This window comes from Cyclobacterium lianum (genome assembly GCF_900143075.1).
GTDB lineage: Bacteria > Bacteroidota > Bacteroidia > Cytophagales > Cyclobacteriaceae > Cyclobacterium > Cyclobacterium lianum.
Genome location: NZ_FRCY01000005.1, coordinates 230,687 through 346,029 on the forward strand (window position 1 = coordinate 230,687; position 115,343 = coordinate 346,029).

Annotated in this window: 90 protein-coding genes and 1 tRNA gene (1 of these 91 cut by a window edge); 38 read left to right on the forward strand and 53 right to left on the reverse strand. The window is 43.9% G+C overall.

Features of this window, described 5'->3' with window-relative positions; all coding sequences use genetic code 11:
- Positions 1–100: 100 nt before the first annotated feature.
- The 13 genes from gldG to BUB19_RS10265 all read right to left on the reverse strand — a co-directional run bounded on the left by gldG (position 101) and on the right by BUB19_RS10265 (position 13,937).
- Positions 101–1,783, reverse strand: a complete 1,683-nt coding sequence (gene gldG / locus BUB19_RS10205; RefSeq protein WP_073094436.1) for a gliding motility-associated ABC transporter substrate-binding protein GldG — start codon at positions 1,781–1,783, stop codon at positions 101–103.
- Positions 1,776–2,498 (reverse strand): gliding motility-associated ABC transporter permease subunit GldF, encoded by a 723-nt coding sequence (gene gldF, locus BUB19_RS10210; protein WP_073094437.1) that lies wholly within the window; start codon positions 2,496–2,498, stop codon positions 1,776–1,778. Before gldF ends, gldG begins: the two co-directional genes overlap by 8 nt.
- Positions 2,499–2,501: 3 nt before the next feature.
- Entirely contained in the window at positions 2,502–3,410 is a 909-nt protein-coding gene (gene gldA, locus BUB19_RS10215; RefSeq protein WP_073094438.1) for a gliding motility-associated ABC transporter ATP-binding subunit GldA, read from the reverse strand.
- A gap of 251 nt (positions 3,411–3,661) precedes the next feature.
- Positions 3,662–4,861 carry a phosphoglycerate kinase gene (locus BUB19_RS10220; RefSeq protein WP_073094439.1) on the reverse strand — a complete coding sequence of 400 codons (1,200 nt, stop codon included), beginning with the start codon at positions 4,859–4,861 and terminating at the stop codon, positions 3,662–3,664.
- Between the two features lie 38 nt (positions 4,862–4,899).
- Positions 4,900–5,862 carry an L-threonylcarbamoyladenylate synthase gene (locus BUB19_RS10225; protein WP_073094647.1) on the reverse strand — a complete coding sequence of 321 codons (963 nt, stop codon included), beginning with the start codon at positions 5,860–5,862 and terminating at the stop codon, positions 4,900–4,902.
- Positions 5,862–6,575, reverse strand: a complete 714-nt coding sequence (locus BUB19_RS10230; protein ID WP_073094648.1) for a tetratricopeptide repeat protein — start codon at positions 6,573–6,575, stop codon at positions 5,862–5,864. The genes BUB19_RS10225 and BUB19_RS10230 overlap by 1 nt, the downstream gene beginning before the upstream one ends.
- 84 nt (positions 6,576–6,659) lie before the next feature.
- Entirely contained in the window at positions 6,660–7,211 is a 552-nt protein-coding gene (locus BUB19_RS10235; protein ID WP_073094440.1) for an NUDIX hydrolase, read from the reverse strand.
- Positions 7,212–7,216: 5 nt separating this feature from the next.
- Positions 7,217–7,804 carry a hypothetical protein gene (locus tag BUB19_RS10240; RefSeq protein WP_073094441.1) on the reverse strand — a complete coding sequence of 196 codons (588 nt, stop codon included), beginning with the start codon at positions 7,802–7,804 and terminating at the stop codon, positions 7,217–7,219.
- Positions 7,801–9,714 (reverse strand): RecQ family ATP-dependent DNA helicase, encoded by a 1,914-nt coding sequence (locus BUB19_RS10245; RefSeq protein WP_073094649.1) that lies wholly within the window; start codon positions 9,712–9,714, stop codon positions 7,801–7,803. Before BUB19_RS10245 ends, BUB19_RS10240 begins: the two co-directional genes overlap by 4 nt.
- Before the next feature lie 77 nt (positions 9,715–9,791).
- A complete protein-coding gene (locus BUB19_RS10250) occupies positions 9,792–11,768 on the reverse strand; it encodes a ComEC/Rec2 family competence protein (RefSeq protein WP_073094442.1) in 1,977 nt (658 codons plus the stop codon).
- A 150-nt stretch (positions 11,769–11,918) separates the two neighbouring features.
- Positions 11,919–12,485 (reverse strand): DUF3575 domain-containing protein, encoded by a 567-nt coding sequence (locus tag BUB19_RS10255; RefSeq protein ID WP_178371475.1) that lies wholly within the window; start codon positions 12,483–12,485, stop codon positions 11,919–11,921.
- A 40-nt stretch (positions 12,486–12,525) separates the two neighbouring features.
- A complete protein-coding gene (locus BUB19_RS10260) occupies positions 12,526–12,978 on the reverse strand; it encodes a GNAT family N-acetyltransferase (protein ID WP_073094443.1) in 453 nt (150 codons plus the stop codon).
- Positions 12,975–13,937 (reverse strand): PhoH family protein, encoded by a 963-nt coding sequence (locus BUB19_RS10265; protein WP_073094444.1) that lies wholly within the window; start codon positions 13,935–13,937, stop codon positions 12,975–12,977. Before BUB19_RS10265 ends, BUB19_RS10260 begins: the two co-directional genes overlap by 4 nt.
- A gap of 100 nt (positions 13,938–14,037) precedes the next feature.
- Here BUB19_RS10265 and BUB19_RS10270 point away from each other — a divergent pair, with 100 nt between their 5' ends.
- The 3 genes from BUB19_RS10270 (at position 14,038) to BUB19_RS10285 (ending at position 16,093) form a co-directional block, all read left to right on the forward strand.
- Positions 14,038–14,814: an SAM hydrolase/SAM-dependent halogenase family protein gene (locus BUB19_RS10270; protein WP_073094445.1), complete on the forward strand. Its 777-nt coding sequence runs from the start codon at positions 14,038–14,040 to the stop codon at positions 14,812–14,814.
- A gap of 205 nt (positions 14,815–15,019) precedes the next feature.
- A tRNA-Leu gene (locus BUB19_RS10275) sits at positions 15,020–15,103 on the forward strand.
- Positions 15,104–15,706: 603 nt separating this feature from the next.
- A complete protein-coding gene (locus BUB19_RS10285; RefSeq protein WP_143155998.1) occupies positions 15,707–16,093 on the forward strand; it encodes a helix-turn-helix domain-containing protein in 387 nt (128 codons plus the stop codon).
- Positions 16,094–16,552: 459 nt separating this feature from the next.
- On the opposite strand, the gene BUB19_RS10290 is transcribed toward BUB19_RS10285, so the two are convergent.
- From BUB19_RS10290 to BUB19_RS10310, 5 genes are all read right to left on the reverse strand, one after another.
- On the reverse strand, positions 16,553–17,191 hold the full coding sequence (locus tag BUB19_RS10290) for a hypothetical protein (protein WP_073094448.1): 639 nt from the start codon (positions 17,189–17,191) through the stop codon (positions 16,553–16,555).
- The gene (locus BUB19_RS10295; RefSeq protein ID WP_073094449.1) at positions 17,188–21,813 is read right to left on the reverse strand and encodes a DUF6443 domain-containing protein; all 4,626 of its coding nucleotides are present in this window, start codon (positions 21,811–21,813) and stop codon (positions 17,188–17,190) included. The genes BUB19_RS10290 and BUB19_RS10295 overlap by 4 nt, the downstream gene beginning before the upstream one ends.
- A complete protein-coding gene (locus BUB19_RS10300) occupies positions 21,810–22,241 on the reverse strand; it encodes a hypothetical protein (RefSeq protein WP_073094450.1) in 432 nt (143 codons plus the stop codon). Before BUB19_RS10300 ends, BUB19_RS10295 begins: the two co-directional genes overlap by 4 nt.
- Positions 22,242–22,248: 7 nt before the next feature.
- A complete protein-coding gene (locus BUB19_RS10305) occupies positions 22,249–25,434 on the reverse strand; it encodes an RHS repeat domain-containing protein (RefSeq protein WP_143155999.1) in 3,186 nt (1,061 codons plus the stop codon).
- 516 nt (positions 25,435–25,950) lie between these two features.
- Complete coding sequence (locus BUB19_RS10310; RefSeq protein WP_073094452.1) at positions 25,951–26,661, reverse strand: DUF4197 domain-containing protein; 711 nt, start codon at positions 26,659–26,661, stop codon at positions 25,951–25,953.
- Between the two features lie 416 nt (positions 26,662–27,077).
- On the opposite strand from BUB19_RS10310, the gene BUB19_RS10315 reads away from it, so the two are divergent.
- Positions 27,078–28,187: an AI-2E family transporter gene (locus BUB19_RS10315; RefSeq protein WP_073094453.1), complete on the forward strand. Its 1,110-nt coding sequence runs from the start codon at positions 27,078–27,080 to the stop codon at positions 28,185–28,187.
- 319 nt (positions 28,188–28,506) lie between these two features.
- Here the strand turns inward: BUB19_RS10315 and BUB19_RS10325 are convergent, their stop codons facing one another.
- The 3 genes from BUB19_RS10325 to BUB19_RS10335 all read right to left on the reverse strand — a co-directional run bounded on the left by BUB19_RS10325 (position 28,507) and on the right by BUB19_RS10335 (position 33,236).
- Positions 28,507–31,128, reverse strand: coding sequence for a DUF7133 domain-containing protein (locus BUB19_RS10325; RefSeq protein ID WP_245802823.1), 2,622 nt, complete (start codon positions 31,126–31,128; stop codon positions 28,507–28,509).
- Positions 31,129–31,280: 152 nt separating this feature from the next.
- Complete coding sequence (locus BUB19_RS10330; protein ID WP_073094456.1) at positions 31,281–31,973, reverse strand: phosphoadenylyl-sulfate reductase; 693 nt, start codon at positions 31,971–31,973, stop codon at positions 31,281–31,283.
- Positions 31,974–32,093: 120 nt separating this feature from the next.
- A complete protein-coding gene (locus BUB19_RS10335) occupies positions 32,094–33,236 on the reverse strand; it encodes an MFS transporter (RefSeq protein ID WP_245802824.1) in 1,143 nt (380 codons plus the stop codon).
- Positions 33,237–33,623: 387 nt separating this feature from the next.
- Here BUB19_RS10335 and BUB19_RS10340 point away from each other — a divergent pair, with 387 nt between their 5' ends.
- Together BUB19_RS10340 and BUB19_RS10345 are read left to right on the forward strand one after the other, a co-directional pair.
- Complete coding sequence (locus tag BUB19_RS10340; RefSeq protein ID WP_073094458.1) at positions 33,624–34,313, forward strand: spheroidene monooxygenase; 690 nt, start codon at positions 33,624–33,626, stop codon at positions 34,311–34,313.
- Entirely contained in the window at positions 34,310–35,230 is a 921-nt protein-coding gene (locus BUB19_RS10345; protein WP_073094459.1) for a glutamate--tRNA ligase family protein, read from the forward strand. The genes BUB19_RS10340 and BUB19_RS10345 overlap by 4 nt, the downstream gene beginning before the upstream one ends.
- Here BUB19_RS10345 and BUB19_RS10350 read toward each other — a convergent pair.
- On the reverse strand, positions 35,208–36,416 hold the full coding sequence (locus BUB19_RS10350) for a Gfo/Idh/MocA family protein (protein ID WP_073094460.1): 1,209 nt from the start codon (positions 36,414–36,416) through the stop codon (positions 35,208–35,210). The genes BUB19_RS10345 and BUB19_RS10350 overlap by 23 nt on opposite strands.
- 252 nt (positions 36,417–36,668) lie before the next feature.
- On the opposite strand from BUB19_RS10350, the gene BUB19_RS10355 reads away from it, so the two are divergent.
- Both BUB19_RS10355 and BUB19_RS10360 read left to right on the forward strand, forming a co-directional pair.
- A complete protein-coding gene (locus BUB19_RS10355; RefSeq protein WP_084097171.1) occupies positions 36,669–39,734 on the forward strand; it encodes a PVC-type heme-binding CxxCH protein in 3,066 nt (1,021 codons plus the stop codon).
- A 110-nt stretch (positions 39,735–39,844) separates the two neighbouring features.
- The gene (locus tag BUB19_RS10360) at positions 39,845–40,738 is read left to right on the forward strand and encodes a hydroxypyruvate isomerase family protein (protein ID WP_073094462.1); all 894 of its coding nucleotides are present in this window, start codon (positions 39,845–39,847) and stop codon (positions 40,736–40,738) included.
- Positions 40,739–41,014: 276 nt separating this feature from the next.
- Here the strand turns inward: BUB19_RS10360 and BUB19_RS10365 are convergent, their stop codons facing one another.
- From BUB19_RS10365 to BUB19_RS10460, 20 genes are all read right to left on the reverse strand, one after another.
- Positions 41,015–42,181, reverse strand: coding sequence for a glycosyltransferase family 4 protein (locus BUB19_RS10365; RefSeq protein ID WP_073094463.1), 1,167 nt, complete (start codon positions 42,179–42,181; stop codon positions 41,015–41,017).
- An 85-nt stretch (positions 42,182–42,266) separates the two neighbouring features.
- The gene (locus BUB19_RS10370) at positions 42,267–43,319 is read right to left on the reverse strand and encodes an NAD-dependent epimerase (RefSeq protein ID WP_073094464.1); all 1,053 of its coding nucleotides are present in this window, start codon (positions 43,317–43,319) and stop codon (positions 42,267–42,269) included.
- 44 nt (positions 43,320–43,363) lie between these two features.
- Complete coding sequence (locus BUB19_RS10375) at positions 43,364–45,049, reverse strand: capsule assembly Wzi family protein (protein WP_073094465.1); 1,686 nt, start codon at positions 45,047–45,049, stop codon at positions 43,364–43,366.
- A gap of 40 nt (positions 45,050–45,089) precedes the next feature.
- The gene (gene pssE / locus BUB19_RS10380) at positions 45,090–45,545 is read right to left on the reverse strand and encodes a PssE/Cps14G family polysaccharide biosynthesis glycosyltransferase (protein WP_073094466.1); all 456 of its coding nucleotides are present in this window, start codon (positions 45,543–45,545) and stop codon (positions 45,090–45,092) included.
- Positions 45,542–46,039, reverse strand: coding sequence for a PssD/Cps14F family polysaccharide biosynthesis glycosyltransferase (gene pssD / locus BUB19_RS10385; RefSeq protein ID WP_073094467.1), 498 nt, complete (start codon positions 46,037–46,039; stop codon positions 45,542–45,544). The genes pssE and pssD overlap by 4 nt, the downstream gene beginning before the upstream one ends.
- Positions 46,039–46,911 (reverse strand): glycosyltransferase family 2 protein, encoded by an 873-nt coding sequence (locus tag BUB19_RS10390; protein WP_073094468.1) that lies wholly within the window; start codon positions 46,909–46,911, stop codon positions 46,039–46,041. The genes pssD and BUB19_RS10390 overlap by 1 nt, the downstream gene beginning before the upstream one ends.
- A 1-nt stretch (position 46,912) precedes the next feature.
- A complete protein-coding gene (locus BUB19_RS10395; protein ID WP_073094469.1) occupies positions 46,913–48,106 on the reverse strand; it encodes an O-antigen ligase family protein in 1,194 nt (397 codons plus the stop codon).
- Positions 48,099–49,055 (reverse strand): glycosyltransferase family A protein, encoded by a 957-nt coding sequence (locus BUB19_RS10400; protein WP_073094470.1) that lies wholly within the window; start codon positions 49,053–49,055, stop codon positions 48,099–48,101. The genes BUB19_RS10395 and BUB19_RS10400 overlap by 8 nt, the downstream gene beginning before the upstream one ends.
- On the reverse strand, positions 49,048–50,178 hold the full coding sequence (locus tag BUB19_RS10405; protein WP_073094471.1) for a Wzz/FepE/Etk N-terminal domain-containing protein: 1,131 nt from the start codon (positions 50,176–50,178) through the stop codon (positions 49,048–49,050). The genes BUB19_RS10400 and BUB19_RS10405 overlap by 8 nt, the downstream gene beginning before the upstream one ends.
- Before the next feature lie 26 nt (positions 50,179–50,204).
- A complete protein-coding gene (locus BUB19_RS10410) occupies positions 50,205–51,095 on the reverse strand; it encodes a glycosyltransferase (protein WP_073094472.1) in 891 nt (296 codons plus the stop codon).
- 290 nt (positions 51,096–51,385) lie between these two features.
- The gene (locus BUB19_RS10415; protein WP_073094473.1) at positions 51,386–52,840 is read right to left on the reverse strand and encodes a lipopolysaccharide biosynthesis protein; all 1,455 of its coding nucleotides are present in this window, start codon (positions 52,838–52,840) and stop codon (positions 51,386–51,388) included.
- A gap of 3 nt (positions 52,841–52,843) precedes the next feature.
- Entirely contained in the window at positions 52,844–54,124 is a 1,281-nt protein-coding gene (locus BUB19_RS10420) for a glycosyltransferase (RefSeq protein ID WP_143156000.1), read from the reverse strand.
- Positions 54,091–55,137, reverse strand: a complete 1,047-nt coding sequence (locus BUB19_RS10425; protein WP_073094475.1) for a nucleotidyltransferase family protein — start codon at positions 55,135–55,137, stop codon at positions 54,091–54,093. Before BUB19_RS10425 ends, BUB19_RS10420 begins: the two co-directional genes overlap by 34 nt.
- A gap of 64 nt (positions 55,138–55,201) precedes the next feature.
- A complete protein-coding gene (locus BUB19_RS10430; RefSeq protein WP_073094476.1) occupies positions 55,202–55,828 on the reverse strand; it encodes a NeuD/PglB/VioB family sugar acetyltransferase in 627 nt (208 codons plus the stop codon).
- The gene (locus tag BUB19_RS10435; protein ID WP_073094477.1) at positions 55,815–56,957 is read right to left on the reverse strand and encodes a LegC family aminotransferase; all 1,143 of its coding nucleotides are present in this window, start codon (positions 56,955–56,957) and stop codon (positions 55,815–55,817) included. Before BUB19_RS10435 ends, BUB19_RS10430 begins: the two co-directional genes overlap by 14 nt.
- A gap of 1 nt (position 56,958) precedes the next feature.
- Positions 56,959–58,146 carry a UDP-N-acetylglucosamine 4,6-dehydratase gene (locus BUB19_RS10440; RefSeq protein WP_073094478.1) on the reverse strand — a complete coding sequence of 396 codons (1,188 nt, stop codon included), beginning with the start codon at positions 58,144–58,146 and terminating at the stop codon, positions 56,959–56,961.
- A gap of 120 nt (positions 58,147–58,266) precedes the next feature.
- Entirely contained in the window at positions 58,267–60,900 is a 2,634-nt protein-coding gene (locus tag BUB19_RS10445; protein WP_073094479.1) for an SLBB domain-containing protein, read from the reverse strand.
- Between the two features lie 334 nt (positions 60,901–61,234).
- Positions 61,235–62,374 (reverse strand): GDP-mannose 4,6-dehydratase, encoded by a 1,140-nt coding sequence (gmd, locus tag BUB19_RS10450; RefSeq protein WP_073094480.1) that lies wholly within the window; start codon positions 62,372–62,374, stop codon positions 61,235–61,237.
- A 31-nt stretch (positions 62,375–62,405) separates the two neighbouring features.
- Positions 62,406–63,359: a GDP-L-fucose synthase family protein gene (locus BUB19_RS10455; RefSeq protein ID WP_073094481.1), complete on the reverse strand. Its 954-nt coding sequence runs from the start codon at positions 63,357–63,359 to the stop codon at positions 62,406–62,408.
- A 4-nt stretch (positions 63,360–63,363) separates the two neighbouring features.
- Positions 63,364–64,362 (reverse strand): mannose-1-phosphate guanylyltransferase, encoded by a 999-nt coding sequence (locus BUB19_RS10460; RefSeq protein ID WP_073094482.1) that lies wholly within the window; start codon positions 64,360–64,362, stop codon positions 63,364–63,366.
- A 395-nt stretch (positions 64,363–64,757) separates the two neighbouring features.
- On the opposite strand from BUB19_RS10460, the gene BUB19_RS10465 reads away from it, so the two are divergent.
- Positions 64,758–65,264, forward strand: coding sequence for a UpxY family transcription antiterminator (locus BUB19_RS10465; RefSeq protein WP_073094483.1), 507 nt, complete (start codon positions 64,758–64,760; stop codon positions 65,262–65,264).
- Positions 65,265–65,385: 121 nt separating this feature from the next.
- Positions 65,386–67,173, forward strand: a complete 1,788-nt coding sequence (locus tag BUB19_RS10470) for a glycoside hydrolase family 15 protein (RefSeq protein ID WP_073094651.1) — start codon at positions 65,386–65,388, stop codon at positions 67,171–67,173.
- On the opposite strand, the gene BUB19_RS10475 is transcribed toward BUB19_RS10470, so the two are convergent.
- Positions 67,163–67,561: a hypothetical protein gene (locus BUB19_RS10475; RefSeq protein ID WP_073094484.1), complete on the reverse strand. Its 399-nt coding sequence runs from the start codon at positions 67,559–67,561 to the stop codon at positions 67,163–67,165. The genes BUB19_RS10470 and BUB19_RS10475 overlap by 11 nt on opposite strands.
- A gap of 203 nt (positions 67,562–67,764) precedes the next feature.
- On the opposite strand from BUB19_RS10475, the gene BUB19_RS10480 reads away from it, so the two are divergent.
- The gene (locus BUB19_RS10480) at positions 67,765–68,115 is read left to right on the forward strand and encodes a single-stranded DNA-binding protein (protein WP_073094485.1); all 351 of its coding nucleotides are present in this window, start codon (positions 67,765–67,767) and stop codon (positions 68,113–68,115) included.
- A 179-nt stretch (positions 68,116–68,294) separates the two neighbouring features.
- Here the strand turns inward: BUB19_RS10480 and BUB19_RS10485 are convergent, their stop codons facing one another.
- Positions 68,295–69,281 (reverse strand): aldo/keto reductase, encoded by a 987-nt coding sequence (locus tag BUB19_RS10485; RefSeq protein ID WP_073094486.1) that lies wholly within the window; start codon positions 69,279–69,281, stop codon positions 68,295–68,297.
- Between the two features lie 176 nt (positions 69,282–69,457).
- Between BUB19_RS10485 and BUB19_RS10490 the strand changes: the two genes are divergently transcribed.
- Entirely contained in the window at positions 69,458–69,754 is a 297-nt protein-coding gene (locus tag BUB19_RS10490; protein ID WP_084097203.1) for a Dabb family protein, read from the forward strand.
- Positions 69,755–69,799: 45 nt separating this feature from the next.
- Here the strand turns inward: BUB19_RS10490 and hslV are convergent, their stop codons facing one another.
- Positions 69,800–70,342, reverse strand: a complete 543-nt coding sequence (hslV, locus tag BUB19_RS10495; protein WP_073094488.1) for an ATP-dependent protease subunit HslV — start codon at positions 70,340–70,342, stop codon at positions 69,800–69,802.
- 93 nt (positions 70,343–70,435) lie between these two features.
- Positions 70,436–72,106: a pyruvate dehydrogenase complex dihydrolipoamide acetyltransferase gene (locus BUB19_RS10500; protein ID WP_073094489.1), complete on the reverse strand. Its 1,671-nt coding sequence runs from the start codon at positions 72,104–72,106 to the stop codon at positions 70,436–70,438.
- 122 nt (positions 72,107–72,228) lie between these two features.
- Here BUB19_RS10500 and BUB19_RS10505 point away from each other — a divergent pair, with 122 nt between their 5' ends.
- From BUB19_RS10505 to BUB19_RS10540, 8 genes are all read left to right on the forward strand, one after another.
- Positions 72,229–73,197 carry a YheT family hydrolase gene (locus tag BUB19_RS10505; RefSeq protein ID WP_073094490.1) on the forward strand — a complete coding sequence of 323 codons (969 nt, stop codon included), beginning with the start codon at positions 72,229–72,231 and terminating at the stop codon, positions 73,195–73,197.
- A 36-nt stretch (positions 73,198–73,233) separates the two neighbouring features.
- On the forward strand, positions 73,234–73,932 hold the full coding sequence (locus BUB19_RS10510) for an SOS response-associated peptidase (RefSeq protein ID WP_073094491.1): 699 nt from the start codon (positions 73,234–73,236) through the stop codon (positions 73,930–73,932).
- Positions 73,932–74,834, forward strand: coding sequence for an MBL fold metallo-hydrolase (locus BUB19_RS10515; RefSeq protein WP_073094492.1), 903 nt, complete (start codon positions 73,932–73,934; stop codon positions 74,832–74,834). Before BUB19_RS10510 ends, BUB19_RS10515 begins: the two co-directional genes overlap by 1 nt.
- Positions 74,835–75,484: 650 nt before the next feature.
- Complete coding sequence (locus BUB19_RS10520; RefSeq protein WP_073094493.1) at positions 75,485–77,830, forward strand: GumC family protein; 2,346 nt, start codon at positions 75,485–75,487, stop codon at positions 77,828–77,830.
- A 528-nt stretch (positions 77,831–78,358) separates the two neighbouring features.
- Positions 78,359–79,666 carry a hypothetical protein gene (locus BUB19_RS10525; protein ID WP_073094494.1) on the forward strand — a complete coding sequence of 436 codons (1,308 nt, stop codon included), beginning with the start codon at positions 78,359–78,361 and terminating at the stop codon, positions 79,664–79,666.
- Positions 79,667–79,915: 249 nt separating this feature from the next.
- Entirely contained in the window at positions 79,916–80,926 is a 1,011-nt protein-coding gene (locus BUB19_RS10530; protein WP_073094495.1) for a Gfo/Idh/MocA family protein, read from the forward strand.
- A gap of 6 nt (positions 80,927–80,932) precedes the next feature.
- A complete protein-coding gene (locus BUB19_RS10535; RefSeq protein WP_073094496.1) occupies positions 80,933–81,823 on the forward strand; it encodes a hypothetical protein in 891 nt (296 codons plus the stop codon).
- Positions 81,824–82,362: 539 nt separating this feature from the next.
- The gene (locus BUB19_RS10540; protein WP_073094497.1) at positions 82,363–83,334 is read left to right on the forward strand and encodes a beta-1,6-N-acetylglucosaminyltransferase; all 972 of its coding nucleotides are present in this window, start codon (positions 82,363–82,365) and stop codon (positions 83,332–83,334) included.
- Positions 83,335–83,376: 42 nt separating this feature from the next.
- Here the strand turns inward: BUB19_RS10540 and BUB19_RS10545 are convergent, their stop codons facing one another.
- The gene (locus tag BUB19_RS10545; protein ID WP_178371476.1) at positions 83,377–85,959 is read right to left on the reverse strand and encodes a malectin domain-containing carbohydrate-binding protein; all 2,583 of its coding nucleotides are present in this window, start codon (positions 85,957–85,959) and stop codon (positions 83,377–83,379) included.
- 439 nt (positions 85,960–86,398) lie between these two features.
- Between BUB19_RS10545 and BUB19_RS10550 the strand changes: the two genes are divergently transcribed.
- The 5 genes from BUB19_RS10550 (at position 86,399) to BUB19_RS10565 (ending at position 91,529) form a co-directional block, all read left to right on the forward strand.
- On the forward strand, positions 86,399–87,397 hold the full coding sequence (locus BUB19_RS10550) for a 3-oxoacyl-ACP synthase III family protein (protein ID WP_073094652.1): 999 nt from the start codon (positions 86,399–86,401) through the stop codon (positions 87,395–87,397).
- 12 nt (positions 87,398–87,409) lie between these two features.
- Positions 87,410–88,036 (forward strand): hypothetical protein, encoded by a 627-nt coding sequence (locus tag BUB19_RS10555; protein WP_143156001.1) that lies wholly within the window; start codon positions 87,410–87,412, stop codon positions 88,034–88,036.
- Between the two features lie 110 nt (positions 88,037–88,146).
- Entirely contained in the window at positions 88,147–89,730 is a 1,584-nt protein-coding gene (locus BUB19_RS10560) for a toxin-antitoxin system YwqK family antitoxin (RefSeq protein ID WP_073094500.1), read from the forward strand.
- A 43-nt stretch (positions 89,731–89,773) separates the two neighbouring features.
- The gene (locus BUB19_RS23960; protein ID WP_143156002.1) at positions 89,774–89,944 is read left to right on the forward strand and encodes a Lacal_2735 family protein; all 171 of its coding nucleotides are present in this window, start codon (positions 89,774–89,776) and stop codon (positions 89,942–89,944) included.
- Between the two features lie 202 nt (positions 89,945–90,146).
- Complete coding sequence (locus BUB19_RS10565; protein ID WP_073094653.1) at positions 90,147–91,529, forward strand: DUF6600 domain-containing protein; 1,383 nt, start codon at positions 90,147–90,149, stop codon at positions 91,527–91,529.
- A gap of 62 nt (positions 91,530–91,591) precedes the next feature.
- Here BUB19_RS10565 and BUB19_RS10570 read toward each other — a convergent pair whose 3' ends face one another.
- Together BUB19_RS10570 and BUB19_RS10575 are read right to left on the reverse strand one after the other, a co-directional pair.
- Positions 91,592–92,518, reverse strand: a complete 927-nt coding sequence (locus BUB19_RS10570; protein WP_073094654.1) for a sugar phosphate isomerase/epimerase family protein — start codon at positions 92,516–92,518, stop codon at positions 91,592–91,594.
- A 149-nt stretch (positions 92,519–92,667) separates the two neighbouring features.
- Positions 92,668–94,377, reverse strand: a complete 1,710-nt coding sequence (locus BUB19_RS10575; protein WP_073094501.1) for an Ig-like domain-containing protein — start codon at positions 94,375–94,377, stop codon at positions 92,668–92,670.
- Between the two features lie 222 nt (positions 94,378–94,599).
- On the opposite strand from BUB19_RS10575, the gene BUB19_RS10580 reads away from it, so the two are divergent.
- Entirely contained in the window at positions 94,600–96,102 is a 1,503-nt protein-coding gene (locus BUB19_RS10580) for a hypothetical protein (protein WP_073094502.1), read from the forward strand.
- Here the strand turns inward: BUB19_RS10580 and porU2 are convergent.
- Positions 96,094–101,121, reverse strand: coding sequence for a putative type IX secretion system sortase PorU2 (gene porU2, locus BUB19_RS10585; RefSeq protein ID WP_073094503.1), 5,028 nt, complete (start codon positions 101,119–101,121; stop codon positions 96,094–96,096). The two genes, BUB19_RS10580 and porU2, sit on opposite strands and share 9 nt — an antisense overlap.
- 7 nt (positions 101,122–101,128) lie before the next feature.
- A complete protein-coding gene (locus BUB19_RS10590) occupies positions 101,129–102,244 on the reverse strand; it encodes a putative type IX sorting system protein PorV2 (protein ID WP_073094655.1) in 1,116 nt (371 codons plus the stop codon).
- A gap of 393 nt (positions 102,245–102,637) precedes the next feature.
- Between BUB19_RS10590 and BUB19_RS10595 the strand changes: the two genes are divergently transcribed.
- The 9 genes from BUB19_RS10595 to BUB19_RS10635 all read left to right on the forward strand — a co-directional run bounded on the left by BUB19_RS10595 (position 102,638) and on the right by BUB19_RS10635 (position 110,626).
- The gene (locus BUB19_RS10595) at positions 102,638–102,976 is read left to right on the forward strand and encodes a PadR family transcriptional regulator (RefSeq protein ID WP_073094656.1); all 339 of its coding nucleotides are present in this window, start codon (positions 102,638–102,640) and stop codon (positions 102,974–102,976) included.
- Between the two features lie 51 nt (positions 102,977–103,027).
- Positions 103,028–104,926, forward strand: a complete 1,899-nt coding sequence (locus BUB19_RS10600) for a PspC domain-containing protein (RefSeq protein WP_073094504.1) — start codon at positions 103,028–103,030, stop codon at positions 104,924–104,926.
- Between the two features lie 58 nt (positions 104,927–104,984).
- Entirely contained in the window at positions 104,985–106,385 is a 1,401-nt protein-coding gene (locus tag BUB19_RS10605) for an MBL fold metallo-hydrolase RNA specificity domain-containing protein (protein WP_073094505.1), read from the forward strand.
- Between the two features lie 67 nt (positions 106,386–106,452).
- Positions 106,453–106,992: a peptidase associated/transthyretin-like domain-containing protein gene (locus BUB19_RS10610; protein WP_084097177.1), complete on the forward strand. Its 540-nt coding sequence runs from the start codon at positions 106,453–106,455 to the stop codon at positions 106,990–106,992.
- A gap of 1 nt (position 106,993) precedes the next feature.
- The gene (locus tag BUB19_RS10615) at positions 106,994–107,221 is read left to right on the forward strand and encodes a hypothetical protein (protein ID WP_073094506.1); all 228 of its coding nucleotides are present in this window, start codon (positions 106,994–106,996) and stop codon (positions 107,219–107,221) included.
- A 97-nt stretch (positions 107,222–107,318) separates the two neighbouring features.
- Entirely contained in the window at positions 107,319–107,888 is a 570-nt protein-coding gene (locus tag BUB19_RS10620) for an RNA polymerase sigma factor (RefSeq protein WP_073094507.1), read from the forward strand.
- Positions 107,878–108,642, forward strand: a complete 765-nt coding sequence (locus tag BUB19_RS10625; protein WP_073094508.1) for a hypothetical protein — start codon at positions 107,878–107,880, stop codon at positions 108,640–108,642. The genes BUB19_RS10620 and BUB19_RS10625 overlap by 11 nt, the downstream gene beginning before the upstream one ends.
- 22 nt (positions 108,643–108,664) lie before the next feature.
- Positions 108,665–109,690, forward strand: coding sequence for an outer membrane beta-barrel protein (locus BUB19_RS10630; protein ID WP_073094509.1), 1,026 nt, complete (start codon positions 108,665–108,667; stop codon positions 109,688–109,690).
- 18 nt (positions 109,691–109,708) lie between these two features.
- The gene (locus tag BUB19_RS10635) at positions 109,709–110,626 is read left to right on the forward strand and encodes a DUF4097 family beta strand repeat-containing protein (RefSeq protein ID WP_073094510.1); all 918 of its coding nucleotides are present in this window, start codon (positions 109,709–109,711) and stop codon (positions 110,624–110,626) included.
- A 143-nt stretch (positions 110,627–110,769) separates the two neighbouring features.
- Here BUB19_RS10635 and BUB19_RS10640 read toward each other — a convergent pair whose 3' ends face one another.
- Complete coding sequence (locus tag BUB19_RS10640; RefSeq protein ID WP_073094511.1) at positions 110,770–111,276, reverse strand: hypothetical protein; 507 nt, start codon at positions 111,274–111,276, stop codon at positions 110,770–110,772.
- The gene (locus tag BUB19_RS10645; RefSeq protein WP_178371477.1) at positions 111,276–112,376 is read right to left on the reverse strand and encodes a ferredoxin--NADP reductase; all 1,101 of its coding nucleotides are present in this window, start codon (positions 112,374–112,376) and stop codon (positions 111,276–111,278) included. The genes BUB19_RS10640 and BUB19_RS10645 overlap by 1 nt, the downstream gene beginning before the upstream one ends.
- Positions 112,377–112,578: 202 nt before the next feature.
- Between BUB19_RS10645 and BUB19_RS10650 the strand changes: the two genes are divergently transcribed.
- From BUB19_RS10650 to BUB19_RS10665, 3 genes are all read left to right on the forward strand, one after another.
- The gene (locus tag BUB19_RS10650) at positions 112,579–113,313 is read left to right on the forward strand and encodes a DUF4397 domain-containing protein (protein ID WP_073094512.1); all 735 of its coding nucleotides are present in this window, start codon (positions 112,579–112,581) and stop codon (positions 113,311–113,313) included.
- A 135-nt stretch (positions 113,314–113,448) separates the two neighbouring features.
- Positions 113,449–114,792: an adenylosuccinate lyase gene (gene purB, locus BUB19_RS10655; protein ID WP_073094513.1), complete on the forward strand. Its 1,344-nt coding sequence runs from the start codon at positions 113,449–113,451 to the stop codon at positions 114,790–114,792.
- Positions 114,793–115,096: 304 nt separating this feature from the next.
- A protein-coding gene (locus tag BUB19_RS10665; RefSeq protein ID WP_178371478.1) for a SulP family inorganic anion transporter crosses the window boundary here: on the forward strand, positions 115,097–115,343 show its beginning. It continues 1,322 nt past the right edge of the window; only the first 247 of its 1,569 coding nucleotides appear in the window; its start codon is at positions 115,097–115,099; its stop codon lies beyond the right edge, outside the window.

Here is a 115,343-nt window from a genome sequence, read left to right on the forward strand (position 1 = left end):
TGGATTTAACAGGGTAAAGTTATAAATAAAATCATAAAAGCCCTCATTGGGAATTGAATAGATGGTATAAAATTAACCCGATCCGTTTCAATTTTGTCCTTCAGCCCTTTTCATATTTCCTTTTTCTGAAAAGATACTGCAGATAGCCCAACAAGAGTATTGTCACGACCGGAAAAACGACGTTAATGAATTGCCAAAGCGTTTTTTGCTGCCTGATCTTCACCTTATTCAGGGGTCGGATTTGGTAGTCCTTTCTTTTGGCCGCCATGATACCATCCGGATCAACCAGGTAGTTGACCGCATGTTGCAAAAACTCCCTGTTGGCGGTTATATTTTCTGAAAAGGGGTTCATACCCAGTGGCAGGGGCTGCTCCTCGCCGGGATCAATCCAGCTTTTTATGACACCGGCATCACCGGACACCAGGATCCTGCCGGAACTGCCCTCCGGAAGAAACAGATCTTCATCAAACTCATCCGGCACAAAACGGTTTTTGAAGAAGGAAGTAAAATTTCCTTCAAGAAGGTATACCAGGGGCAGGCTGCCAGAAGTAAAGGAAGTTACATCGGGTTCAGCAGACATGTCCTCAAAAGCCACTCTCACCGGTGCACTGAGCCTTTTGCTGTAAACGCTACTGAATATTAGTGGAGTTTTTCTCACCCCATCTGCTTTTACTGTATCGAGGGTGCTCGCAAAGCGAAACTGGACCTGATCGAGCCCCTTGGTAACGGGATGGTCGGCCATCTTACCTGCCTGTATATAAAATGGCCATGGCAGGGGAACAATCTGGGACTGATCTCCAAACTCTCCGGCCACTACGGGGTGGTAGCCAAAGTTCAGATCCTGAATCAGGTCATTGTTGATGCGTATACCATAGCGGAACAACATATCGTCCAACCCTGTATCAAACGGCATGGCTACCGTACCATCACCCCCTGCTTTTTCCAGATCTACCGCCAGTTTATCTACAAAAAACAACAGGTTTCCCCCATACATCAGGTATTGATCAAGCAGGTATTTTTCCCTTTCACCATACGCCTCTCTGGGGCCTCCCACCAGTAAAGCTTCAAATGTCAACAGATCTTCCACCGATTTGGCTTGTTCAAAAGGCACCTTGTATACTTCATAATCCTCATTAAGTGCTTCTACCATTCCAAAACCATCATCCGGATCCATCTCACCTTGTCCCATGATGATGCCTACTGCTCTTTTGTCCCTCATATACAATCTCTTGATTGCCTGGCTGATTTCAAACTCCAGGTTTTCTATAGACAGGTTTAGGATCTCATCCGGGCCCATACCAGCCTCCCCTTTCAGCAGCAATACACCCAGTTCATAATTTGCACTTCGGAGAACTATACCTGGGAAAATCATTTTCGATGTTTGCGCGCCATCCTGCGTACTGTAAAGATTGGTAGGATTAATGCCATAAGCTGCCAGATCAAGTATATATTCTTCCCTGGCGCCCCCCTCCATTTGCAGGGGATCTTTGTACACGATATGGATGTCTTCATTGCTGTAGGCACGAAAAGTTTTGATGGTTTCCACGATGCCTTTTTGAAACCGCATCATCCCCGGGGGGAGCGCTCCGTTCAGCAATATTTCCACTTCGAGCGGACCGTCCATGCCTGCCAGTACTTCCTGCGTGGCCTCACCAATGGAATATCGCCCCTCTTCGGTGAGGTCCACCCTGAATTCCCACCATTGGCTCATCCCGAACCCGGTGAGCCATACCAGCGCTATGGCCAAAGCTCCAAATACAATATGACCGTACTTTTTACTCATCTTGCTCGAATAAAATCCAGGTGAATATCAGCCAGGTCAGGATCATTTTTAAAAAATAAAATACATTCTCCGAATCGATTACTCCCCTTCCCATTTGTTCAAAGTGAAAACTGATCCCCAGGCCTTCGAGGGTCACTGCCCACTGTCCCGTAGTGAGGGCAGCCAGTGCACCGAGACCGCCATAGAGCAGGAAACAAATGAATACAGCAATCACAAAGGCTACTATCTGATTGGAGGTAAGGGAGGAGCTGAATAGTCCGATGGCGGCAAAAAGGGCCGCTACCAGCAGCAAGCCAATATACGCTCCAAAGAAGCCGGCACTATCAATGTTGCCGACCGGATCACCCAACTGAACAATACTGAGGTAATAGATCAACGTGGGCAGTAGCGCAAAAAATACGAGGACCAGAGATGCAAAATACTTGGCCAGAATGATTTGGTAGCTTCTGAGTGGGGAGGTCTTGAGCAGCTCCCATGTCCCCGATTTTTTTTCTTCTGCTACCATGCGCATGGTGATCGCGGGAAGCAGAAAAATGAATACGAAAGGAGTATAGCTAAACAAAGGATCCAGGTCAGCGTATCCATAATCCAATACACTGCTGCCCGGAAATACCCAGACAATCAGGCCCAGGGCTACCAGAAAGATGCTGGTAATCAGGTAGGCCGAAAGGTTGCTGAAAAATGCGTTCACTTCTTTAAAGAAAAGGCTCAACATACCTTAATTGCGCGTTAGTTTGTAGAAAACTGCCTCCAGATTTTTGTCTTCCTGCCGGATGCTAACCAGATTTAGTTGCTTTGTCCGGATCAATTCCAATAATTCCTGCCTGAGAACTTTGGGGTTATTGCAGGAAAACTCAATCTTACCGGCATCACGGAATGAAAAATCGCTGTATGCCATTCCTTCGAGCCAGGAGGCCTCCACCGGTTCTTCTGTCTCCATTATCAATTGTACATCGTCAGTATCGGATTTGAGGTGTTTGAGTAGATCCTGGGCTACGATTTTACCTTTATGGATGATCACCACCTTATCGCACAGGGCTTCGACCTCCTGCATGATATGCGTACTCAGGATCAGTGTTTTGTCTTTGCTTACTTCCCGGATCAACTGCCTGATTTCTACCAGCTGGTTGGGATCCAATCCGGATGTAGGTTCGTCGAGGATGATGATTTCGGGATCGTGCAGCAGACTCTTGGCCAGACCTACCCGCTGCCTGTACCCCTTGGATAGCATACCAATTTTCTTTGTCCGCTCTGCCATTAAGCCGCACTGCTCCATTACCAAACCAATTCTCTCCCGAAGTGTGCGCTTGTCCATCTGATACAATCCACCTATAAAGGACAAAAATTCGGAAATGTACATTTCCGGATACAGGGGGTTATGTTCCGGAAGGTATCCGATCAATTTGCTCACCGCCTTGTGATGCCGGTCTACAGGGATATCCTTGATCAGAACTTCACCGGAATCCGCGCTGAGGTACCCGGTCAGTATCTTCATGGTAGTGGATTTCCCGGCACCATTCGGCCCCAGAAAACCCAGCACCTGGCCAGGGTTGGCTTGAAAGCTTACCTCCTTCAAAACCTGCTGATGACCGAAACTTTTGGAAAGCTGGCGGATGAATATGGACATGTCAGCAAACAGCGATTAAATGAATGTACTGGTTTCGGCATTAAGTCCGGGAAACTTAGTCCGCACCTGTCTACCTGGATAGGAAACGAGCATCTATGGCAAATCTTGTCTGGCCGGGGTAAAAGAATATCAGAGACTGCCCTCACCCGCTGTACTTACCTGGCTACGGCCTGACCCGCCTGCAAAGGCCAATCAACCTGAATCGGGAGGAGCAGAACAATGATGCCAGACAGCCTCTGAAAATAAATGATTTATGGCTCCAGCGCTTTCACCCCCGGAAGCACCTTGCCTTCCATAAGTTCGAGCAAAGCTCCGCCACCCGTAGACACAAACGATACACTTTCTCCAAAGCCAAATTTATTCACCGCAGCGGCTGAATCTCCTCCTCCTATCAGGGTAAAAGCTCCCTTCCCGGTGGCCTCTACAACAGCCTCTGCGATGGCTTTTGTACCCCCTTCAAAACTACTCATTTCGAACACTCCCATGGGACCATTCCACAACACTGTCTTGGATGACAGGATTACTTCTGCGAACTTCTTTCTGCTCTCTGGCCCGATATCCAGGCCCATCCAGCCGTCAGGAATTTCACCTTTTCGCGCCGTGCCCTGTTCTGCATCATTGGCAAAAGCTTTGCTGATCACGGCATCTGCAGGCAGATAAAGATTGACATTTCTCTTCTTTGCCTTTTCCACCAGCTCAAGGGCCAACTCCATCTTGTCCTCTTCGAGCAGAGAATCACCGATATTACCTCCCTGCGCCTTGGCAAATGTGTAGGACATGCCTCCACCGATGATCAGGTTGTCTACCTTATCCAGCAATTTATCGATCAGCAATATCTTATCGGAAATTTTGGCCCCACCCATGATGGCCGTGAATGGCCTTTCCGGCTCTCCCAATACTTTTTCCGCATTTTTCAATTCTGCATTCATCAGGTAGCCTGCAACTTTATCGTTAAAATACTCTGCCACGACTGCCGTAGAGGCATGGGCTCTGTGCGCAGTTCCAAATGCATCGTTGACATAAATATCCCCCAACCTTGCCAGTTTGGAGGCAAACTCCTTGTCTCCTTTTTCTTCTTCTTTGTAAAACCTCAGGTTTTCTAAAAGCAATACATCGCCGGGATTTAACCCTGCCGCCAACTGACTGGCTTCCTGACCGATACAATCTTTGGCAAATTGCACTGATAAATCCAGGCCTTTATTCAGATCCGTAATCACATGGCGCAGAGAAAATTTATCTTCCGGACCGGATTTGGGTCTTCCAAGGTGAGACATCAGGATCACTGCTCCTCCGTCTTTTAATATTTTTTTAATGGTAGGCAGGGCCGAAATGATCCGGGTGTCGTCTGTAACATTAAATTTATCATCCAGGGGTACATTAAAATCTACCCTTATCAGGGCTTTTTTTCCCTTAAAATCAACGTTATCCACAATTTTTATTCTCTCATTCATAAGTTGTAGGTTTTTAAAGTTCTTCAAAAATAAGCATTTTATCTGGCAGAAGCCCGCCGCAGACGGTCATTTATCGCCTTACCCAAGTGAATTTCGGGAAGTTCCTCGGCCAGAATGATTTCCGCATTGCTGCTGTCCAAAGCCCTCATGGCAGAAAACAGGTTTCTTGCAGCTTCATCATAGTCCCCCTCCGGACTCAGTGCATATTGCAATTCCGAAGGCTGTTCGGGAAATGACCGCTGGAAGGACAAAACTGCAAAAACAATTCCCTTCTGCCGATGGCTCTCAATCAATTCGTCCAGATGACCAAGTAGCAGCGGCTTTCTGGGTGCATAGTGGCTTTTCAGCATGCCTGGAGATTTGGGGTTGCTGCTGGACTGAGGTAATATCAACACCTTCCCTACAACAGATTCAATATCCTGTACGGAGGTACCTCCCAGACGATAAATGACCACCTGGCCCTGTTCCATACCTACTATGGTGCTTTCAAGGCCGATATCGCAGGCACCACCATCCAGAATATAGGGCACTTGGCCTCCCAGCTGGTCCTGCACGTGCTGGGCTGAAGTGGGACTGATATAGCCAAACGGATTGGCGCTTGGTGCTGCGAGTGGAAAATCCAGCCGATGTAGTAATTTTCGGGTCAGCGGATGTCTGGGCACCCTGACGCCTACCGTATCCAGGCCACTCGTTACCAAATCGGAGATCATGTCCTTTTTTGGCAGCAACAGGGTAAGCGGACCCGGCCAGAACTTTTGTGCAAGCTGTTCCAGCTCCTCAGGTATTGCGTCAACATATGCCCTTACCTGATCAATATCCCTCAGGTGTATGATCAGGGGATCAAAACTGGGCCTTTGTTTGGTTTTGAATATGTCCAGGACTGCGCCCTCGTCCAGGGCGTTTCCAGCCAGCCCATATACCGTTTCGGTAGGTATGGCCACCAGCTTCCCCGAACTAAGTAGGGAGGCTGCTTTTTTTATGTCCTTTCCTATCTCTGCCATCATTCCTGACAGAAATCATCAATCCACTCTTTCGCCTGAGTGTATCCCAGCGAAAGCGCCATTTTCAATTGGGTACAACCTGCTTCCTTGTTTCCCAAAGCACTCATTTCGGTCACCCCAAGCAGGTAGTAGGCTGCTGCGTTTCGCTTATCCAACCTGACCACCTCATTCAGGCTGGTTATCGCATTGAGCGGATCATTGTTTCCCAATTGGGCCTTTGCCTTGTTAAAAAGTACCCGGGTATCTTCTGGATTTGCCTGAAGGGCCATGTCGAAATCTACAAGTGCATCGTCATACATTTCCAGGCCCAGCAAGGCCAGGCCCCGGTTGTAATAGATGTCCGGCTGATTAAAATCCAGGCCATTTGCCCGGTTGTAATCATACAGGGCTTCTTTATATGCCTCCTTTTCCATAAAGGCATTCCCCCTGTTAAAATAGGGCTTGTAATTGCTGCTATCCAGTTCTATGGATTCGCTAAAAGAATCTATGGCTTTATCCCATTGAGCCAATTCAAAAAAAGCTACGCCACGCGCGTTATACGCCGAGGGAAAGTTTGCTTCTGTTTCAATAACCCGGTCAAAGTATTCAATGGCCTGATTGTACTCTTGTTTTTCCAAAGCCGCCACCCCGGCATCAAAAAGCTCTTCCGCAGATGGCTGGCAGGAGCTGATAAGGAGCAATAGGAGGGAAAACCTGAGAAGGTGATGTTGCATTTTCGATTTTTTTTGCAAAGATAAGGATTACCTGCTTGAGCATCCCTATAAATCCGGCACAAAAACCCAAAGCCGGACGAGAGCCTAAAGGAGAATTTCCGACCTGCTGGTTTTTTCCAGCATTCTGAGGATGGAACCTTCATGGCCTACCAATTCGGCCGTCATGTCAAAACCTACCCAGGCAAGGTCTTTACTCTCCGGACTGATGACCAGCGGCTCGTCCATTTCTGCTTCGATCAGAAACCGGACATCGTAATGGAAATGCCGGGGCTCTGTACCATAGGCTGGAATAACATGCCGGTCCAGGTCGAAGATAAAACGATCGACCAGCCTGAGCGAAGTCAATCCACTTTCCTCCCGGGCTTCGTTCATGGCTACCTCCATCAGATTTTCATTCCCATCAGCATGCCCTCCCAATTGTAACCATTTCTGTAATTTACGATGCAGGGTCAGCAGCGTATGTGTCCGCCTTCGGTTTACAATCCAGGCTGAAGCAGTGAAATGACCTTCTTTTCTATCCCTGCTAAAAGCCCGGGGATCATCCAGAAGGGTCAAAAAATCCGGCACCATGGCCTTTTCTTCATCGAAAGGGGTGCGGTAATTACCGATAAATTTTTTCAATAGTATGCTATCCATATTTCTTAATCTGCATTGAACAATTGATCCATAAACCGATCGAAGGGTGCTGCTTTCAGGTACAAGCGATCGGCATATACCGTGACCAGCACTTTCAGATAATTGGGTCTGTTGTTAAGAGAAATTTTTTCCAGGCTGATGTTTCCAAATAATTGATCAATCTTCTTTTCCAAATCTGCTGCTGCCAGGGGAGGCTTGAAATAATACCGCTCTGTGACTTTTACAAGCTCATGTTCCACTTCTATTTTGCGATCCAGGCTTACTTTTCTGTAACCAAGCCCCAGTACCCCCTGCCCCAGACCAACAAATAACCTGGAAAAATCATCCTTTGTCAATGGCGCCTGAAACGTCACAGCAAATCCATTCGCATAAGGTGATTGCAATACGTGCACTTCCGGCGCTTTGTTGACCCCTGCCTTTTTCAAATGGAAGTTGTCGTAAACACTTTTCAAAACTGATTTTCCATCGGGTGAATTCATCCAATCGACCGCATTTCTCTCTTCGTCAGGGGAGATGGTGAAATTCTCCCTAATCGCCAATTTACGGTTTTTTTCGGGAAACAATCCGCCCAACAAATCGTCAATAAATTTCATTTGATTCTGATTTTTCCATTTTCTCCAGTAGCAATCAAGCCCTCGTCTTCCATTTCCCTGATCAAACCTACCGTATCCTCATTTAATTTCTCTCCAGCCAGCTCTATCAATTCCTGCATAGAAAACGCTTCTCCCTCCGCTAAAGTTTTAAGTATTTTTTCGCCCAGTCTTTTGTTGACGATGCCTGCCTCCTTTTCCTTCTTCCTTTGTAGACAGACATCACAAATATCACAGGTAAAATCATTCTTTTCCCCGAAATAGTTTAAGATAAATGAAGTACGGCAAATTTTGTCATTTTTCACATATGCAATCATCTCGACCGCCTTTTCCCTGGCTCGTGCCCTTCTGAGGGCTATTCTTTTTTTATTCAAGGGTAGGGTACCCGCATCTAATCTGGGAGTCAAAAATGTCACCTGAGGCTGGTCCTTTTTCCCCGAGTATGCCGCCAGTCCAAGTTCTTCCAGCTTTCTAAGCATCTTTATTACTTCCTTTTCAGAGCATTGAAGCAATCGGGCAATCTCGCTTTCCTGAATTCTTATGTAATTGACAAACAGCTCTCCTCCGTAGCGTCTGAGCAACAGTTTGATCAGTGGATCTAGCGAAGCGTAGGCTATCTGAGCTTCATACAGCCTGGTCTGGGACACCAGAAAATGCAACGTGGAAGGCAGGAAAACGCTTTCAGAAAACAAGAGCAAGTCTTCCTCTTGCAGCACCTTGATGGCATTGTAGGCCAATTTAACATCCAGTGAATAGGTATTGGTAAAAACCAAAAAATCAAAATCAAAACTGCTCATCTGGGCGCTGCCTACGGCTATTCGGTAATAATTGGCCAGACATTGGTACACACGCCTGATGGTATCCTCCGGCGGATAGGCCATTTCGGCCGTTTCAGTAAGTGCCAGGCAATCCTGTTCCCGGACCAGCAATACGGCATATGCCTTGATACCATCTCGTCCGGCCCGTCCTGCCTCCTGATAGTAGTTTTCGAGATTTTCGGGGAGATCCAGGTGCAAAACCACCCGTACATCCGGTTTATCTATCCCCATTCCAAAAGCATTGGTAGCTACCATGACGCGTTTTTTTCCCTTAATCCAATCTACCTGCCGCTGGTTACGGACGGCCTGGTCCAGACCAGCATGGTAATAGGTGGCTGCAATGCCCAACCTTTGGAGTTGCCCGGCGGTCTCTTTGGTTCCTTTCCTGCTTCGCAAATAGATGATAGCACTACCCGGGACCTTCTGCAAAATAGCCACTGCCTGTTCAAGCTTATTCTCTGCCCACCGGACCACATAGGATAGATTGGATCGTGCAAACGACTGTACAAATACCGCAGGATTTTTTAATTCCAGCTTGTCCAGAATATCCTGCCTCACGTCCAATGTGGCCGAGGCGGTAAGGGCAATGACGGGGACGTCTGGCGCCAGTTCCCTGAGAGAAGCGATTTCCAGATATGCCGGCCTGAAATCATAGCCCCATTGGGAAATACAATGTGCCTCATCTACTGCGATCAGGTTGACATTCATTTTCTTAAACCGCTCAATGAAAATATCGGTTTTCAACCGCTCGGGTGACACATAGAGAAATTTATAGTCTCCATATACACAGTTGTCCAGCAGTATGTCGATTTCCTGCTTTTTCATGCCCGAATGGACGGCCATTGCCTTGATCCCCTTATTGCGCAATTGGTCCACCTGGTCTTTCATCAATGCGATGAGCGGGCTGATGACCAGGCAAATCCCCGGGCTTATCAAGGACGGCACCTGAAAACAGATGGATTTGCCACCCCCGGTAGGCATCAATGCCAGGGTATCCCGCTTCCGCAGGGCTGAAAGCACGATTTCTTCCTGCAGTGGCCTGAAGTCCTGGTAGCCGAAATACTCTTTCAGCGTAGCGATCGCTGCTGTTTTCATTTGGTCCATACCGGAATACCTGGAGATTTTCCCAATTGGGTTAAATTTTTTCCCAAATTAGTCTGCTTCGACACCAATCACAAGGATGCCTGACTATTGTTAAAACTTATTTTGATTGCTGACTGCGGCGGACCCTGTGGAAAATTCAGTGAAGCGAACCTGTGCCATTTCCCTCCTTCCCAAAGATAGCATTGCAGTCCATTCAGGTCGGCCGGCAAACGGGTATCCTTGTCCAGGCTGAGCGTTTTGCCGCAGGGCAAATCCAGTACAAGGTGCTCTCCCCTGTCTCTTACCAGGAGAAATTTGCCTGGAGGACCGGTCACTTTGGTTCTGTGGGGGAGGACCTGATAATTGAAATCTTCCGGTACCACCTGCCAGGCCGCCGTATACAACTGTCCCCGATAGGTGTAATCGAGCACCATACCCTGATCCAGCCGGTAGACCAGCAGGTAATTTTGGTTGACTTTATCCAAGGATTTATAAATCCTGAGTCCGGTGAATAAAAACAAGGCTACAAATGCAATCCAAAGAGCGGACTTGCGTCGTGTTTCTATCAGCAAATAAAGAAAAAACAGTGATACCCAGATTAAAATCATCTCCTGTAAGTGGAAATACAAATGTTCGATCTTTGCATAGGGCAAATGCTGCAGGCTAAAAATACCTGCATTCAACACCTGCAGCGTGCTATCCAGCAAAAACCCCAGAAAGGAGGCCAATAAGTGGAAAGAGGAAAAAAGCAAAAAAGGAACTCCAACAGACATGACAACAAAGGCCCCTGGAATGGCCAGTATGTTGGATAACAAAAAGTAGGTAGGAAAAACATTGAAATAATGTATGGCCAGGGGAAAGGTAGCGAGCTGTGCTGCTGTGCCTACGGTGATGATATCCCAGATATAGCGCAGCCATTTGCGCTGCGGATACCAAAGCCTGGAGAGGAGGGGCTGGAAGAGAAGTATTCCCAGCAACGCTGCATAACTCAACTGAAAACCTACCGCATACACCAAAAAAGGATCGTAAACCAGCAATACCAATGCGGAAAGGGCAAGCGGATTGAAGATAGATGGACTACGTGATTTGATCTGAGCCATTGAGATAAAGGTAAACATCGTTGCTGCCCGCAGCACCGAGGGGGACAAGCCGGTAATGGCCGCATATCCCCAGATCAGCGCCACCACCAGACCCAGAAAAACGGCCCGTTTGTAGCCTTTCATGCGCTGTGGCCGGATGAAGAGAAAGAAAAAGCCATATATGATTCCCACATGCAAACCCGAAACCGCCAGAATATGCATGGCGCCCGCAGTAGCGTAGGCATCCCCTATTTCATCGTCCAGATCCGCCTTCTGCCCCAGAAGTAAGGCTTTGGCAATCTGAATGGAGGCCTCATCCCGGAGGTACATGACGATCCTATGCTCCAGATGCAGCCGCAAATTCAATATTCCATGGCGCCAAATAGATTGTTTCCCCTCTCCGACATTTTTGAAATCATTTCCGATGAAGTGGCTGAAGAATATCTGCTTTCTTGCCATGAAGGTTGCATAGTCAAAAGCCTCCGGATTTTTGGGTGGGGCTATGCTTTGCGGTGCTCCGGATATGTGCAGGATTGCTCCCGGGATCAGCGGTTTTTCGGAGCGGTGGTAAATCTGTACCTTACCTTTTGCTACCTGCCAGCCCTGAGGGGTTTCAACTGCGGTGATTGCTACCAGGTTACCAAAACTCCGGGCCTTTCGCTGGTCTGTTTCCAATACCTCTGCCAGGTAGGCTGAGATGCATTTTTGATGATAGATGTGTTTCGGATCATTGTGGACATCATGCAGGGCGGCTACCCACAGGCCAGTAAGAAAGAGACAGCCGTAGGCCAATGCAGGGCTAAAAAAATAGTAAAGCTTTCTGAATCCAGGCCGGTATATGGTGGTCGATACCGTGAAAATTGACCACAAAGCCAATACAAAGACCATCAGGAAGCGGGGCTGGAGGGGTCCCCAATACCCGTAGGCCAGCACACCGGCGATAAAGCATGCCGTATACCTCACAAACGGAAACTCATTGAACTTCATATTGAAAAAAAATGAGGCTAAAGATCGGGGGTATCCCCTATTCCGGGACTAAATACCCAGGCCCGGACCAATCGGGCAGAAAAAAGTTACGAATAATTTTTTAATTATTGACGTAAGGTACTCGAATTCAACGGCTTTTTTTTCGAGCACTTAAAACCTGAATCCTATGCTAAATCCGGCGTTAAACTCCACCGGGTCGAAACGATCGCTGACGGCACTGTTGAAGCCTCTGGCGATATTGACATATGGGCCCAATGCAAACTTGTCGTTGTGTACCCATTTGTAACCAGCTCCGAAGCCAATCATGAAACTATTCAGGTCGGTTTGGATCAACTGGTCATTGGCTCCAGTTTCGGTAAAGGTGCCATTCCGGTATTTCAGGAAAGGAAGCACGTAAAAGCCTGAGGGATCGGAAGGGGTCACGAAGTAGTAGTTGTAGGATAGCATAAAACTGGTGGCATTAAACTCCTCTCCTTCTCCACTGTCCGAAACATAGGAAAACCGGTCCAGAAACATCAACTCCAGCCCCAGGGATTGGTTTTGATCCAGAAAGCGCTCATAACCCAATTCCAGGGAACCGATCACGATGGTATTGACAATATTGATTTTTACTTCATTGTCTGCCCGGCCGGGCTCCGGTAGATTTTGGGAAAATGCCGGCTGAAAACCAACTCCTGCCATTGCCAGGATTACCAGGATGTGTATATTTTTTTTCATACTAAAAATAACGTTTAAAAGATATGATTGAATGAGTTTCTTATTTAACACTGTTTTCGGGCAAAAGTTGCATCAGGTAATGCTCTATATTGCATTCAACAAACAGCTCACCGGATTTTCGAAAGCCTGACTTTTCGTAAAGACCCATTGCCTGAACCTGCCCATGCAAATATACGGTTTTCCCCAGACTAAGCGGGTGGTTGTTGATATCGGCGAGTACGGCTTTGACAAGGGCATTACCAACACCGCGACCCCGGAAAGCTTTGAGTACGGCAAATCGCTCGAGTTTGATTCCTTTGTCTGTAAATCTCCACCTTGCGGTACCTGCTTCCTGCGGTCCGATAAGGGCCAGAAAATGGGTAGCCTGCTGCTCATACTCATCGTATTCCTCTTCAGGCGCCACCTGCTGTTCCTCCACAAATACCGCTTCCCTGATCGCAAATGCCTTTTGAAGACTGGCCTGATCTGTTATTTTTTTTACAGCGATGTTCATTTGACTGGTTTTTCCTCCTGTTCACTCCGTTCATAGGCCTCAATGATAGATTTTACCAGCCGGTGCCTGACCACATCCTTGCCGGAAAGGTGCACTATCCCTATGCCTTTGACATCTTTAAGTATGCGGAGGGACTCCTTCAACCCGGATTTCTGCTTTAAGGGAAGATCCACCTGTGACTGGTCTCCGTTGATGATCACTTTTGAATTCGGACCCATTCTGGTCAGGAACATTTTGATTTGTTCGCTGGTAGTATTTTGTGCTTCGTCCAGCAGCACAAAGGCATCGTGCAGGGTCCGGCCCCTCATGTATGCCAGTGGGGCAATTTCTATCACTCTGTTTTCCTGGTAAAACCTCAACTTCTCAGCGGGCACCATATCTCCCAGCGCATCGTAAATGGGCCTCAGGTAGGGGTCCAGTTTCTCCTGTAAATCTCCCGGAAGAAAGCCCAGGTTTTCGCCTGCCTCTACGGCCGGCCTGGTGATGATGATTCTTTTCACTTCCCGGTTTTTCAATGCCCTTACAGCGAGGGCCACCGCAATGTAGGTTTTGCCTGTTCCTGCCGGACCCAGGGCGAAGATCAGGTCATTTTTATAGGAGGCATCGACCATTTTCTTCTGGTTGGGGGACTTGGGCCGTACGATCAGACCTTTGTTGCCAAAAAGAATGACATCATTTTTTGATTCGCCCTGATTGGGAGGGGTGCCTTCCAGGGCTATATATTCTTTCACATTGTCAGGCGTGACCTGGCCAAACCGGTTAAAATGCTCGAGAAGCATGTTGAGGATATCGTTGATTTTCAGGATTTCGGGAGCCTGGCCCTTGATCCTGATTTCATTGCCACGCGAAACGATCTTACTTTGCGGGAAAGCTGCCGATATTTGCCTGATATTTTCATTTTCCGAGCCCAGAAAGTCCAGGAGGGAAATGTTTTCCAATGTAATGACTTTTTCTACCAATATATTTTCTTCTGTTTAGCTGATTCTAAAAACAAATATAAAATGCTTATTTTTGCTTATTCATAATACAAAAGTACGAATTTTTAATTGACTTGCTTGTATGGCATTGGTTACATTCATATCGGATTTTGGAAATGCAGACTACTACGTACCTGTAGTGAAAGCCAAAATGTTATCTATCAATCCCCAACTTTCAATTGTAGACATCAGTCACGACATCGCCCTCTATGATATCGCCCATGCTGCTTTTGTGCTTCGCGCAAGTTATAACGAATTTCCCAAGGGTACTGTTCACCTGGTAGCGCTGAATACCACCAGCAGCATCACCGATGGCTATATCGGCATCAAATTGAACGAACACATATTTATCGGTCCAAATAATGGGGTATTGAGCATGCTGGCAGATCAGGATCCGGGCATAGTCGTGAAGTTTTCTGACATTCATATCAAAAACAGCAGCTTCCCTGCCAAGGACATTCTGGCACCTATCGCGGCCAAGGTGGCCAGCGGCGCCGCCATACATGACTTTGGCGGACCACTCCAAAACATTAAAAAAATGATGAGCCGGCAGTTTAAGGCCAGCAAAAAGCAAATTGTGGGCTATGTGGTCCGGGTAGACCATTACGGCAACCTGATCACCAATATTCCGCAGGAGGTATTCAACAAACTCAACCCGGGCAATTTCCAGATAGCCATAGGGCGGGAAACGCTGGAAAGCCTGCAAAAAAACTACGACGAGGTAGAACCGGGAGACTGCTGGGCTTTTTTCAACAGCCTGGGCCTGTTGGAGATAGGCATCAACCATGGTCATGGCGCGGATCTGCTGGGTTTGAAATACGACAGTCCGGTATTTATCAATTTTGAAAGCCAGGATTGACCAACAGCCATAATCGGCGGGTTACCGGCCTGGGAACAGGTAAGAGCGGAACAGGAAAATCAAAAAATATTCGGGCTTTAAGGGATCAAAAATTTTGTTTGAGAAAAAATCTTTACCCATATTTGCATCCCGTTCGGAACGGAACGGGATATCCGCCTGAAAAGGCGCATTCGTAAAATCTATCACGAGAAAAGTACGCAGATTTGCCTTGGTGGCGGAATTGGTAGACGCGTTGGTCTCAAACACCAATGAGGTAACACTCGTGCCGGTTCGACTCCGGCCCAAGGTACATTATATAAAAGCTCCTTCAAAAAATTGAAGGAGCTTTTTTGGTTTTGTAAGGCTGGAGGAGAAGTTTATCCTGATGCAGCGGAGCGGAATCAGGAACTCCGGCTCTGGTTTCAAAAGTCTGATTGATAGCAGACTTTTTTTCTAGCAGATCAGAAGGGTTATTTTGTACCTCATCCGTGAGACACAAATGCTTTAGCGTCTCATAAAAATGAAAATATGAGATACAAAACATACTATAGCTATTTTATGAGACACAAAATCACTATTGGTTGACAATTTCCAGCAAAGGTGGTGGTCGGTTCCTCTGTTAGCCAGCGTTCCATTGCTTCAAATTCTTCCTCTATGCTTTGCAAAGGTTTTCATTGCAAAGAATCCTGGTTTCGGTGGGCCCTATTAATATCTTCGAGCAGGTGGGGGATGCAGGGATGCATGTTTCAGGTTAAGCATATATTTTGAATCAGGCATTTCCCCAACAATCAAATTGTATTTATAAAAACGCGCCAAGCGTATCCAGCTTCTGATCTTGTCGTATTTTTTACTACCTTAAAGGCTCCAAAAGGGGAATGTAGTAACAAATCCCCCTTCAACAAAAAAGACCGCAATGACAATGCTTACACTTGACCTGGTAATTACCAAAGAAGATAATTCCTATAAAGGCAGCCTCACCTATAACGATAATCCCCTGACCCAAACTGCACCCACTATTCCGGAGCTGGAAACACAAATAAAAAAACTGTTGTGGGAATTTGAAAGCCTGGACCCGGATACGGTGGAATTCAACCATTACTACCAATGCCCTGCCTTTTTCAGCGAATTTGCTGTACTTAACAAAGCGCAACTGGCCGCACTTACCGGGCTCAGTAGTTCACAACTGGAAGCCTTTTCTTCCGGCACGAAAAAACCCAGTCCGGATGAGGCCGAAAAGATTGAAAATACTTTAAAAGATCTGGCGTCCCGCTTGCTGAAAACATCCCTGGTGCTTTCCTGATCCGCAAGGAGTTAATGCTTTGGCAGTTCCCCGGATTATCTGCCCGGCGCCTGCTCCATCAGCCTTTTTTTAAAGAAAGCTTTAAAATGATGCCAGCAGGAGGTTGAAAAAGTGCGGTCACCGGGCAAAGAATACCTATCCATTGGATGAACGTAATCTTGTACAAATTAGGAGCTTCAGTCATTTCTTTACAATGGGCATAAATTTTGGCTAAAGCCAGGGGATTTAAACTCCAATTTCAAGGAATGGGCTAAAGCCACATTTCTATTGAAGGTACTTGCTGATGCAAACTACAGGAGATAGTTATTGATCGTTGATTTTAGTTAGATAAAGAATTGTCTATAAAAACGGACCTCCAGTACAATATCATAGAACCTGTCATTTATTAAATCCTTATTTCAGAAAAAGGAAAGAGCAGCCACCTAATTCTGTATATTGAAAGAATAAAAAATAATTTTTTTATTTTATTTCTACCAAGTAGGAAACCTTGACTTTTACTCCATTATGCTCCCCCGGTTCAAATAATGGCATGTTTTCAATTATCTTTCTTAAATTTTTTTCAGTTGTGTCATCAGCCATTATTATCTCTTCCACAAATGCTTTGCCCTGCTCATCAATTATCAGGTATATTGCATTGCGACCGGAAATTTCCGGTTGGATTTGTAATAGTTCTTTTTTCAAAAACTCAGGAACCAAACTGTCATTTTCCATATAGCTCATAGCTCCCTGGAATAACGGCTTTTTGTCAATAACATAATATTGATACAGTTTTTCTGTTTTTGGGTCTATGGAAATATAAGCCTCAGAACCATTGTGCCTAAATGCTATCTGCTTCAATTTAGAACTTCGGGGTTTATTCACGTTCAAACTAAATAGTACCGAATCTCCCGTGTTTAACTTGATTCCAGTATGCCTTATTGTTATTGTATCTAGAGTGCCATTGTTCTCAAAACTGATTTGCGCCACATCCGTAAATCCAAACCCCCTAGGCCCAGGAACCACATGACTTTCAATAACCATCCCCTTTTTGTCCAAATACTCATTTGAACAGCCTAAAAAAGGAATACAAAAAATGAATATGATCAGCACTCTAATCATTTTTTATAAAATGAAGATTTATAATAGTCAGCCGCAGCTCTTCTTTGCCAACCTGCTCCACTGTATTTTCCAGTATTTGCTTTCAAGAAGGCATTCCAATTTGAATTCGAATTAGTCAATGCCCTAACTCCTTGCGATCCAGTTGCTCCGACCGTTTGCGAAAAAAACCGTGAACTCCCGACAATGAATGGCTTGCCTGTCGGATTAGGATCTGTTAGTGTTAACCCCAACTCAATTGCAGACCCCATCATCTTAAGCCTACTCGTTAAATATCCGAACCTCATCTCATCATCTCTAGAAGAAATTGGCTGTGCTTTACCTTCCTTTTCAGCCTTGTTTATAAAACTTCCAAATACGTTGTCCGTTTTCCTGTATTCGTTTCTTAATTGGAAATCAGCCAAAGAATATTGGTAACCATTTTTCCTGTTATATGATTTATCATCGAATTGGGCATCGAAATTCGTTAATACCACGCTTTCTCTCAACCTGTAGACATATACTTCGCTGCCTGAAACACTACCACGGCCCAACCTTTCGCCCTTACTATTAACCACATTCACAAATTGAACTTCGTTGCCTCCTAAATCACTTACCCATTCAATTTCCCCCGAATCAATATTATAATTATACTCATCCAGCATCCCATCCGGATCAATCCTTAACAGCGGATTGTTCTGTACATAATTGTAGGGAGAGAGCCATTCCCTTTCGCTGGCCATGGGATCCGGGCTGGTCCAGCGGCCTATTACAGGGTCAAAATACCTCGCCCCGTAATCGTACAAATTAAGGTTCAGGTCTTCTATCAGTTCCTTCCCATTATACAAATACCTGTTCTCCTTCACCCCCTCTCTTCGGTAGCCCAGGCCGGTCAATTCCAAGCCCCAGGGGTCATAGTGGGTTTCCTGAACGACGGGAGAAGGGGTCGTCTCAACGGTGAAATCGTCGAACCAGACGTTTTCTGATGTTTCGTTGACCAGGAAGGCTTCCATATAACCTTCCTGACTAATATACAGCTCTTTTTCCAGTTTTTCGTGACCATTGGCTGCTTTTTTGCTTAGCAACTCCTTGCCACTTTCGTAAAGTTTGCCCTCCCCGTCATACAAGGCATACATCATATAAGCTTCCGGTGCTTCTTTTTGCTGCAGGTCCCGGATCACCAGGTCTACGAGTTGAAAGACTCCCAAGCTGGTTGGGACTGATCCGGCCAGGCCAAATTCCCGCAGATCTGCAATCAACCCTTCCCGGACACCCATTTTTACAAAATCCTCCGGGAGAACGCTGCTTTTGCGAGGATCCTCGTATTTGACCTGTACGGTAAGCTTGAGTCTGCTTCCTTTGCCTACTTCCTGCCGGCGGGAGGGCCCCAGCAGCCTGCCCCGGCTCGCATTCAGCCAGGCAACCTGGGTTCCTCCGGGTGTCGTATTGTGCTCCGGGCCCAGCTGCCTGCTGGCCGCAATCTGACCAAAGGCTTCGGCTTCCGTTTTGCCATTGGTCATTTCCATGGTCGCTGTAACCCTTTCGGTTTGGGGTGCACGGAGAACCTGCCGCACATTCCCCAGGTGGTCCCTGAGGAAAAATTCATAGATGGCCTTTCCTGATTCAAATACCACCCGGCCCTCTTCATGGAGCAGGTGGTCCAACCGGCCATTAACAAAAACAAAATCTCCGATATACTGCGTATCCTTTATCAGCTTTCCCTTGCGATACAATGTCTCTCTTAGCTTGCGCCCTTCTGCGTCGTAAGCATACCTCAATTGATCCCCATTGGAAAAGGTAAACTCTTCCGGCAGGTTCAGCAGGTTGTAGGAAATATCGGAAATACCTTTGTCCTGATTGATCCGCTGGTTTCCATTGGCATCATAGCTATACTGTCCGGGAAATGGCTTGGGTTTGAAATCAGCTGATATATGGGCGAGGCCGGACTGGTCATCCATGACACGTGTGAGCTGGTTGCCAAACTCGCCCAGTCTGGGATCACTCTCGTACTGGTAATGCAGATCGTCCAGCAGCCCAAATTGATTTTCGCTGGTAGCGCCTCTCCTTTTCAGGGTTTTGATGTTTCCATTGGCATCATAGCTGATATGATCCAGCGAATACCGGTTATTTTCCCCGGCCGAGGTAGCGACACTGTAGTCGGCTTTCAGCAGTCTACCTGTCTTATCGTAGCCGTAGTCGTACTGCCGCACAGTACTGTCCATTCCAGACCATCTGGAACCCGTAATGTTGCCATCCCATCTTTTCCCGCTTTCCTGATAGGTCAGCGTCTGAGAAAAAAGCCCGGATGATGCCCCCCTCATTTCCTGAAGCCAACCCCTGATGTTGTACCTGTATTCCTGGGCTGCATCGGGAATGTAGGAGAAATGGACTGCTGCCTTCCTTCCCAATGCATCGTAGCTGTAATTTGCAATTGTGATCAGGTCCCCATCGCCTATACGCTGGCTGATCCTGGTCAGCAGCCCTGCCTGGTCATAAGAGTAATATTTACTTATTTTCATAGGAATCGGCCGGCTCAATTCGGTAAGGGTTTCCGTCACCTGATTTTCAAAATTGTACCGGATCGAGCGTCTGATGGTCCCCTCCAGGGGTGCTTCTTCAATGGATTGTATTTCCCTACCCTTGTCGTCATAGAAGTAGGTATTGGTATAATACCTGCCAGTCTCCAGGTCTTTGACTTTCGTTGCCGTCAACAATCCTGTAGTACGGGAGGAAGGGGAAGGGGGGAAACCAGCCGCCTGTTTGTATTTTCCTGCAGGTGTATTTTCATACTTGTCATAGTAGTTCAAAGTAAGGATTTCACCTTCTTCTTTTGGGAAAACAGCATTTTCCGTATTTTCCACTTCAGCTATGGTGCCGGAAAAACTGCTATTCCCGCTGGCTCTAAAATGAAACCCAGGGCGCAAAATGATGCTTTCAGAAGCCTGGAACGCCTCATGACCAGTGTATCTGGAGGAAACTAAGTGCTTGCCGGACTTTATTTTGCCTGTTTTCCGGTTATTTTGCAGGTGTATGATGCCAAGCTGCTTGTCAAGCTCCTGCTGTATCTCATCCTGACTTCTGCTGTCAGTGGTCAGTCCGGTCTTCACCGGCCGATCAAATGCATCGTACAGGATATACTGCCAGTTGCCTTCCTTTCTGAGTTCCCCATCCTGAAAACCCACCTGCCTGTCCAATCGGTCATACAACAGGTATTCAACAGCCTTTCCTGGAAGCTTTTTCTCCACCACCCTCCTTTTACCGTCATACCGGTACCGAAAATATTGGGCATTGGCAAGGGTAATATCTGCAGACAATTGCCAACCTTTGGCATTAAGAATCTCAACAGCTTTCGGAGGCATGACCACTCTGAGATGGCCAAAATCATCGAACACGTGGTAAGTACTAAGCCAGCCGGTGTGCCCTCCCGATTCGTCGCTGGCAGTAAGCTGGGTCTTTTTTAATAGCTCCCTTCCTTGCCGATCGGTGAAGACCAAAGTGCGCAGGTTATCTTCGTTATCGGTAATCTCCACCCACAGACTGCCCGCAGGCCATTCTCCCCTGAGTTGCGGAAGGCCCTGTTCGTTCACCTCAAACCACTTTACCCCATCCTGTACCGTATTGGCTCTTCGGCTAAACTTTAATTCCTTCCCAGTACCCATCTTCCAGTCCTTTCCGGGAGCTGCTTTCTTAGCCATTCTATTCAAGGGTGAGGATTCAAATGCAGTTTCCTGATAGCCGAAAGGGTCTCCAAAGGTCTTCCGGTAATAATCCCTCTGCTGGTCGAATGCATTTTCCCTAAAAAGCCCCGATTGCTGGCCCTCAGCGGGGAACGGAAGTAATTCCAGTGCCTGCCTGCCCAGCTCATCATAAGCCAGGGGAATTACGAGATCCTGGCCAATTGAGTTAGCCTGAACCTTTACCAGTTGTTCGACCCTGCCAATACCGTCAAAATAGGTATTGGACTGATAGGCCGATTCCCCTGCACTTTCCAATAAATCGGCCACGGACCTTATGGGCTTTCTAGCCTGATAAGTGCTGATCCGGTTCCGGTTTTCGGGGAGCACATTTACCCGAATCGGCACTTTGCCGGTCATACAACCTGTCGCCTTGTCCTGGTAAGCCAGGTAATAGATTTTGCTGCTGGTCAGTAGGGGAGTGAGAAACTTCCTGCTAGCTGAAAGTTGGCTTATCTGGTCTGAATCAAACCAACGATAGGCAAAGCCATCAGGAGCTGGATTGGCTTCCAACCTGGCCCTGCCTTTTCGGATCAGGGTAACCTCCGGGGCTGAGGGGCTGATCTGAGGACAAATACTCCGGCCTTTGACCGTTACGGTCTTGCTGTCATAAAAATAACTGCCGAATTCACTGTAACCATAAAAAACTTCATGGTCTCCCGCATTTTCGAAGGTCAACCGGAGACCGGAAATATCGGAATGTACAGACTGTCCGCCGCTATGCATCCAATTATAACTGCCATTTACCGGACCATTCAATCGGTACCCTTCGGTATGAAAGTTCACCGTAAAGACAGCCTCCTCACCGATTTCTACTGAAGCAGGACCGGAAATTTTAACAGCAGTTACGTTCACCTGCGCAAAAAGGGAACCGATCGAAAAAGAAAGGAAAACGTTAAAAAGTATTTTCATGGCACTTCTCTTTTGAGGTAAAGGGTATGCAATACATTTTCTGTTTTTTCACCGGAAATCAACTTTAAGATCTCCTTCTGAAATGAAACCGCATATTTTTTATCCTGCCCGCTCTCAAGCGACAGGCTCAAATTATCCGGAAACTTAAATTCCCAGGTTCCTCCAAGTACATGGGATTTGCCACCCAAAAGCCAATAGGCTTCAAATCTACCATCAGCATAAAAAATATATTTTCTTGTTTCCAGCGATTTCAGGAACATCTCCTGAACAGGTCCGGGCATTGCAGTAAATTTGCTGTCCGGATCTTTTTGAAGCTCCCGCACTTGCCGGTCAAGGTCAAGCTCCCACACACCTGTCAGATCTGCCATTTCCTGAGCAAGACCAAACACCGGAGACAGGTAAATAATCAATAAGCATATCGATTTCATAGGCTCCTCAGGGTATGATGTAAGCATATTCATAAATTTCTGTCAGAAAACCATCCTGATCCCGCACAGACGCCAGTCTCCCATATGCGTCATATTCATAGTATTTGGCGGCATTCCTGATGTCCATTACGCTGGTCAGGCCTCTTAAAGGAGCATGGGTAAAAGTGGTCATCTGCGCATCGACCGGATGAAGTCTGAGTTCATCAATATAGATCCTATCGCCTATTATCGAAATATCGGGTCGGGTCACTGTTCTTTCTATCAGCGTCCATTGGCTGTCCAGGATTTCTGTCTGCCCCATAAATGACCAGGTTTGGACCCCTGAAGCGACTTTCGCCCAAAAACTCAATTTATACACCTTGTTCTCAGCTGCACCGTCTGCTGTAGCAGACACCGGTCCTTTAGACAACAAATAGGCCTTTTTACCAGCCTTGGCAGTACCGGCCTCCGGTACCAGGCCATCCCCGGTATAGCTCCATCCTCCCTTTTCCTTGCCCTCAAAGGAGGAAAATGCAACCTGTGGCCATGCCGCATTCTCTGCTATTGCCACAGGTAAAGCGGCTGCATATCCATATAGAAAGCTGATGGGACGACCTGCTGTTCTGGTCATTTGAACCAGATTTCCGGATTGATCGTATTGGTCCAAACTCAATCCGGGCCGGTAGTGCTCGTCGATGACTAATTTTCCGGAGGTATCAAACTCAGCCGGTGAATAGCTACCCAAATCCAAAAGGCTGGCAGTTTCCAGAGAATAGATAAGACTTTTTTTGTATTTGTCCGAACCGGGGTAAATTTCCTTGTAAGTATTGATCTGTCCGGAGACTACCCGCTCACGTTCCTGATCTCCATCTATGACAACCGTATAGGTTTCGATGGGAACCTGCAATCTATTCTGCTGGTAAATCTGATGGCAAATAAAAGCCTCGCCAGTTGAATTTTTGCCTCCATTTCGAAAATCGGTGACGTACCGATTTACCTGAATGGTTGAAAGTGAGCTGCCCACGACCCAGCTCTTTTCTTTGGTTACCTGCAAAAATTCGGGATCGTATTCTATTTCGGTAAGGCGGGTAAAATTCTTTTGTCCCGGAGAAAACAAGCTTTCCTCGATTCTGGTCTGCCGGTATATACCGGTGCTTTGCAGTTGTGTGCTAACAATGTATTCATAGGCGTCATAAATCACCTGATTTTCCCTGCACATCTCGAAATAAGGGTATCCCATACTGCCATTTTGATGGACAAATTGAAAAACACCTTGGCCTACCGCTTGCTCATCTTCCCTGTAATTTTTATACTGGATGGAAGTTTGGGCCAAAACCTCATCATTGTTGTCGTAAACAGTTTTGCGCGTCAATTTACCTCTTGCCCAGGCCATGGAATTGATAAACGGCTTGGTGGAAGTACCAAACGGATATCCAATTACTCTATCCGGAATGTGCAACTTATCATCAAACTCGTAAACCGTTCTTCCATTGTTACCCTCTCCGCTTTCATATTCGGTTACAACGGGGTAAACAACAGGGCATTCTTCATAGCCTCTACCCGTCACGGCACTAGAATAATAAACCCTGCTTCTATAGCGCAGGGAGGATGTTTGCGTTCCTATTTTGAAATACCTGGTATATGAATAAAGAAAATCGTCCAAAATAAAATTCCTGAATCCTGCTCCGGGGCCATTACCTCCATAAACATAGTTTTTGACCAGGGTGTCGGATCCGGTATTTCTCCTGATTCTTTTTATCCTGAGTCCTCCGGCAAAGTAGGTCTTATCCAGAATCTGGTATTGGTGCGGCTCAAACTCAAATTCGGAATAGCCGCCTGTAGGATAGGTAATTCTTTTAAGGACACCCTCTTTCAAATAGGTGGTATCGGTATTTCTGTCCGCTGTTCCAAAAGGAATGGTAAACCCCGTAGTCAGATCCACCTCGGTTGGGGGGATAAGGTCAGCGTTGGGCTTGTTATTGAAATAACCAAAATTATCAATCCTATAGCTGTTATTGGGCTTATCCCAGGAAAAGTAATTTGTAAAATAATCAAATGTATGACTGCCAATCATTGTATTTACCCCATCTTTTATCCGAATTGCATCCAGCTTCAACCTGTAATTTTTGCTGAGCCTGCGGTCCTGGAAATATTGATCCAGGTCAAATTCGTATTGTTTAATCAATTGATAATTTTCACCGGTCCTTTCGTAAACTTCAATTCGGTCCAGGTGATTGAGCCCGGGCTGGTCCAGTCTTTTAGAGCCCAAAACAAATTTAACCATGCCCGTTTTGAATCTGATTTCGGACAGCCCCAGCTGGGTAGATGAAGTACTGGTGTATAGGGTAGCAATATTGGTATCCATTTGGGGGCAATCCAATTCATTGTTGGGCAAAAAACTACAGTCATCCAACAATGTCATGCTATTGCTGACAGCCTGCTGATAGGATTTGCCCACATTCTGGTAGGAGAAAGAGATGAAATCGTCCGTGTCCGGAGCCCTCATTTCCATCAGATACCAGGTGGCCACATGTCCTTCCGTCCCTCCGCTGGTAATGTATTCCGTTGCCTGGTCATCGTTGCTGCTTTTGCCAAAAAGATAAATGATACCATTTTCATCTACAATCTCAAACTCGTCCAGATTCTGGCTGTGGGATACTCGCAATGGTACATTTGGAAATAAAAAGGGTTCTGCCCCGGTCTGTCTGAGGTAGAACTTTCCGCTTTTTCCGGGAAGCTGATACGAAAAGAGATCGGCTTCGCGATCGATAATAGCTACTGACAGCCTTTTGTATTCGTAGTTATTGCAATCCGGGGCACTGGCGATTGAGTAATCATTGGCGTTTCGGAGAAAACTGTTTTCATCCGGTTTGTTGTGAACATTGCGCGAGATAAAACCTCCTCCCAACAATGACCAACCCAACCCTACCCAACTGGCCTGGTCTGTATATTTGATTCCTGAAGCATGATAACTCAAGCGTATGGGTACTTTCAAGGGCCCACTTGTGATTTCAAAAATGGATATGGATATATCCGGCAGACCGGTATAAAGGTTGACCGGGTAATTACCGAATTTCTCCATAGCGGCAACGTTAGGAGTCTTTTGCCGGAATTTTGGGTTTAGCTGGCGCATGAGCTCTACAGGCCCCTGCGCCCGGAGCTGACAGCAGACGGAGACACAAAAAATCACCATCGCCCATGAACGAATACGCATAGTTGATCGATTTAAGTGAAAGGATAAATTGGTCAATGCATGCCAACGACCCGCCTGCATGCAATACCTGAAACAGGAATCGACAACCGATAAGCTATACTGAAGTATCAGTAGGATTCAGATAAAAAACTCCACCTATCGGCAACAATCCGGATGAGTTGGTTTTATCTCCGGACCTTGAATATTAAAATGATGATCTTGAATAAATTGAAAAACCTTTATGATCCGGGTTCAACCTCCGCGGATCAAAAAAGACCAGGTGCCTTTTTGGGATAGTTGGATTTCCTAATAAATGATAGGAAGACCAATTTCCGGTTATGAAATTAATAAAAAAATAGAAACCACCAAATTAATTTTAGGATTTTTAATTGACAACTTGCCGGCGAGTCTATCTGACAAATGCCACTTTGGACTTAATTTCTGTTCACAGACAAGCTAGTCCAGGTTTCAACCGGTCGATTTCATCGTCAGCCTGTTACAAAAAAATGCCAGTAAGGAATGTGAGAGAGGTAGGAATCAATTGTCCTGAGCGGCAAAAACCCTACGCAGGAGCGCAGTTGTTCTCTCAGCAGGATTTTCGCGGATTGCTTTTTCTTCTCTTGCAATCAACTCAAAGAGTCCGGAAATTGCCTTGTCTGTCACGTATGCATTCAGGTTGGGATCCAGCTTTCTGGAAGTGGTGGGCAGGCTGTTGTAACCGTTGACCAGGTCTCCATAGTATCGCGTAGCACCCACCTGATCCAGCGCCTCCTGTACATGTGGGGCAAATAAGACTTTTAATTTGTCTGTAGAGGTACGCTGTAAATACTGGGTAGCAGCATCCTCATCTCCCTTCAATATATCCCAGGCATCCTGCACCGTGAGTTGGCGGATCGCATCAATAAAAATGGGCTTAGCCTCTCTGGCTGCATTCTCAGCCCCCCTGTTGATGGTGAGAATGACCCGATCAACCTCAGAACCCAATCCAATGCGCCTCAATGTGCCCTCAACGCGCTGCACATCGGCGGGAAGAGCTATGCGGATCAGATCATTTTTGAAAAAACCATCTTCTTTTGCTGCCAGATCCGCACCTGTGGAAATACCTTTAATGAGGGCTTCCTTCAGTCCGTTACTCACGTCCTGCTCCGTCAGGGTCGCCTCCGTTGCTCCCTGAATAAAGCGGTTGACCTCCGCTGCGGTGCAGCTTGTGAGTAATCCAAATAGTAAAAAATAATATAAAATCTTCATGTCTTGTTTCTTTTGATTCCCATTTCTTTTATCTGTAGCAAAATCTGATGCCTTTGAAATGCACCAAAGGCTGTACCAAATATCCCCAACTGTTACCTGTTGACAACATTCGGCCTGATCGTAAAATTCAGGTTTTCTGGTTTAAAAACGATCAGCTATAGAAAACTGCCTTACCGCCTGCCCTATTCGGCGTACCGTACAGGTGTTCGTTTCAAAAGGTGTAAAACCTTTTTATCTTATTTTTTTCTATCTTTCCGGTATTGATTTTGGAGATAAATGAATTGTGCGACCAAAATTAATTTAAGCATAACCGCTTAACCGAAGCGATTGACAGAAAGGCACCCTTGGGCTTTTATTCTGAAATCTGCCGGAAAAGTGGCCTTCGGGCAAAAGTATACAACTGCTAAATCATTGCTATGCAACTTTCCTTTCAACACCTGTTTTTCACCCTGGCCTTTGCTGCCTTGCTCATTGCTATTATGGTAGTGGCAAAGTCTATACTCATACCTTTAGGACTTGCCCTATTGCTGGCTTTCATCCTGCACCCGCTGCACAAGTGGTTAAAAACGAAGCGATTTGGAAACATTGGAGCCGCCATTACCGTGTTGCTGTCATTTTTTCTGATACTCGCAGGAGTTTTGACTTTTTTCTCGGCTGAAATCATTGCTCTATCCGATCAATTGACTGATTTTGGAGATAAACTGATGTCCATTTTCACCGATACGGTGGTATACGTAAACGAAAACATGAGCTTTTTGGGAAACTTCGATAAAGACCAGTTGCTGGAAGACGGAAAGGCCTGGATCAAAGAAGGAGCAGCCGGACTTTTGGGGAAAACCTTCAGCAGCACCGCCAGTATCCTTACCGGACTCTTTACCATGATCATCTATACCTTTCTCTTCCTGATCTATAAAGAAGGTCTGGTGAGTGCCTTTATGCGGTTTGCGCCGGCGGAAAAAGAAAACCAATACCTAAAGATGCTTCAGAAAATCCAGAAGGTAGGACAAAAATATCTTTCAGGCATGCTTACATTGATTCTGATCCTGGGTCTGGCCAATAGCACAGGTTTGTGGATCATCGGTTTGGACAGCCCTTTTCTGTTTGGCTTTCTGGCGGCTTCACTTTCCATTATTCCGTATATCGGTACCACCCTCGGCGCCGGTATTCCGGTCCTTTACGCCTTCATGTCAAAAGATGAACTCTGGGTACCACTTGCTGTAGCCGGTATGTTTTGGCTTGTTCAGGTGATCGAAAGCAACTTCCTAAGCCCCAAGGTAGTGGGGAGCAGTGTAAATGTGAACGCATTTGCAGCGATCCTTAGCCTGATCATCGGTGCCTCCGTCTGGGGTGTTGCCGGTATGGTGTTGTTTCTGCCCTTTGCAGCGATGCTAAAAGTGGTTTGCGAAAACTATATCCCCCTGCAGCCCCTCGCGCTCCTGATCGGAGATGACCACTTCAATAAAGATGAAGGAGAAAATAAGGGTTCAGAACTCCTTGATAAAATAAAAAAGAAAATCACCAGATAGCACAGCTAAAAGAATAGCCCCGGGTATACGGTTAGGTCCCTGAACCTTTTTCTTTGGGGTCAAAAACCATGTAGACGCTACCGCCATCGCGAGCGCAGGGAAGCGATCTGATTCGAAGCGAATACATCACGTCCAGACATTATGTTGCGGTCAGCAATTTGCTCTGGTACCCGTTCAGACTGTCAAAAATCAGCTCCTGCAGAAAGGAGTTTACAGTATGGCTAAAGCTTCTTTTAATGCTACTCGTAATTCGAACACATTCAAAAAAGGGCTTGCCGATTAGTGCAAGCCCTTTTTCCTGAATAATGTTTCCTCCCACTTATTTTTGCTCAGAAAGGTAGGTGATCAGCGAAGCAAACTCTTCATATGACAAGGCATTGGCCAGCCCAGCCGGCATCATGGAATTTTCCATTTCTTCCCGGTCCTTGATATTATCAGCAGAAAGCGTAAATGCCTGGCCTGCTATATTTCGGATCACCAGACGATCCGCGCTTTCTTCTGTAACAAATCCAACATAAGTCTTGTCATCTTTCGTATTGATCATCACTGTGGCGAATCCCTGAGAAATAGAGGCGTCCGGTTTTAAAATGGATTCGGCAATCTGCTCCCGGGTCATAATACTGCCGATCTGCCCCATAAAAGGCCCTTTCATTTGTTCCCCTTTTTCTATACTGTGACACGCTTTGCATCCTTGCTGCTCGAAAATGGCTTTCCCTTTTACGGCCTCACCCTTTATCTCCTGCATGGCCAACAAAATATCCTCGATGGATGACTCTCCGATCTGACCTTTTTGGTTTTTGATCTTTTCCAAATCTACCTCAGGTTCTTCCAGAACTTCTGTTACCGTATAATCCCCACCAAATTCGGTTATTCCCATTCGATTCTTCTGGTTCAACATGGCAATAAAATCCTTGTCATTCTGAGTACCATTGTCCCAAAGTTGTTGAAACAATTCCTTAATTCTGGGAGATGCAGACCAAAGCACCGATTTGTAATAGGGACCATGGGTGTCGGGCCGTGTACCCCACCACCAGGAACCATCATACGGAGCCTCTTTGGTGTATAGCCTGGCCAATACCGTAAGGATACCATTTTTCAATTCCATATCCTCAGTACCAGCACCATTGTACCTGGCGATCAGCCCCTCCACTGCTTCCTTCGTATGCATGTACCGCAATGCCCAGAGGGCAAGATCTGAGTTTCCTGAGCCCACTTCCTCAATAATTTCCTGATCTGCACCCAATTGAACCAGTGCCCTGACAGCGAGGTGAGGTATAATAATTTCTGCGTTGGGACGGGCATGAGGGCCTTCCTCACCGAATGCCGGCGCCTGAAAAGAATCAGGCACTTCGATCTCCATTAGGTGGGAAACGGCAGCTACATCTCCGATCCTGCCCAACGCGATAATCGCAGCGGCCCTCACCCTGGGGTCGGCATCAGCCAAAGCTTCAACGAAAGGCTCGATGGACAATTCGTTTAAATATGCCTTTCTATCAGTAACTGCCCTGATGGCGTATTCTTTCATGGCAGGATCGTCCAATAAGCCCATCATATCGTCAAGCCCTGACACTCCATTGATCTGTGAGAATGCATACATGGCTGCCACCCGGGCATAATCGGGGGCCTGTCCGTCGCTGGCGATTTCCCAGGCTTCTGAAGCGGCCTCATCGGTGCCCCGCCTCACCAGCTCCTGCTGGGCATACAGCCGCACCGTAGCACTGCCTTCAGTAAGCAGCTCAGCGAGATCATCTTCATCGGCAGAAACAAGATCAGGCATCTCACTAAACTCGAGTACCTTGGGCACCACCCGCACGACAAACCCTTTCTCATCATTTCCTGAGTAACCTGCACCATCCCAGGCTGCCATAAACATCCTTCCAGAGCCATCAATGTCCAGATCAGTGATCTGTGGCAATTTAAAGAATTCTTCTTCCTCCTGGGTGTAGGACGGTCCGTCTGCCGTCACCCTGTGTATATACAGTTGGTTTCTTCCCCAATCGGCCATCATGGGCACATTATTGTAGGCCTCGGGCCAGCGCTCGTCGTCCATAAATAGTGCGCCGGTACCGGATCCACCTCCTACGTCCACAAGTGCCGGAATGATCTCTTCGGTAAAATGTTTGAACAAGACCGGATAACCGTACTCTCCGGTCTGGATCTGATGGATAAACCTGATATTCCAACCTCCTCCGTCATTGGTGTTGCCCCTGGTAAACATGTTCATGTAGGGGTCAATCGCCACATCGTAAATATTTCTCAGACCATGGGTATACACTTCCATCTCGGTACCGTCGGGGCGAACACGCAGTATTCCGCCTCCAAGCATGGTCATTTCATTACCCTCGCGGTCTACCGCCCCATGAAATCCAAAATCACCTACGGCAATATAAATCCAGCCATCTATACCCAGGCGAATGCCATTTGTGGCATGGTCTGTTCCCCTTCCCTGCAAAAATTTTGGTGAACTAATGTGCTGAATCAATGGCTTTGAGGGACCATCAGCCACACCATCTTTATCCTTGTCTTCAAAAACCACCAGATCCATACCAGTGGCCAGACTATCTTCCATGGAAAAGACAGTATGCAACACAAATAGCTTATCCCCCAGTGGAATGATCCCCCGGGGATTGTCTACTTCTGCAAAAACGGTGTTTTCATCGGCAACACCGTCGTTATTCACATCCAGCAGCTTGACTATTCTTCCTTTCCCTGGGGTTTTACCGAGAGAGCCGATAGCATCCACCCCTACATATACTTCCCCATAAGGTGACACCGCGAGGCAGGCCGGGCTGGGGGTCAGTTCCGGTCCGGAAAAAGCCTGGACTGCCAACTCCTCCGGCCAGCCCAGCGTCTGGCTTAGAGAGTCCAGGGATGATGAAGTTGTGCTTTCAATGACCTCAACTTTTCGTTCCGGCTTACAAGCCAGTATTATAGAGATCATGCATGCGAGTATAAGGGGCCTTATCATAAATTATTGATTTTTTGCGCGCGAAAATTATAGAAAAAGGAAAGCCCATCCAACAAATGGATGGGCTTTGTGTCAAATTTACGCTTAAAATTCCATAGCTGGTCCGGAAGGATCGCTGGCAATGATTATAAATGTAATCCACACTCCGTTTTGGGACTGTTGTTCCACCTGCCGCTGCGGTCTTCTCCCGGTACGGTGCAGTGTTTACATCCGATGGAATGGTAGCCAAATGCAATCAGGGGATGAAAGGGCAGCTGATGTTCTTCTATATATTGGTCCCGCTCCTGTTCTGTCACATCCAGTAAAGGGTAAAATTTCAAAATTCCGCCGCGCTCCTCAAAAATATCCAGACTGGCACGGTGGTCACTTTGCCATCGCATCAGACCCGATACCCAAACAGAAAATTTGCTCTTGATGAGCTCCAGGGGCTTTACTTTATTGATAGAACAGCAGAGTTCCGGATCTGTTTTCCAGGTCTGATTGGTACTTGTATACTCATGATCCTCCTTTCCCGCACTCACAGAGGCCACATTCAAGCCATACAACTCGGTAAGCTTTTTCTTGTATTCGAGGGTTTCGGGAAAGTGGTATCCCGTATCGATGAAATAAATTTTTTGCTTGGGGTTGCATTTGGAGAAGACACTTAGCAGCAATGCCGAAGTGGCGGCAAATGAACTCGTCAACATCACCTCACGCTCTTCAAAGTCCTCGTACAATTGTCGTACCCTCTCCTCCACGCTCAGGTCGTGGTACCTGTCATTCAATTCCTTTATTTCTTCTTTTGAATATATTTTTTTTGAAACCAATGACTCCTGCATGCTATTGTTCTTTTATTCTATAAAACCTACCGATTTGGTTGGGTAATAAATTTTCGTAAAAATAAGCATAAAAATTTAAAAACCAATAGCCACATTTCTTAATCTATATACCATTGATATTCAGGATACTGCAACTGAAAAATTTTCTTTACCCAGCCATACCCAGAAAGAGATCAGCAGTCCAACCAATGAGATCAGTGCAAAAGATCCCTGTAGTCCTACCCATTCGGCTATAAACCCAATCATGGGAGGCCCCAGCAGAAACCCGAAAAAAGAAATGGTGGATACCATGGCCAGGGCGATGCCCGGCGAATAGCTGGAAGCATTTCCTGCAAGGCTATAGGTCAGGGGCACCACAGCTGCTGTCCCAAAACCTACCATCAGAAAACCCGGTATCACTGTCCAAATATTGGGAAGCAAGACCGCCAACATCAGACCGGCAAAAACCGCCATTCCAGAAAACTGTAACACCAATATTTTGCCAAACCTGTTGGCCAGCTTATCAGCAGCAAACCTGCCCATGGCCATTGCCCCCATATAGGCCACGTATCCAGTCGGAATCAGGCCCGATGGGGCCTGAACCACTTTGGCCATGTATACTCCGGACCAATCAAACATGCAGCCCTCGCACATCATGCCACAAAATCCTACCATCCCCAACTGGATGATCACCTTGTCTGGTTTCTTCCAGTGAAACCCGCCCCCAGCTGTTTCTCTGTTTTCAGGCTCAGAAACTATTCCCTTTTGAAAATACCCAATCAGTAGGGTTCCTATCAACAAAACCAATAAATAATGCTCTCCCGGAGAAAATTCAAAATACACCATTATGGCGCCTATACCTGCACCAAAAAACCCGGCCAGGCTCCACAATCCGTGAAATGAACTCAGGATGTTCCGTCCATAGTCCTTTTCTATCCCCAGGGCCTGGGTATTCAATGAAATGTTCATCATGTTGCCCATTACTCCAAAAATAAAAACCATTGTTGCCAAAACCAGCGCGGCCGGCGACAACCCGATGGCCAATAGTGCGAGCACATAAAAAGACATACCAATCAGCACCACCACCTTACTGCCAAACCTAAAGACCGCCCAGGCGGCCATCGGCAGGGCCAGGAGAGAGCCCAACGGCATCCCCAGCAATATCGATCCCAATTGTCCCTCACTGAGCTCAAACCGCTCCTGAAAATCAGGAATGCGGGACGCCCAGGAAGAAAAACACAATCCCGTAAGAAAAAAGAAGACTCCGGCTGAAAGTCTCCTCATTTTTAATGTTGCCATATTATGTGGTACAAGTAACAAAGGTAAGGGAGAAATGACTAGGATTTTCAATACTTCCGTCTCCTTTTTGGTAAAAGACTGCAAACTTTTTCTGGAACAAACAGTTTGTTAGGATGAGAACAAAATTTTCGGTATGCGACACAGCGTTGATCCTTTATCAATAATTTGCTGATCAGGCTCTTCACACAAACAATCATGACCTATGGAATTTGTAATTGCCGGTACCACCGTAGCGTTGGCTATATTATTGATCAGGATCATCATCAAGCGTGTGTTTGATTGAAATCAACCAAAATACCTGTATATTCAGTTTTGCTTTGCTAAATTTACCGGTGCTCCCACCGGGCAAATCAGGTACCAGTATTTCCAGATATGCAAACCGAAAATGAAATTGTATCCATCACCTTTTTTGAATATCCCAAAAGAAATCGCTGGTGGGCTTTTAACCAGATGCAACTGGCCATTGCACCCCTAAAAAAAGCCAGGGGAGTAAAGTTTTTTAAACTCATGGGCACGGGAGGCGGCTCCGGTTTTTCTCTCAAACCCGATTTGAAGACCTATGCTTTGCTGATGGTTTGGGAAAACCAGGACTTTGCAAAAAACTTTACCACTTCGGATGCCTACCTGCGGTTTAATCAACAGTGTAAAAGCAATTTTACCTATTGGATGCAGTGCATCCAATCTCATGGCACCTGGCATAGTCAGCAACCTTTTTCCCCTATGGATAAAAAAGCTACTGGTCCGGTCATGGTCATTACCAGGGCCCGTCTGAAGTGGAGCAAGGTATTGCGATTTTTGACCCAGGTGCCGGCAGGCAGCAGAGCTGCCGCAGGAGCAGAAGGTTTGATCTATACCAAAGGCATCGGCGAATGGCCAGCGATCGAACAGGCCACCTTCAGCTATTGGAAAAACCAGCAGTTCATGGAAAATTTTGCCTACCAGTCTGCCCATCGCGACATCGTCCGCAAGGTCAAAAAGGAGCACTGGTACCAGGAAGAGTTATTTGCCCGCTTTGTACCGGTATCCTTGGATCAATCGCAAGCTGCCTCCCCACGGTCATGACGCAGCGCTTTAAAAAAACAAGATTGGCTCCCACCCCCAGTGGATACCTGCATATCGGCAATGTGATCTCCTTTCTGATCACCTGCAGCCTGGCCAGACACCACGGGGCTAAAGTCCTGCTTAGAATTGATGACCTGGACTCAGATCGAGTAAGGCCAGAATACCTGCAGGATATCTTTGATACACTGGAATTTTTGGAGATCCCCTACGATGAAGGCCCCCGCTCTCAGGCAGAGCTTAAACATCATTTTTCCCAAGGACTCCGGATGGATCTTTATAAAAATGTCCTTGAAATTTTGAGGGAAAAAAACCTGGTTTTTGCCTGTGAATGCTCTAGAAAAAAAATCCGCCAACATCATCCGAAGGGCTGGTATAACGGTGCATGCATTAATCGTGGTTTATCTTTGAACGGAGCAAACACCTGTTGGAGACTCTATACGGGGCATTCCCTGCCCCGGCAAATCAAGCAATATCCCGATTCCATAAAAAGCTGCCATTTGCCGGAAGCGATGAATCATTTTATTGTCAGAAAAAAAGACGGTGATCCGGCCTATCAACTCAGCTCTCTGGCAGACGACATCCATTTTGGTGTTGACCTGATCGTCAGAGGAGAGGACCTCTGGGAATCCACCTGCGCACAGATTTATCTATCGGCCTGCCTCGAAACGAATCCCCTGTCGAAGGTTACTTTTTTTCACCACCCATTGGTCACTGCAGGGAAGCAGAAACTTTCCAAATCATCCGGTGCACTCGCCATTAAAACAATGAGACAAAATGGCTGGAGCAAAGCAGACATCTACAGGCTGGCTGGAAAGGAGTTGCGGCTGAAAACACCTGTGCATTCGCTTGCCGACTTTGAAGCAGCATTCATCACAGATGCAGCCACCGGACTTTTTAATCGTCATAGTCCGGAATAGTCAGCAGATCGCCACCCTTGAGCGCAGATTGATGAGCAATAATGCCTGGCACCGTATAGGCAAGCGCCTCATAAATATCCACCTCCGCCCTTCTTTCCTCAAGTATGGAACTAATAAACTCATGCGTAATAAAGGTGTGAGATCCATCATGGCCGCTATTGTGCCGCATTGGTTCGGGTAACATGTAAGTATTCCACCATTGGGGGAAGTCATAGGCTTCTACCCTATTGCGGGTGTGCTCAAAACCGGCATCATCCAGCCCCAGTTGATCTGCGGCGGTAACCATTGTAGCCAGGTCGGCATGGCCGGTGGGTAGGTAGAGACTCATCTTTTCGCCCCTCCACTCTCCCCTTTCTGCATTTCTCAAGGCCCCCTTCCAGTTTACTTCGACCCTAAACGGATGATTTCTATTGGTTTGAAAAAAAGCCGTTTCATTCCAGAAGGGATTCTGATAAGGGTTGTCCCGCAACAAGCCCTCGCCATCTCCCCAGCCGACACAACTTACCTGCTTTAATCTTTCGCCGGTAACACTGATCAATAAAGCTGTACAATGGGTAGGGTAGTGCATGGGAGGTAATCCATGCCTCCAGGTCGGAGCTCCATTTTCAAACCAAAGTACCTCCAGTCCCGGATGGTTGTATTCCGCTGCTGCGCTGAAAATTTCGCCAAACTTACCCTCCTGGTAGAATTTCCTGGCAGAAATTGTCCCCTGCATGTAGGTGCTGGTCTCTGCCATCATATAGTTTTTGCCGGATGCCAGTACTGCTTCCTTCACCTGCTCACATTCTTCCACAGTCATTGCCAGTGGCACGGCACAAAGTACATGTTTGCCTGCTTTGAGGCTGGCAATGGTATGTGTGGCATGATCCGGAGCGGGTGTTGCCAGAAAAACAGCATCAACCTTTGGGTCTCCCAAAAGCTGCTCCAGAGAGGGGTAACTTTTCCGACAGGCGTAGGTTTCCATCAAATGATCCCTGCGATCCTGCCGCAAGTCACTTACTGCTTCCACCCGGCAATTCGGGTGTTCGTGAAATTGGAATGTAGCACCAAACCTTCCTCCTACGATACCTATCCGCACTTTCCCTTCGGTATTAAGTTTGGTACCCCGGGAGGGAAAAGCTCCCAAACCCAAAGATCCTGCCAACAAGCCACTCTTCATGATAAAATTTCTCCTGTCCAATTTCATGGTCTTCTATTTTTTGAGGGGTAAATGAAGATTAAAGACTTCTGAATTAAATACTGCCTTTTGTTATTCAGGACTATCTGCAACTACATGTGATTGAATAAAACACAATATTACCCAAAAAAACCGGCGATAACTGTCAAAAAAACAGTTAAAATAGTTGGTTTAATCAGGCAAATTTCTGTTTATTTAAGGCAAATTTCTTAGCAAAATTAACAATAACTGCCCCCCATCATGCCACAATTGTTTTGCCGAATGCCACTTTGGTTTTCAATGCTGTTTTTGGTCGTCAGCATATCCTGTAGCCGGGAAAATGACTCTGAAGCTATATCCGATCATCCCTTTGATCAATTGAGCGAGGAAGAAAAAAGATTGCCGGAAAATGCTTTGTTGGGTATCAAAGTCAACGAGCAAGTTCATGCCAGCCTTTTTGCCTCAGAACCCATGCTTACCAATCCTACCAATATCGACATTGATCACAAAGGCAGGGTGTGGGTATGTGAAGCCTACAATTACCGACCTTCCATCACCGGAAACGATACTAAAGCTGAAGGAGACAGAATCCTTATTTTGGAAGATACCGATGGCGATGGATCAGCAGATAAAAGCACTGTTTTTTATCAGGACCCCGAACTCAATGCTCCGTTGGGTATCTGGGTGATGGGCAATCAGGCGATTGTTTCCCAAAGCCCATACGTTTGGCTACTTACCGATACCGATGGGGATGACCAGGCAGACAAAAAAGAAGTGATATTTACAGGCGTAGGAGGAGAACAGCACGATCACGGCATGCATGCCTTTGTATTCGGCCCGGACGGAAAATTTTACTTTAACTTTGGCAATTCAGGTGGCTCGATTCAGGATCGAAATGGAGAGGTACTCAAGGACACCAATGGCAATCCCATCGTACCGGAACATTACAAGGAAGGGTTGGTCTTCAGGTGCAACCCTGATTTTTCTGAAATTGAAGTACTGGGACAGAATTTTCGCAACAACTACGAGGTGGTAGTAGATTCTTACGGTACCCTTTGGCAGTCGGATAATGATGATGACGGCAATAAGGGCGTACGTATCAACTATGTGATGGAATATGGCAACTTTGGCTACAAAGACGAAATGACCGGTGCCGGATGGAGGGCCAACAGGACCAATAAAGAGGATGAAATCCCCCAGCAACACTGGCACCTGAACGATCCCGGAGTGGTGCCCAATTTATTGCAAACAGGTGCAGGTTCGCCCACCGGGATGGTGGTCTATGAAGGCAGGGCTTTGCCGGAGATATTCTGGGACCAGATGATCCATACCGATGCCGGACCAAATGTGGTTCGGTCTTATCCGGTAGAAAAAGACGGGGCAGGCTACAAAGCTTCTATTGTAAATATTATGGAGGGAGACAAAGACCAGTGGTTCAGACCATCCGATGTCTGCGTGGCACCGGATGGCTCGTTAATGGTAGCCGACTGGTATGATCCGGGAGTTGGCGGGCATCAGGCGGGCGACCTGGACAGGGGCAGGATTTTCAGGATTACCAATGCTGCGACTCCTCATGAGCAACCCGAAATATTATTTAACACGCTCAATGGCAGTATGGAAGCATTATTAAGTCCAAATCTTTCTGCCCGCTATCAGGCATGGAAAAACATCCAAGCAATGGGAAAAGATGCCATTCCTGCTCTGGAGAAAATATTTCATGAAAATCCCAATCCACGCTTTCAGGCCAGAGCTTTTTGGGCACTTGCCAAAATGGGACCAGATGGCGAAAAATATATTCAGGAGGCAATCGGTCATGAAAATCCCGATTTGAGGATTGCGGGATTGCGGGCCGCTAGACAGGAAAAAGCAGATCTGCTCCCTTATCTCCAACAATTGGTAAGGGACAAAGAGCCCCAGGTACGTAGAGAAGCTGCGATCGCCCTGCGAAATCTGCGTATCCCCGAAGCGCCGGAACTCTGGGCCACCTTGGCTGAGCAGCATGATGGCGAAGACCGCTGGTACCTGGAGGCGCTGGGCATTGGAGCCGAGGGTCAGTGGGATAGCTTTTACAAAGCCTGGCTGGAAAAAACCGGGACTGATCCCCTGGGCAGCAAAAAGAATGAGGATATTATTTGGCGATCCAGGACTGGCCATGCCGTCAGGCATTTGGCAGAATTGGCTTCAGACCAAAATCGACCGCTCGATGATCGCCTGCGTTATTTCAGGGCTTTTGACTTTAATCCGGACAGGGAGGGCAAGTCGGCGGCACTTGTAAAAATGCTCGAAGAGGAAACCCTACGCAAGGAGAATCAGGAAGAGCGCAGCAGCATCAACAATCTGGTGCTCACCCACCTGGACCCAGCCTATTTGAATCGCTCGGACCTTGCCAGGCAGGCCCTGAGGCAGGCACTGGACGAAAGTGCCGGCACGGAAGCCTACCTGGAGCTGGTCCAAAAATTTGAGGTAAAATCAGAAAACCAGAGGTTGTTGGACATGGCTCTGGCGCACAGCGACAACAATCTGGGCAGGACGGCTGCCGGCTTGCTATTGCGGCTGGATGGGATAAACATGGTCCGGGAGGTATTGTATAGTAGCGAAGAAGAAAGGGTTTATCCCATGCTATCGGTGCTAAAAAGCATCGGTACGCAACAATCCTTACAACTGCTCGAATCCATGGCTTTCGACGAATCTCTACCGTTAAACATCCGTAAAGAAGCCACTGCAGCCATTGGAGGCAGTTATGGGGGTGAAGAGAGAATTCTGGAATTATTGAAGGCCGAGCGGCTCCCCGAAAACCTCATTCCTGCAGCGGTGACCGGAGTAAGTCGTGCATGGAGAAAAAGTGTACGGACAGAGGCGGCCAGCTATCTGGATAGCCCGGCCGGTGATGACAATCCCTTGCCTCCGATGAATGAATTGCTTGCGATGGAGGGAAGTGTAGAAAAGGGTCTGGCTGTTTTCAAAAACCAATGTGCCATTTGCCACCAGGCAGGAGACATCGGAATGGATTTTGGTCCAAAGCTGACCGAAATTGGCAGCAAACTGTCCAAAGAGGCGCAATTCATTTCGATTCTCCACCCCGACGCAGGAATTAGCTTTGGATACGAAGGTTATCTCTTACAAATGAAAGATGGGAGCACCCTGGGTGGAATCATAGCGAGCCAGACGGAGACAGACATAGCCTTAAAAATGCCTGGGGGCAATACGGTACCTGTCAAAACGGCCGACATGAAAAGCATGGAACAGATGGAAAGCTCGATGATGCCCTCGGGTCTGGAAAAGGCGATGAGTACCCAGGAGCTGGTGGACCTGGTAGCGTACCTGATGAGCTTGAAAAAATCGTCTTGAAATACAGGTTCTCTTTCATGAAAACGAGCTGGTCTTAGGCTGGCCCGCACAAGGAAAAGAACAGGAAATCAGGAAAGACATAGGAGCTAAATTGATCAAATCAAAAACACATGAAAAATTACAAGAATAACCCAAGAAGAAAAGCACTTAAGCGCATTGCAGGCACGGGCCTGGCAGGCGTGCTGGTACCTGGACTATCCAGCCGGCTTCTGGCGGCGGAGGCCCGATTGCCGGAAAACTTAAAAGGCAATGTCAATCATTCTGTATGCAGGTGGTGCTACAATGATATTGCATTTGAAGACCTTTGCAAAGCCGCAGTGGATATAGGGTTAAAATCCATCGAACTGGCCGGCCCGGAGGAATGGCCGATACTCAAAAAACATGGACTCGATTGCGCCATGCCCTGGGGAGCCGGTCTGGGCATAGAAAGGGGCTGGAATAACCCTGATCTGCATGAGGAGTTGATCGCAAGCTATGAGGAAGTGATACCAAAAGTTGCCGCTGCAGGCTACAAGCAGATTATCTGCTTTTCGGGCAACAGAAACGGCCTTGATGATGCCAAAGGCATTGAAAATTGTGTCATGGGGCTGAAAAAAGTCATGCCCACAGCAGAAAAATATGGGGTCATCATGTGTATGGAATTGTTGAACAGCAAGGTCAATCATAAGGATTACCAGGCAGACCATACGGCATGGGGCGCTGAGGTATGCAAAGCGGTAGGATCGGAAAAAATGAAGTTGCTCTACGATATCTACCACATGCAGATCATGGAAGGAGATGTCATCGCCACCATCAAAAAATACCATCCCTATATCTCTCATTACCATACCGGAGGTGTGCCTGGGAGAAACGAGATTGATGAAACCCAGGAATTGTACTATCCCGCCATCATGAAAGCCATTCTGGATACAGGATACCAGGGTTACGTGGGGCAGGAATTTATTCCTAAGCGGGAGGACAAACTGGCCTCCCTAAAACAGGGTGTAGAAATTTGTGATGTTTAAAATGCCAGACAACCTGAGTTCGACTGAATTTCGTCAAAAAACCGTCATTCCAAGGCTTAGAGAGGGATTTGAGCGGTGAAAGCCGTTGAAATCTCTGGCCAAACAAGACTGACACACTTTCCCAGCTCTTTTACCCGCAACTAAGGGGTCGCGACGATTCAATTGATCTTTATTGGAGAACTTAATTCGGGCTCAGCTTAAACGCAAAAAGGCCGCTTCTTCAGGAAGCGGCCTTTTTGCGTTTAAGCCTATGTGGTAACATGTAACGTATACGCATTAATTCATGTTAATTTTATTATCAGAAAGGACACTTTTTGAAATTTCCGGTTTGCGTCTGACAAAACGCTTCTTTTTCCGGACTTCTCCTTTTTCGGAGAGGCTGGGTGCTTTTTTACAGTTGCTTTTGATATTTTTTAAGGTCTGTTTGTCCATCCATATACCCAGGGAAACAGCCACCAGGGTCAAGACAGGAAAAAGGATATGGTCATTTAACGCGTAGCCAAAAAATACCAGACCGATAAAACCTAGCTTAACGGTGCCCAGCGTGAGGGCGACCTGATCGTGCTTGAGCCCCATTCGCAGCAAAAAATGATGCACATGGCTTTTGTCCGGTTTTAGCGGGGATTTGCCCTTCAGGCTTCTCTTGATAAAAATCCGGACAGTATCATAAATGGGCACAATCAGAAAAGCCATACCTGCAGAAAAAGGCGCATTCACCTTCAGGCCTTCCCATGGCGCCATGGTGCCGGATTTATCCACAAACAAAATGACCAGCACCACAAGTGCAAAACCCAGACTCAGTGACCCGGTATCCCCCATAAAGATTTTTGCCGGATGCCAGTTGAACGCCAGAAATGCCACTACCCCTCCTACCAGCGTAAAGGATATGAGGCTGTAGGCCGTCATGCCCAGACTAAAAAACCATATCCCCAAAATGGTCAGCGTGACCAGACTCAGCGATCCTGCCAGACCATCGGCACCGTCTATCAGGTTAAAGGAATTGGTCAAAATCAAAATCGCGAAGAAGGTGATCAGAACGCTTATCAGATAGGGGATCTCATAGATACCCATAAACCCGTACAAACCTGAGATACGGATATCTGCCATGACAATGACAAAGAAAGCGGGAATGGATTGCCCGATAAGCTTTTGAGCTGCTGTCAATTCAATGAGATCATCCCTAAGTCCTACGGAAAACATGATCCCCAGGGCGACGAGAAAATATCGGGTTTCCACAATTTGGTCAAAACTCAACCAGGCAAATAAACCGAGGAAGGTAGCAAATATGATCGCAATTCCTCCCATTGAGGGAATACTTCCCGCATGAATTTTACGCCCTCCGGGCGCTTCCATGAAATTGATCTTCTTGAGTAACATGATCAATACCGGGGTCATTAAAAAACCAAAGAAAAAAGATGTAGCCGTTGATAGAAAAATATTCATAGCAAGAAAGTTTTCACAAAAGTAAACATAATGATTTTATCCTATTAGTTTTTTTACCTGAAATTTCATGATAAGCCCAACATACTTACACATTATAGTAGCTTCTGTACCAATCTATAAACTTTTGAATACCAAATGTCACCGGTGTTGCCGGCTTGTAGCCGAGTTGATTTTCCAGGGGTTTGGTATCTGCATAAGTGGCCGGAACATCTCCGGGTTGGATGGGCATCATCTCCTTTTTGGCTTCTTTGCCCAGCGCTGCCTCAATGGCCTGGATAAAGTCCATCAAGCGAACAGGGTTGGAATTGCCAATATTGTATACGGTATAGGGCGCTTTTGATTCGCTGGCATCCCCGGTATCCGGATCCCAATCCGGATTTTCCACCGGAGGATTGTCTACTACGCGGATCACACCTTCCACGATATCATCTACATAGGTGAAATCCCTTTGCATCTCCCCGTAATTAAATACCTTAATGGGTTGGTTGTCCAATATGGCTTTTGTAAACAGAAATAGTGCCATATCTGGTCTGCCCCATGGTCCATATACCGTAAAAAATCTTAGACCTGTAGTGGGCAAGCCAAAAAGATGACTATAGGTATGTGCCATCAATTCATTTGACTTCTTGGAAGCGGCATACAAGGATACCGGATGGTCCACATTCTGGCTGGTAGAAAAAGGCATTTGGGTATTGGTGCCATACACCGAGCTGGAAGAGGCGTATGCCAAATGTTTGATCTCAAAATGGCGGCAAGCCTCCAGAATATTCAGAAAACCTACAATATTGGCTTGAATATAAGCGTCCGGATTGGTCAGGGAATAGCGCACGCCAGCCTGGGCAGCGAGGTTGACGACCTTGTCAATCTTATGCTTCTTAAAAACTTTAAATAGAGCCTCTTTATCCTCCAACTGCAATTGAATAAAGCGGTAATGGGGATGTTTGGAGCTATTTACCTCCTTTCCGTATTCGATGGCTGCCGGATCTATGCCGGTTAATTTCAGCCGGTCGTATTTTAACCGGACATCATAATAATCGTTGATACTATCCAGTCCTATGACTTCATCACCTCTTTCCAGAAGTTTATGAGCCAGATGCATGCCAATAAAACCTGCTGTGCCTGTTACCAGTATTTTCATTTTTAATTATTTGATGACCACTTTTTAATCAATGTGTAAACTAACTAATTGTTACTGAAATTCCATAGATAAACCAGATGGAGATTTCCATGAAAGGACAACAAATGTTTTCCAGCTGGAAATTCAGGGGTGCTGTTGCCGGCACTTTGCCATTGATAATTTTTCCCATTTACCAATTGGAGCTTTGAACCCAGCAACACATTGTCCCATCTTCTATTAAATATAATTCCGGCGCTCAGGTCCACCCAGGGTTGAACTTCTTGCTGTTGACCGAACGCCCTGTAATAAAAGTCCTGATGGTTGGCGATCCGCTCCACTATTATCCCCAACTTGTCGAATTCTTCAACAACCGAAAATTCAAGGGTTTGGCTGTTGCTGCCAGTACCTATCCCCGTGCCCAAAGATTGCCCTCTATTTACAAATCCTCTTACCTGATAGTGTGTGGCCCAGGATGTTCTACCTCCTAAACCTTCATAGCGGATATATCGATTTACGGATTCCTGATGTTGGGTTACTTCCCCCCTAATTTGGAAAAACTTATTTTCTTTGGTTAATGAAAAAAGCTTTTGAAAGCCCATCAAATAGGCCCTTGCATGCTCCGGATTCATCACTGCCTCCCTCCAATCATAAGAGTGATCCCTTCTCCCATATTCCGCATATACCTCAGCATTGGCAGCCTTATTTACCAAACGAAAAAATATTACAGCTTGTTGATCCCTTGCTTCATTGTCAAAGGTCAGGGTATTCCCATCTTCAAAAAAGTTCTTCTTTTGAAAAGCATCAAAAATAGGAAAATAGTCCCTGAATTTGTCACCCCTATTTTCATTATACTGCTGAAACGTTCTTAAAAAGCCCAGAAAAAAGCCAGGGACCCACTTTGGTTGATAGCTTATCATGAAGCCGTTCAAATACCTCCAATCCCCTTCAAAAGGGAGAAAATACCTGTCATTCAATTGAGGGATTTGTGAAGCTTCCCGTCCAGAATTTTCTAACCTTCCCACCAATACCTGCCCTTCAAAATTACCAATAGGAGTTTTTGCCGGCTTGATGGTATTTAGTGTCAAATAGGGAAAACTTTCTGCATTATTTGAAAAAGTGAGTGAGCTCCATTGTCCCGGACCCCACCAAACAGAACGTGAAGATACGCCGATTTCAAATGCTCCAAAACTTGCTGTAAAACTTGACTGGCCCCACCAAAACCTGTTATACCCTCCATCCGAAAAGGTTTCCGGAGTATCATCATTGTTCCAATAGTGAAACCGGGCCCTTTTTACGGCCGGTGAAAAACTTTCAGGAAATCCCTTAAAAGGCTTATCCTGGGAAAAAACAAATTCTGGTTGTAGCTGGAAGTTTAAAAATCCCAACCTGGCAAAAATCCCCCCGCTCAGGTATTGCTGAAATCCGCGCCCAGGGGGAATACCAAAATCTCCCCAACCATAGGGCCTCTGCCCGTTAAAGATCTGATTACTGACTAATGGAAGGATGGAAAATTCAGAATGGCTTCTTTTAGATTCGGACTTGTTCTTTGATCCAATTTCAGCCGTAATCTGGGGACGAATGGAAAGAACTTCTTTTTCCGCCGTTTCTTCAGAATCGATCACCTGCTGCCTTCTGGAAAACTCCTCTAAAATAGCAGTGCCCGGTGCCAGAACCTGTGAAAAAGCATTTATATGAAAAAGGAGAAAAATGAAGGTAAAAACCCACCATTTTCTAAAATTTATCACCAACATACTACCGTAAAAAATATCAATTAAAGTAAAAAGGAACAGCCTAATTTCCGCTGACGCTAAATCTGAGGATTTCCCCTGTTTTATCAAAATCATGTTTTTCAAAGGGCAATAAATCAATTCCTTTAATTTGTTGCAGGGCATTGAAAAGTTCATCAAAATCAATGACCGTCAAGGCATACCCATTATTCCCCATAAAGGCTGCGATATCCAATTGGTGGTTATCTGTTCTTTCGGTATTGGGCACAATGATGATCCTCTTCCTCAATTCCAAAAGTTTGTAAATGGTCCCTGCCCCGGCATGACAAATTATCACATCACTACTTTGGTAGTATTGATCTATTTTTTCAGAAAATGAGAAAAATGGATGATTTACTGGCTTATATGCGCCATCAGCAATCTGGAAAGTGAAAGCCATATCCGAAGGTAAAACCAGCTCATCGAGGTACTTTATCAAAGAATCAAATCTGGTTGTACCCACTGTTACCAATATCTTCATAATAAACCCGAGTAAATTGCTTTTGGATAAAACTTTTCCAGGGATCTGTTTTGTATATAAAACCTGTCCGCCAGGCGATACATGACTTTTCCGGCATAGGATTGGGTTTCAAACCTGGACCAGGTTTCAATAAAAATGATTTTGGATTTTAGCATCTTAAATAGCATGGAAAACGGAATAGCCAGTCCCGGTCCTGTAGAAATTACTGACACTACCTGATATTTCTTCTTAATACGAAAAAAGCAATGGAGAAAATTGAAATATTTCTGTGGGATTTTAAAAAAATTGGCTGCAGAAAAATATTTATTTCTGAATGGCGGCTGCTCAAAATTTTCAAGGACAAGATGATGCTCAATGGATGCACCACTTTCTGTGATGGCGATAAAATCAATTTTTATTTCCGCATGCTGCCGATCCATTTTATTCAGTAGCCTTTCCATTTGGGCTTTGTGCCCACCAGAACCATAAATTAAAAGAATTACCTTAGGCTTCATTACTTTCCGAGCAGTTTATAATAAAATCGATGCCTGAAATATTTAATTGCCAATGGATCATCAATTCGTCCCACCTTTTGTTTAGATGCTTCCTTATACCCATTGATGTACTGCCTGGCATCCACCTTTTTTCCTTTGAGAAACATTCTTGCAGCTCCTGCCCACACATACAAGTAAGGTACGTGTCGCATGTAAGCAGACTTGCCATAGTACTCGTAACCAAATTTTGCTCCTCTTTGCCTCAATCGAACTTCCAAATCAGGAAATGACCGCACTTTCCAATCCATCATGATGGCTTTGGCAGCAGATACCGCATCCTGAGAAACTGAAATCTTATAACCTGTATCATTTAAACATTTTCGCCTCCAAACCCTGAATCCACTAGGTGCAAAACTCCTATTTACATAACTGGTAATGATTTCGCTTCCATAATCTTCAAGTTGACGGGCAGCGGAAGCTATACCTAATTTGGAATCCTTCCTGAAATTTTCCAGAAGGCTTCTGTAATAGTCCTTTTCCGGAACTACATCACTGTCCAAAATACCCACAAAATCATAATCAGCTTTATTTTTCTTTTCGAGATCAAAAATTTGTTCCAATCCAAATTTGATGATTCTGCTGTATTTTGGGCCAAGAGCATAACTTTTTTCTACATCTTCGTAGTCCACCCTTTGTACTATGGTATTTTTAAATGCAGAAGGATGATTGCCCAATTCCTTTTCAAATACCTGAACAGTATCATCTGTACTTCCATCGTTGATAAAAATCCATAAATCAGGTTTGCGGGTTTGCTTGGCCATCCCTTGAATCAAATTCCGGATGTTCTTGGCCTCATTTTTCGCCGGTGTAACTATCGCAAGTTTGTCGCCCATTTTAAACGTCTGTTTTTTTTAATTTCTCCTCCTTGTGCTTGATAGCTATTATTGCCAGCAACAACCACCAAAGTGTATTCAATACAACGATATTACCAACAATCATTCCTAAAAATATAGCTGCAAGTGCTGCATAAATGGCAAAATACGTTTTAGAATGGTGTATTATAGAGGCTCTTCTCATTCTGGACAAAGCATAATACAGGGCAAATAAAAACATGATCAGTCCAAATATGCCAAATTCAAGCAATATCCTTATATAATCATTGTGTGGTTCTCTTATACTGCTTTCTAAAAAATAAGGACTTGCCAGGGATGCAAATTCCAGCCCCATACCAGTATATAGGCCATCCTTTGCTACCAGCTCATCGTACATCAATTTCCAGGTCACAATTCTCCACACCAGAGAGCTGCCTCCTCCCGCCTGATTTTCGGCCAGCCTTTCAGAGATCGATGTTACATCCGTCAATTCCTTGATCCTGTTTTGCATCAAAAATGCTGCTCCGGCCAGAAAAAATGGAAATATTAAAATGGCAAAAATCTTCTGCCATCTCCGGGCATAGCGAAGCATAAATAAAAACAATACCAGCAAAAGGCTTATAACGCCACCCATGCCACCTAAAAATGATGAAAGAAGGAAAATTAGAAACGCAGCGAAATAATACCTGTATACGACTAATAAAATTGCAAAATAAGGCACCAAAAAATAACTGAAATGATTTGAATTGATAAAGGTTCCGCTAGGTCTTTCCATTCCCATAAACAAAAACTGAAATACTGCCAGCACACTTTCCAGCAGTACGACCAGGGTATATAGTATGAAAATTTGTCGGAAAGACACTTTGCTATAGTAGGCCAAGATAAAAACCGCAAAATAAGAAAAATAGCGAACCACCCCTCTGATGCTGAAGAAGGGTTGATTGTGCAGGTAGACCGCATTCAAAAAAGCATATCCAATCAACAGGAAAAAAAAACCTGTGTAAAATAGTAAGTATTTTGGTATACTCAATTTGAACAACAATAAAAGGAAAAAACCTCCCAAAAGGGCCAGCCCTACTACTGCACCCAGTCCTGATCTGTCCACGAGTATTCTGAAAAACAGGAGTACGACCAGCAAAACAGAGAAGAAATCCCACTGGAGAACTTCCTTTAATCGGATGTTTTTTGGCAAAGAAAAATGCAATTTATCAATCATATTTACCTCTGCTGAGGAAGCGGTAAAACCGGGCTGTGAGCCCAGAAGGCAATACAGAAGCAAGAGTAATGACTCTTCCTTTCTTATTTAGGTATTTCCATTTGGTCTTACCCCATAGGGGTCCGGGTTTTTGCCCCACTCTTAGGGTTTGAAGCCACCTGCTCACCACCCTGGCATTTAAAAACTGAAATAACAGCGATTTAACCTCTTCACTTTCTGCTTTTTCCGCCAGCAGTTTAACGGTATCTGCTTCACAACCCAACTCAAAAACCTGGGTTTTGGTGACCATATTTACGGAATCCCTATGATAAATAACCGTTTTCTGTGGAGACCAAAGGGCCAATTTCCCCCAATAAATAGCCCTTAACCAGGTATCCACATCTCCGCCGCGCTTGCACCTTCCTTCAGGAAAACCTGAAACAGATTGTAGCAAAGACTTGCGGATACCCAATGCCCCCGTCCAGAAAGGTGGAAAGCCATCCCTGCTGTTCACTAAAAAAGATTTAAGGTCAATTTCGTGCACACCTTTGGTTTGGTGTTTTCTATGATATGCACTGTCAAAAGATTTACTGCTGTCTTTTCCATCAAAAACATCTATCCATGAAGTAGATACGATTGGAATATCGGGGTTAAGCTCAATTAGCACAGAGAATGTTCTCAAGTGGTTCGGTTTCCAGGCATCATCAGCATCCAGAAAGGCAATCCAGTCATAACAAGCTTTTTTTATTCCAAGATTTCTTGCAGCATATCCTCCTGGCCCCGGAGTATTCCTTTGGAATACTTTTATGCGATCATCCTCAAAAGAAAGTGCTTTTTCATGGCTCCCATCTGTGGAACCATCGTCGACGAGTATCAATTCAAAATCTACAAAATCCTGGTTTAAAACCGAATCTACAGATCTATCCAGGTGGGGGAATTTATTGTAGATGGGAATAATAACACTAAACATCTGAAAAATGAACTTTTAATAAACGATAAACCAATAGTCCAAAAATGAAAAGAAATCCTATAACCCCTCCTAAAAATAGAAAAGCAATACCCAATAAAAGATACTTAGGCTCACTAGGTATGACTGGAACCTGAGGCTTCTGAAAAATTGTCAGCAAAGGCCTGGCTTCCTGGACCTTTATCCGAGATTGCTCCAGCTGTTGCGCCAGGGAATTATACACGTTAAATTCCAGGTTAAAATCAGACTGCAATCTGTCTTCTTCGGTTTTTACCAGTTGTGAATTGATTCCTCTATTGCTGTCCCTGAATTTAGCGAGGCTATTTTGTGTTTTTTCTACACGGATTTTGGCCTCTTCCGTCCTTTCCTTGATAAAATTAAAATTTTTCAACTCTTTCTCCAAAATAATATCGGTAAGGTATTCCTTCAAATGTCTGACCAATATGTCATTCAGCATGGCGCTTGCTAAGGATTCATGCATTTTGGTTTGGATGACCAATAACCTCTCTTCCTTTTCTACTACTATTCGCTTTTTTAGCTGACTGATAGTTTTTCGTTCAGCAGGCTCAAAAGACAATATATTCTGTTCTTTTGAAATATTTGTTTTGTCAGGGATAGCCACTGGCCCTTGCTCAGAAGAAAAAAAGTTTGATTTAATGAAAGACGGAAGGCGTAATAAATAAAAATAAAAATGATGTTTTTCATATTCATTTACAAAATCGAGTAGGGTAATACTGTCCTGAACCTCGTCCAAATAAACTTTTTCATACATCAGGTTTTTCAAAAAGTCACTTTCCATTAATAATTCCGGTATCAATTCAGCTGGCAAAGCCTCAGAATTCTGATCCCCAAGCCCCAGGTTGCCCAATCCCGATATAGAAGCCAAACCTCCAAGAGCCTTGTTATTGAGTCCCGCAGGCTGTTCCATTAGCAGCTTCGAAGTAGTGGAATATTCAGTTGGAGCAGTTATCAAATACAATAGACCCAAACTGAAAATAAAAAGGGTAATCAGCAGGATCCATTTTTTAAAACCAAACACAACTTTGATCAGCGCCTTCAAGTTGATCTCTTCTTGTTTCAGTGATTTCAAAATAAATACATCCAATTCTTTGATATTACCTTTCATCTATGCCTTGTTATGAATATTAAGATTTATTTTTTTAACCAACTTAATTTAAGCAACTCCGCGACTCCCAGCAATTCGATATACCATCTGGTCAGCAAAACGATCAGGTAATCCCCTAAAGAGTCAAATTTAATATAATCAATTCTTGAAATAGGGGGTAATGTTCTTTTGAGTAATATTAGCATCTGTCGACTCAATTTTAGCTTGGAAAACGATTCATGATAGTACCCCCCAATTGTTCTTCGCTTCTTTTCTGCAATTTTTGAAATACTTTCTCTAGCAGGATGATTGACTACTGCATTTTTAGCATAACAGATATTTTCACCGGCCTGGCTCACTTTAATGTTCCAGAAAAAATCTCCACCCGATTGCAGTTTTTCATCAAAAAAACCATAGCGTAGGAAAAGGACTTTCTTCGCAAAAAAATTCCCTGTTACTGATTTTTTAAATAGTTTTACATTACGTTCCTGCTGAAATGCAAAATATTTTTCATAAATAAAAGCAAACTTGTTGCCTTTATCTGTTTGGAAAATATTAATTCTACCACCGACACGGCTGTATCCGTTGTTTTCAATAACCTTCATGCCTTCCGACAACCAGTCGGGCTCAGGTAAACAATCTGCATCCGTAAATGCCAAAACGGTTCCCCGGGCATTTTGAATCGCCAAGTTCCTTGCAGCATAGGAGCCTGGTTTTTTTTCTTCCAGTAAGCGTACACCTTTTTGCACTTCCCACCAGGAGGGAGGCGGATCTGATGGATCATTATTGACCACCAAAACCTCAAACTGGTGCTTCGGGTAGCTTTGTTCCTTCAATGCTGTAAGACACCATTTCAAACGTTCCCAATCATTATAGGTGGGTATGATTACTGAAACATTAATTATTTGCTCTTTTTCTGAATTCACTTCTAATATCAATGCTTATCTACATTGCTATTCACCCAATTGAAATAGGCGCCTAGCCAATAATAGTATTTTTGTCTATAAAGCCTAAAACAACAATTTCTTTCCGAAATACATGAAAATATAGATCTAGACCATTTTTTTTTAAACTATCAAATATATTTATTATCGAACAATAAATACATATTTAAAAAGTGACAAACACAAATAGAAAAACAAGAATTTCTGTTATTGAATCATTAAAAAATAAATATAACTTTAATAAAATAAAATTAAAAATGCTTAATAATATTCAATTGTAAATTTTAAAACTTATGTAAATCTTTATCCTTTGAAAGAATGATCTTATAAATTTCAAATAAAAATCTTTTTTCAAAAGGGATTACAATTAATAAAAAAATAACAACACCAATAATAACTTTAAAACCAAAACTATAAATAAGCGAAATTGTAAAGAAAAGATCTATAAGGAGGGAACAAATAATTATGGACACTGAACCCAAAATTATAATAAACAAATTTTTCAATTGATCTAAAACGGATAAATGAATATATCTTAAAGCAATAGCCAAGATTGGTATAGAGCCCAAGGTACCAACTAATAAATAGGCTAAAACCAGTCCATTAAGACCGCCTAATTCCATACCTATGATCCAGGACGGAATTAAAACCAAATTTAGACCTAAAGTAACTTTAAAGGCGGTTGTTGCCTTTCCTAAAGAGTTGTAAATAACGCCATTTAGGGTTAAAATCGATTGGACTGCACCAAGGATGCTCAACATTTGGATAATAAAAATCGCTTCAACCCAATCCTTACCTAAAAACAACAAAACGAATTCTTTAGAAATTGCGAAAAAACAAAACATAATAGGAAAAGAAAATAGTGCAATTATTTTTGTTGCCTTTAAATAATAAACTGCAATAACATCCGGTTGATTCTGAATTTTTGAAAATGCAGGAAAAAGGACTTTAGTAAAAATACCGGATATGTTTTTAATAGGTAACATCATTAAACCATAACTCCTGGAATATATTCCTAAAGAGGAACCGCCCAAAAATTTCCCTATTAATAAATTATCAAGATTCCTTGTTAAATAACCTAACAAATTTGTGCCAGCAATTCCAGAACCATATGAAATCAAAGATCTTATATCGGCATATGAAAAATAAAAACCTGGTTTAAAGTCAGCTATTTTCCAAACAAACAAGAGATTAAAAAACGAAAAAAGAAGAATTTGAAATACTAAACTCCAAACGCCATATCCATTAAAAGCCAAATAAAAAGCAACTGAATAACTAATAACAGTAGAAATCCAACCTCCTTTGATTTTCTCTTTAAAGCTTATTGATTTACTAATTAACGAGTTTGGAACACCTGTTAAGGAATTAATTATTAAACTAATAGTCACCACTCTTGTTAACACCTTAAGTTCTTCTAACCCATAAAAATCAGCAAGAAGTGGGGATCCAAAATAGAAAATTAAATAAATAACAATGCCAAAAAACAAGTTGAGCCAAAAAACACTTGAAATTTTGTTATTAGTAAGTTTCGGGTCATAAACAATTGCTGAACTGAAGCCAAAGTCAACAAATAAATTTGCAAAGCCAGAAAATACGGTAATCATCCCAACTAATCCGTAAGCTTCAGGTCCAAGTAATCGAGCCAAATAAATACCAAACCAAACAAAAATAATTTGGGAGACTACCTGGTTAATTAGGTTCCACTTAAGGCCTGATTTAACTTTAACCTTTAAAGACATTCGTTAATTCTCTAGTACGCTAAACCAGGTTTTAGCACAAAAATCAGGGAAAAAATAGTCTCTAATTTTTTCTTTATTCGCTAGTGCGGAATTTTGGTCGGGATTTTTTGATATAGCCAATTCAAAGATTTGAGGAAGTTCTGAAAAATCATTTATGGAATAGTACGACAAACCAGCATCTTCAAATGGACTATAGGGCAACCATTTACCCGTTATTACTTCACTCCCTGCATACATGGCCTCTGTTAGAGAACCACTTAATGCATCCGAAACTGGTAAATGAATGTAAACTTTAGTACAAAGCTTTAACAAAGCAAGCTCCTCCCAACTTAAAAAGGTATCAAGTATTTTTCCAGAAAAATCGCTTCGACTCAACTCCTGCAGACATTCCTTTTCATAAAGATTATCTTTTGCATTTTTATAAGAAAAAGGTAATATGAAGTAGCATTTTTCTTTAATTTCCAGAGGTATATTCGATAGTTGTTTTAAAATTTGAATATGATTGTTTTCTCGGAATCCATTATGACCTATTACAATAAGATTTTTGGTTAACGGAAAATTAAATTCTTGCAAAAACCGAATTCTTATTAGATCAATCTTTGGAGAATATTCATCTAAAATCCTATATAATTTTTCTTCAGGAGGAAATTTAGTAAGAAATATTTTATCTCTTAAATCTCGTCCAAATTTGGTTAAAATCTGATCCTTAAGCTCTAAACTATGCGTAGTTATTTTATATGCATCCCTAAGCACCTTTTTTTGTATGTAATAATTAAAAACACCATTAACCCGCATTAAATCTGATCCCCAAAAGGAAACGACATATTTTTGATTCCGACCTATATGCCAAAATAAAGCTAGCTTTTCTTTTGTTGGAAAATGAAAATGAATAATATCGTAATTGTTCTTAAGTATTTTCTTAGACATTGTCGCATAAACAACAAATTCTTTAAAAAAGGAATATAGATAATTTGCACTTGCCCCGAATCTTATAAATCTAAATAGATGCAAATATAACTTGAAATTAAAAATATTTATTAAGTCTTTAATTTCAATCGATTTTCGAATTTTAAATTGGTTGGTAAAACACTCAGCATATTTGCCTTTTTCCAAATTTGAAAATAATCTCAAACCTAATATATCAATATCAAATTTTTTCGGGTATTTTTTATGTATACTCAAATACAGTTGTCCAATAAAATTACTTTTACCGATACCTGCAACAAGGATGTATTTTGGTTTTTGATTCATTACACCATGGAAATTTTCAGATACTCCTCCCATTCTCCAATGTCTTTCCAGGATTTTTCACTAACAGGAAATACACCAACATTACCACCTTTTTTATGAATTTTGTTTATTAATTGGGTAATATGAAGAAATTCATTTTCAGGTATTTCGCTTAAAAGGTCCGGCTCCAAAATGTACATCCCGCTATTAATTTTGAAAGTTAACTCTGGCTTCTCCAATAAACTAACCAATTGCCCATTGTGAGTTGTTTCAATTGTACCATAGGGAATGGAATAATGTTTAAGAGCAGCAATGATGGTAATGTCATTATTATTTGTTCTATGGTATTCAAGTATTTCGGAATAATCTTGCTCTATTAAAATATCACAATTACTAACGAAAAAAGTCTCATTGATCACTCCCTTCAATAAAGACAAACTCCCCGCAGTACCCATTGGTTTATCCTCTTTGAAATAATCTATGGAATAAGGGAGGTTTTTACTTTTTAGGTAGAAATCAATCAAATCAGCCTTATAGTTAACAGATATATGGAAACTATTACATCCATGCTTTGAAAATCTATCAAAAATATGCTCAAGCATGGTCTTTTCACCTATAGGGATCAGGGGCTTGGGTATCACGTTGGTAATCGGTTTAAGCCGTGTACCAAAACCGCCTGCCATGATTACAACTGGTAGATCGAACTGATTTTTAGGTTGAAGTTCCTGCTCTTTGAAAATATCTTCCCAAAAATAAACTTGTAATATTTCCTTATTTTCGTCAATTACAGGACAAAGTTCCATCCTGAAATCAAGCATCATTTGTTTGATTGACTCAAAACTATCGCCTGGACTGGCTACCCTAATTTTTTTCCTTAGTATGTTTCCAATGGGAGTATCCAGAGGTTGGTCTTGTATAATTGCTCGTTGGATGTCACCCGCACTTACTAGTCCATCAAACTGCTCATTATTCAAAACAACCAGTAACTTTTTATCTATTGAATCCATTTTTCTTAATGCATCCAAAATAGTTTTTTCTTTAGTGATAATTCTACCTTTTAAATCCATAAAATATGTCGCATCTTTAGATAAAAATCATTAACATTAAAAAACATCTGTAAAGATCCTTGGCTCATTTTTTCCTTACTGGATTTCCAAACCAAATTCCATTTTCCATAACGTTTTTTGTAACTACTGTCCCTGCGCCTATGAGTGCTCCTCCGACAACCGATTTGTTTTCTGTTATAACCGAATTTGACCCAATAAGACTTTCGTTACCGATTTTAACGTTGCCACATAAAACTGCCCCTGGTGCAATATGAACGAAATTCGCCAGCTCACATTCGTGCTCAACAATGCTTCCCGTATTCAGAATTACTCCCTCTCCTATTTTTGATTGGGCATTGATCAATACCGCCTTTCCGACGTAAGTCGAGACACCAATAGACGCCGTTTTAGAAATATTGGCACTGGGATCCTTTAAAACAAATTGTTTCAAATTCAAACTATTAAAAAAATAAACCAAGACTTTCCGAATCGAATTATCTCCCACTGCTGGAAAAACCAATTGGTCACCTACTATATTTCTGACATTTACCTCCTTTTCAAAACCAAAATAGGGCAATTGGTACGGATTTGATGCCGCTTCTTTTTTATCAAAGTATCCTGCGACTTTGTAACCTGCATCCAATAGGGATTCAATGATGACATATGCATGTCCGGAATAACCGAATAAAAAGACTTTTTTAGCTTCTGACACTGCTGGGGATATTCACTATTCTTTCCTCTAAAAATTCCGCATTTTTCTGATCATCTTTATAGCAATGCGAATACATGGGCAGGCGATACATGAGCTGCCAAATTGGACGGGTCATGATTTTTGCCTCGTTGGTGGCTTTTAAAAACGCATTGCGTTGCGCTGGGCTTTCTAACTCCACACACATTAGCCAATAGTTGGCTTTTGTGTCCTCCAATTCACTTCTAAATCTGATACCTTCGCCAGCAAAAAAAGTGATATATTCATCCGCCAACTGTCTTTTATTCTGGAGAAATTTTCCAAGTTGTTCTAACTGTGCACAAACCAGGGCTGCATTCAGGTTAGGCATACGGTAATTATACCCAACATGATCGTGGACGTATTCATACGGGTGGGGCACTTTAGCTGTCGTAGTAAGATGCTTTCCAAATGCGCCCAACTTCTCATTTTGAGTTACAATCATTCCACCCCCACCACTAGTGACGATTTTGTTCCCATTGAAAGAAAAAACGCCCAGATTCCCTAAGGAGCCTGTATGCCTTCCTTTGTATAAACTTCCCAGAGATTCCGCAGCATCCTCCACAATCGGGATTCTCCACTCTTGGCAGACCACCAGGAGCTCGTCCATATGAACGGGGAAACCAAAGGTATGCATGGGAATACACGCACTAATTCTCTTACCGGTTTTCTTATTGAAAGTACCATCTGCTCTCAATTCTCCATGTACCTCCAAAAATCTAGATACGGCATTTGGAGATAATCCCATTGTGTCGTAATCAACGTCTAAAAAGACCGGCTCTGCCCCCGCGTAATGGATAGCATTGGCCGTAGCAACAAAAGTAAGGGCCTGCGTCAATACTTCGTCTCCTCTTTCAACACCAACCAGTTTCAGTGCAATATGCAAGCCCGATGTGCCATTGACTACAGCTATCGCTTTTCCAGTATCCGTTATCTCAGCCATTATCTGTTCTGCCTGATCGACATACTTCCCTACTGAGGAGACAAAGGTGGAATCCAGCGTATCATTAACATACCTTTGCTCATTACCGTTAAATAGGGGAACATGAAGGGGAACGAAATCGCTGGTTTCGAATATGCTCCTGATAAAATTTATTACCCGATTATACTCCATCTCACATTTTTGAATCCAGATATTTACCTGTCTCCTTATGGGCAAACCCAGGTAATAGTTCCTGAAACAATCTGACCAGATCCCCTTTTTCCCATTTACCAGTTTCAGTGAATTTTTTGATTGATTGCAAAAAATCATCAAGCAATCTATCGTCATAGGAGAGTTGGCTTTTTATCACTCCCAAATTTTCAAACCGCTGCATATCCAGTATCTCATCATTCATGAAGAACTCTTCAAAATCTTTTTCACCGGTAGTATCGCTAATTGAAAAGTAACATGGCCATTTGCCCTTAGCTGGCAAAGAACCGGCCAGGCTTCTGGCCTCTTCTTCACTATTGCACTCATAGACTTCATAACCCAACATCGTTAAATACCTTTTTGCAATCTCTGCAAAAGTAATCAAGTGCAGATGTTCACTCAACTTCGGAAAAAAAATGTCCTTATTATCCCCCAGAAGACATGACATTAAACATAGCTCCCCAGACTCCTGAGGGGTCACAAAATAACGTTTGATATCTTTAGGTGCTACCAATGGTTGCCTTTTTAATATACGTTGATTAAACCCATGCAGTAAGGAACCATCAGAAAACGCTACATTGGCAAATCTTGCAGTTGAAATCGACAAACTCTGGCTTTCTCGCATTAAAAATAACTCCATAATCCGCTTGGAAGCTCCCATCATATTAACTGGATTGGCCGCTTTATCTGTTGAAACACAAAAGTATTTTCTCGCATCTATTCTTTTGGCCTGCCTGATGGTTTTAATGGTATTTAGAATATTTACTTCTACCATCCTCATCAAGGTAAAAGGATCCTTTTCGCTTCGCACATGTTTGAGGGCAGAAAGATTTAAAACATAGTCATAGTTGCCGTCAGACTCGAAAAAAGCGTCATAAATAGGCGAGCCAATATCCAACGCAAAGGTTTTAAATTCCCCATCAATATAACCCAGGGAACTCCTGATATCCCTGACAAGTTCCACCAGATTGTTTTCACTGATATCCACAACATGTAATTTTTGGGGCGACCGCTTGAATATTTCTTTGGTTACTGCCTGGCCAATGGAGCCCGCACCTCCGATTACTAAAAATCTTGCGTTTTCCACTTTTGCTGATAATTGCTCTCCATAAGAATCAATATCCGCTTCAAATAGATTCTTTTCACGGCCGATTAAATTTAGTATATCCATCTGATAAAAATTATTGTTGCATAAAATGTCTTCCAAACCATGCTGTTCTCATTTCTTTAACGGGGTTTCACGGAAAATAGGATCCGGCTGGAAATACATGCTTTTTAAAAACAGTTCTTTCTATCTTCTTACCCTGTCTATCAAGATGACCAAAGTGGCTAAGCTTGAGGCCATACCAATCCATGCCTGTACAGACATGGGTTCTCGTTCAGGCTTTCTGGGGACAATTATTTCTGCACCAGGCTCCAACTTAGGAAAAAAACTAAAAAACAAAAGACTGTTGGTCCTTTTAACATCTCCATTGGCATATACCACATAAGACCGGGATTTCCGGGCCCTTTCAGTAAAGCCTCCAGCTCTTGAAATATAATTCCGGAAACTTCTAGCTTCATCATATCTGGCCGTAGTGGGATACAAGACCTCTCCGCGCATTCTTACAGTCTGCAGCTCCTTAGGAATACTGATAATATCTCCTTCCTGTAAGATAATATCATATTTTGAGCCCGGTTTTTGAAGAATTTTATCCAATTCAATTCCTATCAATTCTTTATCTCGGGTAGCAATCTCCATGACAGAGCTGTCCGCTCCTTCGAGAAATTGATACCTGTCCTCCGAAAAACTTTCCATTTCCTGGCCTGCTGTACCGGTTTCGTTTTTCATCCTTTCTTCTTTAAGCAGGGCTACCCGGGCCTCCAGCCGTTTTATTAACTCTTTTTCAGACTCGGTATTTTCTACGTTGTCTTCCCGTTCCATATTTTTGAGTAAAGATTCGAGTTGGTCCAACTTCAATTCTTCTTCTTCTTTGGTCTCAAAAAACTCAGTTCTTCGGATTAATGTGGCCCCTTTGGGATAAGCAAACTGATTTAATCCGCCTGCCCGATTTAATACATCGGATATCCGCTCATCCCGCTTTTCAAGAGCATATTCTCCGGGATAAAAAACTTCCCCTTCTACTTCGACTACTTTTTCTCGCTGAAAACCGGGACTCTGCCGAACAAAGACGTGGTCGAAGGGTTGCAGGTTGATATTTTTTTCCTCTTCGCTAATTTTTAAATCGGGATCGATAGAAATGTTTATTATTTGTGCAATGTCCCCTTCGACATTACCCTTCACCCTTCTGGCTATTTCTATATTTGCGCTTGTGGCCGATTCCTTGAAACCTTTGGCCTTGGCTATCAGATCTCCGACAGTCATTTTTTCTGCATACTGATAAACACCGGTTCTGTTAATTTCACCTGAAATTTGAACGTAATACTCTTCCTTGAGATCATAAATACTCGGCACATGCAAGATGTCTTCTCGTTTTAAAGGAATATCTGCCTCCTCCCCAGCCAGTATAGCTCTTAAATTTATCGTAATGATTCCCATTGTAAAATCAGGATTGGTCCTGTACAGGGAAACCCGCTCAGTAAATGCATCACCCCTAAGCCCTCCTGCCATTCTCAACAATTCCTCTAAGCTCATCCCTTCCTCTATGGCAAACTCGCCGGGGCGAAACACAGCTCCCGAAACCTGAGCCCTGTTTTCGTACCGTTCCAGAATGGAATCTACTATGAAAAAATCTCCATCCTTTATGGCAAATGTGTCAAAATCTCTGCTGAACACATTATCTACCCGCATTTCCTGTTCAGTGGTGCGTCTTACGGTCAATAGCTCTCTATATGCGTTACTGTTAAATCCCCCGGCAAATGAAATCAGATCCTCAACACTCTCTCCTGGTTTGATTTCAAAAATTCCAGGTCTTCTTACCGGACCTTCAAGCTCAACCCTGGTCCTTGCCGGTGGTACAATTACTACATCGTTGTCCTGCAAAATAATATTTCCATCTTGCGATCCCTCGACCAAAAAGGCATAAATATCGACTTCCCCCACCAAACTGTTGTCCCTGTATACCTGAATGTTTCTAAATGACCCGTTTTCATTTGGACCACCTGCCTGGTACAATGCATTGAAAACATTGGCAAAAGAAGGCATGGTATAGCTGCCAGGAATTCTCAATTCCCCCGCCATGGTCACTTGAATGCTGCGAATATTGCCCACCCGGATTTGCAGAAAAGTATTGGGATTAGGCCCACCCAAACCAGAATAAATCTGTTGCAGAGAATTCTTCAACCGTGACCTTACTGCTTGTATCGTTGCCCCCCCTACATTGATCGGACCGATATTTGGAATAAAAACCGTTCCTTCCGGAGATACTGTGAGGTCCAGAGATTGCTGGGATGCTCCGAAAACGTCTACTAATAACTGATCTCCTGTGCCCAAAATATAATTGTCAGGCGTCGGGAGATTTAAGTTTGGATTAAAATTAAGTTCCTTGTTATGAAACAAAGTAAAACCAAAAATCTTTTTCTGTTTTGGACTCAGGTCGTAGTATGGATCTGCCTGCCTTAAAGAATCAAAAACGTCGTTTTGATTAACCCCATTTTCGATAACTTGTCTTTGGGTTTGTCCTTGATTTTTGCGGGCTTTTATTCCTTCAGCATTTCCTGATCTGAGCATCTGAATACGCTGTGTAAGTTTCCTGATTTCAGCGGGCGGCATTCCTCTTTCTCTGGCCATCGCCTCAAGTTGCATCTCACTCATCCCAGATGATTCTGCCCTTCGGATCAATTGTTCTATCTGAGCATCTGAAAGTTCATCCACCTTGACGTTTTGAATGTCCTGCAGCGATTGACCATATGACAACCCTGCCACATTCATCAGGAATGCTAAAATGAATATGCGTAATTTTTGAAATGAAATTGAAATCAGCATTTGTGTACCAGTTGACATTAACGAGGATGCAATTCGATAGTTATTTAAACAAAAATTAAAGCTTCGCCTCCTCAGTTACATATTGCAAAAGAGCTTCAGCGCATAACATCACCGTAGTGAGTAAAAAAAAGGATATTCATTGAATATCCGCACAAAAGTAAGCAATACGACCGGAATAACATAAGATGATTTTTTTGTATCTTCCCAAGTGTACAAGAAAAACAAAATTAAATTAGGTGTAACAGTCCATCTCTAATTTAAACCAAAAAAGTTATGCAAAAAACACGACTATTTTTCGCATAACTTAAACTTTTTCTAAAATGGTAAAAAAAGACTACTCCGCCTGATTCAGCACCTTATGCCCGCCTTTCATCAAATGAATATCGCGCTTGAATAAGCCCACATCGGAGAGCACCATGTCCTCTACCAACATTTTAAGGTCATATTTTGGTTTCCATCCCAATTTGGTCATGGCTTTGGTCGGATCTCCGATCAGCAGGTCTACCTCTGTAGGCCGGAAATAGGCCGGGTCAATCTTTACCAGCACATCTCCCTTTTTTACTTTAAAATGGGAAGTACCAAGGATATCAAACGCTTTTTCCCTGTCAATATCTTCAAGGACACCTTTTTCATTCAAGCCTTCTCCTTCAAACTTCAATTTAAATCCTACTTCATCAAAAGCCATTTTTATGAAATCGCGGACCTTTGTGGTGACGCCGGTGGCGATGACGTAATCCTCCGGAACTTCCTGCTGCAATATCCTCCACATGGCATCCACATAATCTTTGGCGTGGCCCCAATCCCTTTTGGCATCGAGATTTCCCATGTACAGATCCTGCTGCAGCCCCAGCGCGATCTTGGCAACGGCTCTGGTGATCTTTCTGGTCACAAAAGTCTCTCCACGCAGTGGTGATTCATGATTGAACAAAATACCATTACAGGCATACATCCCATATGCCTCCCGGTAATTTACTGTGATCCAGTACCCATACAATTTGGCCACTGCATAGGGAGACCGGGGATAAAAAGGAGTGGTTTCGGACTGAGGAACCGCCTGCACCAGACCATATAGCTCTGATGTTGAAGCCTGGTAAATCCTGGTTTTCTTCTCCATGCCCAGCAACCTCACGGCCTCCAGAATCCTGAGCGTTCCGATACCATCGGCATTGGCAGTGTATTCAGGAGTATCGAAGCTTACCTTGACGTGACTCATGGCTGCCAGATTGTAAATCTCGTCAGGTTTGGTTTCCTGAATGATACGGGTTAGGTTCATTGAATCTGTCAGATCTCCATAATGCAAAAACAAACGCTTGTTATCATCATGGGGATCCTGATACAGGTGGTCGATCCTGTCTGTGTTAAAAAGCGAAGCCCTTCGTTTAATACCATGTACGATATATCCTTTGGATAATAATAGCTCTGCCAGATAGGCCCCATCCTGTCCCGTAATCCCTGTAATTAATGCCGTTTTCATAAATCGTTAATTTAATAGCGAATAAAAATAATTATAATTTGACTTGTTTGATCTGATCGATATTTTCCAAAAACCATTGGTAGGTATCCTTAATACCCTCTTCCAGGTTTATTTGAGCTGTCCAGCCTGCAGCGGTCATCTTGTGTACATCCATGAGTTTTCGAGGGGTACCATCAGGCTTGCTGCTGTCCCAAACGATCTCTCCCTGATGCCCGGTGACACGCTGGATCATTTCTGCAAGCGCCTTGATGGTAAGATCCTGTCCGGTACCCACATTATACAGATTGTCATCGAAGGCATTTTCCATGGCAAAGACCACGGCTTCAGCCATATCATCCACATGCAAAAACTCTCGCATGGGCGTCCCGCTGCCCCATAGCCTGACGGGCTGATGTCCGTTTATCTTTGCTTCATGAAACTTTCTGATCATGGCTGGAAGTACATGCGAGGTTTCCAGATCAAAATTATCAAAGGGACCATACAGATTGGTCGGCATCAGGCTGACAAAGTCCCTTCCATACTGCTGCCTGATGGCTTCACAGGCCTTCACTCCGGCGATCTTCGCCAGGGCGTACCATTGATTGGTTGGCTCCAGCGGTCCGGTAAGGAGTACCTCTTCCTTCAGGGGCTGAGGAGCTAGTTTTGGATATATACAGGAACTGCCAAGGAAGATAAACTTCTCTACCCCGTACTGATGGGAAAAATCAATCAGATTATTTTGAATCATCAGATTCTCCATCAGAAAAGGGTAAGGGTAATTGTTATTTGCCAGTATACCTCCTACCCGCGCAGCGGCATCTATGACTACCTCCGGTTTCTCACTTTCAAAAAAGCTTTTTACGGCCGATTGGTTCTTTAAATCCAATTCCCTGCTGCTCAATCCGATCAGGTGCCCGTATCCCTTTTTATGAAGCGCCCTGAAAATAGCCGCTCCTACCATGCCCTTATGACCGGCTACATATATTCTGGAATTCTTTTGCATCATTTTTCTATTCTAATAAATCCGGACTTTCCTTTTCTAATCTTTCATACACCTTTTTCACCTCCTGGGCGCTTTCCTTGTTCAGTACCAGGATGGCGTCCGCCGTTTCTACCAATACCACGTGTTCAAGCCCCACAAATTCTACGTGTTTCCTACCAGCACCGATGACCAGATTATTGCCTACCCTTTCTTTGGTCCCCGGCTGGAAATATTCATACAGAGCCTCGAATGAGCCCATATCTGACCAGGAAAAGTCAGAAGGCACTACTTTGATCTTGTCGGATTTTTCCATCACGGCATAGTCCACACTTATGGAGGGGATCTCCATACTTAATTCCAGCGGAAGAAACCCGCTGTCTGCATGTTGGTAGGCATTCTTCGCTTTTTCAAAAAGCTCAGGCTCATACTTTTTAAGTTCATCCAGATAAGTCCCCGCTGTAAAACAAAACATCCCGCTGTTCCATAAAAAATTGCCTCTGTCCAGAAATTCGCGCGCTGTGGCCAAATCCGGCTTCTCCCGGAAACCAAGTACTTCATTGCCCTCATACTCGATGTATCCAAACCCGGTTTCGGGCCTGGAGGGTATCAGACCAAAAGTGACCAACGCCCCACTTTGCGCCATCCCAATCGCCTCTCGGAGCAAAGCTTCATATTTTTCCTGCTTTCCTATCAAATGGTCAGAGGGAGTAACCAGCAAAACATCATCTGAAGATACAGCCATGGCGGCAAAAGCAATGGCAGCGGCAGTATTTCGGGGAGCAGCCTCCACCAACTCAATGTAATCTGATACCCCCACCTTATCCAAAATATCCCTGGACAGCTGGTAATTGTCAACACCACCTACGACCATCACCTGGTCACAAATACCTCTATTTCTACCTACGGTCTTTTCAAAAAGTGATTGCTGGTCAAAGATAGGTAGGTATTGCTTGGGTTTACTCTTTCTTGAAAGCGGCCAGAGCCGGCTGCCGACTCCTCCCGATAAAACTACGTTAACAATTTTCATGATTTTGATTTTCGCTGTTCAGTTACAAAAATAGAACCAGACCTTGAGACCATAGCTACCAAAGCATTCGCTGCACCAATTGTCAGCAAATTACGCTTCCTAAAATTACTTGCCGGGATAAATGAACTAAAATATTGCTGATGTGGCAGTTATGCTTCAGGTTTGATTTTTAAATAAAAGGTGCTCCAAAAGTAAATAAAAAATCTAAGATGGTAAAGAAATATTTTAAATACATTTTTTTTTATCTGTAAAACATAAATTAAGATTTAAAATAAACCTGTTTGTATGGTCAGCGGAAAAGAGTAAAAAAAATCTGGATACAGCATTTGAAGGTTACCCAATATATTCGGTAATTTCGGTATTTTAAACCCCTTTAACCTTGATAGCTGTAAAAGATGACAGAAAAATGCAACTGGTACGTTATGTATACTGCTCCCAGGGCTGAAAAGAAAGTAGCCCAACGATTAAAGGAAAAAGGCACCCGGGTATACCTACCTATTATTGAAGAAATCAGGCAATGGAGTGACCGAAAAAAGAAGGTTAATCGCCCGTTGTTCAACGGCTACATTTTTGTATACACCAGCAAGGAGCGGCTATGGGAGGCCCTGCAGATCAATGGGGCAGTCAAATTTATCAATTTCTCGGGTGAACACGCTGTGGTTCACCAAAGTGAAATTGACACAATACAGCGGGTCATTGAGACCGGAGTAGCTGTGGAGGTGGACACAGACGATATTGAAAAAGGTGAGCAGGTAAGGATAGTAGGGGGCGCCTTGCAGGACTTTGAGGGGGAATGTATCCAGAAGTCCAACCAGGATTACTTTATCATACGCATTCCCAGTATCAATCAGAGTATGCTGGTCAAAGTCCCCAGGAAATTTTTAGAGGTTTTGAAGCAATAATCATTTCAATTTATTACCAAACGCTATTAATTTTAATAACTTCGCAAATTAATCACCTTTTCTTTTTATTATTTCTAAAAGGATGGTGGGGACTGTATTTGAAATTTTAACCAGCTTTTCCATGGAAAAACACACTTACGGAACAGGCCTTATAGGCAATTGCAGTTACATCGCCCACATTGAAAAAAACACCAACATCAGTTGGCTGTGTTTGCCTCGATTTGATAGCGACTTTCTTTTTGGAAGTATGCTGGACAAGGAGAAGGGAGGAGAATTTACCATCCTGCCCCAAAATGGTGGATTTACTTCCCGACAGAACTACCAGGAAAACACCAATATTCTGGAAACTACCGTGGAAACGAGTGCAGGAGAAATGTATAAGGTCACGGATTTTGCACCGAGGTTCTTGAATTATGACCGATATTTCAAGCCCTCCATGCTGGTCAGAAAAGTGGAGCCGCTTAAAGGTGAACCAAAAATCAAGATCAACTGCAAGCCGGTTGCGGATTATGGGAAACGCTCACTGACAGCGACCCCCGGGAGCAATCACATACAGTTTTCGGGAAGAGACCAGCAGGTAAGGCTGACGACCAATTGCTCCATAACCTATATCATGGAGGAACAGGAATTCAGGTTACAGCGTCCAGTATATTTGGTACTCACCTATGGCAGCCCGCTGGAAGCCCCCATTGAAAGCACCATAGAGAAATTTCTCAATGCGACCTGCCAGTACTGGAGAAATTGGGTGAAATCTACCAGCATACCAAATTTTTATCAAAAATTAGTAGTCCGGTCTGCGCTGGTTTTAAAAATTCACCAATACGAGGACACCGGAGGTATCATTGCGGCATCCACGTCCAGCCTTCCGGAATCTCCGGGATCGACCCGAAACTGGGACTACCGCTACTGCTGGATGAGAGATGCCTATTACACCTTGAACGTGTTCAACCATCTTGGGCACTTTGAAGAACTGGAGCGGTATTTTGAATTTATTCAAAACCTGCCGGTAGATGAAAAAGGCAGGTACCAACCTCTTTATTCCATAACCGGGTCTTCCAAATTACCGGAAATTGTGGCCGATCTCCATGGATACATGGGCAATAAGCCAGTCCGCTTCGGCAACCAGGCCTACACCCATATTCAAAACGATCTCTACGGGCAGGTTTTGGTAAGCTTGTTGCCACTTTATGCAGACAAAAGGTTTATTGAATCAGAAAAGAGTCATAGTAAGCCTTTTATCAATAATTTGCTGTCGAAGATTGAGGAGACCATGGACGAAAAGGATGCTGGCCTGTGGGAATTCAGGAATTTAAAGCAGGAGCATTGCTATACCTTTCTTTTTCATTGGGCAGGCGCCTCGGCGGCAGTAAAAATAGCAGAACGCTTGTCGGACGTGGAAATGAAAAATAAAGCCATCGCATTGAAAAACAAAGCGATCAAAAAAATCGAAGCCTGCTATATCCCGGAACGAAAAGCCTACGCCCAGGCAATCGGTACCAAAAATATGGATGCCAGTACGCTCCAAATGATCACCATGGGCTATTTTGGCAGCGACATAGAGAGTGCCAACAATCACCTAAAAGCACTGGAAGAGGACCTTCTGGCCAAAGATTTTCTGTTTTACCGGTACAAACACCTGGACGACTTTGGAGAACCCGAAACCACTTTTCTGATCTGTGCCTTCTGGTACATCGAGGCACTGGCCTGCGTAAACCGCCTTGAAGAAGCCATGGAAGGTTTCGAAACCTTAAGCAAATATTGCAATCACCTCAATTTGTTTTCCGAAGATGTCGATCAGCATACGGGAAGTCAATGGGGCAATTTTCCTCAGACCTACAGCCATGTTGGCCTGCTGAACGCTGCCTACAGAATCGATAAAAAACTGGATAAACCCAACTTCATGATTTGACAAATTTCCCGGTCTTTATTCTTTGCTCCCGGTTTCTCACCACAAGGATCCATTCCTCATCCAATTTGAGGTAGCCATAGTCGTAACAGTAAGCATACACGTTGCCTTTTTTATTGATGTAGCTGTGGGTGCTGTACCGAAACTGAAATCCCATTTCGAGCAAATTTCCCCGGAGAATTTTGGATGTCTCCTCTGTCTCCGGTAAGATATTGGCCAGGATATTTCTGTTGCGTTTCAGCGCGTTATTGATGTTCCGAATCAACCTGTTGCTGCCGGATTTCATCTGATTGTTGTGGTTATTTCTGCAGTAATCGTCACAAAACTTTTTATCCACCCTCCCGACCAACGGCTTACCACAACTTATACATTTTTTGGTGTGCTCCGGCATAATAGTCCTTTTGAATGGAAAATTTAGCATAATATATATAAAAAAAGCTATTTAACAAACAATCATAGCCGTTTGAAAACGTTTACAAACATTTACAAACGGTTTTAAACGAAAAAAAACCGGATAAATTTTCTGCCTCCCCCCAACTTTGTCACATTCCAATTCGGAAAACATTTACATCTTTCACTTAAACGATTATAGTCATGAACGCTATCAAAAACAAAGTACAACTGATTGGCAGATTGGGAGCAAAAGCCGAATTCAAAACTGTAAATGGCAACACGCCCATGGTACGGTTAAACCTGGCAACCAATGAGGCCTACAAAAATGGCAAAGGTGAGAAAGTTGAGGAAACCTACTGGCACAGTATTGTGGCTTTTGGAAAACCCGCAGAAATCATCCATAAGTACACTGACAAGGGATCTGAGATCTGCATTCAGGGTAAACTGGTGAGCAGGTCCTATGAAACCAAAGAAGGGGTCAAAAAGTATGTTACCGAGGTTCAGGTAAATGAAGTTTTACTCATGGGCGATAAATCGGCTGTAAAGGCCTGAAAAAACACTGACTTTTTAAGACTTATTGTTTGAATAATGCTTGACTTTTGAAAATACATCCGGTGGAGTTTGGGTGGCTCCACCGGTTTTTTTCTTTTTTGTAAGTATCCAATGCCGGGCTCCCTGAGCGGAGGTAGATTGAAATATAAAATGAAAAAGCTGCGATGAAAGCGTTTTGTTTACCATTGCGCGTGAATTTCAGCTCTAAAATACCTATCATAAATCCCCTGCACTTCTTCCATTTCCCTCTCCGTAAAAGGAGCTATCGATGCCGCCTCCACATTGGCCCTTACCTGCCCGGGGTTTGAGGCCCCCGGTATTACCGTAGCTACCTCCTCATGCATGAGAATCCACCGGATGGCAATCGCTGCCAGGGGAGCACGGGACCCAAACAAGGTTTTTAACTCTTCAACGGCAGCAATTCCCTTGTTCAAGTCAATACCTGAGAACGTTTCTCCTTTATCAAAGGCTTCACCGTTTCTGTTGAAATTTCTGTGGTCTTCGGGATGGAAAGTGGTATTGCGATCGATTTTCCCTGCCAGTAGTCCACTCGCCAGAGGTACCCGGGCGATGATCCCGCAGTTTTTTTGCACTGCATAAGGAAAAAATTCTTCTGAGGGTTTCAGACGAAACATATTGAAAATGATTTGCACCGTCATCACATTCTCATAATCAAGCGCCATCATTGCTTCCTGCACTTTCTCCACACTCACGCCCATATTTTTGATTTTTCCTTCCTTTTTAAGGTCATCAAAGAGCCCGAAGATCTCAGGTCTGCCATATACCTCGGTGGGAGGACAATGAAGCTGGATCAAATCAATCGAATCCACCTTTAGGTTTCTGAGACTGGATTCTACAAATCTCCGCAATGCCTTCGGTGTGTAGCCATCAGCCGTATGTGGCTGAATCTGACGACCACATTTGGTAGCCACAAAAACCTCGTCTTTTCTCTTTCGAACTATATTCCCTACGGCCTCCTCACTCAAGCCGGCATCGTACACATCGGCCGTATCGATAAAATTAATCCCCTGGTCGATCGCTTCATGGATAATCCGGCTGGCTACTTTTTGGTCGAAAGTGCCTCCCCATCCGCCGCCGACCTGCCAGGTACCCAATGATACCTCTGATATATTTAATCCCGTTTTCCCAAGTTTTCTGTACTTCATTTTTTAATGGGTTCTTATTAATTTCTTAAACTATAAATTTATACCTTTATCACTTAAAACATTGTTAACCTAAATGACATGAAATGCCCAATAGAAGAAAATTCATGGCTGTGCTGACTACTTTGGGCCTTGGCGCATTTATTTCAAATCAAATCCACGCTAAAACTAACGCAAACATGATTGTACATCAAGTATTTTTCTGGTTAAATGATCCGGACAGTGATCTCAAGACGGTGATGGACGGCTGCAGAAAAATCGCCCAAACCAAAAGTGTGAAAGATTTCAAAATTGGTGTTCCGGCCGGCACCAGCCGAAGGGAAGTTGTTGACCACAGTTTTCACATTTCACTGACAGTATACTTCGACAGCATTGCTGACCACGATCTTTACCAGTCCGACCCGGTGCATCTGCAATTTGTAGCAGACCACAAAGACAAATGGTCAGAGGTGAAGGTGTATGACTTTGAGGTATAAGTGATACAGGCCTTCAAACGAGTGATTTTGAAGGCCTCCCCTCCTTTATTCTGCAACACTTTCGATAATCAGGTTATGGTTGGTATAGATACAGATATCAGCTGCAATACTCAGGCTCTCCCTGACCATGTCCTCTGCACTGAGCTGCGGAGCGTATTTTTTAAGCGCCCTTGCTGCTGACTGAGCATACATGCTTCCGGAACCGATAGTGGCTATACCCAGATCAGGTTCAATTACATCTCCCGTACCAGAAATAATGAGCACATCCGTAGCATCGGCAATGATCATCATGGCTTCCAGTTTGCTCAGCATCCTGTCTGTTCGCCATTCTTTGGCCAGTTCGACTGCCGCCCTTTTCATGTTATTGCTGTATTTGCCCAATTTCTCTTCAAACTTTTCCAATAAGGTAAAAGCATCGGCAGTAGAACCCGCAAAGCCGGTAACAATTTTACCCTCCTGTAGTTTCCTGATCTTATTCACGCTGCTCTTGGCAATGGTATTGCCCAATGTAGCCTGACCGTCTGCTCCGATCGCCACTTTCCCCTCATGCCGGATTGCTACTACTGTAGTTGATTTAAGTTTGTCCATACTTTTTTTAATCCCAATCTCTTCAATAATTGTACTAAAAAGCAAAAAGTCCCACTTTGAGGACTTTTTGACATTTATATTGCTTTACTACTGTCAGATAAGGATCCTGACAGGATCTTCGAGAAGCTGTTTTACGGTTTGCAGAAATGCCGACCCTATGGCACCATCCACTACCCGGTGATCGCAGGAGAGGGTTACTTTCATCAGATTTCCGATCTTGATCTCACCATCCTTCACCACAGGGGCCTGTTTGATACCACCTATGGCCAGAATACAAGCGTCCGGTGGATTGATGATGGCTGTAAACTCTTCGATACCAAACATCCCCAAATTGGATACGGTAAAGGTATTTCCTTCCCAATCTTTTGGCTGAAGCTCCTTATTCTTGGCCTTTCCTGCCAGTGACTTGGCTTCCTGGGATATCTGCGACAAACTCTTGCTATCAGCAAACCGGATCACAGGCACCAGAAGGCCCTCATCCACAGCTACCGCCATTCCTATATGCACATGATCGTTATATCTGATTTTATCACCCATCCAGGCTGAATTTACCTTCGGATGTTGCTTCAGGGACGCAGCCACTGCTTTGATGACCATGTCATTGAAGGAAATCTTCACTGGCGCCACTTCATTCATACTCTTTCTGGCTTCAATCGCCTTGTCCATGTTGATCTCCATGGTAAGGTAGAAATGTGGTGCAGTAAACTTACTTTCAGCAAGCCGCTTTGCGATCACCTTTCTCATTTGCGAAACTTTTGTTTCACTGAAAGACTCCTGACCTACGGCAGGACTTCCGCCAATCGCCCCCGAAGATTTATCAGCCGCAGAAACTTTTGACGGATCAAAATTTTCGATGTCTTTTTTAATGATTCTGCCTCCATCTCCGGAACCATTAACCAAAGAAATGTCAATCCCTTTGTCTCTGGCCATTTTCTTTGCCAAAGGAGATGCTTTTATCCTGCCATTACTACTTTTGGAGGATGCACTCTTTTGCTCTACTTCCTGCTGAGGCGATTCTTTTTTCTCTGAACTCGTTTCCTTTGGTTCATCTTCCGTTTTCTCGCTTGCTGTATCCTTTGCCGAGGTGGACTCTTGCTTGTGCGCTTCCAGTAACTTTTCGTAGTCGGCTCCTTTCTCTCCAATAATGGCAATGACCCCATTTACTTCTACAGATTCCCCTTCCTTCACACCTATATATAACAGCGTGCCATCTTCATATGACTCCAGCTCCATCGTGGCCTTATCCGTTTCCACCTCGGCCAGCACATCTCCCGACTTCACCTCATCTCCCTCTTTTTTGAGCCAGCCCGCAATGGTACCTTCCTGCATGGTATCACTCATTTTGGGCATGGTGATCAGGGTAGCATTGATATCAGAAGTATCGATCTTTTCGCTTTTATTCTCAGCTTTAGAATCGGACTCCTCTTCCTTTTCTGCAGACTCTTTTTCTTTGGGGGCTTCATCTTTAGCAGATGACCCGTCTCCACCGGACTTAATTTCCTTGAGCAAGTCATCAATGTCCTCCCCTTTTTCACCCAAAATCGCAATGACACCGTTTACTGGCACCGCGTCTTTTTCATCTACACCGATATGCAGCAGCACGCCTTCATCGTAGGACTCCAGCTCCATAGTGGCTTTATCCGTCTCCACCTCTGCTAGAATATCACCGGGCTTTACTTCATCTCCTACCTTTTTCAACCATTGCGCGATTACCCCTTCTTCCATGGTGTCGCTCATTTTGGGCATTCGTATTATTTCGGCCATAAGTTTCTTTATTCGAATTCGTGTTTTCAGCAATCCAAAAATAGTTCTTAAAATATGTTTATTCAAATTTAATAATAGTATTTTCACGTAAGAAAGGAATCTGAAATGCATGTATCTGTAAAATGCCCCTGGTAAAAAAATCGAATTACGATCCCCACCTGCTCCTAAGGAATGGTCACATGCAGACAGTCTTCCCCGCAATATTCAGGGCTAAGCACCGCTTAAGGTTTGAAAGAGAAAGAATTAACACCATAGACGGAGATTTTCTTGATTTGGATTGGTTGAAACAGGGCTGCAGGGACCTGATCATCATCAGCCACGGATTGGAAGGAAATAGCCGCAGGCCCTACATGACTGGCATGGCGCAATTTTTTTTTGAAAACGGCTATGATGTATTGAACTGGAACTACAGAGGTTGCAGCGGGGAACCCAACAGAAAACCCATTTTTTACCATTCTGGTGCTACCTATGATTTGAATGAGATCCTGTCGCATGCGGCGGCAAAGTATAGGGACATTTATCTGATTGGTTTTAGCCTGGGAGGCAACCTTACCCTCAAATACCTAGGAGAACGCAAATGGCCTCTGGCAACCCGGGTAAAAAAAGCGGTAGCAATCTCCGTTCCGCTGGATCTGAGTGCCTCATGCGACCGGATTGACCAGCGGAGCAATAGGCTATACGCATTTAATTTCCTACGCTCTTTGAAAGAAAAAATACGAAAAAAGTCCATGTCTTTCCCGGAAATTACCCGGAATATTCGCCTGGAATCCATTTCCACATTACGGGGATTTGATGATGCTTTCACAGCCCCTTTGCATGGTTTTGACAATGCGGAAGACTATTATGAAAAAAATTCTTCGCTGTATTTTCTGGCGGGGATGGATACACCCTGCCTCATCCTCAATGCGCTGAATGATCCATTTCTAAGCCCTTCCTGCTACCCACGGGATATGGGAATACGCTCAGAAAAACTCTATATGGAATTTCCCGGTCAGGGCGGCCATGTAGGTTTCAGCCCCAGGGCTAGAACGAAACGATACTGGTCTGAATTAAGGGCTTTCGAATTTATACAAAACGAAAATTATCTTTAAATTACATTCCTGCAGCAAGTAGAAATCAGAATATATATGTGTGGAAGATACTCACTAGCGAAGACAAAAACAGAACTGGAAGAAAGGTTTGGCGCTGAGATGCTAGAATCCTTTGCCCCCCGATACAATATTGCACCTTCACAACTGGTCCCGGTGATCACCAATGAAAGCCCCAGAGGGTTTTCCCATTTTTATTGGGGTATCACGCCAGCATTTGCGAAAAATAAGCCAGTGGCCAACAAGCTTATCAATGCCAGGGCTGAAACCGTTACGGAAAAAGTCACTTTCAGCAATGCATTCAAACGAAACCGCTGCCTCGTGCCTGCTGACGGTTTTTTTGAATGGAAAAAAATCGGAAAAAAAACCAAGGTCCCCTATCGCTTTGTACTTCATGGTGAATCTCTTTTTTCCATGGCAGGAATCTGGGAAGAGTATGAAACAGAACAGGGAGAAACGGCCCATACCTTTTTAATTTTGACCACCTCACCCAATGCTATCAGTGCTGAAATACATGACCGTATGCCGGTCATTCTTAAGAAAGAAAATGAGGCCAAATGGCTGGCAATGGATACACCAGAGAGGGAATTGCTGGAAATGCTGCAACCATATCCAGACGAAGAAATGACAAAATATACTGTATCGCCCATGGTCAATCAGGTGGCCAATGACAGTGCCTTTGTCATCCGCAAGACGCTACCTATGGATCAATTCGGAAACTACACTTTATTCGGCTAATGTACCATATCAATATTCTAGACCTTCATTTTAAAGGAGCAAAAAAGGTCATTGCAAGCTTCCTGATTTCACATGGAGACACTCATGTCTTGATCGAAACAGGCCCTGAAAGCACCTGGAATAGCCTGACAATTGCCCTTGGCAAGCATGGGTTGAAACCAGGTGATATCGACGCGGTACTGCTGTCGCATATCCATTTTGATCATGCGGGCGCAGCCTGGAAACTTGCCGAAGCAGGTGCCCGGATATTGGTGCATCCGCTTGGGATACCCCACCTGTCAAAACCAGAACGACTGTGGCAATCCGCAGCCAGGATCTACGGGGAAGCGAATATGGAGCAGCTCTGGGGTAAAATGAATGGTATAGCAGCAAACAAATTGGTAGCTACTTCACATCAAGAAAAGGTTTGTATAGGTGAGTTGACCTTTTCTGCCTTGCACACTCCCGGTCATGCCAGCCATCACATTGCCTGGCAGTTAGGTCAAAACATTTTTACGGGCGATGTGGGAGGAGTCAAAATTTCCGGGGGGCCTGTGGTCCCTCCATGCCCTCCGCCCGATATTCATCTGGAAGACTGGAAAAAATCCATCAGGCTCCTGATGGACCGGAAACCTGAAAAGCTCTACCTGACCCATTTTGGAGAAATAGCTCATCCAGTCGAACATTTTCAGATGCTGGAAAAAATGTTGGACGATTGGGCTTCCTGGATGAAAGTACATTATGAGCAGGAAACACCAATCGATGAAGTCAAACGCGCATTTATGGCTTACACCGCCCGTCAGATGGAAAAACAGGGAGCAGACGAAAACCTACAAGCATTGTACGAATATGCCAATCCCAGTTGGATGTCTGTGAGCGGGCTGATTCGGTACTGGAAACTGAAAGAAAAAAATTATATATAAATATTCATATTTTTTATTATTTTATTATTTTTTAAATTTATTTTTAATTCTAATTTTATATGAATGAATATTTTATCGAAATTTAAACCCGCGGGTTCATCGTTTTTTAATGTATTACACCATTTTTAACATAAACTTAAAATACCTTAAAAAAATATTTTAGATTTATTTTATTTTACTAAAAAATCAAATCATAAAATAAAACAATTTTTGTCTCGATATTTTTAAAATTTTTCAATTTTACCTAATTAATTGTTTACCCGCTTATTCACGCTTTCCCTATTTTAAATTATTCGAGATGAAAAGAATGATTAAAATCACTCAAATATCAGGAAAAAATCTTTTTAAATAATGAAATTTCTTTTTACATTTGTAAAAATGTATTTTGAACCATTAAAAATGATTGTAGTAAAATATTGACACAGCAGCAACGTCAAAATGACGCAGGACAATATTTGACTATTTAAATATTATATTTGATATATCGAATATAATATATTTTTAACTAGTTAGCATTTTTCTCATAGAAATGGGAAAATTTTTACCGGGAAATCCAGTTCTCAATCACTCACATGTGATTGACGTGACGAAGTTTTGACCAAACAGGAATCAAGTATTCATTTTTGTAACCCAGTAAATTTCATAAAATCATGGACCTTAAAGATTTATTGAATCAGGAAATAGACTTGAGAAAATCAAGTAATGTCCCACTTGCATTTTATATCAAAAAATACCTGAGATATTGGTATCTGTTTTTGGGCGGCGTTTTACTTCTATGCGGTGCAGCGCTGGCGTATATTTATTATACTCCGGAACAGTACGAAATTACTTCAACCCTAATGATTAATACCAATTCGGAGGCCAGACGAAGCTTTTCAAACAATACAGTTCTGGATGATCTGGAGGGGTATCAAACCGCCAATATTGTCGAGAATGAGGTGGAGATATTGACATCCGTTTCGCTAATCAAAAAAACGTTAGAGAACCTGGGCCTGCACAATACCTTCTATGTAGCGGATGGATTCAAGAGGTTTAAAGAAATATATGGGGACGAAGTTCCGGTAACCATCCGATATAATAAGATTAATGAACCGTCCTCGGATTTTTCCGAAATGGCAAAACTTGAAATACTTGATAACCAGACCTTTGAGTTAGAGATGGAGGATGGCATCAAAACCTTGCACAACTTTGGTGATCAGATAAGCAATTTATATGGAGAGTATAGCATCCATTTAAAAGAAAATCTGCAAGGTCTTTATCCCAAACGCCTTTCTTTTACCTATAACAACATGCAGGAGATGGCTTTTTCCTACCGAGAAGCTATTAATGTAGAACCTACCAACAAGCTCTCAACTGTAATCTCCCTTAGCTTACTGTCTTCTGTCCCTGAAAAAGGAAAGCAAATCTTGAAAGCATTGGTTGATGTCTACAATACTGAAGCCCTAAAAAACGTCAATTCCACAGCAGCAAACACCCTTGCTTTTATTGATGAGCAAATGGAAAAACTCACGACCGAACTTGCAGAAATAGAGAAAGCTGTTGAAACCTACAAAAACGAAAATGCCATTTCTGACCTGAGTGCAGAATCTCAACTATACCTGCAAAACACCGGGATCACCAAGCAAAAGTTAGCAGAATATGATATCAACTTTCAGGTGTTGAATAATCTGGAAGAAAATTTAACCAACAATACCAATTTGTCCGACATGGTGCAAGGGTCCTTATTGATAGAGGACGAAACCCTGACTGATTTGGTCAAGAAATACAATGAGTCGCAGCGCCAACGCCAACGTCTCTTAAATGGGACAACATCAGATAATCCATTGATAAAAAACCTTAATGAGCAATTATTGAACCTGAAATCCAACTTGATAGAAAATATCCGAAGCAGTAAAAAAAGCATTCAGGTCGCTAAAGAGAGTCTCCAGCAAAATGCTGCCACAATCGAGGAACGAGCCAACCGGGTACCCCACATAGAACGTGAGCTATTGAACATTACCAGGCAGCAAGCGATCAAACAGGAAAACTATCAGTACTTAATGCAGAAAAGAGAAGAGTCAATTCTTTCGCTGGCAGCTACCTCAGTATCAAATGCCCGCGTCATAGATCCTCCAATTGCTGGTCCCTACCCGGCACGACCTATGAAAAAATTGATGATGATTTTTGCATTTTTTATGGGATTGGGCATTCCGTTCGCGTTGATTTACGCAAATGACTACTTTTTTGGAACAATAGGCTTAAAAAATGAAGTGGAAGCACTGAGCAAAGTCCCGATAATGGGAGAATTATCTCATGAAAACCAAAAAGCTATTTATCTGGGAACTCCCCAGTACAAATCGCTTTCAGGGGAGCAATTGAACCTGATATGGACAAATATGAAATTTGCATCCATGCAAAAATCAAATCAGGTAATTCTAACTACTTCCAGCATTGGCGGTGAAGGAAAGACCTTCTTCAGTATAAATTTGGCCCGGACAATCGGCTTATCAGGAAAAAAAACCGTGATTCTGGAATTTGACCTCAGAAAACCATCGGTCTTCCAGCAACTTGGTGTGAAAACCAACAAACCTGGAATATGCGAATACTTAACGAATGAAGCTTATACTACGAGGGACATACTTCATTTGTCGGAAGAAAATCCAAATATTTTCCTGATAGGTGCTGGTAAATTATCTGACAACCCACTGCAAGTCATGAACAGCCCGAGATTAGCGGAGCTATTCGTTGAATTAAGGGGAAAATTCGATCATATCATCATTGATAGTGCTCCCATCGGCTTGGTAGCAGATGCCTTTTCGCTTTCTCCGTTTGTAGACATGCTTGCCTATGTCGTCAGGTATTATTACACCAAAACAAATCATTTGAAGTTAATCAACGAGATTGAAGAGAAAGGTAAATTTTCTAATCCGGTTTTGATCCTGAATGGTGCCAAATCTGAACACAGTTACGGACACGGATATGGATATTATTACGATCAGAAAACCGCAAAAACTTAAATGGTTCCTGGGGAGAATAATTTTAAGGAACAAAAGTAAGTTCCCGTTTGTCGTTGCAATAGTATAGATATAGGTGCCACAACACAGTCTATTCGAAGTGAGTTTCCCTACAGAAGTTACAGGTTAAAAAGCCCAACATAAGATCGGTGTTAACTTCCCTACTAAAATTACTTAATCAATTGACAGAATGGAAAAACCCTTCTCTATAAAAAGATAAATATTCTATGAATGAAAAATATCCATTCTTCCTTGTTGAGTACTAAAACCACATAACACCTTGTAAAACGAAGGCAAGTATACATTTTCGCTAACACCCGGCATTAATTTTATTCTTAATATGTACTCAAGAATCAGCGCATTTATAAACACGAACATAAAGTTTTAGGATGGATTTAGTTGTTGTTTTCCTTACTTTATAATATTGCAGTGCAGGATCAATTTCCTTATTGAACAGTCATCTACTGAATCACTGGTATTTTTTTGGAGGAAAGAATCCCTTTTTAAGAGTCGAATAATTTCGAGAAATAAATGAAAGAAAAAATAACAATCGTATATATTATTCTTCTGGTGATCATCAGCCTCAATTTTTTTGATGCCACTTTCCTCAATCCTACCCTGGTAAACTATTTGGATTTCATTGCAGTAATGGGAACAGTACTTGTATCTGCCAGATACATGTTTGATCGAAAAGGAGGCCTTGTATTACCAGTACAGATTATCGCTCTATCCATCGTTTTCTCGATGGTCATGGCTTATTATTCTTGGGGTCAGGGATTTAAAGATAGCATGGTTGAGACCTACCAATACATGCTTTGGTTTTTATTTTTTCTGTTGCTCCATTTAAAAACCCCGATTCGTTCAATCGAAAAAATAATACTTGCTTACGGACTATTGTATGCGGTGCTATATTTTTTTCAATATTTGAACGCTCACACGGTCTTTTTTGGGAAGCCCATTTCAGGTGAAGAATTCACAGAAGAAAGAGGGGCGATCCGCATCATTTTCCCTGGTGCAGGAATCTTTATCCTTTCTGTTTTTATCGCAATTACAAAATTATCAACTAATGACCGAAACAAGTGGTGGTATTTAGGCTTGGCTACATTGGGATTAGTTATACCGGTTATGCAGGTAACCAGGCAATTTATAGTGGGGGTACTTCTAATCTACTTTTACCATTTTGTTAGAAACCAGACCATTTTGAAAAAAGCCTTGATCCTTGGAAGTTTTGCCGCCGGAATGATCCTCTTGGCAAATTCCGATATTCCTATGGTCAGAGGCGTTGTAGAAGCTCAGCAACGGGATGCAAAATTGGGAAAAGATTACATTAGGGTTAAAGCTGGCGAGTATTTCCTTACTGATTTCTCCCCAAATACACTCAGTCAAATTTTCGGAAACGGTTCTCCAAATTGGGGAATTTCTAACTATGGAAAATTCATAGAAAGGCTTAGCAATACTCACGAATATTTCATTTCTGATGTGGGCATTATCGCAGTATATACGATGTTTGGGATTTTCGCGGTTGTAGGTTTTATATCACTGTGGTACAAAAGTTTTGTTCTTACCATTCCACGGCAGTACGCTTACACAAAATATTATTTGTGGTACCTATTAATTACGAGCTTTACTTCCAGTTCGGTTTATCATTACCACTATATTATTGCTACGGTATTTGCACTATATATTTTTCACCGCAGCTTTATGGAAAACAAAAAGTGGACATTCATATCCAAATTATTAGATAGTTTACCTTCCAAATCGGATCGGTTTAAAACGAAAAATTTTACACAAGAAAAAATATACTTTCAGAGCAAGTCACATGACCATTCCCTATCATGAAGATTTCACAGAAAAAAAGGGATAAATGATTAATAGATTTACAGTTATTCGCCTATAGCAAAGTAAATATTTCCAGTAACCAGCCGAATACACCTGAATTACCCGGAAATGAATTGTTATACAAGCAATAGAAGACTAACATTCCTCTCAAAAGTAAAATAGCTTGCGCGCTTAAAAAATCGCACATCCTACCACAAAAAGAAATTAGTGTAGAAAAAAAATAATAACTATTTAACCCGCTAGATAAAAATGGTTCGAACAGGAATAATAGGATTAGGTAAAATGGGTATTTCCCATTGTGCCATACTGGGTGCACACCCGGACGTCAACCTGGTAGCTGTATGTGACAGCTCCTCATTGGTAATCGAGGCCTTTAAGAAGCATTCTCAATTCCAGTGTTTTACGGATTATCGAAAAATGATTTCCGAGATGAATCTGGATGCTATCGTCATTGCATCTCCAACGAAATTTCACGCTGAGATGGTGCACTATGCGCTGGACCATTCCCTACATGTCTTTTGTGAAAAACCATTTGTACTGAATCCAGAAGATGCAGAAATCCTGGCCGAAAAGGCTGAAAAGAAAAATCTGGTCAACCAGGTAGGCTACCATAACCGCTTTCTGGGAACCTTTAATGAGGTAAAAGTACTCCTTCAAATGAATATTTTGGGAGAGCTTTACCATTTCAATGGAGAGTCATACGGCCCGGTGGTAATCCGGGAAAAAGGGAGCACCTGGAGGTCCCAAAAAGGCCAGGGTGGCGGATGTCTGTATGATTATGCGTCTCACACCATAGATCTGATCCATTTTCTTCTGGGCCCGCCAACGGAGGTTGCCGGAACCCAATTAAAGAAAATATTTTCCAATGATGTAGAGGATGCAGTTTATTCCAGCATTACCTTGAATAATGGACTTCGGGGTCAATTGTCGGTAAACTGGAGCGACGAAACACACCGGAAAATGAATACGCAAATAACCATATTGGGTAAAAAAGGAAAAATAATCGCAGACGCCACCGAGGTAAAAATCTTTTTAAAAGAAGCCAATGAGCTTCTGGGTTTACCGAAAGGCTGGACAGTGAAATACCTCACAGAATTGACGCCCAATGTAGATTACTACCTACGGGGTGAAGAATACTCATCCCAGATCGATCATTTTATAAAATGCATAAAAGACCTGAAAACAATCAATAAAAGCTCATTTAGAAGCGCATCATTTACCGACCAACTTATTTCTAAATTAATTTCCGACAATAAATAAGAAAACATGGAAAGAGTACTATTCGGTGATAACCAGTTTTTTGGTGTTAACCACAGTTCAGATGAAAAAGCACGGGCACAAACCATTCGCTTTCAGGAAGACGATGCCATCATGGCAGTATTAGACTCCGCGATTGATGAGGGGATCAACACATTCATGTGTACCACACATGACCGGATCGGCGAAATATGTAACCGAATCAGAGGAAGCGAAAAATACCAAAATTTTAAATTAAACCCTTGCATGCCCTATGCTCACAAATATGCTAATGCTGTAACAGAATTGGGCTATGTGGGAACAATAAAACAATTCGTTCCCGGGAATATCTTCAGCACTTTTGCTAAAGGAGGACTGGCATTTATGAAAAAAGATTTTAACGAGCTTGCAAAATTAATGATTGATGCCGAGATGAAAATGTTTAAAGGCATTAACACGCCGGTAATATGGGTACAAAATGTAATTACCGATTTGTTACTTGGCCTGGGCATGACCGACTTCCTGGTAACCTTCTACAAGCATATCAAAGAAAAGTACCATGCGGAGCCGGGATTCATCACGATGAATTTACCTCTATTACTGGATACTCTGGAGAAAGCAGGAATTGAAAATCCAACTGTTTGCGCCTCCATCAACAAAATTGGCTTCAGAATGTCCGGGGGAATAAAAAGATATGAAGAAGTTATCGCACAAAAAAGATGCAGATTGGTGGCCATGCAGGTTTTGGCAGCCGGTGCCTTGGCTCCCCGGGAAGCATTTGAATACGTTTGCGGGCTGGATGGGGTCGAATCAATTCTTTTTGGTGCATCTTCGAGATCCAATATCCATCAGTCAAAAGTGATGATTGATAGCTTTTCTTCACTGGACCGTACCGTAGAAAGGAAGGTAAATTACGTTTAGATTTAATGCCTGAAAGTTATAAAATACAACATTCTTCCCCATTACCTTTTAAGCCCAAATAACTCTAAAGAAAGGTATAATTCGAGATTGGAATCTGGTAGACTAAGTTCATAGAACATGAAGACAACTGATGTAGGACTGTCCGACAATCAACGTTTTATAGATAGGTTTTACAGCATCGCGGCTGTCTTCTGAACAGGTTTCGGCAATCTGGAAAACAGCTTCTATACATCCCCGGTAGAGGGTTATTCTCAAATACCCTACATACCTGGATTTGCATGTTGGTACACTACGAGAGCTGAGGGGACGATACGATAATAACTACGGGTGCAAACCCATGAGGTAGAAGTAACAATTTGCTCTATCGGTAATATTGTTCCCATTCCGAGCGAGGTTGGTGACAGAACCTATCAAACGAATTTTCTATTCAGAAAATTCTTACTAGAGCGGTAACTCAGGTTTCGGGAATAACGGATCAGGTTTTTATTCCTTCTGGAAATAAATTGCCTTTTTGCTTTTTCACTATTATTTTGACACCTATGATAATTAATTATTTGATACTAGCGCATACCAATCCACTTCAGGTACGGAAATTGATCGCGGCCTTAAATCATACAAACAGCTACTTTTATGTACATGTAGATTTAAAGGCCGAAATTGCTCCTTTTAAGGATGCATTAAAAGATTTTCGTAACCTTTATATCCTGCCCGAGCATCAACGAGAGACTTGCAACTGGGGAGGTATGGGCATTGTTAGAGCAACTTTCACCATGCTCAAACTTGTAGAGGAAAGTCGCAAAAACGGATATGCTGTGCTTCTGAGTGGTCAGGACTATCCGGTCAAATCCAGTGATTATATTAACTCCTATTTTCAAAGCAACCCCGGAAAGGATTTTATTTCCTGGTTTCCATTACCTTCAAACCGTTGGGTTCGGGGAGGTATGGATAGGTTAAACCATTACAAAATAGAATTATCGCAGAATAAGGGTGATTTTGTGCAGCTACCTTCCCTGCATTCCAGGGACTTTTACAGCTTTGACACTCTAAAAAAACTTGTGAAGGTCATTTTCAGAGGAAAAACATCATCCCTTCGTGTATTGTCAAATAAAAAAAGCTTTCCTGATTACCTTAAGCCTAATGGCGGTGATACCTGGTGGGCATTAAATACGGAAACCGTTTCTAAAATTTTGGAATTTGTGCAAAACCATAGCGACTTGATTCAATACATGTCCAATTCCACTCTTCCGGATGAAATATTGTTTCAAAGTCTCGTGCTGGAAATTAATAAGGACCATTTGGACAGCATTCATAATTGCCTAACTTTTGTGAACTGGTCAGGCAGCAGAGATGCCCCATCTCCTCAAACCTTCACTCCAGAGGATCTGCCAAGATTACGGGAGCTGTCTCCCGATTTTTTATTTGCCCGAAAATTCGATATGCAGCTCTATCCCGAACTCCCCGATCGTATTGAAAATGAGGTTTGGCCGGCCTATGTCAAAAAAGAAGTGTAGCCAATTATCCCGGGATAATTGGCTACACATTATTGCCCTAAACTAAGGCATCACCATAAATCGCAGGCGTTCTGCAGAGGTGTCTGTCTTTATCACACTCAAAAGATAAACACCTTCCTTAAATCCGCTTAAAGGTATCAGAAATTGTCCGTTTTGATGTTGAAGATTTAAAGGATCAAGCTGGAACATAAGATTTCCCAAGCTATCATGAACCAAAAATTGTTGAAAATCACCGGAATCTCCCTTGAGATAAATGTGGTCAACGGCGGGATTCGGAAAAAGAGACATAGAAAACTCTGAATTAGGGTTTTCTGTGCTTTCATTCGATTGCGCAGAATCAGTCGCTGTCTGAGCTAGTCTGAGATTGGAGCTGGTTGATGATCTGGTGCCCGAGATCGCCACACCGGATATCGTTGCCCGGTTTGCAAATGCTTGCAATTTGATCTCCAATATTCCATCTTTAACTTCCACTTGCTTAAAAACCAATTCCAGGGGCTGGTTATTATTTTCTAAAAAGAGGTCTAAATTGTTCTTTACTACTTTTCCTTCCAAAGAAATGCTAAACACCCTATTTCCTGCTATTGCTCTTGGACCTCTTTTACCATACCAAAGTTCATTGTGATAGGTTCTGACTTCATAGGTCCCATTTGGCACCGGTATTTTATAAATTAGGGTCAGCCCATGTCGTTCGGATTGAAATAGTGCGTCCTTACTGGCCGAAGCATCAGCATAGGTAGTTTTTGAGTTATAGAAATCAAATGAACCGATTTCTGCTTCAAACTCATTATTCCCGAAGGTTGTAGCCTCAGATGAACCAGCATTAAATGCAATTTGAAAATCGTTTTGCTCAAGGCCCGGTTTGCCACCCTGTGTCTCCTGAGGGAAAACCGATAAAGCTGAAAGTGTCGCTCGGTTTTGTGAGGCAATCATCCGGATGTCCAGCTTGCCGTCAACCACCTTGATATTTTCAAAAACCAGCGTCGTCGGTTTGTTATTGCTTTCCCTGTATAGGTCAAAATTCTCCTTTACATATACTCCTTCCATTTGTATTGAAAACACCCTTCTCCCCGCAGTGGCCGAAGGACCATATCTGCCAAACCATAGTTCATTGTGGTAGGTGACCACCGTATAGGTGCCATTTTCCAAGGGAACATGTAACCTGAGATCATCTGAATTTCTCTCCTGTTGGTAAAGTTTTGTTCCACTTGCATTGATATCACTATATGTATAGGATGTTCCCGAAACCAGATCTAACCCTGCCACAGACCTGTAAACAGCTTCCTCAAAAACGATATCCTCATTGCTCCCAAAACCAAAATGTAGCCCTGACCCCAAGGGAAGTTGTGTGATATCATCTGGATCAGTGTCGGGTTGCTCTACGCTTTCCTCTTCCTTAGCCATTACAATAAGTCTTATTCCCTCGGATTCCTTAGCAGTTCCCTGAGTATCCCATACTTTTGCTTTGATCTGATAAGTACCTGCTGAAAGATTGGAAAGGTTATAGTCATAGGGTGCATCGTTGGCCGTTCCCAGTAAATTACCGTTCCGAAAAAATTCCACCTTATCGATTTCAAGGCGTGGATCGGTCGATACTTTCGCTTCAATTTTCACCGACTCGCCTTCCGTAATAGAGAAATCACTTTGGGGTTTGGTGATAGTGATCTCAGGTTCTAAAAATGGTGCAGGTTCCTTTTCCGGTTCTGGCAGGCCCGGAAGATTAATTGACAGATCATCAACGTATATATTTGACACGCTTGGGAAAGTTTTATCAGCGTAAGCATTGATACTAAACATATTTTGATCTACCTCAGGTCTTAAGGTGTTGATTGACTTGGTATCTATGATCAATTTATCATCTTGCCAGACAAGGATCCTACCTTTGTCACCCCGGTCCTGAATAATTCGCATTTGAATTTTTACCCATTTTTTTACGGGAAGATCCACACCTACGGGAGCTGCCCAGCTTTTACCGGGTTTATTTCCCCAAAATTTCTGAAGATCGGCGAGACTTAAGTAATTGGCTCCGCCAGACCCTGCCCCACCGCGTACATTTAAACCGAGGACAAAATGTGGAGAATTGATCTGGTCCGGCCCTGTGCCAGCACCCCCGGGCGCAAATTTTACACCTTTCGTTTGAATCAGGTTAAACCAACTGTTGTTCCGGTCAAGATCAATCCGATTTGGAAAGTATAAATATTGTGTAAAAATCAAATCTTTGTGATCCCCGATTTCTGACCAGCGAAAATTTCTTGTACCATGTCCTCCACCATTTGTGGTGTTTATGGACATTTTCAACGAACGATTTCCAGACCTCGCCACATCAGAACTCACAGAGCTGTTGCCCCCGTTGCTATTAAACTCTCCTCCGCCTCCATCCTGCGACCATTCCTGCTGGGTACCACTTTCATGTCCCGCACTCCACAATTGCTGTCCCAGGGAATTTGTGGGAACCGTATCCTGATTAAAATAAATTAAACTATGATTATTACCATATTTTAATCTATCTACCATAATATTACTACTATCCACTGCCATAGTAGTAAAGTACATTAAAAAAGCGCAGACAAGCGCTGACATTGTTAGTCCCGTTTGGGTAGCTGTTTTTCCATTTGCTGTTTTGTTCATTTCTATTTTCATTTGATTAGGTATTGTTTAAGCCATAAAAAGGAAATTGATTTATTATTTTTTGCTTTTTGATTTTACAAATAATAGATTATGCATTTAACATACATCGAAATTTATTTCTTATTACTATGGTGTTTTTTAAAATAAACAAAATTTTATTCTAATTGTCAATAATGTGTTGGCAAAATATTCTACACCGAATCATAATTAGGATTTCGGGAATTGGTTGCAAAATGCTTTTTCCGGGCAATGAAACTCAAAAAATAGATTGTAAATAATCTATTTTTAATAATATTTAACCGAGAAATAAATCGGATCCAAAATAGGCTTCGGGTGATTAACACTGCTTTGGCAACCGGTGAAGTTCATATTCAATGCCAAAATTGACTTTTCAATTAAAAATGATCTACTTGCCAACCAAAAAGCGGCCTTCCAAAACATGAAAAACTCCATCATCGCCGGAGCCGGTCATTATCTACCGGAACGTATCGTCAGCAACCATGAGCTATCTACCATGATGAATACCAATGATGCCTGGATCGTGGAGCGGACAGGTATCAGAGAAAGAAGGTGGTTTACCCCCGGTAAGGATACCGTCACCAGCATGGCAAAAGCTGCCTCGGAAATAGCGATCCACAATGCAGGCATCCAGACAAGGGAAATCGATTTTATCATTTTTGCCACCATCACCCCGGATTACTTTATCCCTGGTAACGGAGTACTGCTTCAAAGAGAACTCGGTCTACAGGGTATTGGGGCACTCGATGTCAGGAATGCCTGCTCGGGTTTTGTGTATGCAGTATCCATTGCTGACCAATATATCAAATCCGGTATGTACCGCAATATCCTTGTGGTAGGCGCAGAGATACAATCCTCTGCGCTCGACAAGAGTGACGCCGGAAGGTCCAGTGCTGTGATCTTTGCTGACGGGGCCGGAGCCGTGGTACTCCAGGCCAGTTCAGATACACAGAGAGGCATCCTCTCTACTCATCTGCATGCAGATGGTGACCATGCAGAAGAGCTCTATGTAAGGGATCCCGGCAGCAGCAGAGAGGTCAGGGTTTCTCAGGAACTGATTGACAGCGGATCGTTCAATCTGCAAATGAATGGAAATGCTGTGTTCAAACATGCGGTCGTCAGATTTTACGAGGTGGTACAGGAAGCCCTGAAAGCCAATCATTACACTGCTCAGGACCTGGACTTGCTTATCCCCCATCAGGCAAACCTCAGAATCAGTCAGTACCTGCAGGAAAAGATGGGGTTGGAAAACAGGCAGATTTTTAACAATATCATGAGCTATGGTAATACCACAGCAGCCACGATTCCCATTGCGATAAGCGAGGCACTTGCTTTGGGAAAAATAAAGCCAAACGACCTGGTATGCCTGGCTGCCTTCGGCAGTGGTTTTGCCTGGGCGTCTGCCCTTGTACGCTGGTAAATGATGACGACTATGTTTGATTATGAAGAGTTGCTCGCCATCACTACAGACAGACTGCTTTTTGAGAAAATCAGCGCAGCTAAGAAAGTGTATACCGATATATTTTCGCAAACCGCCAATCAACTCTCCAGAGATTTTCTAAACCAAGCTCACCCGAACAACAAAGGCGTCAAAATCAGTAAAGGAAATGAATTGCAACACTGTCCCTACCAGGTTTTGGATGTACTGCGAGATTTTGACCCGTCTGCAGGCTGTAATATACGCGTTCTGAACTGGTGGGGACGAGGAATGTTCATGTTTGTTTTTTTTGGAAAAAACCATACTTGCCTGCGTGATGCACATGCTTTGTTAGAATGGGCCGGAAAAAACCGGTATCAGATATGTTTGTCGGACTTATGGGGATACAGTGAAATCATCGATCAAAAAAAGACCCTACCCAGCAAACTCTTTAGTGAGGAAAAATTAAGGGAGCACCTCAGAAGCTATTCCCACCTACAGTTAATGAAGTCTCTGCCTTTGCTTTCGGCCAATGAAATGGCAGGGCATATCAAGATCGAAATCGAAAGTACCCTTTCTATAATGAATAACCTACCTCCTCTGAATAACATTACAGGCCACAAAAAACGGAGCAGTCGGTAAAAATGATTAAACTTTTTCCAAACTAAATATAATTTTTTAACTATATAATGTAAATTGGAACCCGTAACAGACACATTCCGTATCACTTTGTAAATTGATCTGAAACACGCATGAAATATATATTTTCCTGGATTTTAACGGTCTTTTCAATTTCGCTATTACATGCCCAGGGGCAGGTAGTAAACATCTACAACAAGGACTCCACGCTCATGGGCAACGGTGTAATGGTCAATGGAAAGATGGATGGCCTTTGGAAATTCATCAATACCAATACCAATGCGTTGATCCAACAGGGGACTTTTGATGAAGGTGTAAAAGATGGCCAATGGATCATTTATTTCGCCAATAAGCAGCAACATATCGTTGCAGAATACAAGGACAATAAACTAAATGGCGCCTTTCGGGAGTTCGATCTGGGTGGTGCACTGGTAAAGGAGGCCATTTACCAGGATAGCATCCTTATAGGTCCTTACAAAGAATATTATGGCAATCAGGATCAAGCCGGGTACATCAATCCCAAGCAGGTAAAAACCGAAGGCAACTACGCCGATGGTAAAAGAACCGGAGAATGGGTTTTCTATTTTGAAAACGGAGAGGAGGCCGTAGAGGTAAATTTTGACGAGGGATTGAGAGATGGCTCCTACCGGGAGTATACCCCTTATGGTGAATTGATCATTGAGGCCAATTATAAAAACAACCAGACCCATGGAGATTTCAAACGGTTTTCCCCGTCAGGAAGAATACAGGAAGAAGGCAGTTTTGCTGAAGGGAAGAGAGTGGGCAAGTGGACAAGCTATTTTCCGGACACCAGAATCGTAGAATCCGAAAAAACCTATGACCAGGACGGAAACAAAACAGGGACCTGGACTTTTTATTATGAAAACAAGCGGATTGCCAGGGTAGAGCGGTACAAAAATGACATCCCGGTAGGTGATTGGGAGGAGTACTTCCCAGATAAGTCATTGGCCAAAAGGGTCAGCTATGATCTTGGAGTTCCGGTCGGTGATTACGTCGAAAACCACAGCAACGGCAGACCGTCCGTGAGAGGTCAATATGAAAATGGCTTCAGGACCGGAGTCTGGAAAAACTATTATCCCGAGGGCAAATTGTACGCTATTGGCGCCTATAAAAATGACCTGAAATCCGGGCTTTGGAAGTATTTCAATAAAATAGGAATTTTGGTAGCAGAAGGCAGCTATCAATTGGGTAATGAAACAGGTCAGTGGTTTTATTACTATGATGGCGGCCAACTTAAATCCGTAGGAAGCTACCAGCTGGGTCAGGAAGACGGGATGTGGGGCCTGTTTTACGACAACAAACAACTCACTCAGGAGGAAACCTGGGACTTCGGCAGGTTAATGAATGTAAGCGAATACTACAGTTACGATGGTTCCGGCACGCTGGATCCCGGTACACTAACGGATGGTAACGGCACCCGGATCACCTATTATATCAATGGCCAAAAAGAATCGGAAGGCAACTATCAATCGGGAAAACCAGAGGGAACCTGGAAATATTATCACGACAACGGAAGGCTGGCTTCTGAAGGCCGGATGGAAGACGGTAAAAAAGAAGGACCCTGGAAATACTATTCCAGGTCGGGTAACCTGGAAGACATGATCAATTTTAAAAATGATGAAGTGGTCCCCGAGCAAATGCCTGAAGAAAGTGATCTTTTCCAGAATTTTGATTGATCTCAAACAGTATGTGGCTTCCGAAGGTTAATAAATAAAAACGATGTTCGGATTATTCAAGAAGAAGTCAGAAATTGAAAGATTACAGGAGCAATATGGCAAACTGATGCAAAAAGCACATCAAGCTTCCCACCGGGATAGAACGCTTTCAGACCAATTGATGACTCAGGCCGAGGAAATAGCTACAAAAATTGACAAGCTGAAAAAGAAATAGGCGTTGCACCAATAATTGCTTTTCTTAGCAAGAATAACGAATGATTATTTGGGAATTAAGTCGTATCTATTGACAATATTTCTTTTTTAAGCGACATATGCAACATGGTACGTTTATTGACGTATCAACTGGTAACAACCAATTATTATGTGCCATGAAAAATCCCCTAAGTAATCGGTCCCAGGTGTTCAAATACACCGGTATGTTTGTTTTAAGTTTCTTTTTACTGTACTCTGCCAGTACAAATTCGGCAAAAGCGGCGCCATTTGCCGTTTCTTTCCAGGTATTTTACGATGAGTTAAGCCCCTACGGAGATTGGGTTGAAGACCCGCACTATGGGTTTATCTGGATACCCTTTGCAGAACAGGGTTTTCAGCCCTACCGGACAAATGGACATTGGGTGATGTCAACCTATGGCAATACATGGGTATCGAACTATGACTGGGGCTGGGCGCCATTCCACTATGGACGATGGTTTTTCAGTGACATGTACGGATGGGCGTGGATTCCGGGATACGAATGGGGTCCTGCCTGGGTAAACTGGCGGACCGGAAGAGGATACTACGGTTGGTTTCCGCTAGGACCAAGGGTGCAGTTCTATGCCTCGGTAAGGTTTCCGGTTTATGCCCATTGGGTCTTCGTACCCAGAAGAAGGCTACTCAGCCGAAATGTCTACAGGTATTACCTCCCTGGTAGAAATGTAAATGTAATCTACAACCAAACCACGATCATCAATAACACGCGGGTATATAATAACCAAACCTATATAACAGGACCCAGCCGGTCTGAATTGCGGCGGGTAACCCGCAGAGATGTACCCGTATACCAGGTAAGCGAAGGAAGAAGACCTGGCAGAGCCACTATCGACAGAAATAGGCTGAGCCTTTATAAGCCCGAAATAAGAAGCAATGATCAGTCAAGGGCTGAACAGTTGAGGCCAAGGCGGATTACGTCTTCCCGGGATTACAATGCAAATCGGGCAAAAACGCGCAATAGAGCATCGCTGCCCGAAACCAGCGCCCGCAGTTCGGTAAGACGGGAAGCCCTGCATGAAAGGGACACTTCCCCCAGCCGTTCCGCCCGCAGAGAAAACAATATCGGCCCGGAAAACAGCATTTCACAGCCCGCTTATACCAGGCAAAGAAACTATGATCCTGAAATGGCCAGACCTCACGCGTCTACCAGGCAAAGATCATACGCCCCTTCCAATACCAGAAGACAGGTGACACCTGGGGTAAATTCCTCAACCAACCGAAGCCAATCCGGGGTAACTCCTGAACGCAGGAACATAAATACCCAAAGGATGCAACGAGGTCAAAGGAGTTCAGCCCCAAATTCTCAGCAATTAAAATCCGGCAATGTCCGCCAGGAAATAAGAAAAAATGCGCCGTCCAGCTCAGTTAACAGATCCCTAAATTCAGCACGGAAGAGCCAACAAATACGAAGCACTACCAGAAAAAGTAATCCTTCAGTAAACAACCGCAGCCGTAGTAATACCAGGGTAGCTCCTGCTCCATCCAGCAGAGCAACAAGGGCTAACGCGCCTGCCAGAAGGTCTACTTCGGGCTCCAGAAGAGGAAATTAAGGAATGCATATTCAAACGCCGGGGTCACCATCCGGCGTTTTTTTCATTGCAAAACATTCAACTCAGGCCAAAGCTGAGTCCACCGCTGATTTCATTTTTTCAAGTCCCGTTTTCGCAACTTCCAAGGGATCCTGTTCCCAGTAACCCGGATTAAATAATTCCAGTGAGAGGATCTTATCACCACCCATAGCTTTGAGGTCCCTGATAATTTGTCCAAGTGGAGCAACCCCATCTCCTGGATAAATCCGGTCTTTATCTTGTTGCTGCTCTCTGGGTATGTCTCCCGGAAAGTCATTCATGTGAAAAATTTCAATGGCCTTTCCACTGATCAACTTCAGACCTTCAAAACCCGACCCTCCCCGGAACAAGTGATAAACATCAGGAAGCAAACGTGTATCGGGATCATCGGCCACTGCCGCTACCATCAACACCTGACCCAAGTGATGAAAAGGCGCAAATGCTCCCCAAAACTCCAGTTGCGGCATCACACCAGTCTCTCTTCCCAGCGCCAGTAAGGCCTTATAACGTTTTCCCGCTAGCATCAGATCTACCGGAGCCTTTGCTCCTACACCGGGTGCAGCCACCCTGTGGCAACCTATAGCTGCCAGTATTTCCATCTCCTCTTTCATTTGCATAAACCCGGCCTGGCTTTCCTGCTCGTCAGCTACCATCCAGGGAGCGAAACCAATGGCATTTTCCACCCTGAGTCCATGATCTGCAACCATTGTTTTCAGGTCAGCGGCCTCATTGCCTTCGGCAAGGTACTTTTTAACATCTTCAATCCAAACCTCAATCCCATCATATCCGGCTTTGGCAGCTATTTCTATATATTTTTTCAATCCCGGCCTTTGCCCCCTGATGGTACTGGTGTTTAAACAATAGCTGAATCGACCTGCCGCTTTGGACTGGGCAAAGGTAGCGGAGGGACCTATTGCTGCTATAGAACCTAAACCAATAGCTTTCAATAAACTTCTTCTGTTTTTTTTCATGCGGATAATATTGTTTACTGATCTTCCATTCTTTTCGAACCTGCTCCCAAACCCAAACAAAGCCTGATGAACTCCAATCGATAAAAATACAAAATAATCCCATACTATTAGAAGCTGGACTATCAGAAGCTGGCAGCGCATGCCAGTAATTATCTTTTTTGAAATTTAAGCTTCCTCCCACCACAGGTCAGTACATAAATACCAGGATCCAGGCGGCCGACCTCCAGGTCGACAAAAAAAGTATTTGCTTCAATTCTGTTTATCAAATGTGTTTTGTCTTCACCCCTCACGTCAAACACTTTGATTGCAAACCCCTGATCTGGCAGCCCTTCCACACGCAATACCATATCTGCAGGGTTTGGAAACACCCTAAACCTGCTACCTGCCTTTGTGTTGAAATCCAGGCCGAGTACTTCGGAGAACGCTTCACGCTGATCCAAATCGATTTGCTTTAACCTGACAAAAACCCTGCCTTCGCCGAGCAGGGGGAAAAAATGAGCATAATCTATTGCATTATTGGAAAAACCAGAGGCCGCAATACGGTCCAGCAATTGCCATGATCTTCCATCTGTAGAAACCTGAACTTCAAAATAAGCTGTATTTTTTTCAAATGCGGTAGTCCAGTAGAGAGATACGCCCCGATCAGCCATCACTGTGCCGGTAAACTTCAACCACTTTAGGGGCAGAGTAACCTGATTTACTTCGATGGTAACAATGGCTTCATCGCATTGCATGCCTCCCTCACCACAGATTTGATAGGTAAATTGATCTGTACCAAAAAATTCGGGATCAGGCAAGTAGGATATTTGGCCGGTCACCGAATCGATGGTAAGGGTACCATTTGCGGGTGGAGATAAAATACTCAACTCGGATGGGTCCAATATATCTGCGGGCAGGTCATTGGTCAGTACATCCAATACCACAGGCTCTTCCTGGTTGGTAGTTCCCTGGTCGTTATTCGCAGCAACAATGTCAAACACGCCTACTTTGTAAGCGGCAAAAGCAATATCACTGCTTCCATTAAGCCGATACCTCAAACTCCTCACCTCTTCATAATTGCCCAAATTGATACCAAAGGCCTCAAGGTCTGCTACCCACAAACGCAGATCTCTGGGGCTTTTTACAAATGCCGCATCATTACCGTCCAATTCATAAAAATCGGCCGACCATTGCCCAAGGATATTGACAGTTGTATGGTTGATGGTCAGTGAATTTCCCACCAGGTTACCATCGCTGTCAGTAAGAAATATTTCGTCAAGTGTAGAGCTTGGATCTGCAAATTGGGTCACAAGGACATCAGGAATCCCGTCTCCAATTTGAGTAGGGTCAATGATCCCCGAAAAATCAAAAATGACGTTCCCGGCGGCGATATTCGCTACCCCGGTACCATAGTCCAGACCCTGAAGTCCATCGGTAAGAAAAGTGGACAGGTTTGGAGGCACCGGAAATGGAGGAGGGTCCGAGATACCGTTGTCTACCCCATCATATAGCTGGCCCAGTCCAATATAAGTACCGGAAGATTTTTCGTATATATTCCTGACCGGAAAAGCCTGATAGACCTGCGGAGAAAAGGACACTCCTTCCAGACTCAACCTGCCATCATTGACTCCGGTCGAGTAGACTACGCCCTGCCAGGTAAACCCTAGCAGATGGTGGGAATCATTCGGAAGGACCGGACTAATATTGCCAATACCAGAGGTCCAATATCCCCCATGATCGGTATATATCGCGGTGGCTCCCCCGTATGTCTGGGCCTCCAGGGCCGACGTTGAGAACAAATGGAGTACAAGCAGGCAGTAAAAGCCTATGCGAAGAAAAAAATTTTCTGATTTTGCCGGTGACCTGACCAAATAATCCATTATACAACTCCCTTGCTCCCACCAATTTATCACATACAAAGAATTGATCTTCCTATAATTAAATATGAAGGTTATATTATAATATTAATATCCTTGTTTGTTTTAAAACATAAATATAAGACAAAAACTTGTTATATTTATAAAATAATGTTTTAAATTGCAAAACGTTAAATAATAATTTTTATACCTTTATTGATTAAGAAACTCTGAGCATCACCAGCAATGCAAAAAATCACCCCTGTCCATCTACCTGGAATTTTTAGAAAAAAAGGAGCCTTTTTTTTTATCATTTCCGGCGGATTTGCCATGCTGTTTATTGTCAGCATAGTCAGTACATGGATATTTGGCCCCTATCTTTCTCCAGATACCACTGGATTTTTTAAAATCACGATAGGATATTATGAGCCGCTGGCATCACTATCTCCATTTTATCCCTTCTTGCTCGCTAACCTGCCGCTGTCTCTTATTCCAATATTCGACAGGGTTTTGGTCCTAAACCTGCTTACGGCATTGCTAGCTATATATTTTGTATACACCATAGCCAGTCATGCCGAAAAAAATAAATGGATGGTCTTCTCTTTGTTTGGTATAAGCCTGTTTTCGTGGTGGTCATTCAGGGTATTGGGTAGTGCTCATGCAGATAGTATTTTCTATCTGCAGGTATTGGTTTGGCTACATCTTTTTGTTTGGTCTGAGAAGAATGAAAAGTATTATTTTCCTTCGATGGCTGTTTTGTCCGCAATCATGGTGTGGACAAAAGTAAATAGCCTCTTTTTGATACCCCTGCTATTTATCTGGCTTATTATCGACCGCGACTGGCGCTGGTCTATAGTTATCGTTAGCCTGATTGTGTCCTGGACACTATATTCCTTGGTATTGCCCGAAAATATTCTAGCATTTCACTTTTCAGCAAAAGAAAATACCAGTACAGGCCCTCTATCTTACCTGATCCTTTTATATGAAAACCTGGCTGGCTGGATGCAGGTAACAGCAGGACTGGTGTTTTCCGATACCCTTGGCCAATCAATTCCGAGACCAGTAGCTTTTATTCTGGGGCTGGCCTGGGCGGCTTTTCTACTGGCATACCTTGTTTTAAATAAACATAAAAGGAGGAATAAGACCTACCTTCTTTTGCTCTTTGGCGCCACTTACACTTTTTGCTTTCTGGCCTTCCAACAGTATTCCGGTTACAGAGAAGTAAATTACAGAACACTTTTTCCCTATCTTCTGGTAATTTCCTGGTCTCTCTGGATTACCCTTATCCGATTGAACAATAAGAAGTTAATTATCGTCCTGATGGTTTTGATCGTAGGGCACACCTGCACGGGACATGTCTTATTGTGGATGAGAGATGATGTATACTCCCTCCACATTGCCAAGAAAACACATCACAGCGAACTCAAGCATACCATTGAGGAAGTACTGACAAACTCCCATAGGGAAATCCGTACAGATGCACCACAGAAATTGATGCTTTCCTTTCCGGACTTACGAGTGCTGCCAGTGCTACCAACATCGGTGTTTATTGAAGGAAAAAACTATGCCCTGAGCAACGAAGAAAGCTTGCTGGCGCGAGACCAGGCCTTAAACGCCCTGCTTGAGGACAGGGCAGTAATCGTACTGTTTGCGCCGGATGAATATTGGCAAAGGATTTCCGAAAGGGCCGATGTGGCGGCCATTTTGACAGGCGAAGGCACCATTTTATACCTGGACACGCTACCTTAACAGGTACATTTTGCCATATCCCTTTTTAAATGCCTTGTCTCCCGCACTGCTGCGCAATTCCATAAATTGTCCATTTTTCCTGACCAGTACCCGGTAGATGTACACGCCATTGGCAAGCTGGTCGCCATACTCATCCTTACCGTCCCAGGCATAAGCAGAAATATTATTGCCAATGCTCACCGGACCAAGTTCATCCTGAAAAATCTCCTTTACCACCTTACCACTGATGGTCATGATCTGGATTTTAATTTCATCAGGGATTTCAGACCCGGTAAGCGTATAAACAAAGCGAACGCTATTGCTGAACGGGTTTGGGTAAGGATAGAAATGGGTAATCTGGCTTTCATTGATTACCTCAAAGCTCACTTCATAGGGCTCGGAGCCAGCCACATTTCCAGAGGCATCAGTGGCATTGATCCGCAGGGTATAGGTCCCGTCTGGAAGCGGTCCTGGCTTGTATTCCAGTTTAAAGTCAGATCTCTCGGTGGCTTCAAACCATTTTACTTCGGGACTGCTGAAATTTATCTTCTCAAAATCACAACCCTCGCAAGGTTTCCGTAGCATCAACTCCATCCCAAGGGTGTCCTTTTTAAGCGCTATTCTATTCTCATCCCTGACGAGCGCTGAAATGAGTACTGTAGGCGATACGATATCGCCATTCATGATATTCCTTCCGTCAAAATTTACTTCAAGGATCGGATTGAGATCATCGCCCCTCACCTTGAAAAACCCCGGAAGATCCAAAACATTATTCCGGTAGCGTTGCTCGGTCAATAACCTCGGATTGACGAAAACATTCAGAGAATTATTGCCTGGCCGTCCCCGGGAATCAAAATCTAATGTAAATGTACCTATCTCTCCAGCTTTTACTGCGGGTATCTTTTTACTTGCCCGGTCAATCCTTCTCTGATCTGCGTTTTGAAACGTATAGGAAATGGTAATGGAATCCTGAAAATCATGATCGGATATGTTCACAAATTCAAATTCAAGTGCATCGGTTTCCCCTTCCTGAAGCAGGGATTCTTTTCGCTTTTCCTTCAAGACCAATACCCCTTCCGGAACCCCCGTGTAATCCACCTGCCATTTTGCCAGTTGGGGCATGGCCTCTGAAGGCAAGTCCTGCAGCGCATACCTCAACCGCAGATAAGGGTAAATTTGTGCATCAAACCGGGAAAGGTCGGCAATATTATCATCAAGATCCCTTAAGAGGGACACCTCCCCCCCTTCCGGAGTCACTCCTATGATTTCCATATTGCTGTGTTTGCTGTCAAAAAGATCCTTCCTTCTGACTTCGTTGAAGAAGCTGAACCATTCCCTTGCCGGACCGATTCTGGGAGAAAGGATTTTTCCAGAGGGAAAATATCCGGTGATATCTGTTTCGAAAGAGATGATTTGAGATTCCCTTGGCAAGGCCCCATTGGTATCTGGAACGACTTCTATCGCTTCTCCAGGTCTCATGCCCTTCCTGCCAAATAGGATATAGGGGTCTCCGGTCTGGAGGTTTCTGAGCGTAGCCTCATTGGCACCCAGCTCCTTCATTTTGAGATAGGCTTCATCCGGCCAGTCCGAAAAGGTAACGTTTCCCACAGAAAATATCACTACGTAATCATCCTTCTTCATTCCATCCACAAAATCCAGCAGCATGGTACCATTCGGGCCGGTGATATTGACATTGCGTATACTCTGAATCACCTGTGGCACCCTTCCGCAGGAGCGGGAATCCAGCACATCAATGGTAACCAGAGGTACCGGCAAATACGGTTCCAGCGTTTGGTGATCAAAAGCCATCAATCCTAGTGAGCCGTTGGGACAAAAGCGATTAAAGGTATCCAGTATGTAAGAAACGCCGTTTAGCATGATTTGGGTATTTTCTACTTCATACCCTTCTGTATCTGCTCCAAACGTAAAAATATCTATATTTAATGCGGTCTCTTGAAATTGCCACTCCCCTTCCGACAGATGGATTTTAATATTGTCCAATTGATTTGACAGAAACTGAGGAAAATGCCGCTGTGTCCATCCTTCCGGCCCATTGCGGATATAAGAGAAGCTGCTGGTATTCCAGGACGCATCCTCTCCCTCTTTGGGAGATAAAAATCTGGTTCGCCAATAGAAGGTTAGTGAGTCGCTGGCCGGGATGTTGTCAAAAAGCTCCACTTCCCATGTGGCCAGGTTATCTGTGGTCACCCGCACCTCTTTCCGTCTGGAACTGGAAAAATCAGCTGCGGTATCCAACTGGATTACCAGATTTCGCGGCTCGTCCAAAAACCCGGGGATCTGGGCTATGAGGGATACCTCCGGTTCTTTAACGATGCCAAACTCCAACGGAAAAAGATTCAAAGTACCGCTCAAAGGAACAAAAAAGGATGCAGACACCGAATTATTTGAAAAAGTCATTTCGTCTATGCTCCGGTCAGCATTGATCGCAATGCTGAATACATTGTCTCCGAAGGAGCTGATACCCGAATTCGGAATGGCAATGACAAGCGTATCCTGTCTGAAAACCGGAGCCAGTAGTCCTGTTTCTACTTCCAGGATACTGCCGTCAGGCAACTGTCTCTTGATATCCAGGCTCACAGAATCCAAATCAACTCGGCCCAGATTCCTGATCAGTAGGGACAATTCCAGAGAGTCGGATAGCGAATTCAATGCCTGTCCACCGATCCCTTGTAACTGAACATCTTCCTGAAAAACAGCATAGTCCGCCCTGTTGGCGGGGAACATTCGCGAAGCCGGATCACCCAACAGAATGATCTGATTGGCATGGCTTTGGTTTACCTCAGAGCTGCCATATCGGGAATATAGCTGCTTTTCTGCCTCAATTTTTACCTTTCCCAGACTCTGGTATATCAATGAGGAATCTGCAAAGGCTTTGGCATAAAAAGATTCACTGTACCGGCGCAAGTACACATCAATCCCAATATCGGCATGAGCCAGAAAGTTTGACGCTCCCCGATCTGGAGTCACAATCCAGTCCTCGCCAAAAGTATAAGCATCTCCATAGGCATTGCCCGCATCACATCCGTTCAACAACAATACAGGATATTTGCCCTTATTGCGGTACCCCATTTCATTGACACTGGCAAACCCGATATCAATATCTGTAGTCGACGGGGCTGCATGCCCAAAAAAAGTGACCAGCCCCAGGCCGTTATTGATTTCATCAGATATGTTGATCAGTTCGGTAGTTGCGTTTGATCTTTTCCTGACGGTTTCGACATTTGCTCCGAGAAAAACATCCTCTGCTACTGCTTTAAATCCATTTAGAAAGTTAAAGAAGCGTTCCAACTCAAACGCAGACCTGCCTCCACTTAGATGGACGATATTTTTCTGCCAGGGCTCCGATACACCGAGAGCATCCTTTTCTTTGATCTTATCCAGATATGCCCCCACATCATCCGGAGTTCTGGCTGGTATACGCCCAATGGCTATTTGTTGTTCCAACGGGTTTGCCGGATCCAGGCCGACTACAAACCGATTGTCTGAATAGGGGTACCCGAATGCCGGCACCAGTTCCTGAAAGTCAAAAAGGGAAGGCCTATTCCTGTAAAAATAGGTAACCCCACCCTGCCTTCTGGTATTGATCATGCCATAGGCCCTGCCAATCAGGAGCAGGTATTCTGGCTGAAAACGGCTGTTGTACTCACGTAGAAAATTCCGAATTCCCAGAGGTGTCTTTTCACCGAAAGAAAACTGGTCATAAATTTCCTGAACGTTTACTGTCAGCGTATCAAATGCTCCTCCGGCGGGGGTTGCTCTGTAGGCAGCGTATGCGCCTACCGGATCGCCGTAATTGCTCGCCGGTCTTCTGAGCAGACTATGGGAAATGATAAGGAAATCGGCATTTTGAGCGAGCAAATTCCGAAACCGGATCTGCTCCATCACATTTACTTCCTTCACTTGACTCAGCTGCTGTACCAGGATGGAACCAGGCCTACCGGCTGAGCCGGTCGGTATCTGTAGCAGGTCTTCTTCTTTGCTTAATACCTGTTTTACAGGATTATTCCTGTCTGATATATCGTAAGCCACATACTCGCTGTTCACTCCCGGAATACCAAGCACTTTTCCTGCTTCTTCGAATGTGAAAATTTCCATTTCGAAATCTCCTGCAATGCCTGCCGAACTGTAAACCAGCCTGGCAAAATTGATAGAAATATTGTCTACTGCATTGTTTACTCCCAACGAAGTGACACTGACGAATAAATTACCATCGGAAGAAAAATCGGTTTCGCGTAGGTTTTCCAGAACCAGCTTATTCTGAAAACCCTCAAAGGCGTACTGCCCCAAGTCCCGGAGTGCGGCAGCAGAGGGGCCGACTTTCACTGCACTGAGGTGAGGGGTATCGGATCGACCCAGGATACTGATCTCGAGTGTGGGTAGCTTTTGTCCAGTAACATTTCCCAGTTCCGAGAAATTCAGACTACGGCTGGCTCCTTTGGTAACGATAGCGGATGTCCAGCCCTGTCCTTCATCGTACTTAGATAACCTTACTCCGGGGAAATATACCTTGCCCAGCGAATATTGTTCTGCAAAATGCATCAGGGCAGTTTTCTGATATCCGGAAATTGGGGCTGCATCACTGCTGATGCGGCTCAGGGGGATTCTCCTCCCCCGTTCTCCCCGGGAAATGGTCAGAAAATAAGCCGTGGTGTCGCTATGTGTGTTATAAAAAGGATTGGGCAACATTTCCGACCGGTCATACAGCGCAGTATCCAAGGTGCCGTCGTTGCGTTTGCCAATAAATTCCAGATAATCTCCCTGGTCGAAAACACCGTCTTCTTCACCACTGATAAATACTGCAATTTCTTCCCCCCTATGGTATACCTGAATTTCCCTGGGATCTACAAGCTCGGGCGAGATGCCGGATGCCGAAAGGGTCGTATAACTAAGCCGAAAAACACCATCCGAGGCAGTGGGAATTTTGTAATATTCCTGATCGTATTTTGGCCAATTGCCCGACTGAGCAAAAGCCATTGAAGATAAACCCAAAAAAACCAAAACGAATAATCCTCTATACATTACCAGATCAATTGTTTTCCCAACCCTTGTAAATCCTGAAATCGTCGTCTAAGGGATTCAATGAAACTTTAATACTAAAAACGTGAGAGTAAGGTGTTTCTGAAATACTTCCGATATCCGTAAGTGCGTAATCGATCAATACTTTTTCACTGGCTTTAAACCCAAGGCCAAATCCCGGCTGAATACTCGAATATTTACTTCCATCGAAATTATTGAGCCGCTGGTAATTGCCGGCACCCAACCGCAGGTACGCCGACTTCCTGTAATCGAGTTCGATCCCGATCTTAGGGTCAATATTAAAAATCTCGCTGCCATACAGGCTATTGCGTTGTCCGTCAAAGGTAAAGTCCAGATCTAAAGCAGCAAGCATGTTGATCTCAGTGGTGATTTCGAATTGCCTGGCTACGCCCAGTGTGGCCCTGGGAAGCGTCAGTTCGATGCTATTTACCGGAATTTCATTTTGAGTCTGGGAGTAAATCTCCCGCACCAGGGCGGCATTGTGAGACCATGCGTTGAAAGTAGTGGTCACGTCTCTTGCCATCAATCCAATTCTCCAATCCTGCAAGAGGTAAATGGCTCCAAAATCGAGACCAAAGCCCCAGGCTTTTGCAAACTTCCCCACATTTCTGTGGATAATTTTGGTATTGATCCCCATTTTAAAATTGTCGCTGACATCTCTGGCATAGCTGAGCAAAAGGGCATAATCGGCCGCATTGAAAAATTGAATATTGTTATAATTCAGCGCTCCGTTGGCATCGTACAAAAAACGGGTGTCCGGTATATCATCCACGCCGAAGCGAATCACAGATAATGCTATCTGATTGTCCTCCTGAATATTGGTGGTATAGGCGGCGTAGTCAAACTTGGCTATCCCGGCAAAATACTCCGCATGCATGAGCGCAAACTCATGTTTGTGGCCCACCCCTATCAGTCCTGCAGGATTCCAGTAAGCGGAAGTGACATCTCTCACCGCAGCCACCTGCGCACCGGCCATGCCCAGACCTCTGGCTCCTATCCCGATATGCATGAACTCATTGGAATATTTGGGGGCGATTCCCTGTCCTTTGACGGATCCAAACAACAAAATCCCCAGCAACACACAAAAATTGGCCCTGACAATCATAAGCTTAAATAATAATGCTGGTGCAAAGTAAAAAGAAAAATGCAATGGAAATATGCTGCTATTAAAAAATTTGCCACCCAATTTTGATGTACTGTTCACAAACGTACATATAACTGTTCGCCAGCAGCGTTCTTTTTCACAATTGCTGAAAATATCGCTACCTGCGTTACACATGGGAATAAAAATTTATGTTTGTTACTCGCTATTAATTTGTACTTCAATACATTTATAATGCATTTAAATGCATTTTTTCGCCCAACACACAGCTAAGTCAAATATAGAATTCGGTTATACAAGGTACCTTTTTAAAAATTGGTATTGTTTTTCTTGTACAAGAATAAAAATCAGAAAAGAAAACCGGCTTTAGTCGCGAAATTTATCAATACAGAGAAAATGAAAGCTTCAAACACCCAAACCCAAATGCGGAAAGGTATATTAGAGTTCTGCATTCTACACATCATAGCCAGGGGTGAGGTATACGCCACAGATATGATCGACGAGCTGAAAAATGCCCAGCTGATCATCGTCGAAGGCACCTTATACCCGCTACTTAACAGATTAAAAACTTCAGGACTTGCCAGCTACAAATGGGTAGAGTCGGAAACCGGACCTCCACGGAAATACTATTCTATCACACCAGAAGGAAATGAATTTCTAAAACAACTGGATAAAACCTGGTCTGATCTGGACAACTCCGTGAATCAAATACTTAACCATCAAAAAAAACCATAGCAGCACACAGGTTATTAAACTTAATTTTCTTAACCTTAGCCATAGAAGATCATGAAAAAGACAATTAGCATAAACATAAGCGGCATATTATTCCACATTGAGGAAGACGGATATACTGCACTCAAGCATTACCTGGATGCCATTAACCAGCATTTTTCCACCTATGAAGACAACCAGGAAATCATCACGGATATAGAAAACCGGATTGCTGAAATTTTTCTTAGTAATCTGAAGAACAACAAACAGGTCATTACGGCGGAGAATGTAAGCAACCTGATTGACAAGATGGGCACCATAGCTGATTTCAAAGCGGTGGAACAGGAGTTGCAGGAAGAAAACAGTGCTGAGGGCGAGCAAAATGATTTTTACAAATACATTACCCCCCCACACCAGCAGTCCGGAAAGGGCTACAAAAAATTAACCCGACTTACCCATTCAAAAATTTTGGGCGGAGTATGCGCCGGTTTTGCCAATTACCTGTCTATTGACCCACTATGGACCCGACTCATCGCCATATTGTTGATATTCAGCGGGGGGCTTAATTTCAACACCTTCCCCAATCCCTTTTTCCCTGATGGTTTGCATCTGGGAATGGCCATTGGCTGGTGGACAGTGGCAGCATACATCCTGCTTTGGATCATTCTGCCGGTTTCTGACGAAAAACCAGAGGACAAAAACATCAAAAAACTTTACAGAAACCCGGATGATAGGGTAATGGGAGGGGTTGGTAGTGGCCTGGCCGCATACTTCAACATTGATGTCATCTGGATGAGACTTGCATTTGTAGGTCTGGTGTTTGCCGGAGGTTCCGGATTTGTGCTGTACCTTATCCTATGGATCATCACCCCGATGGCCAAATCCATCACCGAACGAATCGAAATGAAGGGAGGCGCCATTACCCTCAGCAATATAGAAAACACCATACAGCAGAACCTCTCAACGGAAAAGACCCAACAAGAATCCGGAACGAAATCAATCGTGCTTGCTCCATTTCGCTTTGCAGGCAGGGTCATCAATGGAATAGGCAAAGCCCTTGGGCCTTTTGGGAGATTTTTACTGGCCGTGGTGCGTGTGATTTTCGGTCTGCTCATATTTTTCCTTGGCATGATTCTACTCATTGTTCCACTGGCATTTCTCGGGTTGTACTCAGAATTGCTGAGTCAAAGTGGCTGGAATCACGTCCTGGATGGGTTTCCCATTGAATCGCTGGCCGAGTTGTTTCCTATATGGTTGGCTATAGCTGCCGCCGTCATCGTATTGATTCCCAGCATTGCTCTGGTGATCCTAGGCTTGAGTGTACTGATCAAAAGAAACCTGATAGATGGCCGGTTCGGGTTTGTAATGTTCGGAATCTGGATATTGAGCATCCTGATATGTTCATTTCAGGCACCGAAAATCATCAGTCAATTTAAGTCTGAGGCCGTTCATCCGGTAAATCAGGAGATGCCACTACCCGACGGCACTTTGGTAATCAAGGCAGAAGACGATATTCTGGAAAATCAGGATTGGGGTTTGGTCCGTCTTCAGATAAGAAGCCATGACAAAGACAGTATTTATCTGGAACAGCGGTTTTCTTCCCGGGGAGCAAACCGTGAGGATGCTATAGCCAATGCATCATCAGTAAATTACACCATTCAGATGGTGGACAGCACCATGCTATTCAGCAAGGTACTTACCTTCCCAAATGAGGCCAGGTTTCGGATGCAACAACTGAATCAGACACTCTATCTGCCGATGAACACGCCTTTTGTGTTGGACCGGACATTGCTGCCGATTCTGAAAAACACCCTGTCTCATCATGGATACAAATCCCGGGATTTAGGAAGTACACACCATTGGGTATACAATGAAGATGGACTATTGTGCCTGAACTGTATCAATGACCACCGACAATCTCCGACGGACAGTCTGTCAAGAAGTAGGTTTCAGGACGCGTATTTTATGCAATAATCAGTGTCTGAAAGCTGATTTTTCCTAACTTTCAAAAATAAAAAGAAGGGGAAATTAGATGGATGTAAAAATCAAGTTTTTAGGTGGAGCCGGGACAGTGACCGGCTCCAGGTTTTTGCTGGATGTAGCTGGATTAAAGATACTCATTGATTGCGGTTTGTTTCAGGGCCTCAAAGACTACAGACTTCGAAATTGGGATAGCTTTCCTACTCCACCTGATCAGGTGGACATGGTACTGCTGACCCACGCCCACATTGATCATTCAGGCTATCTCCCCAAACTTGTCAGGGAAGGTTTTAAAGGCCAGATTTTTTGTACGGAGCCTACTATGGAACTGGTAAAGATCCTGCTTTTGGATGCTGGCAAACTGCAGGAAGAAGAAGCTAAATTTGCGGCCAGAAAGGGATATTCCAGGCATGAAAAACCTTTACCACTGTTTACCGAAAAAGATGCTGAAAGGGTCTTTCCGCTATTGCAGCCGATCAATTTTGAAACAGAAGTAAAGCTCAGTGAAAACATCAGCCTGACCGCCTATAACGCAGGCCATATTCTGGGCGCGTCGATCTTAAAATTAAAAATCAAAGGCGATTACCAGGAAAAGAGACTTATTTTCTCCGGAGACCTGGGACGTTTTCGGGATCCTATATTGAACCCTCCTGCCGAAATCCCTTTTGGAGATATAGTTTTTCTGGAATCCACTTATGGAGACAGGACCAACGAATCCGAACACCTGGACAGGAAGCTGGCTGATCTGATCCGCACTACCTATCAGAATGGAGGGGTATCCCTGATACCCTCGTTTGCAGTAGGGAGAACGCAAATGATTCTTTACTACCTGCATCGCCTTCAGGAGAAAGGATTGATTCCGCAGATCCCCATCTATGTAGACAGCCCCATGGCCATAGATGTGACAGGCCTGTACAAAAAATTTCCGGATTACCACCACCTCGGCCCTTCACTGGAAGATCGGGCTTCAAACCCATTCGCTCACAAAAACCTGCACTATTACCGGGATCAGGAGGCATCCATGAGCCTGAACCACATAAGGGGTGACGCCATCATCATCTCTGCAAGTGGAATGGCTACCGGCGGACGAATCCTACACCATCTTTATCACCGCCTTCCAAACGAAAATGACAGCGTAATATTCGTAGGCTACCAGCCGGAAGGTACCCGGGGCAGGAAAATCCTCGACGGCGATAAAATGTGCCGGATTTATGGAATTGATGTACCTGTAAAAGCAAACATTCATTTTGTCGACGGTCTTTCGGCACATGCTGATCAGACCGAACTGATCCAATGGTGCGAAAATTTTATCTCAAAACCGAAAATTGCCTTTATGGTACATGGGGAAAAAGAAGCCAGCGAAAAACTGGCCGGAATATTGAGAGAAAAAATGGGATGGAACTGCATTTGCCCCTATTATCTGGAATCATTTGAATTGTTTACAGGAATTTAATGGATGAATGCCTGTGCCTTTTTACGAATAGTTCGATGGTTTAACTATAATATTCGAAATATTTTTTATGAAAACTTTTGGTAAAATAATCCTCTTCGGACTCCTGGCTTCGGCTTGTCTGTATTCATGTAAGTCTGCGAAAAATCGAGCTGGTACATCCGGTGAGAACAAAGAAAACAATCAATCGGACAATACCGACAGCTATGCTAAGGGGAAAACAGAAGGTGTCGAGGGCAGAGTAACCTGGATAGCCGGAAATCAAATGCCGCAACTTGCTGAAAGCAATGCTCAGGCTGCCAAAAATGAGCGCGGAATTCCGGTCCAAAGGACTATTAGAATTCACCAGCTTACTCATATCAACCAGGCAAGTCTTGGAGATTATCTTTTTGGAGATATTGAAACTCCATTGGTTGCAGAAATTGAAACTGACGAAAAAGGCTATTTCAAGACTGAGCTTCCACCGGGCAGGTATTCCGTTTTCACGGTAGAAGAAACCGGATATTTCGCAAACGTATTTGATCTGGACAGCTATATCAACCCCTTGACGGTGGAAAAAGGGAAATGGACGAACATGCGCATTAAGGTCGATTACAAGGCAGCTTACTAGTATGAATCCAATGCTTGGTAAATTCGCAGCACTCTCCGGACGAAATAACAATAACAGGGTGGGTAAACCCTTGGAGAATGCTCAAAAATTAACAGGTTTTTCTTCATTGTTGCTGGAAATGGCAACAATGAAGAAAAGTCCGACTAAGCCATCTTTCGATCTTACACTTTTTGAATTAAACGAACTCAGCCAGGTAACTGTAATGGGTTGTTTTTCAGACCTTTCTTGATTTTTCTCTCAAGTTGAAAAAATTTTTTAACTAATTTCAACCTGGCATGCAACCTTCCCGGGAGCAAATGCATCTACTCAATTGAAAGCCATTTATAATGCCAGCCGAGAACAGATTTACGGAAGAAAAAGACTTAATCAATGCCTGCCTTAAGGGGGAAAGAATGGCCCAAAGGGAGTTGTACGGTCAATATTCCGGCAAATTTCTACCCATCTGCATCCGGTATGTAAAAAATCGAGATCTGGCCCAGGATGTATTGGTGGAGGGTTTTATGAAAATTTTCGAAAGCCTGCCTCAATTTAAGAATGCAGGTAGCTTTGAAGGTTGGATGAAACGGATCATGGTAAATCAGGCCTTACTTACGTTACGAAACAATAAAAATTTACGCATGGAAGTAGAATTGGAAATGCACAATGACTGCAGGGATTTCCATACGCAACAATGGGATTTTGGCGCAGAAGAACTGCTTCAAATCATTTCAGCCCTCCCTGTCGGGTACAGAACGGTTTTTAACCTGTATGCCATCGAGGGTTATTCACACCGGGAAATTTCGCAAATGCTGGATATCTCCGAAAGTACATCCAAGTCGCAATTGAGCCGGGCCAGGATGATTCTGCAGCAAAAACTGAAACCCAATTTACAAAACGAGGAAAAGAATGAAGGATAGGAACAATAATATGGAGAAGAAAATCCGGCAGACACTCTCGAAGCACGAGATCGGTCCGGATGATTGGGTATGGGAAAAAATTTCCGAGAAACTGGAAAAGAAAAATAAGCCGGTTTTGATGTTATGGAAACGCTGGGCTGCGGTGGCTGTGCTGGTATTGGGTTTTAGTTGGTTCTTGTTACAATTGGATATGTCTGAGGTAACGGAACCCGTCTCGCAGGATCTCAGGGAAAGCGTTCTTAATGATGAGCATTCAAGCTCCGTACCCGAGCCCCATCAGATTCCCGATTCCGCGCCTTTGCCCATTGACCCTGAAGCGGAGGAGCTGCAGGAAAAAACGCAAGCTCCCCCTGCCGATGTCCAGCCAACCATCGGAAAAGGAGCTGGCGACCGACCTGCCTCCAGCGGACCGGGGCAGGCAAAGACAAGTCAGAGAGAACAGGAAATGGCCCTTCAGCCCCCCACGGACCTATTGGCTGAGCGAGTGGAGTTAATCCCTATCCCGGACATTGACTTGTCGCTGGAACTGAAACCGGACAAATCTGAAACAGCGCCTACAGCAACTGACGAACCGTACACCGTCAGAGTAGTATCCAGGGGCTATGCAATACAACCCGACAAAGCGAAAATGGTGGATGGGCTGGAAGATAAAATCGAAGGTTTCTTCAGCAAATTAGACCAGGGCTTCGGCGACTTGCAGGATGCAAAAAACAATCTTTTTGCCTCACTGAATACCAAAAGAGAAAAAAAATAACAATTTTCAAACACTATCAAATATGAAAAAGTATCTGATTGCCATTTTATTAATGGCGCTTGTGCAGCTAACATTTGGAAAAACAGGCTTCCAGGAAGAAAAGCCGGTAAATGATAGCATAATTGTCGAATTCGGTAAGTCGGGTAAAGTGGTATTCCTTATTGATAACCCAGAAGACTTTGAGCGACTGAAGAGCATGGATATCAACCAGATTATCAAAGAACTCAATATTCCCGAAACGGAAAGCGAGGGGGTAGTTACTGTCATAGAAATGAAGCAAAAGGACGGTAATAAAGAGATCGTAAGCATCTATGAAAATGTGGGAGAAACTGAAGTGAGTATTGGCAGGTACAAGATCATCGTGGATGAAACCGGCGACAGGACCAGGGTAAAAATGGAAACAAGCCCCAGGGAGAAAAAAGACCCCCCGTTCCGAACCCATCTCAACGTGGATCTGGGCATCAATAGCTACTTCCAGGAGGGCACGATACCTGGTGCCGGATCGGCATTTAGTCCCAAAGGATGGGGAAGCTGGAATGTAGGTTTTCACTGGATGGCAAGTCAAAGGCTGACAAAAGGTGCCTATTGGGATTTTGGCCTTGGAGCGAGTTGGTACAATTTTAAACTGGATAACCCAAGGTACCAGGCCATCGGTTCGGAAGATGGCATTAGCCTGGTCAACAGGACCGATGTGAATGGATTTAAAAGCAAGATATCCGCCTCATACCTCAATGTGCTCACCATGTTTAAGCTGGATTTCGGCAAAATTAACGACAACGGCAGAAATGGTTTGCGCATAGGCGTGGGGCCATATGCCGGCTATCGCCTTGGCGGACGAAGTAAATTCGTCTACCGGGAAATCGGTGGATCCGGCCGGAAAAAAGAAAAAGAACCCGCAGGAAGTTACCTGAATAATTTCAGGTACGGCATCAGGGGAGAAGTCGGTTTTAAAAGCATCACCTTTTATACGACCTACGATTTAAATCCTCTTTTTCACAATTCACTCAGTCCGGAATTGCACCCATTCAGTTTCGGAATAGTATTTTAATTTAATCTCTTGTTTGCTATGAAAAGACACATAAAAATTTACCTCTCACTGGCCATCTTGTTTGTAATAAGCATGTTTTCAGCTCAGGCCCAGGATCTTATCGAAAAAACATTTTCGGGAATTGAGAAGCTGGAAATCAAATCAAGTGGTATCGCTATCGACTATACAGGCCAGGAAGGCTTGAATGAGATACATCTTGAAGCAAAGCTTGGACCAAATGAGAACACCGACAAGTCTTTGCTGATGGTAACGGTAGGCAATACCTTAAAAATCGCCTATGATCCTCCCCGGGAAAACTGGACATCGAAAAAGCACATCCACCTGAAAGGTCCCGCCAATATGCTATTGGACATCAAGAGCGGTTCGGGTTCCCTGGCTGTTTCTGGTATCCGGTCCGATGAAACCCACCTGGAGGTAAGCTCAGGACAGATCAATGCATCCAACCTGCATGGAGCGGTCTGGATAAATGGCAGCTCCGGCAACCTGAATCTCCGAAATATCAAAGGAGATGTTTCCTGCAGGCTGACATCGGGAAATGCCTCCCTCTCAAACATAGAGGGCAACCTCAATTTTAAAGCTACGAGTGGCCAGCTAAAGGCCGAAAATATATCCGGTCTATTGAATGCCGGGCTCACTTCAGGAAATATCCGGCTGGACAGGGTAGGAGAATTGGGTAACCTTGAAATTACATCCGGAAACATCAAAGCCAACCATGCAGGCCTCGGTGAATCCACCCAATTCAGTGGATCTTCAGGCAATATTCAAATCAGCACGGCAAGTGATTTTAATGCCTTCAATTTTGATTTGCGTGCAGGATCGGGTAATATCCGCATTGACCGGCAGTCAAAGGCCAAATCTCTTGTCATCCAGAACGGAGATTATCCAACCATCAGGGGCAAGATAAGTTCAGGAAACATCGTCATCCAGCCCATCTGAAACCGAAAACCCACAGGTACATGACCTGAGTATCAGAAAAGTACTGAAGCTGCCGGGGAATCAGCACCGACAGCTTTTTTCAGTCCACCAAACTTGGACTCCAGCCTTTTGTGCTGCCATGGGCCGGAATACCTGGTTTCTATTCAATCCTCTCTTCGGTTGATTTCATAAGCCATTTCCCTTTCCTCATTCTTCAGATGCAAGGCTTTGACAAGCCTGTCCGGAGTGGGCTTCGCAAGTGAAACAAAAATCAGATTCAAGGCATAGGTAACTGTGAAAATCTGGTTTTCATATACAATCAACCCAAGTGCACTGAGCAAGCCTGCCCAAAACAAATACCAGTACCTGCGGACTGCGGCTTTGCCGTAAAGCAACAATTTATCGCTCAACGCGATCGCAGAATTTTTGGCCGGGAGGATCCTTTTTTGGAAGGAATTATACTGAAGAAATAAAAGCCATAGAATGGCTGCCAAAATCAGGTAGAGAAAGACAGGAGATATCTCAGGCAGGTAAACTTCCCTGTTGCCACTACTGGTATACAAATAGGCAAAGGAAAAAACCGGCAAAGGGATTGCGATCAATACCAGAACCTTGGTTTCCAGCAATCTGAAGCTTTTTTTCAGCTCAAAAACCTGACTATCCCTGTCCATTATTCGATCTGTATGACTACATCCTCGCCTTTGGGTTTTGATGAACAACAAAGAATATAGCCATCCTGGATTTCCTGCTTACTCAAACCGGCATCTTCATTCATCACTACCTCTCCCGCTATCAATTTACCCATGCAGGCCGTACACAAGCCACTTTGACAAGAATAAGGCATATCCAAGCCCTCATCCAGACCAGCTTCCAATATGGTTTTTTTGGGGCCCACATCAAAAGCGTACTCCTCTCCTCCCAAGATGATTTTCACCGGGCGGCTTACAATGTCTTCGGGATCGATTTGAGCACTTTCATTCTTTTTTTCCAGGTAAAAACTTTCCGTAAGGACGATGTCCCGGGGTACTTCAAGGGAATCAAGTGCAGATAAGGAAATATTCATAAGGCCCTCAGGACCGCATACAAAAAACTTTTGATTTTGCTGATAGGATATGAAATTTTCACGGTAAAAACGCTTCACCTGCTCTTCGTTTAATCTGCAGGAAACCTTATCGGGACTACTTCCGGATTGGCTCAAATGATGATTGATCATGAGGCGCCCAGGGTATTTAGACTGGAGATCTTCAAGTGCCTCCCTGAAAATAATCATTTCCCTTGACCGGCTGCAATACAACAAATGGACCCGCGCCTGAGGCTCGTTGACCAGAATGGACTTTAGTATGCCCATGATCGGCGTTATTCCGCTCCCGCCCGCAATCATGCCGTAAACCTGCTGGTTTTCTGAATGGTAGGTAGTCACAAAATTACCCAGTGGCTTCATGATCGTGATCCGTTTGCCCGGGAAGAAATTATCGATGACATAATTCGAAACCAAACCTCCCTCTAGCCGCTTTACGGTGATACCTGGAAAAGGGTCGACATATGGAGAAGTGCAGAGGCTGTAGGACCTTCTTACCTGCTTGCCGTCTATTTCCAGGATTAAAGTTAGATATTGACCGGGCTGATAGTCCAGAAAAGGTTCTGGCTGTTCAAAGTAAACGGTCATGGTGTCGGGAGTTTCCTGCACGGTCTCCCTTATTCTCAAAGTCAAATAATTATCTTCTTTCTTTTCGGATTTTTCTTTATTCCGATTAAATAAATTAAACAACATTGCCTCTTTTTATATATTTTCTTTCTTAATCAAAATTAACAGTCCTGCATTCAATTACCTACAGGCAAAAATTATTTTTTAATATGCTAACTGCCAGTCCATCCTTTAGGTTCTGTAATTGCCTGAAATTTTATTCATGGAGATTGTAGCACTTCCAGTCCGGATAACGTATTGGATGCAGAAGATTAAACCAAACTATTGAATGAAAACGCAAATGTTAAACTACCTGAAGAAAAGCATCCTGAATCAAAAGAGGGCATGGATCCTGTTTCTCATCCCGCTAAGCTTTTCCTGCCTGGATATGGACCAGGAAAATGTGGAGAACACCCCTACCGCCTATGTCTCCTTTTTTAACGGAACCAGTGCAGATAATGCAATCAAAATTGAAGTAGATAGCAGGGTCTATGACCGAAAATCGTTTGATTTTGGACAATACATTGACTACTGGTATTTCTATACAGGTGAAAGGGATTTCTCTTTCAAGGATCCCGTAAGCCAGCAATCCTACCTGGACACGACCGTAAATCTGGAGATTGAAAAGGTCTACTCCTTTTTTATGACTGAAGACGACAGTCAGTTGAAAACCATTTTTGCAGAAGACAATCTGGAGACCCCGGAGGAGGGCAAGGCATTGCTTCGCCTGGTGCACCTTTCCTCAGACAGTCCGGAGGTAAACATTTACCAAAGAGATAAAAATGACCCCGTAATCAGCGATCAGTCCTTCCTGGAAATTACTGATTTTGTGTCCGTAGATGTGGGAGAAACCGATCTGATTTTAAAATCGAAAGGGCAAAACAGTGAATTGGCGAGAATTAATGACATCACACTCAGAGAGGGGAGGATTTACAGCCTGATCATCAGGGGGAAAATGCAGGCAGAAGGAAACTCAGCAGATGCACTCCGCCTGCAGTTAATCAGAAACTACCCCAATTATTAGAAAACTATTCCAACTTATAAATAAAGGGCTCTCCTGTCGGGGAGCCTTTTTTTATTTCATATTATTCCAAACGCATCATAGCCATTTGAATAATTAGGATTAATTTTGTGGCCTGAAACAAGCATCCTTCTAGCTATGATACTGACTCCGTTGTCCGCAATTTCATCCATCGATGGTCGCTACGCGTCCAAAACAAGCCCGCTGATGGCGTATTTTTCGGAATTTGCTTTGATCAAATACAGAGTGCATGTAGAAATCGAGTATTTTATTGCCCTCTGCGAGCTTCCCCTGACTCAATTGTCTGCAGTGGACCCATCTCAATTTGAGGCCATCAGAAATATTGAAAAGCATTTTGAGGAGAAAGATGCGCAGGCCATCAAAGAAATTGAAAAGACAACAAACCACGATGTCAAGGCCGTAGAATATTTTCTAAAGGAGCGATTTGCAAGCCTGGGTTTGGAAAACGTATCTGAATTCATTCATTTTGGTCTTACTTCGCAGGATATCAACAACACAGCCATTCCGCTGATGTACCGCGATGGAATAGAGCAGGTAATCTTGCCGGAGATAAAGAAAATTGTGCAGAAAATATCCGAGCGGGCTTTGCAATGGGATGCTGTGCCCATGCTGGCCAAGACCCACGGCCAACCCGCATCTCCTACCCGTCTTGGCAAGGAATTACAGGTGTTTGTAAGCCGCCTCTCCGGACAATTGGACCTGATGAAGTCCATTCCCTTTGCTGCAAAATTCGGAGGAGCGACCGGTAACATGAATGCACACCTGATCGCCTATCCGGAAATAGACTGGAAAAATTTTGCCGATACATTTGTTTCCGGAAAGCTTGGCCTTACCCGCAGTTTCCCCACTACCCAAATCGAACATTATGATCATTTGGCTGCGCACATGGATGCGCTCAAAAGAATCAATACTATATTTTTAGATTTCAGCAAAGATATATGGCAATATATCTCTATGAACTATTTCAAGCAGCGTATCAAAGCCGGTGAGGTAGGTTCATCTGCTATGCCACATAAAGTAAACCCCATAGATTTTGAAAATGCGGAGGGTAATCTGGGAATAGCCAATGCCCTGCTGGAACATTTGTCTGCAAAGCTTCCCGTGAGCAGATTGCAGAGAGACCTGACAGACAGCACTGTGCTGCGTATACTGGGAGTCCCACTGGCCCATATGTTGATCTCTCTGCTCTCCATAGAAAAGGGCATCGGCAAACTCGAACTAAATCAGGATGTGATCAACAAAGACCTCGAGGACAACTGGGCAGTCGTGGCTGAAGGCATACAAACCATCCTGCGGAGAGAAGGGTACCCGAAGCCTTATGAAGCCTTAAAAGCCCTGACGCGTACCAATGAAAAGATAAGTCAGAACTCATTGAAAGCGTTTATTGCTACGCTGGATGTGAATGAAGCCGTGAGAGAAGAATTGGAAAAAATAAGCCCTTTTACCTATACAGGGATGTAAAACGCCTACTTTCAGGCAAGTTATCTTTACCAAGACTTGACTTTTATTGCTCAATAATCGAATTTTATTACAGAGATTCCTGCAAATTTGGTTTGGCGTGCATCATTGGGATTTGCAAAACATGAATAGCGGATACCCAAACCTACAAAACCATATCCATTAATATAAATTTTATTTATTTGAATTATAAAAAATAATAATCTTGCCGATTCTTCGCTTGAGTCATTGAGGCAGAATTCGATTTCCTTCTGCTGGCAAAAACGAATAAATAACAAGAACTAACAATAATCTAAAATAGCATACTATGTTGAATAAGAAAGGTTACTTTTCACATTTGGGATCGGATCTACCGGCAGGACTAGTCGTCTTTCTGGTTGCCCTGCCACTTTGCCTGGGTATCGCCCTCTCCTCAGGTGCCCCGCTTTTTTCGGGTGTGATTGCAGGGATCGTAGGAGGGATAGTAGTCGGGTTTCTTTCGGGATCCCACACAGCAGTATCTGGCCCGGCTGCGGGGCTGACAGTAATCGTTTTAAATGCCATCGAAGATCTGC

Excerpts from the sequence above, each read along its gene's own strand:
- BUB19_RS10645 (WP_178371477.1), bottom strand. The coding sequence starts at position 112,376 with ATGTTGTTTAATTTATTTAATCGGAATAAAGAAAAATCCGAAAAGAAA.
- gldF (WP_073094437.1), bottom strand. The coding sequence starts at position 2,498 with ATGTTGAGCCTTTTCTTTAAAGAAGTGAACGCATTTTTCAGCAACCTT.
- BUB19_RS10455 (WP_073094481.1), bottom strand. The coding sequence starts at position 63,359 with ATGATGCAAAAGAATTCCAGAATATATGTAGCCGGTCATAAGGGCATG.
- gldG (WP_073094436.1), bottom strand. The coding sequence starts at position 1,783 with ATGAGTAAAAAGTACGGTCATATTGTATTTGGAGCTTTGGCCATAGCG.
- BUB19_RS23960 (WP_143156002.1), top strand. The coding sequence starts at position 89,774 with ATGTTCGGATTATTCAAGAAGAAGTCAGAAATTGAAAGATTACAGGAG.
- BUB19_RS10390 (WP_073094468.1), bottom strand. The coding sequence starts at position 46,911 with ATGGGCGACAAACTTGCGATAGTTACACCGGCGAAAAATGAGGCCAAG.
- BUB19_RS10635 (WP_073094510.1), top strand. The coding sequence starts at position 109,709 with ATGAAAAGACACATAAAAATTTACCTCTCACTGGCCATCTTGTTTGTA.
- BUB19_RS10580 (WP_073094502.1), top strand. The coding sequence starts at position 94,600 with ATGCAAAAAATCACCCCTGTCCATCTACCTGGAATTTTTAGAAAAAAA.
- BUB19_RS10245 (WP_073094649.1), bottom strand. The coding sequence starts at position 9,714 with ATGAAAACAGCAGCGATCGCTACGCTGAAAGAGTATTTCGGCTACCAG.
- purB (WP_073094513.1), top strand. The coding sequence starts at position 113,449 with ATGATACTGACTCCGTTGTCCGCAATTTCATCCATCGATGGTCGCTAC.
- BUB19_RS10405 (WP_073094471.1), bottom strand. The coding sequence starts at position 50,178 with ATGAAAGGTAATATCAAAGAATTGGATGTATTTATTTTGAAATCACTG.
- BUB19_RS10335 (WP_245802824.1), bottom strand. The coding sequence starts at position 33,236 with ATGAGGAGACTTTCAGCCGGAGTCTTCTTTTTTCTTACGGGATTGTGT.
- BUB19_RS10395 (WP_073094469.1), bottom strand. The coding sequence starts at position 48,106 with ATGATTGATAAATTGCATTTTTCTTTGCCAAAAAACATCCGATTAAAG.
- BUB19_RS10400 (WP_073094470.1), bottom strand. The coding sequence starts at position 49,055 with ATGTTTAGTGTTATTATTCCCATCTACAATAAATTCCCCCACCTGGAT.
- BUB19_RS10365 (WP_073094463.1), bottom strand. The coding sequence starts at position 42,181 with ATGAATATTTTTCTATCAACGGCTACATCTTTTTTCTTTGGTTTTTTA.
- BUB19_RS10480 (WP_073094485.1), top strand. The coding sequence starts at position 67,765 with ATGAACGCTATCAAAAACAAAGTACAACTGATTGGCAGATTGGGAGCA.
- BUB19_RS10640 (WP_073094511.1), bottom strand. The coding sequence starts at position 111,276 with ATGGACAGGGATAGTCAGGTTTTTGAGCTGAAAAAAAGCTTCAGATTG.
- BUB19_RS10295 (WP_073094449.1), bottom strand. The coding sequence starts at position 21,813 with ATGAAAATACTTTTTAACGTTTTCCTTTCTTTTTCGATCGGTTCCCTT.
- BUB19_RS10445 (WP_073094479.1), bottom strand. The coding sequence starts at position 60,900 with ATGCTGATTTCAATTTCATTTCAAAAATTACGCATATTCATTTTAGCA.
- BUB19_RS10290 (WP_073094448.1), bottom strand. The coding sequence starts at position 17,191 with ATGATTAGAGTGCTGATCATATTCATTTTTTGTATTCCTTTTTTAGGC.
- BUB19_RS10520 (WP_073094493.1), top strand. The coding sequence starts at position 75,485 with ATGGACCTTAAAGATTTATTGAATCAGGAAATAGACTTGAGAAAATCA.
- BUB19_RS10255 (WP_178371475.1), bottom strand. The coding sequence starts at position 12,485 with ATGAAAAAAAATATACACATCCTGGTAATCCTGGCAATGGCAGGAGTT.
- BUB19_RS10310 (WP_073094452.1), bottom strand. The coding sequence starts at position 26,661 with ATGAAGATTTTATATTATTTTTTACTATTTGGATTACTCACAAGCTGC.
- BUB19_RS10545 (WP_178371476.1), bottom strand. The coding sequence starts at position 85,959 with ATGAACAAAACAGCAAATGGAAAAACAGCTACCCAAACGGGACTAACA.
- BUB19_RS10525 (WP_073094494.1), top strand. The coding sequence starts at position 78,359 with ATGAAAGAAAAAATAACAATCGTATATATTATTCTTCTGGTGATCATC.
- BUB19_RS10270 (WP_073094445.1), top strand. The coding sequence starts at position 14,038 with ATGGCATTGGTTACATTCATATCGGATTTTGGAAATGCAGACTACTAC.
- BUB19_RS10330 (WP_073094456.1), bottom strand. The coding sequence starts at position 31,973 with ATGCAGGAGTCATTGGTTTCAAAAAAAATATATTCAAAAGAAGAAATA.
- BUB19_RS10475 (WP_073094484.1), bottom strand. The coding sequence starts at position 67,561 with ATGCCGGAGCACACCAAAAAATGTATAAGTTGTGGTAAGCCGTTGGTC.
- BUB19_RS10625 (WP_073094508.1), top strand. The coding sequence starts at position 107,878 with ATGAAGGATAGGAACAATAATATGGAGAAGAAAATCCGGCAGACACTC.
- BUB19_RS10595 (WP_073094656.1), top strand. The coding sequence starts at position 102,638 with ATGAAAGCTTCAAACACCCAAACCCAAATGCGGAAAGGTATATTAGAG.
- BUB19_RS10355 (WP_084097171.1), top strand. The coding sequence starts at position 36,669 with ATGCCACTTTGGTTTTCAATGCTGTTTTTGGTCGTCAGCATATCCTGT.
- BUB19_RS10500 (WP_073094489.1), bottom strand. The coding sequence starts at position 72,106 with ATGGCCGAAATAATACGAATGCCCAAAATGAGCGACACCATGGAAGAA.
- BUB19_RS10530 (WP_073094495.1), top strand. The coding sequence starts at position 79,916 with ATGGTTCGAACAGGAATAATAGGATTAGGTAAAATGGGTATTTCCCAT.
- BUB19_RS10340 (WP_073094458.1), top strand. The coding sequence starts at position 33,624 with ATGCAAACCGAAAATGAAATTGTATCCATCACCTTTTTTGAATATCCC.
- BUB19_RS10570 (WP_073094654.1), bottom strand. The coding sequence starts at position 92,518 with ATGAAAAAAAACAGAAGAAGTTTATTGAAAGCTATTGGTTTAGGTTCT.
- gmd (WP_073094480.1), bottom strand. The coding sequence starts at position 62,374 with ATGAAAACGGCATTAATTACAGGGATTACGGGACAGGATGGGGCCTAT.
- BUB19_RS10540 (WP_073094497.1), top strand. The coding sequence starts at position 82,363 with ATGATAATTAATTATTTGATACTAGCGCATACCAATCCACTTCAGGTA.
- BUB19_RS10565 (WP_073094653.1), top strand. The coding sequence starts at position 90,147 with ATGTTTGTTTTAAGTTTCTTTTTACTGTACTCTGCCAGTACAAATTCG.
- BUB19_RS10440 (WP_073094478.1), bottom strand. The coding sequence starts at position 58,146 with ATGGATATACTAAATTTAATCGGCCGTGAAAAGAATCTATTTGAAGCG.
- gldA (WP_073094438.1), bottom strand. The coding sequence starts at position 3,410 with ATGTCCATATTCATCCGCCAGCTTTCCAAAAGTTTCGGTCATCAGCAG.
- BUB19_RS10370 (WP_073094464.1), bottom strand. The coding sequence starts at position 43,319 with ATGAAAATACTGGTAACAGGCACAGCAGGTTTTATTGGCATGCATCTG.
- BUB19_RS10350 (WP_073094460.1), bottom strand. The coding sequence starts at position 36,416 with ATGAAATTGGACAGGAGAAATTTTATCATGAAGAGTGGCTTGTTGGCA.
- BUB19_RS10510 (WP_073094491.1), top strand. The coding sequence starts at position 73,234 with ATGTGTGGAAGATACTCACTAGCGAAGACAAAAACAGAACTGGAAGAA.
- BUB19_RS10375 (WP_073094465.1), bottom strand. The coding sequence starts at position 45,049 with ATGTTGGTGATAAATTTTAGAAAATGGTGGGTTTTTACCTTCATTTTT.
- BUB19_RS10315 (WP_073094453.1), top strand. The coding sequence starts at position 27,078 with ATGCAACTTTCCTTTCAACACCTGTTTTTCACCCTGGCCTTTGCTGCC.
- BUB19_RS10435 (WP_073094477.1), bottom strand. The coding sequence starts at position 56,957 with ATGGAGTATAATCGGGTAATAAATTTTATCAGGAGCATATTCGAAACC.
- BUB19_RS10535 (WP_073094496.1), top strand. The coding sequence starts at position 80,933 with ATGGAAAGAGTACTATTCGGTGATAACCAGTTTTTTGGTGTTAACCAC.
- BUB19_RS10225 (WP_073094647.1), bottom strand. The coding sequence starts at position 5,862 with ATGGCAGAGATAGGAAAGGACATAAAAAAAGCAGCCTCCCTACTTAGT.
- BUB19_RS10420 (WP_143156000.1), bottom strand. The coding sequence starts at position 54,124 with ATGGGAGGAGTATCTGAAAATTTCCATGGTGTAATGAATCAAAAACCA.
- BUB19_RS10345 (WP_073094459.1), top strand. The coding sequence starts at position 34,310 with ATGACGCAGCGCTTTAAAAAAACAAGATTGGCTCCCACCCCCAGTGGA.
- pssD (WP_073094467.1), bottom strand. The coding sequence starts at position 46,039 with ATGAAGCCTAAGGTAATTCTTTTAATTTATGGTTCTGGTGGGCACAAA.
- BUB19_RS10465 (WP_073094483.1), top strand. The coding sequence starts at position 64,758 with ATGACAGAAAAATGCAACTGGTACGTTATGTATACTGCTCCCAGGGCT.
- BUB19_RS10490 (WP_084097203.1), top strand. The coding sequence starts at position 69,458 with ATGATTGTACATCAAGTATTTTTCTGGTTAAATGATCCGGACAGTGAT.
- BUB19_RS10470 (WP_073094651.1), top strand. The coding sequence starts at position 65,386 with ATGGAAAAACACACTTACGGAACAGGCCTTATAGGCAATTGCAGTTAC.
- BUB19_RS10250 (WP_073094442.1), bottom strand. The coding sequence starts at position 11,768 with ATGAAGTTCAATGAGTTTCCGTTTGTGAGGTATACGGCATGCTTTATC.
- BUB19_RS10550 (WP_073094652.1), top strand. The coding sequence starts at position 86,399 with ATGAAAAACTCCATCATCGCCGGAGCCGGTCATTATCTACCGGAACGT.
- porU2 (WP_073094503.1), bottom strand. The coding sequence starts at position 101,121 with ATGTATAGAGGATTATTCGTTTTGGTTTTTTTGGGTTTATCTTCAATG.
- BUB19_RS10590 (WP_073094655.1), bottom strand. The coding sequence starts at position 102,244 with ATGATTGTCAGGGCCAATTTTTGTGTGTTGCTGGGGATTTTGTTGTTT.
- BUB19_RS10260 (WP_073094443.1), bottom strand. The coding sequence starts at position 12,978 with ATGAACATCGCTGTAAAAAAAATAACAGATCAGGCCAGTCTTCAAAAG.
- BUB19_RS10600 (WP_073094504.1), top strand. The coding sequence starts at position 103,028 with ATGAAAAAGACAATTAGCATAAACATAAGCGGCATATTATTCCACATT.
- BUB19_RS10415 (WP_073094473.1), bottom strand. The coding sequence starts at position 52,840 with ATGTCTTTAAAGGTTAAAGTTAAATCAGGCCTTAAGTGGAACCTAATT.
- hslV (WP_073094488.1), bottom strand. The coding sequence starts at position 70,342 with ATGGACAAACTTAAATCAACTACAGTAGTAGCAATCCGGCATGAGGGG.
- BUB19_RS10425 (WP_073094475.1), bottom strand. The coding sequence starts at position 55,137 with ATGGATTTAAAAGGTAGAATTATCACTAAAGAAAAAACTATTTTGGAT.
- BUB19_RS10505 (WP_073094490.1), top strand. The coding sequence starts at position 72,229 with ATGCCCCTGGTAAAAAAATCGAATTACGATCCCCACCTGCTCCTAAGG.
- BUB19_RS10555 (WP_143156001.1), top strand. The coding sequence starts at position 87,410 with ATGTTTGATTATGAAGAGTTGCTCGCCATCACTACAGACAGACTGCTT.
- BUB19_RS10515 (WP_073094492.1), top strand. The coding sequence starts at position 73,932 with ATGTACCATATCAATATTCTAGACCTTCATTTTAAAGGAGCAAAAAAG.
- BUB19_RS10615 (WP_073094506.1), top strand. The coding sequence starts at position 106,994 with ATGAATCCAATGCTTGGTAAATTCGCAGCACTCTCCGGACGAAATAAC.
- BUB19_RS10575 (WP_073094501.1), bottom strand. The coding sequence starts at position 94,377 with ATGGATTATTTGGTCAGGTCACCGGCAAAATCAGAAAATTTTTTTCTT.
- BUB19_RS10650 (WP_073094512.1), top strand. The coding sequence starts at position 112,579 with ATGAAAACGCAAATGTTAAACTACCTGAAGAAAAGCATCCTGAATCAA.
- BUB19_RS10235 (WP_073094440.1), bottom strand. The coding sequence starts at position 7,211 with ATGGATAGCATACTATTGAAAAAATTTATCGGTAATTACCGCACCCCT.
- BUB19_RS10620 (WP_073094507.1), top strand. The coding sequence starts at position 107,319 with ATGCCAGCCGAGAACAGATTTACGGAAGAAAAAGACTTAATCAATGCC.
- BUB19_RS10285 (WP_143155998.1), top strand. The coding sequence starts at position 15,707 with ATGACAATGCTTACACTTGACCTGGTAATTACCAAAGAAGATAATTCC.
- BUB19_RS10605 (WP_073094505.1), top strand. The coding sequence starts at position 104,985 with ATGGATGTAAAAATCAAGTTTTTAGGTGGAGCCGGGACAGTGACCGGC.
- BUB19_RS10560 (WP_073094500.1), top strand. The coding sequence starts at position 88,147 with ATGAAATATATATTTTCCTGGATTTTAACGGTCTTTTCAATTTCGCTA.
- BUB19_RS10610 (WP_084097177.1), top strand. The coding sequence starts at position 106,453 with ATGAAAACTTTTGGTAAAATAATCCTCTTCGGACTCCTGGCTTCGGCT.
- BUB19_RS10300 (WP_073094450.1), bottom strand. The coding sequence starts at position 22,241 with ATGAAATCGATATGCTTATTGATTATTTACCTGTCTCCGGTGTTTGGT.
- BUB19_RS10220 (WP_073094439.1), bottom strand. The coding sequence starts at position 4,861 with ATGAATGAGAGAATAAAAATTGTGGATAACGTTGATTTTAAGGGAAAA.
- BUB19_RS10325 (WP_245802823.1), bottom strand. The coding sequence starts at position 31,128 with ATGATCTCTATAATACTGGCTTGTAAGCCGGAACGAAAAGTTGAGGTC.
- BUB19_RS10230 (WP_073094648.1), bottom strand. The coding sequence starts at position 6,575 with ATGCAACATCACCTTCTCAGGTTTTCCCTCCTATTGCTCCTTATCAGC.
- BUB19_RS10460 (WP_073094482.1), bottom strand. The coding sequence starts at position 64,362 with ATGAAAATTGTTAACGTAGTTTTATCGGGAGGAGTCGGCAGCCGGCTC.
- BUB19_RS10360 (WP_073094462.1), top strand. The coding sequence starts at position 39,845 with ATGAAAAATTACAAGAATAACCCAAGAAGAAAAGCACTTAAGCGCATT.
- BUB19_RS10305 (WP_143155999.1), bottom strand. The coding sequence starts at position 25,434 with ATGCGTATTCGTTCATGGGCGATGGTGATTTTTTGTGTCTCCGTCTGC.
- BUB19_RS10630 (WP_073094509.1), top strand. The coding sequence starts at position 108,665 with ATGAAAAAGTATCTGATTGCCATTTTATTAATGGCGCTTGTGCAGCTA.
- BUB19_RS10240 (WP_073094441.1), bottom strand. The coding sequence starts at position 7,804 with ATGAAATTTATTGACGATTTGTTGGGCGGATTGTTTCCCGAAAAAAAC.
- pssE (WP_073094466.1), bottom strand. The coding sequence starts at position 45,545 with ATGAAGATATTGGTAACAGTGGGTACAACCAGATTTGATTCTTTGATA.
- BUB19_RS10485 (WP_073094486.1), bottom strand. The coding sequence starts at position 69,281 with ATGAAGTACAGAAAACTTGGGAAAACGGGATTAAATATATCAGAGGTA.